The organism is Blautia sp. An81 (assembly GCF_002161285.1).
Lineage (GTDB): Bacteria > Bacillota > Clostridia > Lachnospirales > Lachnospiraceae > Blautia > Blautia ornithocaccae.
On the sequence record NZ_NFHH01000008.1, the window covers coordinates 1 to 115,343 of the forward strand.

A 115,343-nucleotide genomic window follows, 5' to 3' on the forward strand; every position below is an offset into this window, starting at 1 on the left:
TGCTAACTTTGCAAAAAAGTTACACTAAAGGTCTTCTGACGCTCCTCACACTTCGAGAAACGTCATAAGCTCCTGCATACTTTTACCGCTCCTGCGGAAGGCATTCATGATCTGTTTTGCCTCTATGGACTGCTTCTGTTCCTGGAGTTCAAGCAGCCTTTGGGTAAGCTCGTCAACCTTCTCCTGAGCCTTTTGAAGTTCAGCTGTTACCTTTGAGATCTCAGTCTCAATCGATGATAGTGAACGTGTCCTCGCCATAATCGTCATCCTCCTCGGGCGCTTTGTCTGTAGGTGTTTGATTGCCTGATAACTGACTGCCTATTTCTATCGCTATGCTTTTGACATCTGTATCAGACAGGCCGAATGCGCTAAGTATCGTTTTTTGTTTTTTCGTAACGGCATGATCCAGGCGGTAATGGCCATTGCCCCGCCTTACCATCTCGATCTTCTCAAGTTCTCTGAGAGCAGCGGGAACGGTCATGTAGTTTGGCTTTGTTTCAAGCCTGAGCATGGTCTCCTTGAGCAGGTTATACATCCTGTTGCGAACGATAAGGGCGATAAACTCAACAAATATCTTCGCTGACAGGGCCTGTGTGGTCTGGACCCTCATGCTTTTGGACCCGATAAAGGATTTGTCCGTGCTGAAGAGCTTTTCAGAAACATCTCTGCCTTTGTAGTGGATAAGCGCCTGGGAGGCCGTCATCTCCTCGGAGGTGACGATGCAAAAGTAACCGCAGAGATCCAGTTCACGCTTTATGACATCTTTTCGCTCGCTGTAGCCGACAAGATGACCTGCTTTGTCATACTTAAGGGTAAAATACTCCTGACATGCCTTTGATGAGGTAACCACATCTCCGATGTGCTTGTCCATATATATCTTAAATCTGTCCAGCGTAAGCTCCAGGCGTTCCCTTTCAGCCGCATGTTTGGAAGGATTGAAGTAGATATGGAAGTATCTGTCCTGCGTATCATCCTCATATAACCTGGCTTTCACAGTCTTACCGTAGACGTGATAGGCTCTGATGGAATGGTCGCGCTCAGTTTCAAATGTGCCGCGGTTTTCTTCTACAAGGGACGACACCAGGGCTTTACGGCCTTTTACCATTATAACGAAGGCATATCCGCCTTCCTCCATGTAGCGTATGTTGTCTTTGCTAAAGTAACCGCGGTCAAGTATGAAGCCTACCTTTTTATAGCCATACTCCGTCACCTTATCCACCATATGCACAAACTGGGAGACATCCGTTATGGAGCCGGGATATTCCTCATAAAACAGAGGCACCCGGTTGGTCTTATCAAAGGCTATGGCAAGGTTAAAGATAGGAATACCCTTATTATCCTTTGCTTTGCCATACTCTATGAGATCTATGTCACCGGCATTACAGTTTTTATTTGAGGAGTCATATGAAATATATATCCTTTGCTTATGATCCCTTCTTTTATTCCAGTCGTCAAGAAACCCTATCATCTGTTCCTTAGTGACGGAAGAGAAGAACCGGCATACCTTTGAATCGCTGTATATCCTCATACCATCCGAGAACAAAGGGTGGCAAAAAGCATAGTCGGGATAGTGCTGTCCGGCGTTATCCTCTTCCACTATAAGATAGGATAAAAGATCCATAAAAAGACCACAGTCCTCAGGAAACCATTTTTCCAGAAGTTTTGGAAGCTTATACTCGTTCAGGACATAACGGATCACCACATAAGGACCTATTCTGAGACAACAGCTTCTATACGTCTCAGGCAGTTCTTCGGGAAGCATCGCTTCAGGAAAGTACTGCTGAAACTTCTCGTTAGGAAACATCTTTGTTGGATCGGAAGGATCAACCTTCCCGATGATCGTCCTTTTGGGTATGGCATACTTCTTATCAGGCTTATATTCTGCCCCGTACTGGAAGAGCACATAGGAAGATCCGCCCTTAGCCTTGGTCAGGATTTTCCCTTTTTCCGAGGGGATCTGGACAACGAAATTGTAGTACATGCAGTCCTCCTTTTTAGTGTAACCGTTACACCAAAATTATATCACTAAATCGGAGGTTTGGCAAGCAAAAATCGCGTAAAATAAGGCTTTAAGCGACTTTTTACGTTCAAAACAGAACTTTAGTGTAACTCGCATGCAAAGTTAGCATTAAAATCATCTCTACATTCAATTTATTGGTAAAAATGTCTCTATACATTGAAATCCTCCTATAAATCCTTCTATAGAAAAGGATATCACAGGAGCAGCCAGACAGCAACTAATTAAAGAGATGCAACTATAGGCTTAATGAAATAATATCAATAACATGATAAAATATCAGAAGAATAGAATATGGCATTTCATATATTCAAAATGAAGTTTCAGGAAAAATTTGATTTTATGCAGGGAGGAGAGCTTATGATGGCGATAGCTGAAAAAAAGAACAAATCTATGCTGATCGCGCAGATTGGGAGAGGAACCTATTTAAACACGAATTACGCAGTTTTGCACGAAAGAATATCATCGGCTGATGTACATCAGTATAAGATAGATAATCTGGCCGCATATCAGACAGGTTATACATTCGAGGCAGTTTTACATGAGCTTCAGTATAAAAAAGATACAGATATAGATACTCTGCTTTTGATTGGAACATCGACATCATACTGGGGATCGCTCTGCAGCTATTTCCTCAGGAACTCTGAGGCAGGTGAAGTTGAGACCGGTCCTATAACGGATGAGCACTTAATCGAGGTTATTGAGAGGCTGAAGGAGGAAGCCGGAGAAGAGATAACCAGAGAGGAGCTTAAGCGAAAAGAAATTGGAGAAAAGGCTCCTATCCGGATCGAGGGAGAGGGCAGAGGCGCCGGGATACCTATTGATATTATTGCTGAAAATGACAAAGTAAAGCAGGCTGTCGAGCATCTCCTGACAGGTATCATCCAAAAAAAGCTGAGCTGTCATACGCAGATACGAATCCTCATTCTGGAAAAGGGCATTGACGACGAAGAAATAAAGAAGAACTTTACACTTCTTCAGACTGGGCTGGAGAGCATAGTGGCAGAGTATTATTATGAAACTGGAGAAATAGGTCCGTCACAAACAGATCAGGAAGATACGGAACGCTTAGTAAGACCGGAAATTGACCTGTATCTAGACGTATCCAACGGCTTCCGATCTCTGCCTATGTATATCTACAGTTTTGCAAGCTATCTGACACGGATCCGCAGGGAGAATTATAGGATCTATATGTATTACGGTATGGCAGATGCGAAGGGACAGTACGGCGGGGGAGAAAAATTGTATGCCCCGCTTGTCGATCTGGATCAGATCACAGACCTGATGCATTGGATCAATGCGATCAATGAATTCCACAACATGGGGTCAGTCAGGGAATTGATCAATATTTTCCGAGAAAAGGAGGAGTGGAATATTGGAACAGGCGATGCTGATTATCCGGATCTGAGGACCGTATTTGAAATGTTTGAATATGCTGCCAATGCGCACAATCTTAAGGTTCTGGAAGATACGATCGGCATCATGCGGAGCATGAAGGATCTGGATGACAGCCTGGATAAATTTCCTGAAAGCGGGAAGCTGCCGCGTCAGGCTGTGGTCATGCTTCAGGATATTGGAGAAGAGTTTGAAGAAAGGTTCTCAGGGGAAGGAATCCGGGAGCGGTTTAAATACAGCAATCTTACTCTGAGATTGGCAGAGTGGTTTTACGATGAAGGGCGGATCGGAAGTTCTGCGATCGCGGCAATGGAGGGAGTTACCACATACCTCTTGGAGCGGTTTTCCGAACTTGACGAAATGACCATTATACAGGAGTATCTGATACGAGAGCCTGTAAAACAGCTGCTCATGGAAGATAAGAACAGGACGGATTTCGGAAAGGCATATGACAGTATCAGAAGAAATATCCGTAATATCGGTGCACACATTCTTTTCCAGGAAGTATCTGGGAGCGATGTTATACAGTATAAAAAAGATATAGAATCAGTACTTGAGAAGATGCTGATCGATATAAAAAAAGAGAAAAACGAAGATTCCATTTTCTTGTCTCTCAGTAACGAGATACATGAAAGTGTGGAAATGAACATTCATAAAATCCGGAAGCCCTATAAGACAGCAGTGAAAATTCAGACAGAGGCGCAGCGGGTTCAGAAGGTAATCGGAACGTTGAAAATTGTGGAAATTCTGCCGGATGATCTCTCCAAAGAAGTTTATAAGGCGTTGTGTGAGCTTAAGATACAGGTCAAAAGAATGGAAGAGCTGGAAAAGAAAGGAATGAACGGACTTCCAGTGTTCATAAATGAGCTGGATGAACTGACTGTATTGAAAGCTTGTATGTCATTCTGGATTGGAGCCGGAAAAGAGGAACATTTTGAAATCAGATATCATTCCGGTTTTGGCAAGAATAAGAACGGAAGAACGGCGTCAGATCGCATACTGAATTTTTTTGCCACTCATGGTGAGAAATTCGTTGAAATTGCAAAATCAATCCATAGAGAAAAGGTATTTATTAACTGTTCCAATCACCCGTCAGAAACATGGTGCGCAGAGCAGAAAAAAGCGGCGGAAGAATACGGAAGGATCGTGGATATCCGTTTCCCCGAAGTAGATCCGGGCTGGACGAATGCACAAGTGAATGCTGAGGCTGAACGGATATGCGGAGAAATTGATCAGTACAATGCAGCGGCAGTTATGTGCCAGGGAGAGTTCACTCTCACATATGCGATCATCAGTAGACTGAAGGAAAAAGGTATCACAGTACTTGCTGCGTGCAGCAGAAGAAGAACGGAAGAAATAATAAATGATGACGGAAGCACACAGAAGAAAGCGCTTTACAGTTTTGAAGGATTCAGGGAATTCTGATATTCCCCGAAAAGGAGATGGCGATGGAACATACAATAACATTCGATATACCTTACATCAGGCTTGGCTTTCATGCAGAGTTATTAAGCAGTGCGCGCATGCCCGAGACTAAGACAGCCGCACTGCGCGGCGGAATGGGAGAGATGCTGCTCAGACAGAATTGTGTAACAGACTGGAAATGTGAAACATGCAGGTTCAGAAAAGCATGCGTTGTAAGCCATACATTCTATTCTGCCATGGAGAAAAAACCTTCCTATGTGACAAGTCCGGAAAGTGTGGGGTATCTGATCGAATGTACAGACACCCATACATACTTTAAGAAAGGCGGCCGATTTGAATTTACGCTGACCCTGTTCGGAGACAGCGTTGTATTTTTCAATCTTTATCTTCAGGCGCTCTGTCAGCTGGGAATGACCGGTCTGGGAAAAGATAAAGCGCGTTTTCGGATTTGTGAAGTGCGTAATACTCAGGGAAGGACTATCGTACGGGATAACGAGGTAGACATGAGCCGATATTGTATAGACACCGTAGGCGGCTATATCAAAAAAAGAAAAGAAAAGCTGCTGCGGGGGACGGGAGACTGGAGACTTACGTTTATTACACCGCTGAGTATGAAATATCAGCAGGAATATATGGAACAATTTTATGGGGAAGCACTTGTAAAGGGAACTGCCAGAAGAATACAGATGCTTAATTATTATATCGGGAATGAGGCGGATGTACCGGAATTTTCAGCATATCCAGAGATCAGGACACAGTCGGCCAGCCCGAAAACTGTGAGACGTTATTCGGGAACTCAGGATTCCCGTATGGCGCTGCGGGGAATATCAGGAACCGTGACATTCAATACTATGCCCGAAGAGTGCCTGGATTATCTGATTGCGGGAGAATTGACACATATGGGGAAGAATACGAGCTTTGGGTTTGGGATATACCATATTTATAGGAATAAATGAAAAAATATTTATGCCAGTAAATAACAAAAAATATTAGAAAATAGCAATAATATTATTTTGAAAAATGGTAAGTTAAGATATAATAATTAATAGTGGCGCTGTATATGTCCAAGTATTTACAAGAATAAAGCATGCATTACCAGAGAAGAGTATTATCAGGGAGGAAACAATATGACATACGTTTTAGCACAGTATACGATTCGATCAAAGCAAGAATACATATTTCGCTCGAATCGTGTAACAGAGATTATCGGCGCATCGGATAATATCACACGAAGCTGGGACATTTTGTTTGAGCAGGCAGAGAAATTATTTGAACAGAGCGGCGTTCCTGGAAAGAAGACGCTGCGGCTTGCAGATCAGAAAGAATTTCATATATCTGAAATAGCAGAAGCGTTTAGAACAAACACGCTCCACATGGTCGAATTGTTTCGGGGAGGGGGAAATGAAACAATACTTTTCGATTCACATGATAGTTTTATAAAAGTGAATAAGGCGTTTTCATATTATCTGTTAAAGAAATATCCGGGTCTGATTCCAATGGCTGTATGCAGTGAGTATACAGGAGACTATCAGCATGATTATACATGTCTGATGCAGGAAGCGGACAGGGAAAAAAACGAATGATAACCGGCCAAAGTGATTTCATTCTGCCTTTTTCGATGATGGATCGTAATACGTTTCAGCCATATTCTTGTGTAGAGAAATATGAGGATGGATTAGTTCGGCTTACTGCAGAAGCACAGGTCAAACGTAAACGAGGGCAGGAAATCAGCAGAGAAGATCCGGAGGTGCAGATTCTGGATAATATGATAATCGGTAAAGGAGAAGAAAGTCTTCTGGCAGTTATCCATGCAGATGGAAATAATATGGGAATTAAAATTTCGAAAATGCTGGAAGGAAAAACGGATTATGACACCTGCATATCAAAAATGAGAGAGTTTACAGAAATAACGGCAGATGCGTTTTCGGTTCAGGGAGTGCAGGCATTAGAAAAGTGCAGAGATACCCTGCAAGAGAAATATAAAGGAAAATATGAAGAAGGAGCTTTTCTGTTCCGAAAAATTATTACAGATGGAGATGATATGACATTTGTATGTAATGCACGGTTTGCAATGGAATATGTACAGGCATATCTGAAATCAGTGCAGGATTATCAGAAAAAAAATATGTCAGAATGGATGTACAGCTCGTGTGCAGGTATTTGTATTTTCCACAGTCACTATCCGTTTTCAAGAGTATATTCTATGGCTGAGCAGGCATGTGAAAATGCGAAGAAAAAAGTACACGGAAGACAGAATAAGATAATTGAAGAAGGCTGGCTGGATTTTCATTATATACATAATGGAATCGGAGGAGATCTTGACAGTGTAAGAAAGCGTCAGGGGACAGAACGATGTATTGCCCGTCCGTGGCTGATCGCAGGAGGAGAAGCCGGGAACATTCTTCATTATGACAGACTAACAGAACTGAACAGCTTGTTGAACGAATATCATGTGTCAAGAAGTGATATTAAAACAATCGGAAATGAATTCGAAGATAGTTTGTCCTGTGGCAGACAGGAGTTGGTTCGGGTTAATGGACACCATAAAGGTCTGGAGAACACAATAAAGGAGAAATATTCGGATCAGGAACAGTTGTTAAAAATGCTTTATGATTTTTCAGAAGTGTATGATCTGTGGTTTAAGGAGGGGTGATAGATGGAATATTTGAAAATAGTGCTTCGGTCCGACTTGTGTGCTGGAAATGGAGAAAGTGTAGGAAATGCTGTAGATACGGATGTATGTATGGATGAGGCAGGACTTCCGTATATTCCGGCAAGGCGGCTGAAGGGTTGCCTAAAACAGTCAGCACGCGATATGGAGAAGATGGAGTATCCGGAGGCGTCAGAGAAAACCCGCAGAATATTCGGAGATGCATATGGAAATGAAGGATGTCTGTTTCTTCAGGATGCAGTCATGAGGGGAGCGGAAACTATCCGTGAATTCCTGACAAAAAAAATACCGGCAGACGACCGGAATATAGAAAAATGTGAAGGGGCGATACCGGACATAGTAAAACGAATGGCACATCCTGCAAATGTCGGACGTATGTTTTCAAGGGTTAGAGGACAGACAAAATTGGAGGATGGAGTTAAAGTGGATAACTCCCTGAGGTTTACAAGAGTGATCAGCCATTATGATCCTTTTGATTTGAAAAACAGCAAAGAGATGGAATTCTATGCCCCATTATACCTGAACACAGAAGATTCAACGTTGCGAGATTTTTTGATAGATTGCTGTAAAGCGACCAGACATATTGGGACTTCTCGAAATCGAGGACTCGGCAACGTGAAAATAATGGTTTGGAATGATGATTCCACTGCTGATGATTCTTCTAAAGAAGAGATTCCAGAAGAACATGAGATCCCCGAGAAATTTGAGAAGACTCTGAAAGAAATGAATTCAGAAGATAAAGTGAAGATTTCTTATCATATTTCATTAGATGCACCGGTTACTCTGCCGGGATGTGGCGAGCTTAATACGTCCATACCGGCAAGAAGCGTGATTGGATGCCTTGCAGGAAATTATCTGCGTACAGGAAATGCAGATGATAAATTTTTTGATTCACTTTTCCAGAATGGTGATGTTTGCTGGTCGGCACTCACTCCGGTTATTGATGGAGGGATTTCTGATCCTGCGCCAATGATGTTGGTAAAGCTTAAAAATGATAATGGCCGTCTGATCAATAGTCTGGCGCAGAAAGATACAGACTGGAAAGGACTGAAGCCAAAAACAATGGACAGTGCGTTTGCTTCTTTCTTTACACCGGAGGATAAGACCAAAGTCGGATTTGCAGTGGCAGAGCCTGCTATTCATACAGTTTATCACCATGCAGTCCATGGAACCTTTCAGGATAAGTTATCTTCTCCTGATTCATCAGAAAGTGAAGAGAAAATGCTGTATATGCAGGAATCTATTGATGCCGGAATGATCTATGGGGGGACTGTGATCTGTACGAAAGAGATGATAAAAAAAGTGCTTACTATTCTAAGCCGGGCTGACTTGCGTTTTGGGCGCAGCAGAAGTACGCAATATGCTTCCTGCTCTCTGAAAGAAATTGTAAATGTGGAACCCTGCGGAGAGGAATGTATTAGCACTGCAAAAGGTGAAGCGGTGTATGTTATATTAAAGTCGGATCTTGCCATACAGCAAGAAGGAAAATACATAACAGATGCAGATAAAATACGCAGCGTACTGGCAGATAAACTAGGACTTAAGGATAAGATACCAGATGGCCGGACGGATTACTGCCGTTACCATACAATCGGTGGTTATCAGTCGACATGGAAGCTTCAGAAACCGCATGTTCCTGTTGTGAGAGCCGGAAGTGTTTACTGCTTTGAAGCATCTGGAGAAAGTGTTCCATCTATAATCCGAACAGGAGGATTTGCACAGGAAGGATTCGGAGTATGTTATGTTATGACTGAGGAAAAAATGCAGGAAGCAGTTTCTGTGAGAGAGGGAAATATTGATTATATTGAGCCTAAAGAGGATTGCAGATATACCCGGGAGATATATACAAAATTGTTAGTATCAGCCGGACTTGAGGCAATGCGGAGATATGCGCTGGATTACAGTGTCCAGGATGAGAAAATTCCGGTCGGACGTCTGAGGCTGATGCTTTCTCAGGCGGAAGATTATCAGGATTTTCTTCGAATGATCGGAACGATTAAGGAGAGTGATATCAGCAGTGAGAATGAAAACGGCAGAAAAAAGGTCAGTGAGAATCTGGTCAGAGGAATTTATTCGCACACCGGAAAGAATACGCTCTCATTGAAAAAGATTCTGGGTGAAGATGACGCTTTATGGAAAGAAATCAGCAGCTTCCCTGAGGCACAGGATGTTCTTTTGAAAAGCTGGAAAGTTCCTCTGGAGATTATTCTTCATAAACAGCATTATAAAAAGGAAAGGTAGGAGATTTCATTGAAAAAAGTATATTATCAGTTAAAAATGTACCAGAAGTCTCCGCTTCGAATAGGCAGTGGAGAAAATGAGATCACTGACAGTGATCTTATGATCGATGGTAAAGGATGCCCGTTTATTCCGGGAAGCAGTGTTGCGGGTGTACTTAGGAATTTGTGTATGAATACAATCCCGACCTTATCAGAAGAAGATGTAAATGAAATGTTTGGAGATATTTCGGAAGATACTATTTCGGAGAGTCATGTGCTGGTCAGTGATGCTGTTGGACCGGGGACAGCATCTGCATCTGATTATAAGATTACCGTTCGTGATGGAATACGTCTTGATGAATGGGGGATGACAGTCCAGGGAAATAAATATGATTTTCAGGTGACAGAGACAGAGATGCCTTACTATTCTGTACTGGAGTGGACCGGGGAGGAAGGAGATTATCAGAAAGAAATCGCAGATGGCCTGGATCCATTAATGAAAAGTCTGGTATTTGATGGAATTTCTTTCGGTGCGAGAACGACCAGAGGATATGGAAATATGGCTGTGACTGTAAAAAGGATAGATTATCAATTTCCGGAAGATATAGAAGAATGGATGAAATTTGACCCGTTGGATGAAGAATCATTTGTAAATGGGACAGATATTACTGCCGAGTCTCAGAAAAATGCATATATTAAGATATGTGCAGATATAAAAATAAAAGGAAGTTTTTCTGTTCGGGTAAATACTGCACGGGCGGAGGTATTTAGCGATGGCAGCGTACCGGACTCCGTCCCGCTGTCTAATTTGGAAGAAAAGCCGGTTATTCCCGGTACTTCATGGGCAGGGACTTTCAGACATCATATGCAGGCACTTTTGAGACAGCTTAACATGGACAGCACGGAAAAAAACAGAACCGTTGAAATAAACCGTTTGTTTGGGATGGAAGAAAAAGAAGGTGAACATATACGTTCGTCAATTCGTTTTGGAGAGACAGTGATTAGCGGAGGGGCTCCGTATTCTCTCACTCGAAATGCGGTAGACCGATTTACTCAGGCTCCGCGGAATACAGCTCTTTTTACAAGCAGGCTTTGGCAGGGAGGGCATGGAAAACTGGAAATTGTAATAGACCGAAATAAATGGAACAAATTTCAGATACAGTTGTTGGCAGTTTCCCTGATCGATCTGGAGCTTGGACTTCTGAGTTTTGGCGGAGCGTCAGGAACAGGACACGGAAGATGCAGTGTTATGCATCTAACCGTGGATGGTAAGGATATGACCCGTCAGATTAAGGAAAATAACAGTCATTTTCTGGAGGAATTTTTATGAATGAATGTATGTGGATCAAGGAGAGCGGCTCTGTTCAGACAATAGATTTAAGTTCTGAGTTACTGCAAAGATTTTCAGGAGATTTTTTATTCCTTGCTTATGGAACGAATTTTTTTCAGGCGGGCCATGCAAATAAAGAAGAACTCAGTATATTAAACCTGGAAAAGCTTTTGGAGCTTCGGATTTTTTCGGACGAGCAGGAAATCTATTTTAGCAGGAGCTGTATCGGTGAAAGTTTTCAGTGGAGAATCGCATCAGAGCAGGATGTTTCGCAGAAGTATTATATCGTTCAGTATCAGACCCTTGATATTAATCACGATAAGTGTGAAAAGATGGGAAATCCGACAGATCAGTATGGCAATCTTGTCCTTTATACCACAGTTGGCGGGAAATATGTACTCCCTGCAGATATGAACGCAGACAGTTCTGAGGTAATCTGTTATCTCATTTATGACAAAAACGGAATGGCAAAGATCGCTGATTACCGTCTGAAAGGATTTGTAGAGCGAAATGCTGTGGAGAAAGGAAGTGAGAAAGTATGAGTAATCAGTTATTTGTTAACCCATATAACTTCATTCCGTTTGGTTCGACAATTGAAGAAAGACGAAAATCCAGAGAATCTGTCTATCGCGGAGAGTCGCATTTGGTCAGCGGCTGGCTTACAGTAGCGCTCGATACAAAGACACCGCTTATTGTTCCGGATGGGGTACATCCGAAATATTGGGATATCAATAAGAACAGATATATTGATAATCCAAGTGATGACGAAAAGAAAAACCTGCATAAAGAGTACGGCTTTTTGAGAGCTCCCGGAGAAACAGGGGACGAGCCGGTGATTCCTGGCAGCGAGCTCCGTGGAATGCTGCGCAGTGTATATGAGGCTGTTACAGACAGCTGTACAGCATTTCTTCTGGATGATAAGCCAATCAGCCAGCGCGTTCCTACTTTCGGGTCATTGCAGAAAAGAGGATTGCTGGCGTATGAGGAGACTATTACTGGCAGCGGGGAACGCCGATGGGTATTATACAGTACCTATGCTGAAAAAGTTGCAGTACAAGTAAAAGAATCAAAACAAGTAGAAGAAACATATCTAGAGTATAAGAATGGACAGAGAGTTACAGAAAAGAATGGAGACTTTATTGCTAATCATGGCTGGCTTCAGTATAATATACCTGTAAATACAAAAGACGATTATCACATTGCTTATCTGCAGGAAAACGAAAGGATCTATACATGGGATTTTACGAGAGAAGACGGTACACCGGATAGGATTAGAAATGAGGAACCCTACAGAGCTCTTAAGTCAGCTTTGCAGGATCGCCCGCGGGCGTTGAAAAACCGGAATAAGATACCAAATAAAAATCTTCAAAACGCCTTAGAACGGGCAAAAGCGGGGAACGACAATAAAATTCCTGTATACTATTTTATGGTAAAGCGGGGAAATGAAACGCTCGTATATTTGTCCAACTCTTCTATTGGTCGGATTGCCCAGAGAAGAAAGTGGGAAGAAATAATGGGAGTGCATGTACCTTGTGATAATACTGACCGTCTTTGCCCGGCATGTCTGCTGTTTGGAACAACAAGAGGAAAGGGGCTGAAAGGACATATTCGTATTACAGACGCGAAACCTGTTGGCAGTCTAAAAAGTGAAATACATACTTTGCAGATACTTGGCGAGCCAAGGACGTCAGCTTTTGAGTTTTATCTAAGGAAACCGAAGGGGCAACAGGTGACGTATTGGAATTTCGACTTTTATGGTGAAAAAGTATTGGATTGCAATGGCAAAGCCCATACGGAGTATCATGATCTAGGAAATGCAACACCCAGAGGAAGAAAGATGTACTGGCATAGTTCGGTGGCTGCGGACGCGCCTAAAGGCAAGATGAATTCGACGATGGAAGCAATGAGCGGTTCGTTTGAATTTCAAATATATTTTGATGAAATTACGGAAGAACAGCTTCAAAACCTGGTATGGGTCGTTACTTTAGGTGAGAACCGAAAAGACAGCACAAGACAGCATAAGCTTGGACATGCAAAACCATTTGGGTATGGAAGTACTAAGCTTATAGTAACAGAGAAAGTTATCCGTAATGTATCAATGGAAGGGAATTCTATAGAGGTAAGTCTTGATAGAAAAGGCTATAAAGATATTAACACAAAGCAGGGAAAAAATCTTGATCAGGGAGCGGTTAAAAATCTATTAATTATGTGTGATACCCGGTCTATACCTAAAGGTGTTCCGGTTATGTATCCAAGAGAGTTGGACAAAAAAGGCAATGAATATATATATACCTGGTTTGCAAATAATCGGAAAAATGCAGACAGGCTGCGTACTCTACCGGAACCAGTTGATCAAAGACTGACTTTGAGAGGCAGATGGAATAAATCAGGTTCGGGACCCTCTGACTCTTCAGGAAATTTCCAAAATAGATGTAAGGGTGAAAAGGCATCCCGAGTTGCGGGCAGGGTAAAATTCTTCAGAACAGACCAGAATTTCGGGTATATTACCGGAGAAGATAATACGGATTACAGGATTACGCTCAATGCATATAATCCGGATATTCAGGCAGAGGATTTGAAAAAGGGGCGTTCTGTTACATTTATTCCTAAGAATTTAAACGGCAAATGGGTGGCAAACCAGTGCAGACTGGCGGAGTAAAGCAGGTATAGGAATAGTTATAATATTAGCAGTATGACTAATATCTGGGCAGCTGCAGTACTTTTGATTATGTTATGAGGAACGCGAGTGCTGCAGCATGCCAATAGTTCTCGAACATTTGTCAAAAAGTGTAAGCTACAGTGGGATTTACAGAGGTATAAGTACAAAGAGGAGTATACCGGTCTATTGACTGAAAGTATATGGAAGAGATTCCGGATGGAGAGACAAGCCGTAATATAAAGAGAAGGACAAATGATAAAATATAAGCAATGTAGCTTTCATTTTATTGGCAGATTGGGTATAATATTTATGTTGTGGCAAGCAGGCGCCTTCCTCCAAATATGAACAAATTGTGAACATGCCAGAAAATGAGCAAAAAACGCCTGATTTCAGAATTTTCAGATAAATATCTGCAAAAATGAGCCTGCAAAGTCAGTATTTATGCGGGCTCTGAGAGGGTACCGTAGAAATCAAAGAAGCCCGTTCAGGGCGTTGACACACATAAGGTAACTATTCCAACAACCGATAGAGTCTGTAGAAATCAAAGAAGCCCGTTCAGGGCGTTGACACCGCATTAAATAATGTGCTTCCACATCATCTAAATCTGAGTAGAAATCAAAGAAGCCCGTTCAGGGCGTTGACACATAATTCATTTCTCCTTTTCTTTGATTTCTTATTTGTAGAAATCAAAGAAGCCCGTTCAGGGCGTTGACACACCTTCATACCCCTCATATCTAAGTAACCACCACGTCTGTAGAAATCAAAGAAGCCCGTTCAGGGCGTTGACACCTTCTATTAAGCCGCCATACTCTTTTAGATTACTATCAGGTAGAAATCAAAGAAGCCCGTTCAGGGCGTTGACACCTGTTTACAGAGAACCGATGCCAGTTAGCTTGATGAAGTAGAAATCAAAGAAGCCCGTTCAGGGCGTTGACACCCTCAAATAAATTATTATTTTCCTAATTCTTTCCTTGTTTTGTAGAAATGAAAGAAGCCCGTTTAGGGCATTGCCGCAACTTTGCTTTAAGTATTGTTTTTTAGAAACGATATGAAATGAGAACAGCCGTTTAGGTTATTAGAGTGCCTGCTATGCTCTGATAAATCTGGAAAAGTATTCTCGGATCTACTATATAAGGTGAAAATTATAAGTCAGGGTTATTTAAACAGGGTTGTTGTTTTAATGTTTTCGAATATGGAGACAGTGTAAAATAAAGATTATGGAAAATAGTAAAGAGTCTCATTTCAACTATCTACTTACAAAAATAGGAACAGCAGCTACCGGCGTATTAATGCAAATGGGCTATTTCATTTGTATTCAAAAGTACCGCTTTCAAGGCTTCCGGATGAGCTTATCGTAGTATCCAGTCATGTAGATTGTTAGAGGCAGATTACAAAATGTTTTTCAAAAGACTATGACAATGACCTGATGAAAGGAACATTTGATAATTCCTCGACTAATGCGATGGCAGTCAGCCTTATGCTTGAGGATGCATTGGCAATGAATGTTGCGGTTGTATTTACAGGTGATGAGGAAGAGGATTCAAATGGAGCAGCGGATGTCGCAGCATTCTTTCGAAAATTGCATAAAAAGATAAAAGTAATTGTTCTGGATGCGACTGATATGGGGTGGGGCTGTGCGTTTACTATTGAAAATAATTTCTAGTCTGATATGATAGGAAAGATTGCCTCACGACTTTCAGCCGAAACCGGATATCCATGGAGATTTGTGCCATCGGATCTGTATGAGATTCCGTCATATATTCCGGAGAGATATGTGATTGGACAGGAGACAGAACCAGATGAATCTTGGGAGTATGATGGACATAACGTGGAGTGTTTCAGCCTGTGCATTCCCACAAAAGGAGATATGCATTCTGATGACGGAGTATTTGTGAGAAAGAATTCTTTGGCTCCGTATATGAAAATATTAAGCTTACTTTGCTCAGAAGTGTAAAGGACTATATAAAGAAAAAGTAGAAACGAATTATTGTGTGAATGGAGGATAAGATGATTTACAGTACATTTAATGAGTATTTAACAAAACCGAAGAGTCTTACATTTGAAGAGATGCAGGAACTGCATGATATGATTCTGACAGATATTTCCGGCGATATGGATGGCAAAGAATTGTATGAGGAGTTAATACAAACAGCGGTGCGATATGCGGGCATAAGAGCAGAGTGGTGTCTGCTGGATCGAGAGAAAAAGGCGGAACGCGATTTCGGAAGGACGGCCTGTCATGATTCTGTGATTATTAAATTTAATATGCTGGCACGTTATCTGAAAATGCAGGGGAGAGATACCGGATGGCGAGACAAGCTGGGATATGAAGAAGAAGACAAGCTATATCGGAAAAAGATTGGGGACTTTGCATGTTACCTTGTGTTTGTAAACAGCATTAATTCAAGATAGATGAAAGAGGTTGGAGATATGAAGTAGAGACAAATATAAGAAATGTGACTTTCATTTTACTGGAGGCTAAAGTATAATGTTTATATGGTAGCGGCTGGAAAATTAACTGAAAATATGAATAAACTGTGAACATGCCAGAAAATGAGCAAAAAATGCTTGATTTCAGAATTTTCAAACAAATACCTGCAAAAATGAGCCTGCAAAGCCAGTGTTTATGCGGGTTCTCAGCAGGTACCGTAGAAATGATAAAAGCCCGTTTAGGGCGTTGACACACGATATGCGAAATAAATCGCAATCTCGTGTTCGGAACAGTAGAAATGGAAAAAGCCCGTTTAGGGCGTTGACACATTTTTGCATTACCGTATACACATGCATTATCAGGTAGAAATGGAAAAAGCCCGTTTAGGGCGTTGACACTTTTACACCTGATTTGATTTCTTCCATTACCTCGTGAGCCGTAGAAATGGAAAAAGCCCGTTTAGGGCGTTGACACCTTGATTATTTATGCATCATGATTATTTTCATGAGGTGGTAGAAATGGAAAAAGCCCGTTTAGGGCGTTGACACATTTCTTTGTCTAATACTCTTAAGAATACGCTTGTGTAGAAATGGAAAAAGCCCGTTTAGGGCGTTGACACATACCTATAATAAAGCAATAGAAACTTGTCATTTCTAGTAGAAATGGAAAAAGCCCGTTTAGGGCGTTGACACAAATCTGTAGTCTTCGTTATGTTCACGATTGTACTCAGTAGAAATGGAAAAAGCCCGTTTAGGGCGTTGACACCTAATTTCTTTAATTCTTCTTTTGCCTCTTTTACTTTAGCGTAGAAATGGAAAAAGCCCGTTTAGGGCGTTGACACCAACAATTGTATATAGAAACTACTGCCATTAATACTGTAGTAGAAATGGAAAAAGCCCGTTTAGGGCGTCGACACCATCTTCGTAACAGACCTTCGTTCTATTTAAACCTATGTAAAAATGAAAGAACCGACAAGTTTCCTAGTGTCTTTTCTATTAACGCTAATGAAGTTTATTATTATTAAACAGGCAGCTGCACTATGACGTTTATTATGTAATCGATTTACTAGTACAGTGAATAATAAATAGCCAGCTATAACGCCAGCATACTAACGCGGCCATAATTCAACTAATGCTGTCCGCAAAATATATCCACAAGCGAGGTCCCCTTATGTTCCGTGTCCTTCCTGATAATTTTTTCATTCCTCTTTCTTCCCCTAATAAAACTGTATATTGGGATTGTATCTGCAAGCTGTTTTCCGTTATGGAACACCAGCTTTCTTTTGGTGTGGAAAGAGACGTGCTGGCAGACGAGCTGGAGTATTATTTTGACCAGACTGGGGCTGCGGAAGTGGTAGAAGAAGATTTTGCCGGATCGGACAGCAGGGGAAAAGCAAACGGTATTTTAAGACGGCTGGAATATTATGGATGGATCGAGGTTGAGACGGATAAAAGCTATGTCCAGAGAGTAAACTTTAAAGACTATGCAGTACGGCTGATGAAAACCCTCCTTGAGATTGAAGAGGGCAGGCAGATGGAATATCAGGGGTATATTTATACCATATACAGTCTGGTAAGAGGCGGATGGGAGAACCCGGGGGTGGTGCTTTTGCAGATCCTGGAAAATACGGATTTTCTCATTACAGGACTTAAGAACCTGAATTCCAGTATTAAGCGTTATATTGATGAACTGACCAGATACAGCAATGTAGCGGAGATCATGGACGCTTTATTTAATGATTATATTGCCAATGTTGTAGACAAGGCCTATCATCGGCTTCTGACTTCCGATAATGTGTCCAAGTTTCGTCCGGAGATCATTGAGCGGCTGGAGAGTAAAAGCAGGAGTAAAGCGTACATTGAAAAGGCTGCGGCGGAACTGGCTGATCTTCAGGAGACAGATATAGATACTGCCAGGGAAAATGTTTACAGATATCTCCATGAGATTATAGAGGCATTTCGGAATATGGATGAAATTCTCAATGAGATCAACCAGAAAAATACACAATATCTAAAGGCAGCTATTAACCGGGCAAAGTTCCGACTGGCGGGGCATGAGGACGTTCGGGGACAGATAAAGGAAATCCTTATAGGGATCAATGAGAGGATAAATCAGGAACAGCTGGAGCTGGGAGGGATTTATGAACTGGAATTTCTGGAGGGACTGATCCATATTTACAGCAGCGGCGTTCTGGATGGAAGCTCTCTTTATTCTCCTGTAGAAGGGAAAAAAGAATTTACACCCCGGGAGATCCGGGACTGGGAGCCGAATCTGACTTTGCGTCAGGAGAAGCTTCGGAAGCTGACGGAAAAAATGGAGAGAGTTTTAAGCGTGGAGAAAATTGAGAAGTATGTGGATAACTGCCTGGGAGACAGGAAGGAAATGCGGGCGGTCCAGTTTCCTCTCAGAGATACAGAGGACTTTATAAAAATTATTTACATACGGCTGTATGGGCAGAGAAAAAATATGAAGTACGGGGTTGAGCCTCTGGAAGAAAAAGAGGTCAATGGATACCGGTTTAAGGATTTCCGGATTTGGAGGAAATAGAAGTGGAATTATTGGAGAAAATGCTGCAAAGAGACAGGGATGAGTTTAAGAAGATCTGTAATAAGCTTCTTAGTCATTGCTTTTTGTGTAAGGCTAACGAGTCAGGAAGGGCAGATTATTATTTTGTGCTAAAGTATAAAAAGGAGTTTCAGGAATATCTGTCAGTTCTGGGATATCGGCTGGAAATTAATGAGGATGACGGTGTTATACAGCTTACCAATCCCCAGAATTATAACCGGATAAACCTAAAGCTGATAGAATCGGTGATCCTGCTGATCTTACGTGTCCTTTATGATGAGAAGAAACGGGAACTTTCTATCAGTGATGAGGTGATTGTAAACCTGGGGGATATTCAGGAAAAATTTTTAAGTCTTCAGATACGGGACAAGATGATCGACAAGACTACCATGCGGAATACTCTTTCGCTCTTCCGCAGATTTCAGATTATAGAACTGCTGGACAGAGATCTGGGAAATGAGGAGTCCCGGATCATTATTTATAATTCGATCATAATGGCAGTGCGGATTGAAGACATTAAACAGGCTTATGAGAAGCTGGAACTGTACAGGAAGGGGAAAGGGTCTGATGAAAAAACTGAAACGGATGAAGCTGATCAACTGGCATCGCTTTGAAAACTGTGTGATTGATTTTGGAGAAACTACGCTTCTTTCCGGAGAAAATGGAGCAGGAAAAACCACGATCCTGGACGCGATACAGTTTGTTGTGATCTGCTCTGCCAACTTTTTCAATAAGGCGGCTCATGACAATGGAAAAAGATCCCTTTCCGGATATGTCCGCTGTAAGACCGGGCGGGAGAATAAGCCTTATGAGAGGACCGGAGAAATCAGCGCCCATGTTGCTCTGGAGTTCTATGAAGAGAGCAGGGACAGGTACTTTATCGTAGGGGCCGTGATCGATTCCGCTACGGAAGGACAAGAAACGGCAGTCAGGTACCTGATGGATAACTGCAGGCTTTCTGAAGAGATGTTTTTTAAAGGGAAGACGCCCAGATCTATCTCGGAATTCCGCAGTTTTAACAGTAAGGGGATCCGGCAGTGGTGCAAGACTCAGACCGAGGCCAGGAAGATGATCAAGGCCAGGCTGGGACGGATCGAGGACAAGTTTTTCAGCCTGATTCCCAAAGCAATGGCTTTTAAACCTATTGATGATATTAAAGAGTTTGTGTATACCTATGTACTGGATGCTAAGGAAGTAAACATAGATCTGCTTAGGGAGAATGTCCGCAGCTATCAGGATCTGGAAAGAACGCTGGAATCTGTAAAGAGGCGAATGGAGAAGCTGGAACAGATCGAAGGCTTTTATGAAGAGGCTCAGGACTGTGTAAAAAGAGATGGGATGTACGAATTTTTTCTGTCTCAGGCAGAAGTAGACCTGATAAAAGAAAGGATACAAAAGCTGGAAGAGGAGATACAGGCAGAAGAATACAGAAAAAAACAGCTGACCAGCCAGTTGGAAGAGACGGAAAAGGAACGGGCGCAGAAACAGGAAATCGAGACAAATCTTCGGGTAGAATTAAGACAGAATCAGGATTTTATTGCCTTAGAAGAACAGAAAAAAGAGCTGGAGCGTTTTCTGGAGGAAGAAAAAAACTGCCTGGAAGAGAAGCGGATACTGAAAAAAAGTATAAAAAAGAGTCTGGACCAGATGGATAAGCTGCTGGAAATAAAAGATGTGGATCCCTGCGTCAGAGAATGCCGGAAGATACTTGAGAGTATAGAGGAAATCCAAAATGTTCCAGAGGCCAGGGCGCTGCTGGATCAGGTGATCCAGTATAAGAACCAGATGTACGGAAAAGTTCAGAGAAAGCTGGCAGAGGTACAGATCCGGCTGAGGGAAAGGCAGACGGAAAGGGAGCAGCTAGAAGGAGAAATCCAGCGGCTGAAGAGAAAGAAGCTGTCTTATCCGGAGGCAGTGGAGCGGCTGACAGAGGCAGTCCGGGAAGAATTTCAGCGACTGGGAAGAAAGGCAGAACCTCATGTACTTTGCGAAGTGCTGGAAATTGCAGATGAAAGCTGGAGAAATGCAGTGGAAGGATATCTGAATACTCAGCGTTTTTATATTCTGGTGGAACCGGAAAATTTTGACATTGCCCTGGGGATTTACGACAGACTGCGAAGAGAGAAAAAAGCATACGGAGCAGGCCTTATTAATACCCAGCATATGGAGGATTTCGATGAAGCGCCGGAAGGGACTCTTGCCCAGACGGTTACGTCGAAGAATAAGTATGCCAGACGCTATATCAATATGGTGCTGGGGAAAGTGAAAATGTGCCAGCGATACGAGGATCTGAAGAAATATTCCACCTCGATCACACGGGAATGCATGAGATACCAGAATAAGGTAGCCAGCGCCATTAAGCCGGAAATTTTTCGTGTGCCTTTTATTGGAAAAAATGCTTTTAAGGTGCAGCTGGAACAGGCGGAAAAGAAAAGGGAAGTCCTGAACGAAGAGCTTGAAATGCTTCAGGAGAAGATAAAAAACCTGGAATTTGCAGCAGATCCTCTTTTAACCGGGGAAGATGTGGATGTAAAATACCGGCTGGAGATTTTGACCAGACTTTCTCAGGTAAAGGCGCTGATCCAAAAATGCAGGGAAAATATTAAGACCCTTGAAAAGAATTCTACGTTAATTGAAAAGCAGATTCAGCTGGAGGTTTTGGAAAAGATTAGAACAGAGATTGAAAAGAAAGCAGGAGACCTGAACCGACAGATAGGAATCGCAGAGCAAAAGATAGAGAATAGAAAGGAACAGCTTCAGGCAGGGATACAGGAAAAACTTAAGTTCCAGGCCCATACTGCGGACCTTACGCAAAAGGCCGGTGATAAGGCGCTGAACTGGAAAAAAGAATATGAAAAACAGACTTCCCAAAAGACTTTCCAGCAGTTTAAAGAGAATTATGAAAAACAAAGAAAATCTAACTGGACCCGGAAAGAGAATTCGGAAGCTTTTATGACAGAGCAGATGGTTCAGTATAAATCAGAATATAATTTTGGAGCTCCGGCTTCCATGAAAGGCTATCCGGAGTTCGCCGCAGTTTATGACCGTCTCCGTACCTCAGAACTGCTGGATTACGAAGAGAAAGTGGAAGCTGCGAAACAGGCAGCAGAGGAAGAATTCCGGGAACAGTTCCTGGCAAAGCTTCAGGAAAATATGAAACAGGCCCAGGGAGAGTTTAAGGAATTGAACAGAGCTCTGAAGGATATTGCCTTCAGCAGCGAACAGTATGAATTTCTGTATATGCCCAGCAAAAAATACCGGAGTTATTATGAGATGCTGATGGATGACTTTAATGTGGTCCAGGGAGAATCTATCTTCAGCGGTATTTTCCATGAAAATCACAGAGAAGTCATCGATGAGCTTTTTGAGCGTCTGGCTATACAGAACGATAATAATTCCAAGACTTTAGATGAATTTACAGACTATAGGACTTACATGGATTATGATATTAAGATCATCCACAGTGATGGAAGCTATTCTTATTATTCTAAGGTATGCGAAGAAAAGAGCGGAGGAGAGACCCAGACTCCTTTCTATGTAACTGTGGCAGCTTCTTTTGTACAGCTTTACAGTAACAACATCGGTGGAGAAGCTGCAGGTCTGGTTATGTTTGACGAAGCTTTTAACAATATGGACGATGAGCGGATCGGCGGTGTTCTGGAGTTCTTAAAACGCCTGCCCCTGCAGATTCTGATTGCAGCCCCTCCGGATAAAATACAGTATATCGGTCCTCAGATGGAGGAAACCCTTTTGATCATGACCGATGAGAGAGTAAGCTATGTGGAGGAATACTATAATGGCAGGGTATGACATACGGATTTTAAAAGGACTGCTGGATTCCTATGAGAGGAGCCTTTTATCACAGGGCAAAAATAAGGTAAATGTCCATATTTCCTTTCCTTTTACCCGGAAGAACCTGCCGGAATACTTTAATGAAAGTTCATTAGCATATGAAAAAATCCATGGTTCTGTGAGGGTTCTGGAAGAGCAGGAGCTGGTGACGGCTGTCTGGAAAAATGGAAAGGAAGGCCACATTATTGAAAAAGTGCTGCTAAATGATAAAAATGTGGCAGAGGCCTATGCCTATTTGAATCGAAAACCTCGGAGGGAATATGTCAGAGAGAATTTGGAGCTGCTGGAGGAAGCAAAAGAGAGATATCAGACGCCTATACTACAGGGATTCCTTGCTTATCTCCAGGAACGGCTGATAGAAGGAAAATCTGTGAAAGAGTTTATAGACATTGAAAAGCCTGATAAAACTCGAAAAATTCTAAAAGCTGTGGGCGAACTGGAGAATAATCGTGAAGACTGCTATATCCGGGAATTTTCCATCCGCCACTTTGGAAATTCAAAGACTCTAAAGTCTATGCTGGGAGTTGTGAGAAAGATCCTGCAGCGATTCGGGGAAGGATTTGAGGACATGGACGATTGTGGGATCCTGGCGGAATATTCCGTATACCATACTCCTGACTATGTGTATATCAAAGGTATGGGAGAACTTATCTTTGGGGAAGACTTAAGTACAGTGGTAAACCTGACCTGGCTGAAACAGGGAATTGGACTGTCCGGGGAAGATATAGGAAGGGTAAGAATTTTGGAAAACTCTAAGATAAAGAAGATCCTCACCATAGAAAATCTGACCACTTTCTTCAGATGGAAGGAAAAGGACAGCCTGATGATCTATCTGGGCGGTTATCATAATTCTGTAAGAAGAAAACTTCTGGAACTTTTGCATCAGAGTTTTCCGGAGGCAGAATATCTCCACTTCGGAGATATTGATGTAGGAGGATTTGAGATCTACAGGGACCTTTGCAGAAAAACAGGGATTCCCTTTAAAACTTACCATATGGGTATTGAAGAACTGGAAAAATATAAAAGCTGTACCCAGAAACTGACAGAAGGTGACTGCAAGCGGCTGGAAGTGCTGATTAGGAAAATGGAAAGTGAAGGTGGAGATACCAGGGTGCTTCAGTATATGAAAGAGAAGGGAAGGAAGCTGGAACAGGAAGGGATAGAACAGACATAATATAATGTGGATGTATACTGCCCGTGAGACGTAATTAATAATTGTGAAGGTTATCCGTCAAGAACTGACTTATCGGGATGCTGAAGAGTCTATTGATAATATCTGGAGTATTCTTTACTCCACCGGCTATTTGACTCAGCGAGGACGTTTGCCCGGAAAACAGAAGAAACTTGCGCTTCCTAACAGTAAAAGAGTTCTTGACTTATAAGGTTAATGAGGTATAATGTTTTTTAAAAATGGTTTATAAAGAAACTGTTTCTTTGTAAACATAAAAGAGAGGTGAGATGATGGGAACGGCTACAGAGTTGTTTATGGCAATGCGGAGTTTGTTTCGGCTGTATGACAAGATGCTGAAGAAAGTATGCACAGAACACGACCTTACAATTGTGGAAGCAGATGTTATCAGTTTTTTGCAAAATAACCCGGAAAAAGATACAGCCGCCGATATTGTGGAACTTCGGAGACTTTCCAAGGGAGCCGTATCAAAAGCAGTAGAATCTTTGATACAGAAATCTCTTCTGGAGAGGATTCCGGATACAGAAGACAGGAGAAAGATCCATCTGAAACTGAAAACCCAGGTGGGACCGGTTGCAGAGAGCATTGATGAAGTAAGAACCAAATTTATAAATACGGTACTGGAAGGATTTACAAAAGAGGAGATGAAAGTGTATGCGGGTTTCAGAGACAGGCTGTTCGACAATATAAAGAAGGCAATGGAAGGAAGCGATAAAATATGAAACAGACAAAAAAGAATCAGACAGAATTGGAGAAAAAAGCTAACAGCAGCCCGGGCGGTGTTAATGAAGACAAGGAGTTTCTGCGGACAGAACCGCTCGGAAAGCTGCTTTTAAGACTGGCGCTGCCCACAGTAGCGGCACAGCTCATCAACATGCTGTACAACATTGTTGACAGGATTTACATCGGTCATATTCCCAATATAGGAGCTACGGCTCTGACGGGCGTAGGCGTTTGTATGCCATTGATCATGATTGTTTCTGCATTTGCAGCCCTGGTGGGATACGGCGGAGCACCCAGAGCCTCTATTTTTATGGGTAAGCAGGATAAGGAATCAGCGGAAAAAACCCTGGGAAACTGCTTTATGCTGCAGATACTTATCTCTGTTGTACTTACTGTGGTACTGCTGGTATGGAACAGAGATTTTCTTATGGCTTTTGGCGCCAGTGAGAATACCATAGAATACGGCGTTAACTATATGGACATCTACGCTCTGGGAACCATATTTGTGGAGATTACCCTGGGAATGAATGCCTTTATTACTGCTCAGGGCTTTGCAAAAACAGGAATGCTTTCCGTTCTCATCGGTGCAGTTTCCAACATTATCCTGGACCCGATTTTTATCTTTGGTTTTAACATGGATGTGCGGGGCGCAGCTCTTGCTACGATCATTTCCCAGGCCCTTTCCTGTATCTGGGTGGTCAGCTTCCTGTGCGGGAAAAAGACCTTTCTGAGAATCCGGAGAAAAAATCTCAGGCTTGTTCCAAAGATCATTATGCCTTGTCTGGCCCTGGGAGTTGCAACTTTTATCATGCAGGCCAGCGAGAGTGTGATCTCTGTATGCTTTAACAGTTCTCTCCAGAAATACGGAGGAGATATTGCAGTAGGAGCTATGACCATCCTTACAAGTGTTATGCAGTTTGCCATGCTTCCTCTTCAGGGACTTGGACAGGGGGCTCAGCCCATCATCAGTTACAGCTATGGCGCGGGAGATTCGGGAAGAGTCCGGGCAGCATTTAAGCTTTTGCTTAAAGTCAGTCTGGGATATTCAATCCTGCTGTGGATCCTGGTCATGCTGCTCCCGGGAGGATTCGCAGCTATGTTTACATCGGATCCCCAGCTGATGGAATACACCAGGACGGCCCTTCGTATTTATATGGGAGCTATGTTCCTGTTCGGAATACAGATGGCCTGTCAGATGACATTTAATGCACTTGGAAAAGCAAAGGAATCTATTGTTGTAGCTGTAATGAGAAAGTTTGTACTGCTGATCCCTCTGATCTATATCATGCCTCAGATCATGAAATCCAACCAGGCTATGGCGGTTTATATGGCAGAGCCTATGGCAGACTTTCTGGCAGTAACATTTACAGCAGTTCTGTTTGCTGTCCAATTTAAGAAAATCCTGAAAGGCATAGGCAAAACACAAGGCCGCAGATTACAGACAGAAAAGTAATAGACGGAAATGCAGGAAAAGGAAAGGACTCCTAACCTTCAGGTATGGATACAGAAACAAAAGGAATATTCTGCAATCCTCCCAGGAGACTTATAATAAGAGCAGTTAAGAGATGAGGAGGTATGTATCATGGAATATGCAACTTTAAATAACGGATTGAAAATGCCAATGGAAGGAATCGGAACCTTTCTTCTTCAGCCTGCAGAGGCAGAAGAATCCGTATATCAGGCACTGAAAGCCGGATATCGTCTGGTAGATACGGCCAATGCCTATATGAATGAAAAAGGCGTGGGAAGAGGCATGAAAAAAAGCGGCGTTAAGAGAGAAGATATCTTCCTTGTGACAAAGCTGTGGCCCACAGAATATGAAGACGGAGCAAAAGCCATTGAGGATACGCTGAAGAGACTGGATACAGATTATGTGGATCTTCTGATCCTCCATCAGCCGGTAGGAAATTATCTGGCAGGATATAAGGCAATGGAAGAAGCCTATAAGGCCGGAAAGGTAAAGGCCCTGGGTCTTTCTAATTTCCCGCAGGAGCGGATCCAGGATGTGATCGATCACTGCGAGATCAAGCCTCAGATGGTACAGGTAGAGGCTCATCCTTATTATCCTCAGACAGAACTGAAAGCTTATCTGGCAAAATATGAGATGGTGCTCATGGCCTGGTATCCTCTTGGACACGGAGACAAATCTCTTGTGGGTGAAGAAGTATTTACCAAACTTGCAGAAAAATACGGAAAGACCAATGCCCAGATTGTTCTCAGATGGCATGTACAGGCTGGCAATGTGATCATTCCGGGCTCTAAAAATGCAGACCATATCAAGGATAATTTCAACATCTTCGATTTTGCACTGACAGAGGAGGAGATGGCAGAGATCGGAAAGCTGGATAAGAACACCAGATATTATAATATGTCTCTGGAAGATGCAGCTAAGAACTATCTGTCTTTGCAGATTGATTTTAATGCTCAGGAGTAAGATAAATCCTGAGGAGCCCCACAAAGAGCAAATGCTTATGTGGGGCTCCTTTTTTGGCAATATGAAGGAAAACCTGGATACGGCTTTACATTTCCCTGCAGGATATCTTATAATTGGAAAAAAGGGTCAGGAGTCAGAATATAGCACTTCTTTAATGAGGAGAGGAGTATATGGGAAAAGTATTCAATATCACAGCAGACTGTAAACCAGAGCTTCATTATATGGTAAACATTGACAGTCGTTTAAAAAAAATAAAAGAACTGATAGACAAAGGAGAATACTTTGCCATAAATCGTGCCAGACAATATGGCAAAACAACAACATTACGGGGATTAAGCCGTTTCCTTCAAAAAGAATATCTGGTGGCAGATATGGATTTTCAGACCTTTGGAGATGCAAAATTTAAAAATGAAAATGTTTTTTCTATGGCATTCGCCAGAGTATTTATCAGGGTACTGAAAAGAAAAGAGGACACTTTTTCAGAAAGGATGAAGGAAATCATCCGGGATATGGAAGAGATATTAAGAAGAAAAGATGAAAGCTTTGAACTGCAGGAGTTATTTGAGTATATTAGTGATATCTGTGGTGCAGCAACGGCCCCTGTGGTATTGATCATCGATGAGGCAGACAGCGCTACAAACAATCAGGTTTTTCTGGATTTTCTTTCACAGCTGCGGGCATATTATATAGACCGGGATCAGACTCCGGCTTTCAGGTCTGTAATTTTGGCAGGAGTTTATGATATTAGAAATCTAAAACTGAAAATAAGGCCGGGAGACAGCCACCGGAGAAATAGCCCCTGGAACATTGCAGTAAAATTTGATGTAGACATGAGCTTTTCAAAAGAGGATATTGCAGGCATGCTCAGAGAGTATGAGGCAGACTGGAATACAGGGATGGATATACAGAAAATAGCAGGCAATCTGTATGCGTATACTTCCGGTTATCCGGTTTTGGTTTCAGCCTTGTGCAAGATCATGGATGAAGAATTGCCTCCTTCAGAAAGGTATCCGGATAAAAAGTCTGCCTGGACACAGAAAGGTTTGCTGGAAGCTGTGAGAATCCTTTTGTCAGAAAAGAATACCCTTTTTGAGTCTATGATCAATAAGCTTAGTGATTATCCCCAACTGAAAAGTATGGTGAAGACGATGCTGTTTACCGGGCAGAGTATTCTGTATAATCCGGATAATGAAGGGATAGATATGGCTGTTATGTTTGGATTTGCTTGTGTGACAGACAATACAGTAAGGATTGCCAACCGTATTTTTGAGACACGGCTGTATAATCTGTTCCTTTCTGAGCTGGGAGAAGGGGAAGAAGATCTATATAAAGAGTCTTTAAAAGATAAGGACGGGTTTGTGGAAAACGGCATATTGAACATGAAACGGGTGCTGGAAAAGTTTATAGTACATTTTCATGACATTTATGGAGACTGCAACGGGGATTTCCTGGAAGAAGACGGACGGAAATATTTTCTTTTGTATCTAAGACCTATTATTAATGGAACAGGAAATTATTATATAGAGGCAAGAACAAGGAATCTGCGCAGAACAGACGTAATCGTAGATTACAATGGCGTACAGTATATTATTGAAATGAAAATATGGCATGGAGAAGAATATCACCGCCGGGGAGAAGAACAGCTGGCGGGATATCTGGAAGATTACCATCAAAAGCAGGGGTACCTGATCAGTTTTAATTTTAATAAAAATAAAAAGCCGGGAATAAGAGAAGTCCGTATAAAGGATAAAACTATAATTGAAGCAGTTATTTAGGCTGAACAAAAGATTATAGAGAAAATAGACTGTTTGAAACAGGACAGATTAAGATTTATTAAAATCACAATCTGTCCTGTTTCCATATAAAATATTTTACAGAAAGCTCCCGGTCCGGCTTTGGGAGCATTTTTTTATGTCCTCTAAAGTACCTGCTGCCACGATCCCGCCTCCTTCCAGACCGCCCCCGGGTCCCATGTCTATGATATAATCGGCATTTCTTATCACATCCAGATCATGTTCGATAACAATAACAGTAGCTCCCTGGCTGATCAGCGTCTGGAACACGCCCAGAAGTGTTTGGACATCCAGAGGGTGAAGGCCGATGGTAGGCTCGTCGAAAATGAAAACAGAGTCGGCCTGGGGCTTTCCCATTTCGCTGGCCAGCTTCAGCCGCTGGGCTTCCCCTCCGGAGAGACTGGGAGTCTCTTCTCCCAGAGTCAGATAGCCAAGGCCCAGATCCTGAAGGATCTGAAGACGCTGATGGACGGATTTCAGATCTTTACAGGCTTCCAGGGCCTGGGAAACGTCCATGGACATGAGCTGAGGCAGGGAATAGGAGGCCCCGGCTTTATTTATATACCGGATCAGCCCGGATTCTTTGGAGTATCTGGAGCCTCGGCATTGGGGACAGGGAATCTCCACATCAGGAAGAAACTGCACGTCCAGGCTGATTACACCGGTGCCGTCGCAGACCGGGCAGCGGAGAGCCCCGGTGTTATAGGAGAAAGCCCCTGCCTTCCAGCCTTTCTCTTTGGCTGTGGGAGTTTTTGCAAAAGTTTTCCGCAGTTCGTCATGGATGTTGGCATAGGTAGCTACTGTGGAGCGGACGTTGATGCCGATAGGAGTGGCGTCGATCAGCTTCACCTGTTTGATATCCGGAGCTTCTATAGAACGCACATGGTCCGGCAGCTTCTTTTTCTTTGTCAGGGATTCCAGGCCGGGGACCAGGCTTTCCAGTACCAGGGTGGTCTTTCCGGAACCGGAGACTCCTGTGACCAGAGTAAGTCTGCCTTTTGGAATGTCTGCTTCCAGGGGTTTTACCGTATGGATGGCAGAGGTGGAAAGATGGATCCTGCCCAGAGAAAAAAGATCTTCTGCTTTTGTCCGCTCCCTCACAGATATAGCCGTCCCGGAGAGGAAGGGACCGATTTTTGAAGCCGGATCCAGGGAAAGGTCCCGGACAGTTCCCTGGGCGATGACCTGGCCTCCCCGGGAACCGGCCTGGGGTCCCATCTCAATGATCCACTGGGCTTTGGAAAGCACCTGGATGTCATGATCTACCAGGACCACAGAATTTCCGTCTGCAACCAGATCTTCCATAACACCGGTGAGCCCCTCAATATTGGAAGGGTGAAGTCCGATAGAAGGCTCGTCCAGCACATACAGGACACCGGTAGTCCGGTTCCGCACAGCACGGGCAAGCTGCATGCGCTGCCGCTCTCCGGTGGATAGAGTAGAAGAAGCCCGGTCAAGGGTAAGATAGCCAAGGCCCAGATCCATCAGCCGTTTTGCTGTATCCTGAAAAGACTGACAGATACTTTCTGCCATTGGCTGCATTTCTTCAGGCAGAGAGGGAGGAACCTGTGACACCCATTTTACCAGCTGGGAGAGGGTCATCTGGCAGGCCTGATCCAGGGAAATTCCCCGGAGTCTGGGTGCCCTGGCGGCTTCTGACAGCCGGGTGCCTCCGCAGTCGGGACAGAGATCCTGTTTCAGAAATTTTTCCACCCGTTTCATTCCCTTTTCGTCTTTCACTTTTGCCAGGGCATTTTCTACAGTGTAGACTGCATTATAAAAGGTAAAGTCCAGTTCCGTGGCCTGGTCAGAATTTTTCGGGCGGTACAGAATATGCTTTTTCTCTGCCGGCCCATTGTACACAATTTCTTTTTCCTGATCTGTAAGCTGAGAAAAAGGGATGTCCGTCCGTACGCCCATGGCCCGGCAGACGTCGGTCATCAGAGACCACATGAGAGAATTCCAGGGAGCAACGGCCCCCTGGTCAATGGTCAGGGATTCATCAGGCACAAGAGAAGTGAGGTCTACTTTCTGCACCATCCCTGTCCCCCCGCAGGTCCGGCAGGCGCCCTGACTGTTAAAGGCCAGTTCCTCAGCAGAAGGACCATAGAAATGCTCCCCGCATACCGGGCAGACCAGTTCCTGCTCAGCAGCTACCGCCAGGGTTGGCGGGTGGTAGTGGCCATTAGGACAGCGATGACTGGCAAGTCTGGAGAACATAAGCCGGAGGCTGTTGAGAAGTTCCGTACCGGTGCCGAAGGTGCTGCGGATCCCGGGTACCCCTGGCCTTTGTCTCAGGGCCAGGGCAGCAGGAACGTAAAGAACTTCATCTACCTGCGCTTTAGAGGCCTGGGTCATCCTCCGCCGGGTGTAGGTGGAAAGGGACTCCAGGTAACGGCGGGAGCCTTCTGCATAGAGGACGCCCAGAGCCAGGGAAGATTTTCCGGAACCGGAAACCCCGGCGATTCCTACAATCTGATTCAGGGGGACATCTACATTTATATTTTTCAGATTGTGGACTTTGGCGCCACGGATCTGAATAACTTTTGGAATATGGATATTTTGGAAATCTTCTTGTCTGCCGTCCATAAGATTCTCCTTTCTGTAAAGACAGGGTTTTGCAAAGTAAATAAGAAACTGAAATCAGTATAGAGTATCTGCGGAAAAATGACAAGACTGCCGCAGCAAGGGGCTTTGACTGATTTTTCTTGCGCTATATCGAATGGTGCCATAAAATAAAGAAAAAGCCGGGAGATAAAGCCCAGGGAAAGGACTTAGATAAAATGATCACAAAACAGCAGATAAAACAAATGACAAGCAGCCGTTTTTATGAAAGAGGAAAACAGATATACAGCACCGGATGGATGATAGAAAAGTTTTCCGTAGGACGGGAGGATAATCTGGATCTGCTGGAGGCCGCAGTGGAGGGGAGCTACGGCAACAGCTATTTTGTGTCCGGCGTCTATGATACAGAAACCGAAGAAATCGTGGAAATCCAGTGTGAGTGTCCCGCTTACTGGGAGTATGATGGGATCTGCAAACACTGTGTAGCGGTTCTTCTGGAATATGAGGACTACTGTAGGCGGCAGAAACTTCTCAGCGAATATGTGTTGAATACGGGAAAAAAAGCTTCGCCTATGCTGGCGCCGGGACGCTATGGAGCACAGAAAACCGAAGGGACCAGGCAGAGGACCACGGACCGGGAGGCCAGAGAGCTGCTGGAGTCCCTGAGCCGGCAGAAGCAGGGGCATATCAGAGAGAAAGACATGGAAGGAACTGTGGAACTGGAGTCCCATCTGAAGCTGGAACGGGATCATGCAGAGGTATCCTTCCGGATAGGCCGGAACCAGAAATATGTGGTAAAGGATATTTTTGAACTGGCAGGAGATATCAAAGATCACAGAGAGCATTCTTATGGGAAAAAACTGGACTTTATCCATAACCTGGAGACGTTTACAGAAAAATCCCGGCCCCTGGCTGAGTATATCCTGGACTGGGCGAAAGAAAACCGGAAATATTATATGCAGAAGGTTTATTACAGGAATTTCGGCAGAGGCAGCTATATGGAAAAATGCAAAGAGATTTCCATGGACGGCTATGAACTGGAGCGGTTCTTCCAGGTTTATCCAGAAGATCGGATTATTGTTCAGGAGAAGGGCACAGAGGAAAACTGGCAGATTATCAGGCAGGAACCGGGGATGAAACTGCACCTTACCGGAAAAGACGGAGGACTGGAGATAAAACTGGAAATCGGACAATGTTTTACGGGAAAGAATCAGAGAATTAGCTTTCAAAATGGAAAGATCTTTCTCATTCCGAGGGAGAGGGATACGCCATTAGAAGGTCTTCTGGAGTGTCTGGAGGAAAAAAGACAGAACACCTTATTCATACAGGAAAAAGACCTGCCGGTTTTTTGCAGCGCCTTTCTGCCGGAAGTTTCCAGTTATGCAAAGATTCGGCGAAAGAATTTCCGGGAGGAGGAGTATATCCTTCCGGAGGCAGCTTTCCGGTTTTATCTGGACATGCCCCGGCAGGATCAGATCAGCTGCCGGCCTGTGGCTGTGTATGGAGAAACCGATTACAATCTGCTCAGGGGAGACCAGGAGCCCTCAAAGAGAGATCTGTTTCACGAGGCGGAGATACAGGAGTTCCTGACTCCCTGGTTTAACGCTTTTGACCCGAAAGAAGAGCAGCTGGTACTGACCGGAGATGAGGAAAAACTCCTTCAATTTGTCACAGAAGGGATTGAAAAGCTGAAAGAACTGGGAGAAGTGTTTGTTTCGGAAAATCTGCGGAAACTGAAACTTCATAGGACCAACAGTGTAACTGCAGGAATATCTCTGTCCGGGAATCTTATGGAACTTCAGGTGTCTGCAGATAACTTTTCCAGGAAAGAACTGGCGGAGATATTCTCTGCCTACCGTCAGAAAAAGAAATATTACCGGCTGCAGGATGGTGAGGTGCTGGATCTGCGGGATCCCAAACTTCAGGAACTGTATGAATTGCTGAATGATCTTGGGATCCGTGAGAAGGATCTGGAGAAGCCGCACATCCAGCTGCCGGGCTGCCGGGCGCTTTATGTGGAGGAACAGATAGAATGCCGTACTCATCTGGAGGTCCGGGAAAATCAGGAACTGAAAGAAAAAGTCCGGGCTATGGATGAGGATCTGGAGGAGGAAAGGATTCCCGGGGACCTGGACAGAATTCTGAGAGAATATCAAAAGACAGGGGTAAAATGGCTGTGCAGGCTGAAAAAATGCGGATTCGACGGTATCCTGGCCGATGATATGGGACTTGGAAAGACTCTTCAGGTCATTGCTTTTCTTGTGATCCAGTACCGGAAAACCGGGGAAGAGGAGAACTGCCGCACGCTGATTGTTACGCCGGCTTCTCTGGTCTATAACTGGCTGAGTGAGTTGGAACGGTTTGCGCCGGAGCTTCCTGTGCGGGCGGTAGCTGGAAATGCCCGGGAACGGGAGACATGGATAAAGAATGCAGGGAAAAGAGAGGTTCTGGTAACTTCTTATGATCTGCTGAAAAGGGATATCAGTTTTTACCGGGATCTGGACTTTTCCTGCCAGATCCTGGACGAGGCTCAGTATATTAAGAATCACAGTACCCAGGCGGCCAGGGCGGTGCGAAGGATCCGTTCACAGTTCCGGGCGGCGCTGACAGGAACGCCTGTGGAAAACCGCCTTAGTGAGCTGTGGAGTATTTTTTATTATCTGATGCCCGGATTTTTCGGACTTTATCCTTCTTTCAGGAGAGACTTTGAACAGCCTATTATCCGCCAGGATACCCAGACAGCCCGGAAACTGCAGAAGATGGTGAGGCCCTTTATTCTGCGGAGGCTGAAAAAAGATGTGCTGAAGGATCTGCCGGACAAGCTGGAAAAAAATACTTATGTAAAGCTGGAGCCGGAACAGCAAAGAATTTATGACGCCCATGTGCAGAGGCTGAAAATGTTTATGGAAAAACAAAATGAAGAAGAATTCAAAAATGCAAAGCTCCAGATCCTGGCGGAACTCACAAAACTGCGGCAGATCTGCTGCTGCCCGGGACTTCTTTATGAGAATTACCTGCCGATTTCTGCCAAGGAAAGCCTTTGCCTGGAGCTGATCAATAATGCGGCGGCAGGAGGCCACAAGGTACTGCTGTTTTCCCAGTTCACTACTATGCTGGACCAGCTCTGCAAAAGACTGGACCAGGGAAAGATTCCTTATTACCTTCTGACCGGATCTGTGTCTAAAGAAAAGCGCCAGGAGATGGTAAAGGTCTTCCAGGAGGATGACACACCGGTATTCTGTATTTCTCTGAAGGCAGGGGGAACAGGTCTGAACCTGACGGCAGCGGATATTGTGATCCACTATGATCCATGGTGGAATACGGCGGTCCAGGATCAGGCCACGGACAGAGCCCACCGGATCGGCCAGGAAAATGTAGTCAATGTATACCGTCTGGTGGCTAAGGGAACTATTGAAGAAAATATTATCCGCCTTCAGGACCAGAAGCGTCAGCTGGCAGACAGTATCTTAAGCGGAGATGGAATGAGCAGCGGAACCTTTGATAAAGAGGAACTGCTGGAACTGCTGGGGTAATTCGGCAGGCAGTGAGCCAAATGAACAGGTTTGCATATCCATTTGGCGACTGCTGCGAGGATTTTTGACTTAATTATCTTTTCTTTTCCTTAAGCATATGAATACTGCGGCCAGGGATAAGGAGAATAGAAGAACAGAAGAGACAAAATTTGTTTTATCTCCTGTAGCAACAGAATCTTTATCTGCAGATGTACTATTTTCCCCATTGGGAGTATTTTCCGCTTTCTTGCCGGATATAGCTTTGGATGATTCTTCATCGGAGGTTTGAGGTTCTTTCGATGAAGTTCCGGATTGGTCAGTATCTGGATTTTTCGCAGAAGTTCCAGGCTCTGCGTCCGGCTGGTTTGTATCGGGATTATCAGGTTCTGTACCTGGCTGGTCCGTATCGGGATTATCAGGTTCTGTACCTGGCTGCTGTTATTGATATCGCCGTTGCACCAGGGATTTTCCTGGACCGTACAGAGTTTCTGCGGCAGCCCGTCTAAGGTTTCGCTGATGGTGAAATAAACATTTCCAGGCAATACTTCAGAGGCGGTATTTTTAACCGTTACCGGTATCTGAAAAGCAGATCCGGCCTCCAGTTTTTCGGGATCCACTTCCTGTCCGTCAAATACAAATTCCACATCTTTTACAAGGGTTTCAGAATCTGTCTGAATATAAAGCCTTCCCTGCAGACGTTTTTGGGAATCGCAGCTGTATCTTACGGTAAGGGTACTGTCTGTAAAACTGCTGTATTCCCCGGATCTGTTCAATTCCTTTTGTAAGTTCCCCAAGGGAGATATTCTGAACAAGCTGGCTTTCATCTGTTTTCAGAGCAGTATTGTTCAGACGCAGGGCTTTCATAGCATAATTCACGTCTCCTCTTGTCAGAAAGTTTAACAGATACTCTGCGTCTTTCTGATCCACGGCATCATCTCCCGTAAAGTTTCCAGCCGTTTTATCAAGGGAGGACAGGGAGTCTGAAGCATGATCTACGATTTTGTAGCTGTCAAATAAGTTTACTTCTGCGTCCTTATTGGTATCGCCGGGAACAAGAACCTGTAAAGAAACGGAAAAAGAATGTTTTCCTATAGTTGTAACGGTTTCTGGAATGGTAATTTCTGCTACATTACTGTCAGCGAAAAGGGCCGGAGGGATTTCCGCAAGATCTTCTGAAAAATATACGGTCCTTAGAGCAGCACAGCCATAGAATGGAGAAGAATAGCTGGCATTTCCGTTTTCATCCTCTATATAACCGCCCACATCTGTCAGATGCGCAGGTATATATATTTCTGCCAGATTTTCGCATTCTGCGAAGGCTCTTCCGCCTAATGCCGTCAAACCTTCAGGAAGTTTTATGTTTGTTAATCCGCTGCACTTGCGAAATGCTTCTGTACCAATTTCTGTTATAGAGTCAGGAAGATTAATTTCCTTTAAGGCAGCTATCTCTGAAAATGCATAATCCCCGATTTTCTTTACCGATTCCGGCAAAACAACTTCTTCTCCTCCCTCAGCAATAGGCTCTGGTTCAGAAATGTTGTTTTCCTCAGCACTTGTAACCTGAACGGATGAAAAAGCCAGGTGCTAATCAGCAAAATATTACAAATAAAGGATTCTTTTTGTTAGCTTGACAAAAGAAGAATCATAATAAAAAAGAAATTTTTATTATAAAAAATATTGAAAAAAATTTTCAACTATGTTACCCTAGCATCAGAACACAACAGCAGGAGGTGAGAACATGGAGCAGAACCATTTTATGCAGAATATTGAGGAAACCTATCATTCTCTTACAAAGGTGGAGAAAAAGGTGGCAGATTATGTTCTTCAGAATCCACGGCAGGTACTGTTTATGTCGATTACCGATCTGGCAGATGCCTGTCAGGTAGGAGAGACCAGTGTGTACCGGTTCTGCAGAACCATGAACCTTCAGGGATATCAGGAGTTTAAGATGCAGCTTTCTCTGGGAATGAGTGAACAGGACGAGGAATGGGCGCCCAGGGAAGACAATCAGAGCCTGGAAAAAACTCTGAAGGAATCTGCGGAAAGGCTTCTTCAGAAGCACGCAGAGGCTCTGGAAGAAACTTACCGGCTTTTAAACCAGGAAAGTTTTGAGGGATTTCTGGAGAGAATGGAGAAAGCCCGGCGGATTTTTTTCTTTGGCATCAGCGACAGCCAGCTGATCGCTCAGGAAGCAGGAAATAAGTTCATGAGTATATCAGGAAAAGCATACAGTATAGCAGACCCCCATATGCAGGCGGTTACAGCAGCCTCTATGACAGAGGAAGACTTTCTGGTGTTTCTTTCCTACTCCGGGGCCACCAAAGATAATATTTACACAGCAAAGATCGCCCGGCAGGCGGGAGCAGGGATCGGCTGTATCACCCGGTTCCGGAAATCTCCCCTTAGCGCTTACTGCGATGTGGTCCTTCAATCCGGGGCCAATGAAGGACCAATGGAGGGAGGGTCTGTATCTGCCAAGATCGGACAGATGTACCTCATAGATCTCCTTTACCAGGAATATCGGAGGAGAAACTATGAGACCAGCAGAAAATACAGAGAAAACGCCTCAAAAGCTGTTATGGATAAATTATTTTAAAAGGAGATAAAGAAAAATGAGGATTATCAAAGCCAGAGATTACGATGAGGTAAGCAGAAAAGCAGCAAATATTATTTTTTCTGTTATGACAGAGAAACCTGACTGTGTTCTGGGACTTGCTACAGGCTCCAGTCCGGTAGGAATTTACAAAGAGCTGGTCCGCCGCTATGAGGAAGGAGATCTGGATTTTTCCAAAGTTACTACCGTGAACCTGGACGAATACAAAGGACTGGATAGAGAAGATCCCCAGAGCTATGCCTATTACATGAGAGAAAACCTTTTTTCCCATGTAAATATCCGTTCCGAAAAAACTTTTCTTCCTGACGGCAGAGAAGCAGACAGCCAGAAGGCCTGTGAAGCGTATAATCAGATCCTCCGTCAGGCAGGGCGGCAGGATATCCAGCTTTTAGGGATCGGCCATGACGGCCATATCGGCTTTAATGAGCCTGCAGATCATTTCCCAAAAGAGACCCACTGCGTAGACCTGGCGGAATCCACTATCGAAGCAAACGCCAGATTCTTTGAAAGCCGTGAGCAGGTTCCTACTCAGGCTTATACTATGGGCATCCAGAATATCATGGCTGCAAAGCAGATACTTATGGTTGCTAATGGAAAAGGAAAGGCAAAAATCTTAAAAGAAGCATTTCAGGGGCCGATCACCCCTCAGATTCCCGCTTCTATCCTCCAGCTCCATCCCAATGTTATCCTGGTAGCAGACGAAGAGGCACTTTCGGAGATGGAAAGCTGCTGAATATACTTAAGGTATTAAGAATAAATTTTAGACTTTTTCTATCACTTATTTACACACTTCTTTGAATTTTTTGTTCTGGAGCTGTTGCATTAATCAAAACTATTTAATGCAACAGCTCTAATTTCTGGAGTTTCCTATTATATTCCATATTTATGAAATCAAGCCTTTAGAATTGTTAAGGTTTCATTCAGGATCTATTTAGAATTTCCTGTCACAATAAGTTCCATCAAAGAAAACATCTTTGAAATACACGAGAAAAGGAGCTAAAAGAAATGGCAGCTAGAAAAACAGGAAAAGGAATTCTGAAACAAGGTATGATATTTTGCGTGGTTGGGGTCATGGCATTGGGAATGATCGCCTGCACCGGAGGAAAGAGCAAAGGAGCGGAGGAAGCCCAGCCAAAGAGCAAAGTAGAATCTTCCCAGTCGAAAGACGAGAAAGACGATAAAGAGCAGAAGAAGCAGGATCTGCAGGAGGATAAGGCAAAGGAGGCTAAAGAAGCAGAAAAAGAAGCGGAAAACAAACAGAACCAGGAGCAGCAGAATACAAAAGAAAACACAACAGAAAAAACAGAAGAGAAAACTGAGAAAAAGACAGAGGATAACAAAACCGGAAAGAAAGCATCCGGAACGAAGAAAAGCAAAAATACTGCAAAATCAAATAAAAGCACAAAAAAGAAAGGAAGCAGCAAAAAAACACAGAAATCCAGTAAGGGCAAAGTACAGAACAACACAGCAGGGAAGAGCTCCAAGAAAAACACTTCCATGTAAGAAAACAGGTATTTAACAGAAACAAGAGGCTGGAGTAGTTCAAAAGTAGGAAAAGAAGAACTGCGCAGCCTCTTTTCTGAGAGGAAAGGATATACAAAGAGATGAAAAATATACTGGAGTACTTAGAGCTGACTGCAGAAAAATACCCCCGGCGGACAGCCGTGGAAGACCCAAAGGACTCTCTTACCTGGGGAGAACTGGAAGATCTGTCTAAGAGGATCGGGACTGCCGCAGGGAAAAGGATCGACTTGGGAGATCCGGTAATGATCCTGGCGCCGAAAAGCCCTCTTGGGCTGGCCGCTATGTTCGGGGCTGTCTATGGAGGAGGATTCTATGTCAATGCAGATCCAGGGCTTCCCCCTGAACGGCTTCGGGAAATCTTCCGGGTGCTTCAGCCGAAGCTGGTCCTGATCCATCCGGAGGAAATCCCTTTGATCAGACAGGCAGGTTATGAGGGAGACTATTGCCTGCTCCATGAAGCGGCCAGGGAAGAACGAGATGAAGGGCTCCTTGAACAGCGGCGAAAAGCCGGAAGCAGTACAGATATTCTTTATGGGATTTTTACTTCCGGTTCTACAGGAACTCCGAAAGGAATTGTGGTCAGTCATAAGGCGGTAATCGACTTTATCACCCATTTTACGGAGATTTTTGGAATCAATGAAGAGGATCGGATCGGGAATCAGGCACCTTTTGACTTTGACGTATCCGTAAAGGATATTTATTCTGCGGTAATGACAGGAGCAGCCCTGGTACTGATACCAAGGCAGATGTTTTCCGTTCCGGCAGCTCTTTTAGATTATTTATGTGAAAAAAAGACCACTGTGCTGATCTGGGCGGTATCTGCGCTGACAATGATCTCTGCCCTGGGCGGATTGAAATACCGGATCCCATCTGATGTGAGAAAGGTCATGTTCAGCGGCGAAGTCATGCCGGGAGGGCAGCTGGCTCTTTGGCAGCAGGCGCTGCCCAAGGCAGAGTTTGTAAATCTCTACGGACCTACGGAGATTACCTGCAACTGCACATATTTTCCGGTGAAGAAAATCTGCGGGGAGGAAGAGAAACTTCCTATAGGTAAAGCATTCCCGGGAAGAAAGGTCTTTCTGCTGACAGAAGAAGGCCGGGAGATCCGGGAGCCGGAGCAGACCGGTGAGATCTGTGTGGCGGGAGAGTCTCTTTCCCTTGGATATTACCGTAATCCGGAAGAGACCGGGAAGAGCTTCCGGGAAAGGATTTCTCCTGAAGGGAAAACAGAGCGGTACTATAGGACCGGTGATCTGGGTTTTCTGGGAAAGGACGGGGAACTTTACTTCTCAGGGAGAAAGGATTTTCAGATTAAATTTAACGGACACAGGATCGAACTGGAGGAAATCGAAAGAATTCTGGACCAGATACCGGGAATTGAAAAAAGCTGCTGTGTAACAAACCAGAAGAAAACCTGCCTGGCGGCTTACTATATGGGAAAAACAACACCTAAAGAAGCCCGGATAGAGTTGAAAAATCGGCTTCCTGTTTATATGGTGCCCCGGAAGATATTTCAGACAGAAACTATGCCTCTTACAAAAAACGGAAAAACAGACCGGAAGGAATTACAGAGGAGACTGGAGGACAAAAGATGACAAAAAAGGAGCTGCTTGTCCAGGGAGCAGAAAAATACGGCACACCCCTGTACATATTTGACACAGACCAGGCGGCAGAACAGGTAAAGTCTTTCCGCAGGATCCTGGGCAAAGAGATCGGACTGTGCTACGCCATGAAGGCCAACCCTTTTCTGGTAAAACAGATGGCCGAACTTACAGACCGGATTGAAGTCTGCTCTATGGGCGAGTTTTATATCTGCCGTGAAAAAGATATACCTGCGGAAAAGCTTTTTATCTCCGGCGTACTGAAGAAAAAGGAAGAAATATGGCAGATCCTGGATCACAGCCGGGGACAATGCTGCTGCAATGTGGAATCACCCGGACAGTTTTTTGCTATGGCAGAGTGGGGAGAAAAGAACAAAAAACCGGTTTCTCTTTACCTGAGACTTGCCAGCGGCAGCCAGTTTGGAATGGATGAAAAGAAAATACGCAGCATTATCCGTACCAGAGATGCCTGGCCGTATGTAAAGATACGGGGGATCCATTATTTTTCCGGGACATTGAAAAAAGCCTGGAAGATGGAGAAAGAACTGAAATTTTTGGATGGTTTCCTTCGTGAGCTGGAGAAAGATCTGGGATTCCACACAAAAGAGCTGGAATATGGACCGGGACTTTCTGTGCCTTATTTTCAGGGCCAGGAAGACCGGACCCGGGAGGACCTGGAAGCTCTCTCCCAGGCTATAAAAAATATGAGCTGGAAAGGCAGAGTAACACTGGAAATGGGAAGAGCCTTCGCAGCTTCCTGCGGAACTTACCTTACCCGTGTAGAAGATGTTAAGAAAAACCATGAGAAAAATATCTGCATCGTCGACGGCGGGATCCATCAGCTCCACTATGACGGACAGATCAGAGGGATGTATCAGCCCAGGATCCAGGTGCTGGAGAAAGCAGGAGGAAGAGAAAAAGAATGGAATGTATACGGCTCTTTGTGTACGGTCCATGATCTTCTGATACAGAACATACCGCTGAGAGGATTGAAAAAAGGCAGCGTTCTTGCTTTTGAAAATGCAGGCGCCTATTCCCATATGGAAGGTATGGCCCTGTTCCTGAGCCATGAACTGCCGGGAGCGGTATCCTACAGCAGGGAAAAAGGCTGGAAGCAGATACGCAGGGAACAGCAGACTTATATATGGAATATGGAAAGTGAGGATAACAATGGAGAAAATAATTGAGATTTTAAAGGATATAGATGACAGCATTGAATGGGAAAAGGAGCAGGGACTGATTGACCGACGGCTGTTGGATTCTTTCGGAGTGATCTCTCTGGTTTCTGAGCTGGAAGACAGCTTTATGGTTGAAATCGAGGCGGGAGAAATGGTTCCGGAAAACTTTAATTCCGTAGAGGCGATTTACGAAATGATCCAGAGGCTGCAGGAGAAATAAAAATGTCATATCATAATCCCGTATATCTGTTTTTATTTCTGCCGGCTGTACTGCTGGCTTATCAGCTGACACCCAGGAAAAGGAGATGGATCCTGCTGCTTTTTGCAGGCTATTTCTTTTTCTGGACCATAAGCGGAAAACTGGTGCTGTATCTTATCGGGACAACTTTTTTTACCCATTACATCGGTCTGTGGCTGGACCTCTTAAAAACCAGCTGCAAAGAGAAAGGGGAAAAGGAAAAAGCTGTCAGAACACAATACAGAAAAAAAGAAAGACTGGTGCTGGCACTGGGGGTCTGTACACTTCTCGGCGCATTGGCCTGTCTGAAATATTATAATTTTTTTGCTCAGAACGCAAACCTGATTCTGGAATATGCAGGGCAGAGAGGCATTTTCCAGGTGAAAACCCTCCTTCTCCCTGTAGGAATCTCTTTTTATACCCTTCAGGCCATCAGTTATATGGCGGACGTTTATTGGGAAAAGATCCGTCCTCAGAGACATCTGGGAAAGCTGGCTCTGTTTCTCGGATTTTTTCCTCAGATCATGGAAGGTCCTATCAGTATGTACGGACAGACAGGAGAGGCTCTGTGGAAGGGCGAAGACCTTCGGGGAGAAAATCTGTCCGCAGGGTGCGCACGTATTCTGTGGGGGCTTTTCAAAAAGATGATCATTGCTGACCGGCTTTATGTGCTGGTAACGGCGGTTTTTGAACATTATCAGGACTATAACGGGAGTATCGTGGCCTTTGCGGCTATTGCATATACCCTTCAGTTATATATGGAATTTTCCGGCTGTATGGATATCGTCATAGGAAGCGGACGGCTTTTCGGAGTAACGATTCCGGAAAATTTCTGCCGTCCCTTTGCATCAGAAAATGCGGCGCAATTCTGGCGCCGGTGGCATATTACCCTGGGCACATGGCTGAAGACCTATGTGTTTTATCCTTTGTCGGTATCCCGAATGGTTAAAAAATGGAACCGGTTTGGAAAAAAACATCTGGGGAAATATTTTACCCGTCTTGGCGCCACAGCGCTGTGCCTGTTCCCTGTGTGGCTCTGCAATGGTCTGTGGCATGGGGCAAGCTGGAACTATATTTTTTATGGCATGTATTATTTTGTCATACTGCTGGCAGGCAGCGCTCTGGAACCGGCCCGTGACCAGATGATACGGGCTTTCGGCATCAACCAGAATGCATTGTACTGGAAGATCCCCCGGATCCTGAAGACATGGGTGATCATTTTTGTGGGAGAGCTTTTTTTCCGTGCCAACGGACTGAAGGCAGGGATGACTATGTTTTTCAGTATTTTCAAAGACTTCCGTCTGGACACCCTGTGGGACGGAACCTTTCTCGGTTTCGGACTGGATAAAGGGGACTACATGGTGATCTTTGGGGGGATCCTCCTTGTGTCAGCTGCAGGTATCATAAAAGAAAGGAATCTGCTGAATGGAAAAGGAGTTCAGGACATGAAAACTCCTTTTCGGTGGGCGGTATATTACGGACTGATCCTGGCCGTTCTTATCTTCGGAGCCTATGGGATCGGCTATCAGCAGGTGGATTTAATCTATGCAGGATTTTAAAAACAATTTAAGAAAAAGGGGGAGAGTGTTTCTCTTCTTTCTGATCCTTGCTTTGCTTTTAGGCGGAGTTTCCTGGAAAGTTTGCCAGACGGCGGCTGACCATGAGGAGTGGGTGCATTACCGGAATAAAAGCGCCCTTCTGCTCAGGAAAGAACCGAAAGACACCATAGATGTGCTGATTCTTGGAGACAGCCTCAGCTACACGGCTTTTTCACCTATGCAGATGTGGAATAAACATGGCATTGCCGCTTTCGTAGGAGGGCAGTCCGGACAGAATATCCAGGAAAGCTATTATATGCTGAAAACGGCTTTTGAGAATCAGAAACCCCGGCTGGTTCTTTTAGAAACCAATGTGATCTTTCGGCCCCAGAGGGGAAACAGCGGACTGACTATGACCCTGGCCGCTATGGGAAGCTATTACTTCCCTATATTTACCCATCATGACATCTGGAAATCCGTGCTTACAGATAAACAATATCCTGAGGAGAACTATAAAGGATTCCAGTTCCGGGAAGTAACGGACCCTTACCGGGGCGGGGCATATATGAAAGAGACCAGTCAGAAAGAAAAAATCAGCAGTACTGTAGAGGATTATCTGGAAAAGATCCGGATGCTCTGTGTGAAAAACCAGGCAGAACTGGTACTGATCAGCACACCTTCTCCGGCCAATTATAATTATAAAAAACATAATACCCTGGAAGAATATGCCCGGCAGAAAGGGCTGAAGTACGAAGATCTGAACCTGAAAGAGGAAGAGCTGGGAATCGACTGGGAAAGGGACAGCCTGGACAAAGGGGATCACCTGAATCTGTCCGGCGCCTGGAAAGTAACAGATTTTATCGGAACTTATCTTCATGAGAACTTCGATCTCCCTGACAGAAGAGAGGATGAGGCCTATGCTTCCTGGAATGAGCTGGGGAAAAAATACGAAGAAAGAGCGAAAGAAAAATTGGAAGCAATGAAAAAAGATGATAAGATAACAGGGGAAGAAGCAGATAACAGAAGGGAAAGGAGTTTACCGGTGTATGAGTAAAGAAAAAGTACTGATCATTGAAGATGATAAGGACATCAGGGAGGGGGTCCGGATTCTTCTGGAAAGCGAGAACTACAGGGTACAGGAGGCGGAAAACGGCAGGAAGGGGCTGGAGATGCTGGATCAGGAGACGGATCTGGTAATCCTGGACATTATGATGCCGGGGATTTCCGGCCTGCGTACCTGCGAAGAGATCCGGAAGGTCTCCAATGTGCCGGTGCTGTTCCTTACAGCAAAGGCCCAGGAGTCAGATAAGCTCATCGGCCTGATGGCCGGAGGAGATGATTATCTGGCAAAACCTTTTTCTTATGCAGAGCTTCTGGGAAGAGTGAAGGCCCTTCTCCGCCGCTACAACATTTATATGGGACGGGTAAAACCGGAGGACGAAAAGAAGGATTCCTGGCTGGAGAGCCGGGGGCTGAGAGTCCATCAGAAGTTTAACCAGGTCTTTGTCCGGGGAAAAGAGACAGATCTGTCAGAACTGGAATACCGGATCCTGCTGCTGATGATGGAATATCCAGGAAAGATCTTTTCTGCCCAGAACCTGTATGAAAGTGTGTGGGAAGAACCTTATTTTTACTCCTGCAACAGCACCATTATGGTACATATCCGAAAGCTGCGGGTAAAGATAGAGGAGGATCCTAAAAATCCGAAATATATCAAGACTATATGGGGAAAGGGCTACAAATTTGATGCAGATTATGAGTAAAAAAAATTCGATTTATTTTCAGCTTCTCAGGCAGTTAGTCCTTTCGGCTCTTATATCTGCGGCGGTTTTTGCAGGACTGGACTATGGGGTAAGCTGCCTGATCAGCAGTTATTTTGAAAATCCTCAGTATGTGGAGGGACAGAACAGAAAGTATGCCCAAAAGCTGCAGAAATATGTGGACAGGCAGGGGCTGAGTATGAAAGACGGAGAAGCCCTGAGCCAGTGGGTGAAAAAGCAGAACATTCTGTATGTCCAGATCTACAAGGATAACATTCTGGTCTTTGACTCTGCATACCCTGAGGAGGAAATATGGGAGGAAGAAATCGCAGCCCGGGATTATGAACTGGACTATCATTCTTCCGTGAACTTTTCTGATGGCACAGGAGAGGTCTATATGATCGGAGGCTATGCTTATCAGTACTATAATTATGCGCTGGCAGGGGAACTGCTGCTGTGCTTCGGCCTGTTCCTTGTCCTGGTCCTCTATGGGATCCGGAGAAAAATGGCCTATATCCTCCAGCTTCGGGATGAGATTGAAATTCTGGAAGGGGGAAGCCTGGATTATCCGATCACCATAAAAGGAAAAGACGAACTGGCCGCTCTTGCCAGCGGCCTGGACAACATGCGGAAATCTTTCGCAGGACTCATTGAGCAGGAGGGAAAAATGGTCCAGGAAAATCAGCGGATCATCACTGAAATGTCCCATGACCTGCGGACGCCGGTTACTTCCATTATCTTATACACGGAAATCCTGAAAAAAGGTACCTATAAAGACCTGAAACAGCAGGGAGAGTATATTGAAAAGATTGACCAGAAGGCCCGGCGCATGAAACAGCTGACGGATCATCTTTTTGAATATTCCCTGATCACAGGAGAAAAGAAGACCGTAATGGAAGAGCCGGAACTCTATGAAGTGCTGTTTTATGACTTGTTTTCTGAAACCTGCAGTTATCTGAACCAAAAAGGATTCCAGGTACGGTTTCAGGTGGAATGGCTGGAAGCAAAAATCCGGATTTCTACAGAATATCTCCTTCGGATCATGGATAATATTACTTCCAATCTGGTGAAGTATGCAGATCCTGCCTTTCCTGTGGTGATTTCTTCCGCCAGAGAAAGACATATGGCTGGGTTTACCTTCGAGAACCATGTCCGGTTTCCAAAGGAAGAAGTGGAGAGCAGCGGCATCGGCATGCAGAGCATGAAGAATATGACCCACGCAATGGGCGGCAGATGTGTGGAAGAAGGCCTGGGAGATCTTTATCGGCTGACAGTACTATTTCCAATAATTGAAGAACAGGAAACATAAGACAGGGGCTGGCTTTCGCCCAGATAAAGGTGTAATTTTTGCACAATACTTTTTAGAGGAAGTGCAGACTGTAAGCTATAAATTACAGTCTGTACTTCCTTTTTGCATGAAATATAGAAAAAGATTTAGTGAAAATGCAGTAAAGAATCTTAAAAATTTCAATGTACACAGAAAAATATTCTATGTTTTCTTTCTGGGGTTTTCTTTATACTGGCAATATAAACAAAGGGCACACATAAAGTGTGAAACGGAAGGGAGAAAACGCATATGAAAAAAAGAATCGTTGTACTGACAATGGCAGTTCTGTTCGGGCTTTCAGCAGTAGCCTGCGGCTCTGAAGGAGGCTCCTCATCAGGGGGAACAGACACATCTGCAGAATCCAGCAGCTCCGGTTCCTCAGACTCCGGAACTGTAGCAAACAAAGACAAACCACTGGTATGGTTTAACCGTCAGCCATCTAACAGCTCTACAGGAGAACTGGACATGGCTGCGCTGAGCTTCAATGAGGATACATATTATGTAGGATTTGATGCAAACCAGGGTGCTGAACTTCAGGGAACCATGGTTAAAGATTATATTGAAGCAAATATTGATACCATTGACCGCAATGGTGACGGTGTGATCGGATACGTTCTGGCTATCGGTGATATCGGACATAACGACTCAATCGCCCGTACAAGAGGCGTTCGTAAAGCTCTGGGAACAGGAGTTGAAAAAGACGGAAGCATCGACAGTGAGCCTATCGGAACAAATACAGACGGTTCAGCTTCTGCTGTACAGGACGGCAGCCTTGAGGTTAACGGAAAAACTTATACAGTCCGTGAGCTGGCTTCTCAGGAAATGAAGAACTCTGCAGGAGCTACATGGGATGCTGCTACAGCAGGTAATGCTATCGGAACCTGGTCCTCTTCTTTCGGTGATCAGATTGACGTAGTAGTATCTAACAATGATGGTATGGGAATGTCCATGTTCAATGCCTGGTCAAAAGACAATGATGTACCTACTTTCGGATATGATGCAAACAACGATGCAGTGGCAGCCATCGCTGAAGGCTATGGCGGAACGATCAGCCAGCATGCAGATGTACAGGCTTACCTGACACTTCGTGTTCTGAGAAACGCTCTTGACGGCGTAGATGTAGACACAGGTATCGGAACAGCAGACGAGGCTGGAAATGTTCTTTCTGACGATGTATATGTATATAACGAAGAAGAACGTTCCTACTATGCATTAAACGTTGCAGTTACAGCTGAAAACTATCAGGACTTTACAGACTCTACAAAGGTTTATGAGCCTGTATCCAATCAGTTAGATGAAAGTTCACATCCAACTAAGAAGGTATGGCTGGACATCTACAACGCATCTGATAACTTCCTGAGCTCCACTTATCAGCCTCTGCTTCAGAACTATGATGATCTGATGAATCTGGACATTGACTATATCGGCGGTGACGGACAGACAGAATCCAATATCACAAACCGTCTGGGAAATCCAGGCCAGTATGATGCATTTGCTATCAACATGGTTAAGACAGATAACGCAGCTTCCTATACAGCTTTACTGAGTCAGTGATGATATAGGGTAAAGGGCTGGAGCTGCCGCAGAATACGGCTGCGGCAGCTCCGCTTCTTTTTACAGTGAAAGCCGGTTTCAAAGCAGAAGGGGGCTTTCATCGAAAAATATATAGTACAGGAGTAAAAAGAATGGCAGATAAGAAAGATGATATTGTCTTATCGATACGGGGGATGAGCAAATCCTTTGGCCGGAACCGGGTTCTGGACCACATCAATCTGAATGTGCGCCGGGGAACGGTTATGGGCCTTATGGGTGAGAACGGCGCCGGCAAGTCTACTATGATGAAGTGCCTTTTCGGTACTTATCAGAAGGACGAAGGTAATATTTACCTCGACGGTAAGGAAGTAAGTTTTTCCGGACCAAAAGACGCTCTTGAGAACGGAATTGCTATGGTTCATCAGGAGCTGAACCAGTGTCTGGAAAGAAATGTAGTAGATAATCTGTTTCTGGGCCGCTACCCGGTGAATTCTCTGGGGATCGTGGACGAGGGCAGAATGAAAAAAGAGGCCTCTGAGCTTTTCAGAAAACTGGGTATGACAGTAAACCTTACTCAGCCAATGAGGAATATGTCTGTATCTCAGAGGCAGATGTGTGAGATTGCCAAGGCGATCTCCTATAACTCCAAGGTTATTGTTCTGGATGAGCCAACCTCTTCCCTTACTGTACAGGAAGTGGATAAGCTTTTTGAAATGATGCGGATGCTGAAAGAACAGGGAATCGCTCTTATTTATATCTCTCACAAAATGGACGAGATTTTCGAAATATGTGACGATATTTCCGTACTCCGTGACGGTAATCTGGTTATGACCAAGAGAGCAGAAGACACCAATATGAACGAACTGATCGCTGCCATGGTTGGCCGTTCCCTGGAGAACCGGTTCCCCCCTGTGGACAATCAGCCAAAGGATGTGATCCTTTCTGTCCAGCATTTGTCTACAAAGTTCGAACCTCATCTCCAGGATATTACCTTTGATGTGCGGGAAGGTGAAATTTTCGGACTTTATGGTCTGGTGGGAGCCGGACGTACTGAGCTTTTGGAGACCATCTTCGGTGTCCGGACAAGGGCAGCAGGCCGGGTATACTTTAACAATAAGCTGATGAATTTCGGCAGTGCCAAGGAAGCAATGGATCATGGATTTGCCATGATCACAGAGGAGCGTAAGGCCAACGGACTTTTCCTGAAAGGGGATCTTACCTTCAACACCACCATTGCAAACCTGAACCACTATAAATCTGGTATTGCCCTTTCTGATTCCAAAATGGTAAAGGCAACAGCCAATGAGATCAAGGTTATGCATACCAAATGTATGGGACCGGAGGATATGATCACCAGTCTTTCCGGCGGAAACCAGCAGAAGGTAATCTTCGGAAAATGGCTGGAGCGCCAGCCTCAGGTATTTATGATGGATGAGCCTACCAGAGGTATTGACGTAGGCGCTAAATACGAGATTTATGAGCTGATCATTAAGATGGCCAAAGCGGGAAAGACCATTATCGTGGTTTCCTCAGAGATGCCGGAAATCCTGGGCATTACCAATCGTATCGGCGTTATGTCAAACGGACATCTTTCCGGTATTGTAAATACCAAGGAGACAAATCAGGAAGAGCTTTTAAGGCTCAGTGCAAAATACCTGTAATATCAGGTACCAAAATACCTATGCATGAAATATGAGGGAGATTGAAAGATATGGCTAATGACAGGATTCTGACGGCTGAACAGGAAATGAAGCTGCGTCAGCCCATTGATGATTATATTGGTAAGATCCAGGCGCAGATCGACGGCCTGAGAAAAGATGGAACCGATCAGGTAGTAGCCTTCCAGAATACCATAGACGGGGTGAAGAGAGACCGCAGCCTTACAAAAGGAGAAAGGGAGGACCGTCTGGGAGAACTTCGCAGGCAGCTGGAAAAGGCAAAAGCTGTAGAAGCCAAGAATAAAGACGAGGTTTCAAAACTGATCGACCAGGGCGTAAGCTATCTGAAAGAACATTTTGATAAAGAATATTATCAGCCGGTAAAAGAAAGCTGCGCACAGGAAAAAGTAAAAGCAAAAGAAAAATATGATAAGAAGATCGCAGATCTGGCGAAAGAACACCAGGAAAACGTCTCAAAACTTTCCGCTCATCAGGAGATTAAGGACGAGAACTATGTGTACAAAAACCGCCGGTTCGATGCGAAGATGGAGCTGGAAAAGGATTATCAGGCGATTAAGGACAGAAGACATGCAGCCTATACCCATAAATATCATCTGATCGATATGCTCCGTATGTCCAAGTTTACATTTATAGAGGCAAGAGCTCAGAAATGGGAGAACTATAAATACACCTTTAACCGCAGACAGTTCCTTCTGCGGAACGGATTGTATATTGCTATCATTCTGGTGTTTATCATGCTGTGCATTATCACTCCTATGGTAAAAGGCTCACCGCTGCTGACTTACAACAATGTACTGAATATCCTCCAGCAGGCATCTCCGAGAATGTTCCTGGCTCTGGGTGTTGCAGGACTGATCCTCCTGGCCGGTACAGACTTGTCTATCGGACGTATGGTTGGTATGGGTATGACCACTGCCACCATTATTATGCATCAGGGTATCAATACTGGAGGTGTCTTCGGACATATCTTTGACTTTACAGGACTGCCTATCGTAGTGAGAATGATCTTTGCACTGGTTATGTGTATCCTTCTGTGTACGATCTTTACTACCATCGCAGGATTCTTCACTGCAAAGTTCAAGATGCACCCATTTATTTCCACTATGGCAAACATGCTGATGATCTTCGGTATTGTTACATATGCTACAAAGGGTGTATCCTTTGGCGCTATTGAACCAACCATTCCAAATATGGTAATCCCTAAGATTAACGGATTCCCAACAATCATTCTTTGGGCAGTAGCGGCTATCGCTATTGTATGGTTTATCTGGAATAAAACTACTTTCGGTAAAAACCTGTATGCAGTAGGCGGAAATCCAGAAGCAGCTTCTGTTTCCGGTATTTCTGTATTTGCAGTAACTGTAGGCGCATTCATTCTGGCAGGTATTCTTTACGGATTCGGCTCCTGGCTGGAATGTATCCGTATGGTAGGTTCCGGTTCTGCAGCATATGGACAGGGCTGGGAAACAGACGCCATTGCAGCCTGCGTAGTAGGCGGCGTATCCTTTACCGGTGGTATCGGTAAGATTTCAGGTGTGGTAGTCGGTGTGCTTATTTTCACTGCCCTGACCTACTCCCTGACAATCCTGGGTATTGATACAAACCTTCAGTTCGTATTCTCAGGTATCATCATACTCGTGGCAGTAACCCTTGACTGTCTGAAATACGTTCAGAAAAAGTAATTATATTCCTGCTTAAAGAGGCTGGCGCATGGCCCCCCAAAGAGGGTTATGTGCCGGCTTCTTTGTGATAAAAGCTTTAACATGCAGGAGTATTACTGACATTTTTCAAAATTTTTGCTATAATACAAAAACAATTAGGAAATATACGGATTTGGAGAAAAAAACATGGATATATATACAGTTCTTCTGGTAGACGACGAAGAAGAGGTAATACAGGTCATTATGAAAAAAATTAACTGGGAAGGCCTGGGCTTTTCGGTAATCGGCTATGCCAACAATGGAGTAAAGGCTCTTGAAATGGTGGAAGAATTTCAGCCGGATGTAGTAATGACGGATATCAAGATGCCCTATATGGATGGCATGGAGCTGTCCAATCGGATAAAGACGGACTTTCCGGCTACAAAGATCCTGCTTTTTACCGGTTATGATGAATTTGAATATGCAAAAGAAGCAGTTCATCTGGAGATAGAGGAATATATTCTGAAACCGGTAAACTCCATTGAACTGACCAATGTGTTTACTCAGCTGAAGATAAAGCTGGACCAGGAAATCAGTGAGAAACGGAACGTGGCTACTTTAGAGAAACATTATATGGAGTCTCTTCCCCTTCTCCAGGCAGACTTTTATTCTGCTTTGATTGAAGGAAGACTCAGCAGGAAGGAGGCAGGAAAATACCTTTCCGATTACAGGATTTCATTTGAAGGCCCCTGGCACTGCTGCCTTGTGGTTCATACATCTTCTACTCAGGTTCCTGAAAATATGCACCCCAGGCTTCTGGCCACTTCTGTACAGAAACAGGCCCAGGAGAAACTGGGAGAAAGGTGGCGGACAAAAAGTTTTTCCTATTTGGGTAATACGGTTATGCTCTGTCAGCTTGAGAATGAAAATGAGATTTCTGAACTGACAGATGAATGTGACCGGTTCTGCCGGTATGCCAACAGGATCATCGGCGCTGTAGTCACCATAGGTATAGGACAGGTCTGTGCAGACATCCTGGAACTGGCTCAGTCCTACAGGGGAGCAAGAGAAGCGGTCTCCTACCGGGTGATCTACGGAGCCTCCAGAGCCATTAATATACGGGAGATAGCGCCTCAGGAACTGAGGCAGCCGGAGCGGGATAATGAAGGAGAGCTGTCAAATCTCTTTAAAATGATCCGGCTGGGGACGGAAGAAGAGGTACGGGCTGAAGCGGATAAGTATCTGTCCCGGATGTCCTTTCCTGAAAAGTCTCTGCAGCAGCATAATATTGAGGTTATGGAACTGGTAGGCGCTTTGTACAGATTTGCTGGAAATAACCATATCGGTGAGGAGCTTTTTTCAAAGGATACAAGAGAAATCTATACCCGCCTTCTGGATATGGAGCCTGAGGAACTGCGGAGGTGGCTGACAAACATCAGCCTCTATTTCAGAGAAAACCTGATTACCGCCAGGAGCCGGTCTACCCAGTCCTTTGTTTCAAAGGCAGAGGAGTATGTGAAAAATCATTATGGGGAAGAGGGACTTTCCCTGGACAGCATCTGCCAGGTCCTGGGAGTATCCAATTCTTATTTTTCTACCATATTTAAGAAGGAGACAGGAAAGTCCTTTACCGGCTACCTTACAGATTACCGCATGGAGCAGGCTGCCCGCCTGCTTATTGGAACCGATGAAAAAAGTTATATCATAGGGAAAAGTGTAGGGTATACGGATCCTAATTACTTCAGCTATGTTTTTAAGAGAAAGTTTGGGGTATCCCCCTCAAAATACAGGACGGAATATGGAGAAAGTAAAGAATAGATTTTTTGAATATTTGAATAAGCTAAAGCCCAGAGGGATACAGTCTATCCTTATGATTTCCTTTTCTGTGCTTTCTGTGGCGGTCATGCTGACCCTGGGAGTGGTGCTGTACATCCGGTTTTCCAATGTATCCAGAGATGAGATTGTGGAAACTACCAGGAAGCTGATGGAGCAGACGGGAGAGAACCTGGAGGACTATCTGGTAAGCATGCGGCAGATTTCAGACGCAGTTTACTATAACGTGGTGAAGGAAAGTGATTTTTCCGCTGAGCAGAACGAGATCCAGGAGGGAATGAACCTGCTTTACGAGGCTAACCGGGATAATCTGAGGAGCATTGCCATATATAACGACTATGGCAGCTTAATGGCAGCAGAGCCTGTGGCTTCTCAAAAAGAAGACCCTAATGTGACCCGTCAGAGCTGGTATCAGCAGGCAATGGAGGAGGTGGAAAATATGCATTTTTCCACCCCTCATATCCAGAATCTTTTTGATGATGGCACCAAGGGGTATTACTGGGTGATCTCTCTTAGCCGAATGGTAGAGATTACCGATGGAGGAGACTCCAGAGCGGGAGTTCTTCTGGTAGATATGGATTATTCCAGTATTTCCCGTATGATGGACCAGATAAATACAGAGAACAGCGGACAATATTTTTACCTCTGCGACAGCAACGGGGAAATCATCTATCACCCCAGGCAGATACAGATCAGTGACGGTATTTTTGATGAAAATAATCAGACTGCCGCCGGGTACAAGGAAGGGGTCTATGACGAAGTCTTTAACGGAGAGCACAGGAAGGTACTGGTAAACAGCATAAGCTATACAGGCTGGAAACTGGTAGGGGTGATCCCCTATTCTACTTTCACTCACGGCATGGTAAATATCCGGTATTTTATCATGATGCTGATCCTGCTCATGGCCATGATGCTTGCTTTTGTAAACAGGCTGGTATCTGTGTGGATATCCAGTCCTATCCTGAAGCTGAATGACTCGGTGAAGGATTATGAAGCCGGGGAGAAACCCAGGATTTATATCGGAGGTTCTCAGGAAATCCGTCACCTGGGCTATTCCATTCAAAGTTCTTATGAGCAGATTGATGACCTGATGAAGAAGATTGTTCTGGAGCAGAACGAGAGAAGGAAAAGTGAGCTGGATGCCCTTCAGAGTCAGATCAATCCTCACTTCCTGTATAATACCCTGGAGTCCATCACCTGGATGGTAGAGGGGGAAAGGAATGATGAAGCGGCCTTTATGATCTCCCAGCTTGCAAAGCTTTTCCGGATCAGCCTGTCCAAGGGCAGGACGGTGATCACTATTAAAGATGAACTTCAGCATGCTCAGAGCTATATGAATATACAAAAGGTGAGGTATAAGAATTCTTTTGCAGTTGTTTTTGACGTGGATGAGGAAATCTATTCTTACTGTACAGTGAAGCTGGTCCTTCAGCCTATATTGGAAAATGCTATCAGCTATGGGGTAAGCGCTATGGATGAGGGTGGAGAGATCAGGATCACGGGACGAAGAGAAGAAGGGACTGTGATTCTGGCTGTAACAGATAATGGCATCGGGATGTCAGAGGAAGAAGTAAGATTTATTCTTACAGACAGCACGAGAGTGCCAAAACACGGTTCCGGAGTGGGATTGGTGAACGTAAATAACCGAGTTCAGCTTCTTTTCGGAAAGGAGTATGGCCTGAAGGTGGAAAGCGAGCCTGATGAGGGAACGGTGGTATCCATTGTCATACCGGCAGTGCCCTATACGGAGGAAAATCGGAAGATTCTGGAAAAAGGTTATCTCTTCGGTAAGAATGTGATCAAAAAGATAGAAGATGCAGGTAAAGAAAATGAAAAACAGTAAAAAAGTGTTTATCCTCACAGAATCTGTTTTGGGAATACTGGTCATCATCCTGGCGGTAGTTATGCTTATGGGAAGAAATGGAAAGGAACTCCATAAGGTTTCCGTGATCGTTGAAAATTCAGATGATAATCAGTGGGCAGCTTTTCGGTATGGACTTAGAATGGCGGCAGAAGACCAGGAGATGGAAATATCTGTGGTAAGCACAGAAGGGACTATGACACTGGAAGAGCAGCAGGCACTGGCCCAGCAGGAAATAGATAATGGCGCTGATGGCATTATATTGCAGCCGGTTCCAGGAGAGGATACAGAGGAGATGCTGAAAAAGATTGAAAAGAAGGTGCCAGTGATGCTGGTGGAGTCTACGGCTTCCAGAGAGGCTCAGAACTCTTCTTTTCCGGTTACTCAGCCGGATAATTATGCCATGGGCAAAGCTTTGGGAGCGGAACTTCTGAAGGACTGCGGGGACAATCTGAAGGGCAAAACCCTGGGAATTATTTCGGAAACGATGGAAGCGCAGGCATCCCTTGACAGAGCGGCAGGATTTAAAGAAGCATTAAAAGACCAGGGAACTAAAGTAGGATGGACTGCAGAAGGAACTTCGGAAGAAGGGAGCACAGATTCTCTGGTGAATTTGCCCAAAGTAGATTTTGTTATCGCCCTGGATGATACCAGCCTGACTGCAGCGGGAGAATACTCGGCAGCCAATGACCTTCACGGAGCCATTGTGTATGGAATTGGGAACTCTACTGAAGCGGCATATTATCTGGATACAGGAGCTGCCCAGTGTCTTGTGGTTCCTGATGAGTTTAATGTAGGGTATCAGAGCCTTCAGGAGGTTTCTGAAAAGCTGGGACATTCTTTCAGAAAAATGGAGGACCGGGAGACTGACTATACAGTAATCCGCAGAGATACTCTTTTTACAAAGGAGAATCAGGAGATTCTCTTTACAATGAGCCAGTAGGAAGGGGTAAAGGATGAAAAAGAGAAAAGTTTTAGCCGCGGCGCTGGCTTTTGGCATAGGCATACAGGGGCTGGCTTCCTGTACGGCAGAAGAACAGACGGGAATTGTCCGGGCCCAGGTAGGCGTGGCTTGTTATAATCAGAGCGATATATTTATCAGTGAGCTGCTGGACTGTTTTGAGGAGAAACTGAACCAGCTGGAGAAGGGCTCTTTCGAGGCTACAGTGACTGTGAGAGACGGTGCCGGCTCTCAGCGGATCCAGAACGATCAGGTAAAAGAGCTGGTAGATGCAGGCTGTAATGTGCTTTGTGTGAACCTGGTGGACCGGGCCGACCCATCGGAGATCATAGATATTGCCAGAGAAAATGATATACCTATTATCTTCTTTAACCGGGAGCCGGTGGCGGAAGACATGATGCAGTGGGACAAGCTCTATTATGTAGGGGCAGATGCAAAACAGTCCGGAGTGATGCAGGGTGAACTGGCAGCAGATGCCATAGAGACGGAGCCTCAGATTGACAGGAATAAAGACGGGAAGATTCAATATGTGGTACTGGAGGGAGAACCGGGACACCAGGACGCCATTATCCGGACGGAGAACGCAGTAGATACTTTAAGAGGAAAGGGTGTGGAGCTTGAAAAACTCAGCTATGGCATTGCCAACTGGAATCAGGCTCAGGCGGAAAACCGTATGCTCCAGATGATCGGACAGCATCAGAACCAGATTGAACTGGTACTGGCCAATAATGACGCCATGGCTCTGGGGGCTATTGACGCCTACAAAAAACTGAACCGGACAGAATCAGCCCTTCCCGTATTTTTCGGCATTGACGGCACGAAAGAAGGACTGGAGGCTATTAAAGAAAAAAAGATGGCCGGAACCGTGTATAACGACAAGGAAGGCCAGGCAGAGGCCATGGCAAAACTGACAGAAGCCCTTGTTTCCGGCAGCGGACTGTCAGATATAGAATTTGAAAATGAGAAATATATTTATCTTCCCTATTCCAAGGTTACCTTTGAAAATGTAGAGGACTATATAGAGAAAGAATAGTTTTCCTTGTACATCGACGCTAAGGAACTTCAATATAAGTGTTCACCCGGCTGCCTGCTTTGTGGTATACTATTACCTATACTTATTTATAAAGGAATGAGAGCGTTGTTAGAAGTAATTGTATGTTTCATTGCAGGAATGGGAGCAGGTCTTGGAACGGGATTTGCGGGAATGAGCGCTGCAGCAGTAATCAGCCCTATGCTGATCACATTTCTTGGGATGCCGGCGTACCAGGCGGTGGGGATCGCTCTTGCCAGCGATGTGCTGGCCAGCGCTGCCAGCGCTTATACTTACGGAAAGAATAAAAATCTGGATATCCGCAACGGTCTGATCATGATGGCGGCTGTTCTGATAATGACCATGGCAGGAAGCTGGCTGGCAAGTCTTATGCCGGATAGCACGATGGGAAGCTTTTCTGTGATCATGACCTTTCTTCTGGGCGTCAAATTTATTGCCAGCCCTGTTATGACCACCAAGGAACTTATGAACGGAGTAAGCAGGAAAGTTCGGATGCTTCAGTCCGTTGTCTGCGGTATTGTGATCGGATTCATCTGCGGCTTTGTGGGTGCCGGCGGGGGAATGATGATGCTGCTGATCCTGACCTCTGTTCTGGGCTATGAGCTGAAAACAGCTGTAGGGACCAGCGTTTTTATTATGACTTTTACAGCCTTTACCGGAGCTGTCAGCCATTTTGCCATCGGAGGACTGCCGGATATAAGCTGTCTGGCCCTCTGCATTATTTTTACCCTGATCTGGGCAGAGATCGCAGCCCGGTTTGCCAATAAGGCGGCCCCCATAACTCTGAACCGAGTTACAGGAGTCGTGTTGGTAGTGCTGGGGCTGGTAATGATAGGGGTGAATTTGTTTTAGCTTTTTAGATAAGTCCTGGCTTCTTTTATTTCATCTATGTATATGCTAAAATAGTACCTGACATTATAGATTTAATGACCGGAAATGAAAGAACAGGAGAACCATATATGGGGGAGAAGAAGTTTGCCGGAGCTCTTGCGCTGGCTATGATTGTTTTTGCAGTGATTATGGAAATCTATTCCTATAAAGTTATTCCGGATATAGAAGTGGGCGTTTCCTCTTTTAATGACAACTGGACGATAAAAGAAGAAAACGGGGAAAGCGTGCAGGTGACGCTTCCGGTAAAACGTCAGGTGCCGGCGGGACAGGAGCTGGTACTGGAAAACAGAATACCGGATAAATTTTATATGAATGGCGGAATTGTTTTCAGATCCAGACAGCAGGAAGTGGAAGTCTATATGGAGGAAGAGCTGCTCTATAAATACCCGGAGAAAGAATTGATAGGACAATCCCTTCCGGGAAATTGGAATTTTGTAATGCTTCCGAAAGATTGTGAGGGGAAAACACTGACAGTGAAGATCCGATCCCCATATCAGAAATTTTCCGGCCAGATAGGGGAGGTTTATTATGGAAACTATAGTGAGTTGCTGGATTTTATTATAAAAAAACAAACCCCGATATTCCGAATGGGGATTCTGATCGGAATTGCCGGAGCAGTCATAGAGGTTCTGGCAGTAGTTCTGCGAAAATACAGAATTTATTCTTATCAGGAACTGCTGGGCGGGCTGCTGATCCTGGCTTCGGTATGGCTGTGCGGCGAGTCTCAGATGCCTCTGGTGTTTCTGGGAGTAGAAGCGAAATACTATGTGACGATTATGGCGCTGCTGTTTTTGCTTATGTTTGTCTATGGATATCTTTATGTCAGATGGGGAAACATTCAGGGGAAAATCACAAGAAGACTGTTTTATTTCAGCGGTATAGCCGGAGCCGGAACCATGGGGCTGTCTGTGGCAGGTATCTGGGACCTTATGAGGCTCATGCCCGGGATCCTGGTATTTGCAGGAGGAACTGCAGGATATGCTTTCTGGATACATCTCAGGGCTTTTCTGAAGAAAGAGGGAAGATACCTGGGATCGGAGACTGTCTGTGTGGGCCTGATCCTGGCAGCTGCGCTGGTGGAAATCTTGTTTTTTTATTCAAGATCTAACAATATAGCAGGGCCTTTTGTACGTTTGACCATGCTCTTATATGCTTTGAACCATTTTCGGATCGATCTGCTGGAGACTTATTACGGCTTGAGAGAAAGGGCGGAATTGGAGAAAAGGCTTCGCAGAAGCCAGGCAGAATTAATGACCAGTCAGATAAAGCCTCATTTTATTTATAATACTTTGAATTCGATCAGGGCTCTGGTACGGATCGATCCGGAAACCGCTTATAATACAATTTATGATTTTTCTACCTACCTCAGAGAAAATCTCAGATCTCTGGAGGATGTGGATGTGATCCCCTTTTCACAGGAACTGAAACATGTGAAGGCTTATGTGAATATCGAGAAGATCCGGTTTGAAGAACGAGTCCAGGTGGTGTTTGATATCCGGGAACAGAATTTCCAGGTGCCGCCTCTTTCTGTCCAGCCTTTGGTGGAAAATGCTGTTAAGCATGGGATATGTAAAAAGATCCAGGGCGGAACTGTCTGGATCCGCAGTTATAAGGAATCCGGAGATTATGTGATTGAGGTAGAGGATAACGGTATTGGATTTGACAGCAGTAATGTAGGTGAAAAGAACCGGCAGAACAAGTCTATGGGGCTGGAAAATATCTGCTTCCGGATACAGGAGATCTCAGGAGGCAGCATGGAGATTTTCAGCCGTCCGGGGGAAGGAACAAAAGTAGTACTGCGGGTTCCTGAAAAAAAGACTTCGTATTACGGAAAGGGAGAGGACGGACATGAAAATAATCATAGTAGATGACGAAAGACTGGGAGTAAGGCAGTTCCAGATGGAAGCGGAAAGTGTGATAGGAACGGAGATCGCAGGCGCCTTTACCAATCCGGAAGAGGCCCTGGAATATGCCAGAGAAAATCCGGTGGAAGCAGCCTTTCTGGACATCGAAATGCCGGTTATGAATGGTCTGGTCCTGGCTCAGAAGCTCCGGGAGATCATTCCGGGGATCGTGATTATCTTTGTTACGGGATATGAACAGTATGCTATGGATGCTTTCCGCATCAAGGCGGACTTTTATCTGACAAAGCCCTATGACCGGAAAGATATAGCGGAAGCCATAGAGCGGGCCAGACTGCTGTCTGTCAGACTGAAGAAGCGGGTATATCTGCGTACCTTTGGAAAATTTGATATGTTTGTAGACGGACAGGTGGTGCATTTTGCAAATAATAAGGCGAAGGAACTGCTGGCCCTCTGTGTGGACCGCCGGGGAGGAAGTCTGACCATCTGGGAAGCTGTAGACAAGCTTTGGGAAGGACGGGAATATGACGACCGGGTAAAAAACCTGTACAGAAAAGCCATCATGAATCTCCGGCAGACTTTTGCAGAGCATGGACTGGCGGACGTATTCAGCAACAACAGAGGGGAGTGCAGCATTGACTGCAGAAAGGTAGATTGTGATTATTACCGGCTGCTGGAAGGAGATGAAACTGCCAGGAGAGCCTGGCTGCTGACAAAAGAATATATGGGAGAATATTCCTGGGCTGAGGAAACCCAGGCAGTTTTGCTGTCTTTATGATTTTCTGCGAAAATCCGTATAGGTACAGCCCTTTGATGGGGGCAGGCTATAGTTTATATCTGCTCTGCCCTTTGTATAAAGGGTGCAATTAATTACATTTCATCACATCCCAAGATGTCTTAAAGATCTGTCCGAGTCGGACATTTTTCAATGATTAAAAATAGAAACATGCTTTTTACAGATAAAAAGTAACACTTCGGTAGCACCGGGCAGAGTATACTTAAATGTCGTATATAAAAATCCTATAGCGACAAAAACAGAATACGAAAAGAAAAATCCGGAATCTGTAAAAAAACGGCATATTTGCACGAAGGATTGTTTCGAATGCCCCAAAGGAGTCTGCAGACCAGGCGGAAAGGAGCATGGGTTACACCGTTTTTCCTGACATTGAAAATATACGAAGATTCGTATATAATGAAGGTGAAAAATATCTGAAATAAAGGCGGTGTGAACATGAAAGATTATCTTTCTCTTAGGGAAGCGGCCCAAAAGTGGGGGGTGTCCGAAAGGAGAATTAACCAATATTGTACAGAAGGCCGAATAGCCGGTGCACAGCGGATCGGGAAAGCCTGGGCAATTCCTTCTAATGCACAAAAGCCCGGCGATCCCAGACGAATGCGTCAGCAGGGAAAAATTCCTCCGCTGCAGACATCTGCCGGCGGCCGGCTGAATCACGCAAACCTTATGCCCTTGATGAATACGGCATTTGTACCGGGAAACTGCCAGGCTGCAGCCCTGGCTATGACCCCGGGACCCCGGAGAGATATCGCTCTGGCAGAGTATCATTATTTCAGCGGACAGCCGGAGGCTGCAGCAAAAGAGGCTGAAGAGTATCTTACCAGCCCTGATATAGGGGCGAAACTTTCTGCCTGTCTGATCTATGCCTATGCCAACTTGTCTCTGGGACGTATTCCCCGGGCAAGATTTGCCCTTGATGAGCTGAATGCCGCCCTTGCTTCTGCTGGAAAGGAATCCCCAGAGTTCCGGGCTGCAGCGGCCTTTGTTGCATCGGCGGGGGCGGTACTTTTGCATCTGCCGATGCCGGATAAGCTGCCGGAGATTGAAAGCTTTCTGCCTCTGCTTCCGCCGGGACTGCGGGCCTTTGCTTTGTATGTACAGGCCCACTATCTCTATTTGAAAAAGGAATACAGCAAAAGTGCCGGGACGGTAGAGGCGACACTTGCTATGGGCGCCTCGGCTTATCCCATTCCTGCTATTTACCTGCACCTGGTTGCAGTGATGGACTATATGAGTCTGAAGCAGTCCGAACAGGCGCAAGGGCATCTTCTGACGGCATGGGAAATGGCCCGGCCGGATGATCTCATTGAGGGCTTTGGAGAACACCATGGGCTTTTAGGCGCAATGCTGGAAGCGGTTATAAAACCCAAATGGCCAGAAGATTTCAAAAGAATTATCGACATTACTTACCGTTTTTCTTCCGGATGGCGTAGAGTTCATAACCCTATAACCGGCCATGATGTAGCCGATGATCTGACCACAACGGAGTTTGCGATTGCCATGCTTGCAGCCCGTAACTGGACAACCCAGGAGATCGCAGAACACCTGAATATCTCCGTAAACACGGTAAAAAGCCATATCTCCGAGGCCATGCGGAAACTGAATGTAAGGAACCGGAAAAGCCTGAAACAATATATGTTAGAGTAAGAAAAATATCTGAAAAGCCTTTGGCTATCACCCATTTCGACGGGGAGAATGGGTGATGGTTTTTCCAGGATTTTCCCTGTATAATAAAAAAAGCTGCATTGTGGATACTGATAGAAAACAGTTGCCCGGAGTCCAGGTATTCTGTGATGGAAGAACGACGCTCTTTTATGAAAAAGGAAAAGAAACCATGATTGTGGAACCTTTGGTATGGAGGCTGTCACACAGAACTATCGGAGAACCCGGAATACTGGAAAAGACGGAAAATTTGCACTAAGGATCGCCTTGAACGCTTTCCTGAGAGCTGAATTCAGGCAGGAAAGCAGGCGGATATAACAGGGAGTGATGGGATGAAATTAAAAGATGGACTGATACTCAGGGAAGTGGCTGGTCAGTATGTGATCGTACCGACAGGGAAACGGGTCAAGGATGTGACAGGAGTTCTGTATATGACCAAACCTGCGGCAGCCCTGTGGGACTATATGCAGAGTCATGACTTTGAAAAAGAAGACCTGATCAAGCTGACCATGGAACGGTATACAGACGCCACATACGACCAGGTATCAGCAGACCTGGATAAATTTTTAAAGGAGCTGGCAGAACGAGGCATTCTGGAGGTAGAAGGCCAGATATATGGAAATTTCAGTATGCGTCTGCCGAAACAGCCAAAATGAGCAGCCATGAATTTGAACCTGCCTGCAGGAGAATGGAATGGCTGGATCCTTTTTATAAGGCAGTATGGGAGAAAGCTTTTGCAGAGGCAATCCCTATATCCGGAACTTTTGAACTGACATCCAGGTGCAACTTTAACTGCCGTATGTGTTACGTACATCTGCCGGAATCTGAAATCGGCAGACATGGCAGGGAACTGACAGCAAAAGAATGGATTCGGATTGCTACAGAAGCAAAAGACGCAGGAACTACCTGGCTTTGCATTACCGGAGGAGAACCTCTGATGCACCCGGAATTTGAAACTATTTGGCGGGAATTGAACCAGATGGGATTTTTCATCACCCTGCAGACCAATGCTTCTCTGGTACCAAGATTTGAAAAACTGTTCCAGGAATGTCCGCCCCGGGCCTGTAAGATTACCCTGTATGGATCCAGCGATCAGGTGTACGCAGATGTGTGCCAGATAGAAAAAGGATTTGCAAGGGCTAATGCGGGAATCCAGATGTTAAGGCAGATGAAGATACCAATCGAATTGGTCAGCACGGTGATCCGCCAGAATCTGGATGATGTGGAAAATATCATTCGGTATGTGGGAAAAAATAAGCTTCAGTGGATCCCTAACATAAACGTAAGGACTGCCGGACGAGGGGTAGAGGTAGATATGAAAAATCTGCGGATCCGCCCGCCGAAAATAGATAAGCCAGCCGGACAGGAAACGACAGGACAGAAAAAAAGAATTATGGATCCGGACAGAAAGCCTTGTACATATTGTAAAGATTTTCGCTTGGGCTATTGGATTGTCTGGAACGGATATATGAGATTCTGCAGCTTTATGAACGGCCCGGATATTCCGGTGAGGGACAAGCCCTTTCAAGAATGCTGGCAAGAACTGGTTAAATTCCAGGAAAGCCTTCAGTGGCCGGAAGAATGCAGGATATGCGAACAGAAAGAAAGCTGTGCAAGGTGTGCAGCCTTGTTTGATATAGAGAATGGAAATTTGAAGATGAAAGATGAATTTTGTAAGAAGAGAAAGGGGTAGTGGAGTATGGGAACAATTTATGGTGAGTCTCCAGCACTGCAGGTAAATGGAGATGGATATTTGGAAGACGGGGGAATTGCCATGTATTCAGCTGACAGCGGAGGAGGAACGATTTCAGGAGGATCTAATGAAGATGGATCTTATGATTCTGAGTTTCGAATTTATTGGACAATTACGGATAATGGAGATGGAACATATTCAGGTGGGGTAACAGGTGTAAGCTGGTTTACGGAAACGGGACCATTTTTGAATGTGACAAATATAAGTGAAATTTGGACGGCTGCACAAGATGCAAATTTAGTAGAATATTTTGGCCCTTGGAACAATAGTACAGATAGTCTTGATAAACTAGCATATCTAAATTATTTAAATGAACAGGGTGCAGGTGAATGTTTTAAACTGAGTCTTTAGTTATGAATTTTTATTCAGTAGTTGGAATGCCGTTTCAAGTTATGACAGAATTTGAGTGTGATGAATGGCAAAAGTTTTGGATAAAAGAAAGTGATTATATTTTTTTTCGCTTGGAACTGTTACATAAGATAGAAGAAATACATGGATTAGAAAATTTTGAAGTTCCTACAAATATGAAATATATTATACGGCGTGGTGGAGATGTAATGGTTGCGGATAATAAATGGAGAAATGCAATTATTCTTCCTTTACAAGATAATTCTCATTTGTCGAGTTTTTTTTGCCAACTGTTTTATACCCATGCCGTCCAGCGTCACATTCTCTACCTACATAGTTCCCTAATTGATTATCAAGGCCATGGCTTAATGTTCCTTGGTCCCTCCGGTATCGGCAAGACCACCCAGGCTGAACTATGGAACCAGTACCGTGACGCCTTGATTATCAATGGAGATGTGGTATTCGTTCAGGAAACTCCGGAAGCTTTCTTGGGCTGGGGTACTCCCTGGCATGGTTCCTCACCTTATTGTGAGAATACCAATGTACCGGTCTGTGCCATGATCGTTCTGAAGCAGGCTCCGGAAAATTCTATCCGGGAGCTTATGGGTTTTGAAAAGGTAACTGCAGTTTCTAACAGCGTATTTTATCCGCGCTGGCTGGAAAACGGCATGGAACTTTGTCTGGAAACTTTGGATCATCTGCTTACAAAGCTTCCAGTCTACGAACTCTCCTGCCGCCCGGATGAGGATGCGGTGAAGCTCACCGAAGAGACCATCTTCGGCAAATAAACAATGTATATATTATGTACGTTATATACGACTTATACATACCAAAACACATTACAAACCTTGAAAATTTAGCACCCTAAACTAAGCCGGCAAAGTACAACCAGGAATCACTGCAGACTGACCATGAAAATGGACAAATATTCCCGATTTCACTTATACCGGGCAGCTCTGTACATAGTCTACGAAAAGCCCGCAGCGATTCCTGCCACACACTTACTTATCGTTTTGGGCGTCAAAATTTTCAACAGAATCTCATTCCTGTATTCGGGGGAAATGCAGAATATGGGAATGGGATTTTTATGTCTGCGGGACGAAAGATCCGGCGGATAAATACCGGCAGAAAGCCTGCTGTATCCAGATAAGGGGAGTATCTATGAGCGGCGTAAAACATATCATTCAGCGGATCCGGGAGGGCAGGCTGAAGCAGCTGATAGGTGAACTGCTGTGGATGTATGCCTATGTCCGGCGCTATTGGTTTTTGATAGGAGTTTACATACTTCTGGGAGCTTCAGGCTCTGTTCTGTCTCTGGGGACTTCTGTGGTGAGCAGAGACCTGGTAGACGCTGTCACAGGAGTAAATTCTATGGAGATTGTCCGGGTGGCAGCTACCTATGTGGGAGTAGGGGTTTCCCAGATTTTTATTAATGCGGTAAAGTCCAGGATGTCTCTGAAGGTGCGTCTGAAGGTGACCAATGAGATCCGGGCGGATATTTATGAACAGGTACTCCGGACCAACTGGGAGTCGCTGGCCAAATACCGGTCGGGAGACCTGCTATACCGGGTAAATGGAGATGCAGGAATGGTGGCCAATACCATTCTTTCTTTTCTTCCTAACGTGGTGACCACACTGATCAGTTTTGGAGGTGCTTTTGTTATTGTGATCCAACATGATCCGGTGATGGCAGTGATTGCCCTTCTGGGAGCCCCCATATCTTTTATTACTTCAAGATATTCGGCAAAGCGTATGCGGCAGTTTCAGAGAGACAATCAGAATGTAGCCAGCGACCGGACGGTTTTTGATCAGGAGACTTTTCAGAATCTGCAGTTTATCAAGGCATTTGGCATGCTGGACAGGGTAACGGAGAAATTCCACAAGATTCAGCAGGAATCTGTGGATATTGCTCTGCGGCAGAATAAATTTCAGCAGTATATGACCATTATTACCTCCCTGGTGGGCCAGGCTGTGGGATATGCCTGCTATGGATTTGCAGCGTTTCGTCTGTGGCAGGGGGAGATCAGCTACGGCACTATGACCATGTTTGTGTCTATGGCCGGGTCTTTAAGGGGATCTTTCAGCGGGATCCTGAATATGGCTCCAATGGTGATCCGGGCAGGAATCAGCGCAGAGCGGATCATGGAGATCACCAGCCTTCCCCGGGATTCCATGGAGGATAAAGAAGAGGCTGAGGAGATCAAGGCCAGGGCAAAGGAAGAGGGCGTCTTTGTACATATGGAAGACGTGGACTTTGCCTATGAAGAAGAGAAATGGATTTACCGGGAGGGGAATTTCCGGGCAGAGCCGGGAGAAATCGTGGCGCTTATCGGCCCTTCGGGCCAGGGAAAAACTACAACTTTAAATTTGATCCTGGGTCTTTATCATCCCCAGAAGGGACGGATCCAGGTGGGGAATCCGGATGGTCAGGTCCTTCGGGCTTCTTCTTCTACCAGATGTCTGTTCAGCTATATTCCTCAGGGAAATACCATGTTCTCCGGAACCATCGCAGAGAACATGCGGATGGTGAAGCCGGAAGCCACAGACCAGGAGATCCGGGAGGCGCTGGAGGCTGCCTGCGCCTGGGAGTTTGTGGAGAAGCTGGATGGCGGCATGGATACCGAGGTCCGGGAGCGGGGCACCAGGTTTTCGGAAGGCCAGAAACAGCGGCTTTCCATTGCCAGAGCTCTTCTGGCAGATGCGCCGGTGATGATCCTGGACGAGGCTACCAGTGCCCTGGATGTGGCTACGGAGCGAAGGGTTCTCAGGAGGATCATTAAGAAGGAGCCTCACCGGACGGTGATCGTAGCCGCCCACAGGCCCAGCGTATTCTCTATGTGCAGCCGGGTTTATAAGATAGGAGAAGGAAAAGTACGGGAAGTAGACGAAGAGGAGATTCAGGAGTTCCTGAATGAGTTTTGAGAATAAAGAAAGGAAACTGTTATGAGATTTGTCAGAGCTGGGGTAGTGATGATTTTTATTTTGTCTCTGGTAATCTTTGGCGTATCCCGGGTAGTTCTTTTTCAGAACCGGGATCCCAATGAACCGGAGATCGTAAGTGACCGGGAGATTTTGGAGATTCCCTGTGAGTATACCCAGGAACAGCTGTTAGAGGGGCTTACAGCCTCAGATCAGGAAGACGGGGATCTGACCTCGCAGATCGTGGCAGGCTCTTTTTCCAGATTTATTGAGCCGGGATTGTGCAACATGACCTATGTGGTCTTTGACTCTGCTGATCAGCCTGCCTCTCTTACCAGACAGGTAAGGTTCACCGACTATCATTCTCCCAGGTTTACCCTGACGGAGCCTCTGGTGTTTTCAGAGGGAGAAGGAAGCTATGATGAACTGATGGGCCGGCTGGGCGCCCAGGATCAGCTGGATGGGGATCTTTCTGACTGGATCACCCAGACAGATACAGATGTAAATTATCAGAGGGCAGGAAGCTATACCACGACTTTAGAGATGAGCAACAGCCTGGGGGATACGGTGACCCAGGATCTGCCGATCCATGTGGTGGCTGCAGAGGGGCATTCTCTGGAGATTGTTTTGAATACCGGGATTGTTTATATAGACCAGGGCAGCGGTATTGACGCCGCAGCCTATATTCAGGAACTTTTGGACAACCAGGGCAATAATCTGGATACCAGCCTTATTTCGTCGGAATCAAATGTGGATCCCCAGACGCCAGGCTGTTATGAGATTCATTATCAGGCAGATGACGGACAGGGAAATTCCGGGGAAACCTGGCTGACTGTGATCGTAGAAGGATGAAAGGAGGAGGCAGATGAATCGGGAACTTTTTCGACTGGATGAAATAAGCATAAGAGGCCTCTGTCTTGAGCTTCTTCAGAGCCTATGGATGATCCTGGTGATCGGTGTGTCTCTGTGGCTGGGGATCACCGGGGTCCACACTTTGATCTATGAGCCGGCTTATACTTCAACCGCTACCCTGGTGGTAACAGTGAAGGGAGAGAGCAGCGCCTATTCCTCTCTGTCGGTGACCAGCCAGATGGCAGATGTTTTCGGCGAGGTGTTTCAGAGCTCGGCTTTAAGGTCCAGGATCATAGAAGATGTGGGAGAGGAAATCACAGGAGATATTACCTGTACTCCTATTACAGACACCAACCTGCTTACTTTAAGCGTGTCCAGCCCGGATCCGCGGCAGGCGTATCTGTTTATCAATTCTGCTTTGGAAAATTATGAACAGGTGGCCCAGGATGTGTTCTCTAACGCTTCCCTGCAGATTTTACAGGAGCCTCAGGTGCCTTCTTCACCTTCCAATACTTCCTGGATCATGGCCAGGCGGAATCTGCTGACGGCAGCAGGAATGCTGGCAATGGCGGCAGTGATCTGCCTTTTCTATCTCCTCCGGTTTACAGTGAAAAGTCCTTCTTCCGCTTCCAGGCTTCTGGATGGAACGGTCCGGGGGATCATTCCCTTTGAGAGCAAGGGGATCCTGGGAAGGAAGAATACCAAGAAAGCCCTTCTTCTGAATTCTCCCCTGGTAAGCATGGACTTTGCCGAGGCCAGCAGAAGAGCTGAGGCTAAGGTAGAGTATCATATGAGGCGGAATGATCAGAAGATCCTGCTGGTCACCAGTATCAGTGAAAATGAAGGGAAATCTACAGTGGCGGCTAATATTGCCCTGGCTCTGGCGGAGAAGCACCAGAAGGTGCTTCTGGTGGACGGGGATCTGCGGCAGCCTGCCCAGTATAAGGTTTTTGAGGAAAAAAGTGCAGGAAGGACTTCTGTAGAGCAGGTATTTACGGGAAAGGCCTCCTGGAAGGAGAATCTGTATTATAATAAAGCTGCAGGTATATGGGAGCTGTTCCAGTTTTCCGGCGCAAAAGATCCGGCTGCGGTCTTTGCAGAGGCACCTATGAAGACTCTGGCCCGGGAGTGGAAACAGGAGATGGACTATATTATCATAGACTGTCCGCCTACGGCAGTATCCACTGACGCAGAAGTCTGGATGGAAGCAGCGGATACTGTGCTATTAGTAGTCCGGGAGGACTGGTCTGATGTGCGGATAGTTAACGATACGGTAGATATGATCTGGCAGAGCGGCTGTGATTTCTCAGGATTTATTCTGAATGCTTTTCACAGAGACTGGATTTCCCAGAGTTCCGGATATGGATATGATTATGGAAACTATGGGAAAAACATCCGGAGAGGAGACCAAAGAGGATAAAAGTATGGAAGATCAGAGAAAAGAGATAGAAAACAGAGAAGACGATGAGATGGAAATTGACCTTGTCCTGCTTTTTGGGGCTTTCTGGAAAAGCTTTACCAGACTGTGGTGGCTGGTGCTGATTCTGATCCTTGCAGGAGCGGGAGGATTCTATGCTTTTCAGAATCTGAGTTATGAGCCTCTGTATGCCAGCAGTGCCACCTTTACGGTAGCTACCGGAGACGGAGAAAACGGCACCTATAATTTTTATTACAACAGAAATACGGCGGATCAGATGTCCAGGACTTTTCCTTATATTCTGGACAGCAGCTTTTTCAGGAGCGCCCTTTTGGAGCGGCTGGGAACAGATACCTTAAACGGCACCATTACTTCAGAGACTGTGGAAAATTCCAATATGGTCACCATGCGGGTGGAAAGCCCGGATCCAGAGGACGCCAGGGAGATCCTGGATACAGCTTTGGAAATCTATCCGGAAACGGCACGGTTTGTCCTGGGTGACATTCAGTTTAATTATCTGAACGAGCCAGAGACTCCCACAGAGCCTTTTAATCATATTGGTCTCAGGCGTACCCTGGCTCTGGGAGGAGGAGCCGGCGCACTGGCAGGAATTCTGATCCTGGGCCTTACGGCTCTTTTCAGAAGGACTGCCAGAAATCCGGAGGAGATGCAGAAGATCACCAGTCTCCGGTGCCTGGCTATGATCCCTCAGGTTCGCTTCAAGGCAAGGAAAAAGCAGAAGAAAAAGAAGATTTCTGTGCTGGACAAGAGGCTCTCTTTTGGTTACAGGGAAAGTCTCAGAGCCCTGGAAATCCGTCTGGAGAACATGATGGCAAAAGAAGGCGGCAAGGTCCTGCTGATCTCCAGTACGGCTTCCGGGGAGGGAAAATCCACCCTGGCGGTGAACTTAAGCGAGCTGCTGGCATCCAGAGGAAAACGGGTGCTCCTCATAGACGGAGATCTGCGGAAACAGGATGATGCCGGGATCATCGGGATCCGGGATGGCGCAGGACTTGCAGATATTGTCAAAGGAGAGAAAACCATTCGGGAAGGCCTGCGGAAGCTGAAGAAAAGCGGTATCTGGTTTCTGGGGAGCCGCAGGATTGTGAAGCAGCCGGCTTCTGTTCTCAGCAGCCCCCGGACAGGAGAACTGATACAGGCTCTGAAAAAAGAAATGGATTATATCATCATCGATACCCCTCCCTGTGAAATGTTCCAGGACGCAGGAATGCTGTCAGACTATGCCGACGGAATCCTCTATGTGGTGAAATATGATTTTATTCCCCAGAGACGGATCTGGGAGGGCCTGTCCTTCCTGGGAGGCAGAAGCGCCAGGATATTGGGATATGTGTTTAATTCTTATCCGGAATCAGTCAGTGAATACGGTTACGGCCGCTATGGTTACGGAAGATATGGCCGTTACGGCTATGGAAAATATGGTTACGGCGGCGGTTCCTACAGACAGCCTTATGGTCAGAAGAATGCTTATGAAGAGGAGGAGGCAGAAAATGGTTGATCTGCATATCCACATCCTTCCGGGAATCGATGACGGTGCAAAATCTCTGAAAGAGTCCGTGGAAATGGCCAGGATGTCCGCCGCAGGCGGCGTCCGGGCCGTTTCCGCTACCTCTCACGGGGATTTTTCCTTTTATGAACCGGAAGAATATCTGGAAAATTATGGAAAAAAACTGGAGGACTTTTGCCGGGCCCTGAAAGAGGAGCAGATCCCCCTGGAAGTCCACAGAGGCATGGAGCTGATGGTCAATGAATCCCTTCTTAAGGCAGGGCGGAAAGGCCCCCTGCCCGGATACGGCGGCAGCCGCCGTCTGCTGGTGGAATTTTTCTTTGACATTTCCAGGACTACTGCATTAAAATGGACAGATGAACTCTTAGCCATGGGTTATCAGATTGTTCTGGCTCATCCGGAGCGGTATGATTTTGCAAAAGGGCAGCCGGAGGCTTTGGAAGGATTCTGGAGAAGAGGAGTGATCCTTCAGGTAAACAAGGGGAGCATCCTGGGAGAACTGGGAAGAAGAGCTGCCAGGACAGCAGACTGGCTTCTTAGCCGGGGGATGGCAGGACTGGTGGCCTCAGACGCTCATGACCCGGTGCTGCGGACGCCGGATCTGGAAGAAACGGCCAGAGTCCTGGACATATACTACGGAAGCAGCGCTTCCCGGATCCTTCTGGAGAGAAATCCTGCGAGGATTCTGGAGGGGCGGGAGCTGTAGAAACAGTTTTTGTGTTTAAAGGGAAGCAGAATGCGCAATACTGGAGATAAAAGAAGACAATACAAGATAAGCAGAGTCATTCTGAGAAACAGGCGAGAAAGAGAATGCAGATAAAACAGGGAAAGGAAGGGCTGTATGGTACTGGATAAATTTATAAAAACCTATACAACACAGGTGTCTTCTGCCTGGTTTTATATCCTGATACTGACGGTTGTGCTGTTTTGCCTGATGGTGTATCTGGAAAGGCGGGGAATGGCCCGGCGTCACAGCACTGCCCTGAAAGCATTTCTTTCCAGAGGGCTTATGGCAGTGTCCCTGGCCGGGATACTGGCGCTGACTCTTTGCGGCCGGGAGTGGGGCAGCCGGATGGGAGGCCGTTTCCAGTTTTTTCCTTTCTGGTCCTATTGGAGAACCATTACCCAGGGAGATGAGGGACTGGGGATACAGATCGTAAACAACATCCTTCTTTTTATTCCCTTTGGATTTGCCCTGCCTTTGAACTTTTCACGGTTTAAAAAACTGCGGCACATTATACTGGCGGGAGCATTACTGTCTTTGACCGTTGAGCTGGTCCAGGGATTTACCGGATTGGGGCTGTGTGAGATTGACGATGTGATGGGGAATACCCTGGGAGCCGGGATCGGGGGATGGCTGTGGTTTTACTGTACAAAATCAAATAAAAATCCAAGGCGGCAGAGGGGAAATTTTTAGAAAAATTTCCGTCTGCTGTTATAAAAACAGATAGGATATCATAAAGAAAACAAGATAGAAAGTCTGAAAGACACTTCAAGAAACAATTCAAGAATCCGTTCGACATATCATTTCTCCATTTACCATTGACAGAGAGCAAAAAAGAGTATTATGCAGCTAACATATAGTTGCAAGGAGGCGTGCCTTGCAAAATGAGTTTGATCCCGGGAATGTTATGAAGCCGGGGCAGTGAGAGAACTGGCGGACTTTCTGTATGGTTTGGGAGAGATTTAGCAACGAGTATCTGAAATCTACAAAAATTACTTGCTTAATTCCCCAGTATTTTGTGAAACCTTCTATCTGTCTCCAGATTGGAAAATATGTTATTATAAAGAAAAGCATTTATATTTCAACATCCTTACCAGCATTTCAAAGAGCTCTGGCTCTGTCTTAAATTTCTATGGATCATATCAAAGGAAAGAAATTTCAATGCTTTTATCCCAGATCAAACAGCAGAGAGGTTTCTTTTTACAGGATATGCGCCGGTGAAAAGACCTTCTGCGCAGGTTTTAAGAAAAGGAGGTCTTATTATGGGACAGACAAAGAATAACGGGGCAGCGGAAAACTTTTCCGCCAATCGAAACTATAAGTCCACGGTTTTTGCCATGCTCTTTGGAGACAGGGAAAGGCTGCTGAGATTGTATAATGCCATTAGTGGAAAAAATTATCAGGATCCGGAAGCACTGGAGATCAACACTTTGGAGAATGCCATCTATATGGGAATGAAAAATGATCTTTCTTTCCTCATTGATGACAAATTATCTCTTTATGAGCACCAGTCTACCGTAAATCCCAACATGCCTTTGAGGTTTTTGTTTTACATTTCCGATCTGTATTCCTGCATGACAACAGAGGAAAATTTTTATGGAAGGAAGGCTCTGTCCATTCCTATCCCATGCTTTGTGATCTTTTATAACGGGGCAGAGCCTCAGCCGGACCGGAAGATCCTGCGGCTGTCGGACCTCTATACGGTAAGGATGAAAGAAACACAGCTGGAGCTGACAGCAGTGCTGCTGAACATCAACCGGAATCATAACCGGGAACTGATGGAAGCATGCAGGGATCTGAAAGATTATGCGGAATACGTAGATCGGGTGCGGAAATATGCCAGAGAACTGCCCCTGTCAGAGGCGGTGGAACGTGCCATTACAGAGTGTATCCGGAAAGGAATCTTGAAAGAGTTTCTGGAGAAGAACCGGGCGGAGGTGAAGAAGATGAGTATATACGAATACGACCAGGAAAAACATATCCGGATGGAGAGACAGGATGCCTGGGAGGAAGGCGCAGAGCAGCAATTGATCAAGATTATTAAAAATATGACAAAAAAGGGACGGAATGTCTCTCAAATTGCCGAGGAACTGGGAGAAGATGAAACACGGATACGTGAATTAGCCAAGAAGAGTACAGAATAAAGAAATCTATTCCAGAAGGACGGGAAAGCTTCTTCAAAAGCGGACAAGGCGATGGCGGAGGTATTACGCTAATGTCATAAATCTGGTGGAGGTCAGTATATGCAGTTTAGCGGAAGTGGATCAAAAGACAGCTTATCAAGCCTTTATGTTCTGAAACATAAAGACTTAGATGTGGCGATGGTACAGATTGATAATATGACAGGCTCCATAGAGTATATTTTAGATATTTATATCCCGGAGGAACTGCCTCTGGGCTGCGATGCCAATGGAGGCGGAGTGAAAGAATGGTGGAAAGCCAGGGCGATCCCTGAGTCCAGGAAGGGGATCCGGCAGGTATTAAATTCCCTGAATGAAAAAACCAGTCAGTCTCTGATGCTGTCTGCTTATGGATTGAGCCTGACAGACCATTACTAGCCGCAGCCGGTAGACCGGGAATATTACTGGAAAGATCTGAACTTTTATGAAAATGATTTTTCCGATGAATTGGGAAAGCTCCTTACGGATTCCGGAGAGCTGGATCTGGATTTTCCTGTTTCTAAATTTTCACCTTCTTCATCTGTGAATGGGGAGATGAGGAAGAAATGGGTTATTTTGGACGGAGCCCGCTATCTTTTAAAAGTCAGTCAGGAGCATTATGGCCAGCAGACAGTTAATGAAGCCATTGCAGGAAAGCTTCATGAATTGACTGGATGGAAGAACTATATTCCTTATAGGATTGACAAGGCTGTTATAGAAGGGAAGAACTATCCCTGTTCTCTGTCGCCCCTGTTTACTTCTCAGGAACTGGAATTTGTTCCTGCTCCAATACAGACCGGCATTTTAATAATTTTGGCTTTTTATATGATGAAAAGCAGCACAGACTTGTGTCTACGGTGCCAATATTTGATACAGGGAACGCCTTGTTTTATAATGAAGAGGCGATACCGTCAAAAGAGAATCTTTTGAACATAGAGGTAAATTCCTTCAGTAAAAAGGAGACGGAAAAAGTATTGGTAGGCGGTGAAATATGAAAAATGTAGAAGCACAGTTGAAGGGCAATTTTCTGATTATAGGGAAGGATCCCAGGCTTGTTGTAAATTTAAAGAGCCAGGAGAACTATATTGAGACCGGGAGCCGAAAAATCCCTTACCAGAAGAAAATACAGTTCAGCAGGGACCTGTTGGAAGGAAAGCGGCAGAATGTTTTTCAGACTGCTGTAAGATATTATTATCAGCAGGCATGCCAGGTGGCAGAAGGGATGAGAATAGCAGAGCAATATAGGCTGAAAGCGAACAGGACAGTCCGGGAGAAGGGGAGGGAAGAGCCTTTATAGATAATAGCAGAGTATATCAGATTTATAGTAATCAGGGAGCGAACTATTTGTAACAGTTGACTCCCTGAAAAATTACTGCCTTTTACTGAAACATCTCTCCCAGAGTCCGTACCAGCACTCCGGTAGCGCCCTTTGCCATATATGGCTTGCCCTCGGAGAAATCACTGCTTCCGGCGATGTCCAGATGGATCCATTCTACTCCCTCGTCAATAAATTCTTCCAGGAAGGCGGCGGCAAGAGAACTGCCGGCACCGACTCCGATCACGCAGTTGTTCATGTCTGCTACATTGCTTTCCAGTACCTGCTTATGGAAGTCTTCGTCAATAGGCAGCTGCCAGAGTTTTTCTCTGGTCTTCTGAGAATACTTTTCCAGTTCCTGAAGAAAATCCTGAGAATTTGTGAAAGCTCCGGTATAGTTTTTGCCGAGAGCTGCTACGCAGGCCCCTGTAAGGGTAGCCATATCGATGATCTTTTTGGCGCCCAGCTTCTGGGCCCAGGTAATGGCATCGCATAAAACCAGACGGCCTTCAGCGTCTGTATTGGTGATCTCTATGGTCTTTCCGGACAGGGAAGTGAGAACATCATTGCAGGTGTAGCCGTCGGGACCAATCTTATTTTCTGTGGCGCCGATGACAGCCATAACATTTGCTTTTGCCTTGCTTCTGGCGATCAGTTCCAGGGCACAAAGAACATTTGCAGCGCCGCACATGTCAAATTTCATCCCGTCCATATGCGTGCCGGTTTTTATGTTGTAGCCGCCGGCATCGAAGGTCAGGCCCTTTCCTACCAGAGCAGTATAATCCTCGCCGGGAGCCCCCTCATATTTCACGGCAATCAGCCGGGCACCGTGGGAAGAGCCTCTGTTGACGCCCAGGATGGCTCCGGCCCCCATTTCTTCCAGTTCTTTATTTGTAAGAATCTCACATTCCAGATCCAGCTCTTTTGCTATATTGGCGGCTTCCTCTGCCAGGGCTTCGGGAGTCATAATATTGCTGGGCGTGTTCCCCAGATTTCTGGCATGGTTGACACAGAATGCGGCTGTCTGGGCCCTCTGGCATACAGCGTCAATGTCTGCTGAAGAGATCAGGGCAATTTCCGGTTTCTTTTCCGGCTGTTTTCCGATTTTCGTGAAGTCATACTGACTGAAACCTGCGGCAAAAGCTGCCTCAGCAGCAGCCTCTTCTATGGAAAAACCTTCCCTGGCAGGGGAATCAACAAAGATACACAAGTCTTTTTTGGCTGAGCGGACAGCTGCGCCTATGGTCTCCCGGAACTTTTTCGGGGTCATCTCCTCTGCTTTTCCAAGGCCCAGAAGCAGGAGCTTTTTGGGGGCCAGGATGTGGTACAGGTTTCCGGCTTCCAGATCCAGGTCTTGGGTGCCGGTCAGATACCCGGAAAACTCCCGGGGAATGGAGGCTCCTTCATAGAGAGGAAGAAGTACAGAAGTATCTATGGAAGATAATTCGCTGATGGAGTATGTTTTCATGATAATCCGTCCTTTCTATATATAATTTTCTTCGTTTTGTTTTTGCACACTGAGGGTAGCATATTCCTGAAAGAAAGTCAATTTTTGGGGCAGAGACAGGATTATAATCAGAATTTCATAATGACAGATTTTGAAATACATGGTAGAATATACTCGTTTAAAATGTGACTGCAAAGGGGAGGAAACTCCCGGATAAATTTTGAATATGAATATAATGGAGAGAATGTTATGTGTGGAATTGTAGGATATGTAGGTGAAGAGCAGGCGGCTCCGATTTTACTTGGCGGGCTGTCTAAGCTGGAGTACAGAGGATATGATTCTGCGGGAATCGCAGTGAGAAATGACGGGACCGGTAAGACAGAGATCGTAAAAGCCAAGGGACGTCTGAAAATCCTGGTAGAGAAAACAGACGGAGGAATGGCAGTGCCGGGAACCTGCGGCATCGGACATACCCGGTGGGCAACCCATGGGGAACCTTCCGAGAAAAATGCCCATCCTCATTGTTCTGACGACCGTTCTGTGATCCTGGTACACAATGGAATTATTGAAAATTATCAGGAACTGAAGGAAAAACTGCTGAAATCCGGCTATAGTTTTTATTCTCAGACAGACACAGAAATTGCTGTTAAGCTGGTAGATTATTATTATAAAAAGACCGGAACTCCTCTGGAGGCTATGTCCAGAGCTATGCTTCGTATCCGGGGATCTTACGCTTTCGGTGTGATGTTCCAGGACTATCCGGGAAAGATTTTTGCAGCCCGCAAGGACAGCCCGCTGATCGTAGGAAAAAGCGATACAGGCGCGCTGATCGCTTCTGATGTGCCGGCTATCCTGGATAGGACCAGAAATGTATATTATATTGGAAATATGGAGATCGCTGAACTGTCAGCAACAGAGATCCATTTCTATAATATTGACAGGGAAGAGATCCAGAAGGATCTGGTTTCCATCAACTGGGATGCAGAATCTGCGGAAAAAGGCGGATATGAGCATTTCATGCTGAAAGAGATCCATGAACAGCCGAAAGCGGTTAAGGATACTATCGGCGCTTATGTAAAAGAGGGAAGCATTGATTTTTCCCAGGTGGGGCTGGAAGATGAGACTCTGGCAGCTATAGAGCGGATCTATATTGTAGCCTGCGGCTCTGCCTACCATGTGGGAATGGTAGGAAAATATGTGATCGAAGGTCTGGCAAAGATTCCGGTGGAAGTGGACCTGGCTTCTGAGTTCCGTTACAGAAATCCCATCCTGGTAAAAAATTCTCTGGTGATCGTGGTTTCCCAGTCCGGAGAGACGGCAGATAGTCTGGCTGCTCTTCGTCTGGCTAAGGAAAAAGGCGTACCGGTGCTGGGAATCGTGAATGTAGTAGGATCCAGCATTGCCAGAGAAAGCGACTATATCCTGTATACTTACGCCGGACCGGAAATCTCTGTGGCCACTACAAAGGCTTACAGCACCCAGCTGATCGCTGTATATCTTCTGGCTGTCCAGGCCGCAAAAATAAAAGGCCTTATTGATGAAAACAGGTATACGGCTCTGTTGGAGGAGATGGGAACTCTTCCGGATAAGATCCAGAAAACTCTGGACGACAAGGAAAGGATCCAGTGGTTCGCCAGCAAATATGCCAATGCAAGAGACATTTTCTTTATCGGAAGAGGCATCGACTATGCCATCAGTCTGGAAGGCAGCCTGAAGATGAAGGAGATCAGCTATATTCATTCTGAGGCTTACGCTGCGGGAGAATTAAAACATGGCACCATCAGCCTTATCGAAGACGGAACTTTGGTTGTAGGCGTGGCCACTCAGAAAGCGCTGTTTGAGAAGACAGTGAGCAACATGGTAGAGGTAAAGAGCCGTGGCGCTTATCTCATGGGACTGACCCAGTATGGAAACTATAACATTGAAGACACGGCAGATTTCTCCGTATATGTGCCGAAGACAGACCAGTATTTTACCACCAGCTTGGCAATCGTGCCGCTGCAGCTGATGGGATATTATGTCAGTGTGGCAAAGGGCCTGGATGTGGATAAGCCAAGGAATCTGGCGAAGTCGGTGACAGTGGAATAAAAGAATGCGCAAGCTTAGCCGAGAAGGAGAGGAATCTCTGAAAAGGGAAAAACAGCTCTCATAGATGGAAGTATTTAAGGCGGTTGGAAGAGGGAAATTTAGACAAAAAGCCCCCTTCCGGACCGCCTTATTTTTTACATGGAAACTTGTATTTTCCCTTGAGTTTCCGCAAACTGCATTGAAAAGATAGATATGTCCTCTCCAAGTACCAATCTGCCGTTTTTTTGAGAGTTCTGGAATGGCAGTACCGAGAATAGAGGCACTTTTATAAGCCCCGCCGGAACCGGGCTTGGGGAGACATATTCTTTTATCTATTCAAACGGTCAGCTTAAGGCATAGTTGACGGTACGCCGGACGCTTTGTCCGGTACCAGAGCCGGATGCCCTCTTTGGCATATGACAGTATGCCGGAGATGCCTTTTGCCAGCCGATAATAGCAGAAACTGACTTTATCCTTGATTGGATCTGCTTCCTGTATGATTGAAACTTTCAGGGCGTTTGTCTCAGGACTTAATTCTTCCTGAGCTAAAAATGCCATAGCTAAAGTAATATAAAAGTTAAGCGCATTAATGGCTTCCAGTTTCCTTACACGGAAATTTTCAAACTGATAGATCTGCTTTTTACAACGAAAATATTCCTCGATCCGCCATCTGGAAAAGTAAGTCCGGGCAATGCGGATCACATCCTCCTTTGAGCGGATTTCTTTGTTTGTGGCCAGCATCATGGGATGTTCCGTGATCCCATAGACCAGAATCAGATAAATATTCTTTCGAGAGGCAGTGATCTGAACCTTTACATGGGAAAGATATGCAGTATGTTCTTTGCCTTTATAGAAAACATCTGCTTTTATCTTGCCTTTCCTCCGGTTCCGCAGTTCCGTTGCTTTGGTCCATTTGTTATGGTAAAGCAGTTTCCGTTTAGAGGTCAGGCGGATCACATAATCCTGCTTCAGATGGTCGAGGATGAGAAATATCTTATTGTCATCATAACCGCGGTCCATAACAAAGGTGGCCTTTCCGAAAAGAGCAGCTGCCTGTTTGACAGCGTCAAACGTGATGGTGTTTACAGATTTATAGTCCTTCTCCGCAGAAGAATGGATTCGGGAAAAGACACTGATAGGATGCTTGTGGGCAGTCAGGGCACAGGCTTCCGTTACGTGGTAGCCTTTTTTATAAACATTTTTCGTCTGTGTACTTTCAGAGCCATCGCGGACAATACCAAGAGACTCAAACTGTTTTCCATCAGGTTTTACAACATCACTTTCATCGATGAGGACTACTGGTTCGGATGGGACGAGTCTTTTTACAGTGTGAAGATAAGAAGCAGCTGCAGAGGCAGGAGTACCTGTTGAGAGATGATTGGAAAGACGTTTTACAGTATTGGCTTTATGTACTGTTTCATGAAGGTGATCGGAAATATCAGTAAGCAGGCAGCTTCTGGATGCCAGAATGCCATAAACCATATCTGCTGTAAACTTCCGGTCTGGTTTCGAAAGTCTGCGGGAGATTTTATTTGTAAAAGTCAAAATTTTTCTTTTCAAACAGTAAGTAATTGATGTAGAATTAGCCATAAGGAATCCCCTTTCTTTTTTGTTTAGTAAGGTTTTTGTTTGGTAGCTTAATTTTACATCAAAAAGGATCAGGATTCCTTATATTTTGGACATTTTTTGCAAGTTGTGGATAACAAAATTCAGCAGATTTATCTTAGGGGATAATTCTGCGGAAACTCAAGTGTATTTTCCATCTTGATTTTTTTATAAAAAAGCATAGAATATGTGTACGACATCACAAAAACAGCTGCTTATAAAGCAGCGGTACATCAAGAGAGACAACGGGCCCTGAAGGGCGGGAGGTACATTTTCTATGACAAATGATATGACAACAGGAAGTCCTATAAAACTGATCATTAAGTTTATGATTCCTATGTGTCTGGGAAATATTTTCCAGCAGTTTTATAATATTGCAGATTCCATTGTGGCAGGACAGTTTCTGGGAGTAAACGCCCTGGCGGCCATTGGAAGCACAGGTTCCCTGATTTTTTTTGTGACAGGCTGGCTGAACGGACTGACCAGCGGCTTTTCCATTTGGGTGGCTCAATGGTTCGGAGCTAAGCGTCTGACCAGAATGCGGCATTTTATCGCCATGTCTATTTATGTATGTCTGTTTTTTGTAGTAATTATGACCGTGGGGCTGCTGTTCCTGAACGAGCCGATCCTGAGGCTGATGAATGCCCCGGAGGAGCTGATGGGAGATATCAGCAAGTATATGGCCATCATTTACGCAGGACTTTTTGTTACCTGTGCCTATAACGCTCTGTCGGCAGTGCTGCGGGCTTTGGGAGACAGCCGCTCTCCTCTGTATTTTCTGATCGTTTCCGCAGTGCTGAATGTATTTATGGATATCGGATTTATCGTGTTTTTCCATATGGGCGTGGAAGGCTGCGCCTATGCCACAGTGATCGCTCAGGGAATTTCCGCAGTGTTGTGCCTGATTTACATAATTAAGAAATTTGATGTGCTGAAGCTGAAGAAAAGAGACTTTAAATTTTCTTTTTTTGTGATCAGGAAATTGTTGTCCCTGGGAGTTCCCATGGGTCTGCAGTTTTCCATTACGGCCATCGGGACTATTATTGTTCAGGGAGCTATTAACGTATATGGACCGGTTTCTATGGCAGGATTTTCCGCAGCCAGCAAGATCCAGAATATTATCTGTACGGTATTTGTCTCCTTTGGGGCTACCATAGCAACCTTTGTGGGACAAAACCGTGGGGCGGGAAAGATGGACCGTGTGCGGAAAGGGGTATATATGACCCAGGCCATGATCCTGGTGTGCAGTTTTGTAATTATGGCGGTGATCTATTTCCTGGGAAAATATATGGTGCTGATCTTTGTGGATCCATCAGAGACGGATGTGATCCATGCGGCTCAGATTTATTTCAATACGGTGGCCTGGTGCTATCCTTTCCTGGGAAGTATTTACCTTTACAGGAACGCTCTTCAGGGCCTTGGTTATGGGCTTGTTCCTATGATGGGAGGAGTCTTTGAGCTATTGGCCAGATGGGGGATCGTGGCCCTGGTGGCAGGGAACGCCGGTTTCGGAGCTGTGTGTATGTCTGATCCGGCAGCCTGGATCGCTGCGCTGATCCCGCTGATCCCTTATTATTTCTGGACCATGAGGAAAGAGAGGAAGAAAGAAACGGCATAAAAGAGGGACATTTCATTGAGTTCTTCGGAAAGAGAAGATATAATAGAGACAGAATATATGTGAGCCGGGCTGGCTGAGAAAGGAGGCGCTGTTATGCCCAAAAAGATATCCATCGGCTATCAGGAATTCGATGAAATTATGGAAAAACAGTTGTTCTATATAGATAAAACCTCCTTTATAAAGGAGTGGTGGGAACGGGAAGATAAAGTTACACTGCTTACACGGCCCAGAAGATTTGGCAAGACTTTAATGATGAGTACAATAGAGAATTTTTTCTCTGTGGAAAGGTCAGAGAAGAAAGGGATGTTTGCAGGGCTGGATATATGGAAAGAGGAGGCTTATCGAGAACTTCAGGGGAAGTTTCCGGTGATCAGTCTTACCTTTGCTAATGTAAAAGAACGTACTTTCCAAATGACAAAGCAGCGCATCGGACAGATATTGGCCGACTTATACAGCAAACATATTTATCTTCTGGAAAGCGGACTGCTGACCGCAGATGAAAAGAAGTATTTTCAGAGCGTTACTATGGATATGGACGAAACGATAGCCACAATGTCTGTTCATAAACTGTCGGATTTTCTCAGCAGATATTATCAGAGAAAAGTGATCATACTGCTGGACGAGTATGATACGCCCATGCAGGAAGCCTATGTAAACGGATATTGGGATGAGCTGGTTTCTTTTATGAGGAGCATGTTAAATGCAGCATTTAAGACCAATCCATATCTTGAGCGTGGACTTATGACAGGAATTACAAGAATCAGCAGAGAATCTATTTTTTCAGATCTGAATAACCTGAAGGTTATTACCACAACTTCCCGGGAGTACGGCGACTGTTTCGGATTTACAGAAGAAGAGGTATTTGCAGCTTTAGAGACATATGGGCTTTCGGATAAAAAGATGGAGGTAAAAAGCTGGTATGACGGATTTACCTTTGGAGATAAAAGGGATATTTACAACCCATGGTCTATTCTGAATTATCTGGATAATAAAAAATTAGCCCTGTATTGGGCACCTGTAGATTGTCATCTACAGGTCGCAGGCAGTCGCCAAATATCTGCAAGCAGCTACTTGGCTCGTTGCCATTGCGAAAAAACGAGTAGCAACAGTCTTGCCGGAAAACTGATCCGTGAAGGGAGTAAAGGGATCAAGGAAAGATTTGAGGTGCTGCTTCAGGGAGGGAGCATTGAGGTCTCTATTGATGAACAGATCGTATATGAACAGCTTTCTTTTAAGGAAAGCTCCATCTGGAGCCTTTTGCTGGCTGCAGGTTATCTGAAAGTAGCAGAGACAAAATTTATGGAGAATACAGGATATACGTTTTATGTGCTGAAGCTTACCAATAAAGAAGTGCACTGTATGTTTCTCTCGATGGTCCATGACTGGTTTTCCGACTATGACAGCGGCTATAATGAATTTGTGGAGGCTATGCTTCAAGGCGATGTAAAAGCTATGAACGTGTATATGAACCGGGTAGCATTAAATACCTTCAGCTTTTTTGACAGTGGGAAAAAAGCCTCTGCAGAAAATGAACCGGAGAGATTTTATCATGGATTTGTTTTAGGATTGATCGCTGATCTGGCGGAACGCTATACGATCACTTCAAACAGAGAAAGCGGTTTTGGACGCTATGATGTGATGCTGGAGCCGAAAACCGCTTCTGATGACGGGATCATATTGGAATTTAAGGTTCAGGATCATGAAGAGGAGAAATCTCTGGAAGACACCGCTCAGGCTGCCCTTAAGCAGATTGAGGAAAAAAGATATGCGTCATCTCTGGAAGCAAAAGGGATACCCAAAGAAAGGATACGCAGATATGGATTTGCTTTTTCAGGGAAAAAGGTATTGATCGGAAAATGAGCGGCATAAATGAAGGAGCTGTCATATGAGACATATGTCAGGAATACTTATGTATTCTGGATTTTGTTTCATAGGGCAGCTCCTTTATTTATGCTATTTAAAGAGGTGATAAACTGTTAATTCAGCTTCTTCCCGGCGTCATCCGGATTTTCAAAAGGTCCCACACAGGGATGAAGACTTCTGTGGTTTCCGAAATAGTCTTCGTTGAAGGTGATAGGGGAACCGTCGGGATTCTCAAAAGATTCTTCCGGTTCAAAGGCCATTCCCAGAGTTTCGGTACTGATGGTGCCTACTGTGATCTCAGGCAGGAGTTCATAGAGGTTGGTGTTCAGTTTCCATTCTCCGTTTTTTTCTTCCAGGGAAAGGGTAACTTTATGAGTATCGTCTACCACACAGTTCTTTTCTTTCTTCCAGGGTTTTGCGCCGTTTAAGTATACATTTCCCTCTGCCCATACAGGAAGGTGAATGTAATACCGGTCGCTGTCCGGACTGCCCATGCCGCAGTAGCCATCAAAATCTTTTACCCATTCTTCGTAGAGCTGGTATCCGTTGTCAAACATCCAGGTTCCTACGTCTAAATTTCCGTCATCCCATCCGTTCTTTCCTTCTCCCTGGAGATAGTCGTAGATCTTCACCATGCCAGGACGCTTTGGCTGCTGAACAAAAATATTATTGTAGAAACGGTCATCTCCATGAAGAAAGGTCATAAATCCTGCCACTTCTGTTCTGTGGGGAACATGGTATGGGGTATATCTTGGCGAAGATAAGGTAAGGGCTCCGTTGTCTGTGCCTTTTCCTACAGCGGTAAGGGCCCCGGCGATCAGGTTGTGGACAAATGCTACGCCCTGGGTGGCCAGCTTCACGCTGCGGTCAGAAAGAAGCAGGTTGTTGTCCACCAGAGTAGGGCCGTGGGATACTTCGATGAAGATATCCTCCCCCATGCCGGGATCACTGGGATCTATGCAGTCATCGGGAAGCGGCAGACAGTTGTCATGGAACAGGTTCTGGGTCACACGGGTGCCCTGTGCCTGCCAGTCCAGCCACAGACCTCTGGTGCAGTGGTGGATATGATTTCTCCGGTAGATCACGTCAATAGCGGCGTGCATTTTGATTCCGCCGATTTCCGCCCCGGCAAGATTCTGCTTGTTGTTAATATGGTGGATGTGATTATCCTCAATTAAAGAGAAGACGCCGCCTAAATGTCCTACAATGCCGGTCTGGCCGCAGTCGTGGATATTACATCTCCGGATAATATGAGAGCCGATATTCTCCTTTGTCCATCCCTCTCTCTGGGCCTGACAGATACAGTCGCGCTCTGTCTGGGTCCCGTCTTTAAATTTCCAGGTAAGCCATTTGTTGTCATTGTTTGGCTGTCTATATTTTCCCAGGGAAATGCCAGAGCATTTGGAGTGGGATACTTCGCAGTCTTCGATGATCCAGCCCTTAGACCAGTGAGGACCGATCATGCCTTCCTGGTAAGCGGTTGGAGGCGCCCACTGGGTAGCTGCCTTGGTTACTGTAAAGCCAGACAGAGTGATATAGCCGACCCCTTCTTTGTCAGGATAGAAGCAGTTTCTCCGCACATTGATCTCTACATTTTCTTTATTTGGATCTGCACCCTGGAAATTGGCGTAGATCACAGTCTCGTTTTTCTCTTCATCCTGCTGGGTATACCAGGTATAAACAGAGAAATCAGGATCCCAGGAAGTCCTGGATTTTACAGGATTTAAAACTTTATCCAGTTCCGTAACTTCATATAAGGACTTGTCATTGAGATATACTTCTCCGGTATGAGCGATGAAAGTAGCAATAAACCAGTCGCCCCTTACCAGGGTGGTGTAGGGATTGTAATTTCCGAAAAGTCCGTTGGGGATCCTGGCGACCCATACATTACCGCCGCCTTCTTTCTCTTCATAAGGTTCCCAGCATTTCACTTCTTCTGCTCCGGTGATCACAGCTTTTAAAGGTTCCACAGAAGTGTAGGTGATCCTGGCGTCTTCGGTTCCGGCGTTTACGGGATTTACATATTCCCGGTAAACGCCCGGATATACCAGGACTTCATCTCCGGCTTTGGCCAGATTGGCGGCCTCCTGGATATGCCTGAAAGGGTATTCTTTGCTTCCGTTTCCGCTTCTGGAGACGGAGGCATCAACGTAGTATTTCATGATATCAAAACCTCCCGATTTGTTATTTCTTAATTGCATTATAGTGTTCAAAATTTTTGGAAGCAATAGAGGAAAGGGGGAACTTTATAGAATAAATTGATGGACAGACTCTATGGCTGTTATATTTTTATATTAAATAAAAGAAATTTTACCCTCAGTGTACAAGAGACCAAATGGTCAGAACGGCTGAATTTGCAGTTCTGCTGCGTTACTTTCAATCGGCGTACATCCAGTACGCCTCATTCAAGTGCCTTGCAGAACTGCAAATTTAGCTCCTTCTGACTCTCCGACCTCTGCCATAGGAATTTTGCCCATTTTCAAGGCAGACGAAAGAGGCGTACTGGACGTACGCCGACTGAGGATAACGCCGAAAATGGGCAAAATTACATGGCAGAGGCGTTTGGCCCCTTGTACACTGAGGGTAGCTTTAGTTTATGAAAAAAGAGTGGGTATTTATGGGAAGCATGAGCAGGGTATTATCCGGATAAAGCCGTATTATTGGGAAGACGGCGTGGAAATACCCTGGAAGCAGGCAATGGATTAAAAAGAAAAGCTATAAGAGAACTCTCCCGGGAGGAAGGAGATTCTCTTATAGCTTTTTTCATTAGTCTTCTTCCTTTGTGCTGGCTACAAGACGACCAAAATTACTCTGATACAGACCGTCTTGGATAATACGGTACTGCTCAAATTCACTTTCTGCAAAGGCTTTGGCGATTGCCTTTTGCAAATCTACCGTGCTGTTTCGAATTTGCAGTCTGTTATTTTTCTTTTCAGTCATTGTATATCACCATTGTTTGGGGAAATTTCTTTTTCCGGCAAAGGCCTTGGCTGCTGCTCTCTATAAACTGATGGAGATACCCCCAGCTTTTTCTTAAAGCTGTTACTGAAATAGTATTGGTTTGCATATCCGCATTTGCTGCTGATCTCTTTCAGAGAAAGGTTTGTAGAGGAAAGATAACGGCAGGCGCTTTCAATCCGGAGGGCTGCAATGGTGTCGCTGATACTCTGTCCAGAGACTTTTTTGAAAAGCGTACTCAGATAAGCCGGCGAGATATTGGCATGCTGGGCGATGTCGTTTAGGCAAAGGCTGCTGTGCTCAAAATTTTCTTTTATATATCCCATGGCGACATTGTATACTTGATTATGATAGTTTTCCATGGAAGAATCCAGTTTCCGGTAAGCCATAACACAGAGCTTTTTGATCCAGACTACAAATTGCTCATAGGTCCGGAAGGAATCAAAATGCTTATATACTTCCAGGATTTCTTTCTCCAGATCAGCAGTCTCCAGGTTCATTTCATAGAGAAATTTCAGGATACGTCCCAGCAGAGAATAAATGCGGATAAAGATCATATTTTTGTCTTGTACCTGGCTGGTAAGCTGCTGGAAAAAGGCTTTCAGCCAGTTTTCAATGGCGTCGTCCTCTTTGGAACAGATCAGCCGGATCAGTTCTTCTTCGGAAGCCTCAGAAAAAGATAAAAGACTGAATTCCTTTCCAAGGGCGTCTTTTGCGTCAAAAATATTTTTGTGAGGAAAAAAGAACCGGTATTTTAACGCCCGGGAAGCACTGGCGAAAGAAGCCGGGAGTCTCCAGATATTATCTACTGCGCTTCCCAGACCGATATTCAAAGTGTAATGAAAATTATTGTAGGACTTTGTGATATCTTCTACTGTGTTATGTACAGACTGAAGAAACTTTCGGCGGGAATGGCTGCTGCCGCCTAAGATACAGGTAATCTCCTCAGCATCTGTCAGATAATGAAAGTAGCTGAATCCATGGAATTTTTCTTTCAGAAGATCCAGAATATTCAATAATTCCATCTGGAATTGGGCGAAGTCCGGGCGGTTGTCGGTTTCCCCGGTATATTCGGCCTCCAGGACAAGTACGATAAAATAATCATAATCTGTTTTTAGATCCAGGTATTCCAGAAAGTCTCCCAGGCGGAGTTTTGGATCTTCTCCCGGATAATGGAGGAGGTCGTCAAAAAATTTATCGGTCATCAAAGGACGGCTGGCTCTGAGCAATTCCTGGTTTTTCCGGATCTTATCTAATTGTAAGAAGGCGTTCTGGATTTTTTCGGTAAGATAGGGATAGTCCAGAGGTTTTTCAATATAATCATAGGCTCCCAGGCGTATGGCACGCTTGGCGTATTCAAATTTATCATAGGCGCTGACCAGGATGATCTTAACCATAGGATTTATGGACAGGGCCAGTTTACACATGGAAATCCCGTCAAGGTCCGGCATTTCTATGTCGGAAATGATCAGATCCACGGAAGTTCTTTTCATAGCTTCCAAAGCGGAGCGGCTGTTGTATTCAATAATAGAGACTTCTGCATCCAGAGACGGCCAGTCTATATTTTTTTCAATACCTTCTGCTGCGAGAGAATTGTCGTCAACAATCATTACTTTCTTCATAGTCTTCCTCCATTTGATCAAATTCTATAGTGATCACTGTTCCGTGATATAACCGGCTCTCAATGGAAATATGGCCGTTTCCGAAGTGGGGACTGGAAATCCTTTTATTTACATTGCCGATCCCGAAATGCTTTTCATAGTTTACGGCTTTGCTGTCCAGGGTACGCCTTAGTTCTTCCAGCTGTTTTTCACCGATTCCCACCCCATTATCTTCAATGGTGATAATTACAGTATCTTCCCCGTATACAGCGGCGATGTGCAGATGAATCCGGGGAGCCCGCTGGGAAAGTCCGTGGAGAATGGAATTTTCCAGAAAAGGCTGGAGGGTAAATTTACAGATCAGGAAATTTTCAATGCCGTCTTCTAGATCAAATTCCCAGGACAGATTATCATTATGGCATAATTTCTCTATTTCCAGATAAAGACGGGCAATTTCCAATTCATCCTTTATAGTGATCAGGTCTTTGGATTTTCTAAGAGTCATCCGGTAGAACCGGGTGAGATTTGTCAGCATTTGATCTGCAATATCCAGTTTTCCGATGGACTGACAGGTCTGAATGGATCCCAGAATATTATAGAGAAAATGGGGATTGATCTGTGATTGAAGCAGCTGGTACTTCAACTTTTCTTCAGTAAGGGAAAGGTCCAGGATGGACTGCATATTATCTTTCAGGGACAGCTGCATTTTCTGAAAAGTCAGTCCCAGACGGTCAATCTCATCATAAGTTTCCGGGTCTTTTCCGGGAGGGATCAGTTCTGACAGATCTTCTTTGGGAGAATCAAGAGTCAGATGTTCCATAGCCCGTGATAAGAGCCGTATCTTTTTTGTTAATTTTCCGGAGATCGCAATGATCACAAGCAGCGTTAAAGGCAGAGAACAAAGCAGGGTGATCAAAATGGACTGTATCAATACCTGTACATTTTCCTGAATATAAGAATCCGGGATTTCCGTGATATGATACCAGCCGTTCTGAAGCTGTACGCAATGATAGGTAATATTGTCTTTATAGAGGATCTGACTGGAGCTTTCTTTTAACTGTGAGAGAAGTGCCTCGTCTGCTCCAGGCGGATTGACAGGGGTATTGTGCGCGATGATCGTCCCCTGATCGGTCAGAATATAGCTGGACAGATTTTTGTCAGCAAAGGATTCCTCCAGATAACCGGAAAATTCAGAGATATCCAGAAAAATAATATAAGCATAGGCGATTTCTTTTGTCTCTGTATCTTTTAAAATACGGCAGCAGGCAATACAGTTTCGGCTTTCTTCTGTGCCGGAGATCAATAATGGAACAGACACATTTTTCTGGTAAAACCAGATAGAAGATGTGCCGGGATTCTCCAGGGCTGTTTCCGGAACATCATACTCCTCAAATTCCTCAAGGGGAAAGAAGTAGAGACGTTCATTAGCGCCCAGACGGTCCGAGGGAAGAAAAATACAGGCGTAATACAAATTAAAAGTGGATTTGAAAAGGGAAACATCATTTCTGATATCTGTCAGGGCAGATAAATATTCCATTGTAGAATCCGATTGTCCTAATGTATACATATCGTACTGCAGAGCATTTGCCACACTTTCTACATGGGACAGACGCTCGTTGATCTGCATATTCAGCTGCTCGTCAGAGGATATAGATGCGTTCAGGATCCTCTGTTCTGCAATATGATAGGATACAGAGTAAGAGATCCCTCCAATAATACATAAAGGGATAAACGTGCATAATAAAAAAGCACATAGCAGTTTGGCCTGAAAGTGAGAACGCCATTTGCCAGAGAGCATCCTGTTTTTTTTCATAAAAACCTCCTAAATATATAGATACATCTATGAGTTTTATTATAAAAGAGAGAAAAACAGGATTCAATAAAGATAAAAATAATATAAACGAATCGAAAAATATTGTATTTTGAAAAAAACAGCTTTTTGTTATTCTGAGTACATCAAAAACAAAGGGCGGCGGGAATAGAGAAGAACGCCCGGATAGGAGGAAAACATGAGAAAGAAAGTTGTGAGTATGTTACTTGCCACAGTCATGGCAGCAAGTATGCTTGCGGGCTGCGGAAACGGCAGTTCCGAAAGCGGCGGCGACGCCGGATCAGGAGAAGGGAGCGGTACTTCAGATGAGGCGTACGATCTGACCTTATATAGCATTAATACAACAGACCCGGAATTTGATCAGTGGCTCGATAACGTAGAAGAAGCTACGGGACTGAATATTAATGTGATCGCAGCGCCTACGGATTCTGACACCCGCCAGCAGAAAATCACCACTATATTATCTACCGGCGATGCTTCCGTAGATATCATAGAGATCAATGATGAGATGAGTTCTGCGTTTAAAAATTCCGGCTGGCTGGAAGGACTCAACGATACAGTTATGACAGAAGATATTGTTGATAATTTCGCCAAGGGCTATGTGGAAAATATGATCACAGACAAAGACGGAAATATTATCGGAGTACCCGGATACACAGGATATCTGGCCTTTTGGGTAAACCAGGAGATCATGGATGAAGTGGGAATTACCTCAATTGACACAAAGGAAGACTTCATGAAGTATATGGAAGCTGTCTCAGGTGACGGACGGTACGGATATGGAGGATCCTGGGAGAAAACATATGTTTTTAATGAGATCGCCCAATTTGTCAATATGTTCGGAGGAGATTATTTCGACTGGACGAAAGAAGAAAATAAAGAAGCGATTCAGTTCCTTTATGATATGGTCCAGAATGGACAGACGCCTATCGATCAGATCGCAGATAAATATGAACAGATGAATCCGAAAGCCAATGATGGAAAATACGGATGCTGGTTTATGTGGGGACTCGGAACGGATTATGAATCTGCAGGTATGCTGGGAGCAGATAAGATCCATATGGCTATGGTTCCGTCCTTTACAGAGGATGGAAGCAGATATGTCTTCACAGATTCCTGGAACTATGTATTAAACTCAGCTTCTAAGAATAAAGAGGCGGCTATTAAATTCCTTCAGTATATGGCAGATGAAGGCGGAATGAAAGCATCTTATGAATGTTTTGACCGGTATCCGGCCAGAACGGACGTGGCAGAAAAGATCGTTCCGGATTCAGATCCTGCAAAAGAAATGTATAGCAGATATGCTACGGAGTGTACAGTTTCAGGACGTCCTATGCTTCCTCAGACCATGGAATTCATTACAGATATGGGAACGATTTTCCAATCCTGTATGCAGGGAGATATTTCTGTAGACGAATTTTGCACGAATGCCCAGGAACTGGTTGATAAGTACAGCGAGTAAGGGAAACAGCAGGCTGCCGCAGAAATGTGGCAGCCTTACTTACAGAAGCGGAGAAAAGGAGGAAAGGATATGGCCGTAAGTAAAAAAGCAATGAAGTGGATTCCCTGGGTTTTGATTTTACCGGTTGTACTTATCAGAGGATTTACCACGCTATACCCGATTCTGGTTACAATAAAGAACAGTTTTTTTGATATTAAGATTTTAGCCGGGGTCGATGAATTTGTAGGACTGGCAAATTATATAAATGTATTTAAAGATGCGAAGGTTCAGACATCTGTGATTTTTACAGTTATGTTTGTTGTAGTATCTATGTTTTTCCATATACTGCTGGGAGTAGCGCTGGCCTTGATACTCAATATGAAATTTAAAGGACGCCGCTTCCTGAGGACGATTGTCCTGATCCCCTGGGCTATGCCTACTGTTGTAGCCGGAATGGCGGCGAAATGGGCTTTTAATAATGACTATGGACTGATCAATGATTTTGTCCGGAGATTTTTTTCAGATTTTCAGTTTAACTGGCTGATCCATACAGAATCAGCAAGATCTGCGGTTATTGCAGTAGATTTGTGGAAGGATCTGCCGTTTTTCGCTATTTTAGTACTGTCGGGTCTTCAGTTTATATCCGAAGATATTTATGAAGCAGCCAGGGTAGATGGAGCGAACGGGATCCAGTGCTTTTTCAGGATCACACTTCCGCTGATCGCAAGAAATGTTTTGACATTATGTATACCCTTCACGCTCTGGAGACTGACCAGTTTCGACCTTGTTTATGCCATGACATCTGGAGGACCGGGAGAGGATACAGCTTTGATCGCCTACCGCATTACTACGGAAGCCTTTACAAATCTGAATGTAGGTTATGCGGCTACATTAGCAGTTATGCTGTTTATGGTAATGGCTCTGTTCAGTTTTATTAATATGCGGTTTATCAGTAAGATATCGGATTGACGGGAGGGTTAAGAATGCAGGATAACGCAAAATATAAAGTATACAGAGGATTGATAACGGTAGGAAGATGGGTTTTATTTGCCGTCGTAGCATTTATCATCTTGTTTCCTGTATACTGGATCTTTATTTCATCCATTACTCCATCAGGAGAACTTTTTAAAACCCCCATTGATTATCTGCCGGACCATCCTACACTGGAAAGCTATTTATTTCTGATCGAGAATGTAGGGCTTTTAGAAAAGATAGGGAATACAATATTGATCGTAGGGATCACACTTATCGTAGGGACAATTTTGTGCTGCATGGCAGCCTATGGTTTTGCCAGGTTTACATCAAAAGGGGTATCACTGGCTTTTGCTTTTGTGATCGCCACTATGCTTATACCGGAGGTTGTGACCGCCAGACCTTTGTACGAATTTATGAGAACGGTGGGACTATATGATACCTATATAGGTCTGATCATTTTATATATCAGTGCGGTGATTCCGTTTACTGTGCTGATCCTGAAAAACTTTGCTTCAGAGATCCCGGTATCTCTTGAAGAAGCTGCGGCTATTGATGGCGCTAATTTTATACAGAGGCTTTTTTTGATCGTGCTGCCTCTTATGCGTCCTGCCATCGCTACGGTCTGTATCATTAATTTCATAACCTGTCTGAATAACTTTTTCACACCGCTGTATTATTCCAATAATATACAGGTTTTATCCGTATCCATTGTACAGCTTCCGCTGCGGGATAATATGTATGGAGTTCCCTGGGATCTGGTAAGCGCTATGGGATGGATCATCCTGCTTCCGATCATTATCTTTGTAGCAGTCTTTGAGAAACAGATTATGGATGGTATAATGGCAGGAGGAGTGAAAGCATGATCATATATGGGAGGAAAACAGAATGAATCAAATATTTGGAGGAAGCCTGTCTTCTCTGCCATTTGCAAGGCATGAGAAAAGCAGGTCTATAAACGCAGAGAACCCAACGGGTGAAAAAGGAAAAGGAGGGATGACCGCCAGTGAACTGGGGCCGTCCAGAAAGGGAAGTCCCTGCCTTAGAAATATCAAGAGTGGGGACACGGTAACTCTGGCAGAGATCCAGGGACCGGGAATGATCCATCATATCTGGATCACAGTAACGGATAAGACCACAGAGGCAGACCGTTTTGTACTCCGAGACCTGGTGCTGCGGATGTATTGGGATGATGAGGAAAGCCCGTCGGTAGAAACGCCTCTGGGAGACTTTTTCTGCTGCGGTTTCGGTGAGGAATGTATCGTAAATTCCCTGCCGGTAGCTGCTGTGCCCAGCCGTGGGCTGAATTGTTATTTCCAGATGCCTTTTAATAAAAAGGCCAGGATCACTCTGGAAAATCAGCATGCCAATGAAATACCGGCGTTTTTCTATCAGATTGACTATGGGCTTTATCAGGACCCTTTCCCGTCAGACATCGCATATTTTCACGCACAGTGGAGAAGAGAGAAGATCACCCAGCTGCAAAAGGACTATGTGATACTGGATCAGGTAAAGGGGAAAGGCCATTATGTAGGAACCTACATGGCCCTTACGACTTTGGAGAGATACTGGTGGGGAGAAGGTGAGATCAAATTTTATATTGACGGAGATGAAGAGTATCCCACTATCTGCGGTACAGGGACAGAGGACTATTTCGGCGGTTCCTGGAGTTTTGCAAAGCAGATAAACGGAAAAACAGTAGAGCAGAATTATTGTACGCCATATATGGGATATCCCTACTATTCCAGTCATGATGAGAAAATCCATAATCTTTACCACAATGACGACTGTATGCCTATGCGGGGATTTTACAGGTGGCATATTCAGGATCCCATCTGTTTTGAGGAAGATCTGAAAGTAACGATCCAGCAGATCGGAGTGGGATACAGAGGACTTTTTGAAAGGCAGGATGATGTGGCCAGCGTGGCCTACTGGTATCAGGCAGAGCCTCATAATCCTTTCGGCCCGATGCTGAAGAAAGAAGACAGGTGGCCCAGATAAGGAGCAGAAGTTGAAAAAATATGTATTGGGGATTCTGTTTTGCAGCTGTCTGCTGGGAACAGGGATCGGCTGTTCAGAAAAAGCCAGAGAAGAAAAAATACCGGAAACTGGAAAGAGCGGCCAAAATGAGATTACGATCATGCATGTAGATGCAGATTATCCGGAATTTCAGAAATTCATTGATCAGGCTGAAAAAGATCTGGATCTGAAAATCCATATTGTTTCTTATCCGGAAAATGCAGATAACCGGCAGGCGGAGGTATCTACCATACTCTCTGCCGGAGAGGATTCTGTGGATATTTTTTCAGTAAATGATGAAATGGTCAGTGAATTTAAATATAAAGGTTATCTGGAACCGCTGAATGATACAGTAATGACGGAAGACATTCTTTCCTGTTATCCGGAAAGTTATATGGAGCATATCGCTATGCTGGACGGGAAGGTGTATTCTGTGCCATATTATATGGATATTATGGTATTCTGGGTCAATAAAAGCATGATCGGCGATATGGAGATCAGGACCCAGGAAGATTTCCAGCGCCTTCTGGAGACGGACTTCGGTGAGGGACGCTATGGATACGGAAGCGCATGGGACAGCGCTTATGTATATAATGAACTTTCCGAATTTATTAATTTTTTTGGCGGCAGTTATTATGACTGGAACAGCCCGTCTACCCGGGAAGCTCTTACCTTTCTGGCGGATATTGTGAAAAAAGAGCAGACGCCCATAGAGCAGATAACGGACCAATATGAACAGTTGGAACAAAAATTTCTGGAAGGAACCTACGCCAGCATCTTTGTCTATAGCGGAACACTGGATATGTTTGTGCGGGCAGGCGCATACAGGGAAGACTTCATACAGCTTGCACCCCTGCCCAGGTTCAAAGAAAATGTTACCAATATAGCGGCCTGGCAGTATATCCTGAATAAATCTTCGGCGAATAAGGAGGCGGCTATCCGTTTTCTGAAATATGCGGCCAGCCGTGAAGGAAGCATTGCCTACGCAGAATATATGAACCGGCTTCCGGTAAGACTGGACATTATCAGAGAGGAAGATCTGGACATTCCCGGATTTGAGCAGTTGAGAGAGTATGTGGAAAATACAGAACTGAAGGAAAGGCCTTTTTCCAGAAATACTATGGAAGATATTACTTCTATGGGCGCTTTGTTCCAGAGATATGTCCTGGAGGAAATCAGCCTGGAAGAGTTCTGCAAAGGCGCGCAGAACATTACAGATGGTTTCTGAAAGAACTATATGCAAATATCATGTTCAATATATAAGACCTGGCACTTAAAAACAATCTGTGCCGGAAAGAAAAATTATGCCATAAAGTACCGTAGCTTTAGAAAAGTCCGGACTTTATGGCATAGTCTTTTACTGGAACTTAAAAGTATCCTTAAATCCTGCCCACTTCTGATCTTTTTCACTTAAATTCAACGGCGTTCCATCCTTTAAGCAATATCCCTCAGCAGAAGCAGTACCTTTATATTCTCCGGTAACTTCCGGCCACTCAATACCGATTTCCGGATCGTTCCAGGCCATGCCCCCTTCGTCACCGGGATGGTAGAAGTCTGTGCATTTATAGCAGAACTCGGCCACATCGCTGAGTACCAGGAAGCCGTGGGCAAAGCCCTGGGGAATGTAGAACTGCTTTTTGTTTTCTTCAGAAAGCTCTACGCCGAACCATTTGCCGTAGGTTTCGCTGTGGGTCCGAAGATCTACCGCCACATCAAAGACCTTTCCTTTGATGACCCGGACCAGTTTGCCCTGGGGGAACTGCTTCTGGTAATGAAGGCCTCTTAATACACCCTTTGTGGAGCAGGACTGGTTGTCCTGGACAAAGTTCATAGTAAGGCCTGCCTCCTCCATGTCCTTCTGATTATAGGTTTCCATAAAATAACCTCTGTCATCGCCGTGAACAGCAGGTTCTATGATGCAAAGCCCTTCAATAGGGCATTTAGTTACTTTGATCTGTCCCATGAAATCCTCCTTTATTTATATAAAGTTCTGTGATAAATTTGATAAAAATTCTGCCGGAACAAAGAATCCTGATTCTTGACAGCATCAAAATTCAATTTCAGCCAGGTAGCGTTTCACTGCATCCTGCCAGGTTGGAAGAAGGTTAAAGCCGTTGGCAGTAAGCTTGCTTTTGTCCAGACGGCTGTTGAAAGGCCGTTTTGCCTTGGACACGCCGTATTCTTCTGTGGTCACAGGAGTTACGGTCACCTTTTCATACTCTTTGTGGCCGGCTTCAATAGCCTGACGGAAGATTTCTTTTGTGAAATCATACCAGCTGATGTAGCCGCCTTCGTTAGTAGCGTGGTAGTAGCCATACTTTTCTGTTTCAATCATATCTACCAGCAGTACGGCCAGATCCAAAGTGTAAGTCGGAGTGCCGATCTGGTCGCTGACTACCCGGAGCTGATCGTGGGTTTTTCCAAGATTCAGCATGGTCTTAATGAAGTTCTTGCCGTTCTTGCCGAATACCCAGGCAATACGGACAATGAAATATTTTTCCAGGTTTTCGGAAACTGCCAGTTCTCCGGCCAGCTTGGTCTCTCCGTACACATTAAGCGGCTTGTAATCCTTGCAGTCCGGCTCCCAGGGCTGGGTGCCCTGGCCGTCGAAGACGTAGTCGGTGCTGATGTAAACCATCTTACAGCCCAGGTCTTTGCACACCAGGGCAATATTTCTGGTGCCGTCGGCATTGACTTTCCGGACAGTTTCTTTTTTATCTTCATCTTCTGCCAGGTCTACGGCAGTCCAGGCAGCGCAGTGTACCACTACGTCGGGATTTACTTCTTTTAATACTTTTTCTACAGAAGCTTTATCCGTGATATCCATGGGAACATAAGGCATAGTTACAACGGCGGTGCCGTCTGGGATACCGCTGTAAGTATCTTTAATATCTGATCCAATGCCTTCATAGCCCCTCTTTGCAAGTTCGTTCATCACGTCATGGCCTAACTGGCCGGCAACACCTGTAACTAATACTTTCATGAGCATGTCCTCCTATCTGTTTCCATACATTTTTTCATAATAATTCTGGTATTCACCGGAGATGATAGTTTCCCACCATTCTCTGTTTTCCAGATACCATTTGATGGTTTTCTTGATGCCGTCTGCGAACTTGGTCTCCGGCAGCCAGCCCAGCTCGTTGTGGATCTTGGTTGGGTCAATAGCATAGCGCATGTCGTGACCCTTCCGGTCTGCAACGTAAGTGATCAGGCTTTCCGGTTTGCCAAGTTCCTTGCAGATCAGTTTTACAATGTCAATGTTTTTCATTTCGTTGTGGCCGCCGATGTTGTAGACCTCTCCTACACGGCCTTTGTGGATGATCAGGTCGATAGCTTTGCAGTGGTCTTCCACATACAGCCAGTCTCTTACATTTTCACCTTTTCCATATACAGGAAGAGGCTTGTCATTTAAAGCATTGGCGATCATCAGAGGGATCAGCTTCTCCGGGAAATGGTAAGGTCCATAGTTATTGGAGCAGCGGCTGATGGTCACAGGCAGGCCATAGGTACGGTGGTAAGCCAGTACCAGAAGGTCGGCTCCTGCCTTGGAGGAGCTGTAAGGGCTGCTGGTGTGGATAGGGGTTTCTTCTGTAAAGAACAGGTCCGGACGGTCCAGAGGCAGATCTCCGTAAACTTCGTCTGTAGATACCTGATGATAACGCTGGATCCCGTATTTCCGGCAGGCGTCCATAAGTACGGCAGTTCCTTTGATATTGGTGTCCAGGAATACTTCCGGATTTTCAATGGAACGGTCTACGTGACTTTCAGCGGCAAAGTTTACCACCATGTCCGGATGCTCTTCTTCAAATAATTTATATACGGCTTCTCTGTCAGTAATGCTTTCTTTTACAAAACGGAAATTAGGATTGTCCATAACAGGGGCAAGAGTAGAAAGGTTTCCTGCATAAGTCAGACAGTCAAGACAGATGATCCGATAGTCCGGATACTTGTCCAGCATATGGAAAATAAAGTTGCTTCCGATAAATCCGGCTCCGCCGGTAACAATAATGGTCATAATGGTTCTCCTTTTATAATGATATTTTTAATAAAGCGGATTTATGACAAAAACCCGCTCATCCGGAAAACTGTTTTAAGAAGAATTCCGGGAAATCAGTGGAGGCTGTCCAGATATTTGCCGTCCAGAACGTCTTTTAAATACTGGCCGTACTGATTTTTCTTCAGGACTTCATATACCTTCATAACATCGTCTTTGGTGATCCAGCCGTTTAAGTAGGCAATCTCTTCCAGGCAGGCAATTTTTCTGTGCTGATGGTCTTCCATGGTCTTTACAAAGTTGGTGGCTTCTACCAGGCTTTCATGAGTACCAGTGTCCAGCCAGGTAAAGCCCTGTCCCAGGAGCTCTACATTTAGCTGTCCGGCCTCCAGATAGATACGGTTCAGATCTGTGATCTCCAGTTCTCCTCTGGGGCTTGGTTTTAAGTTTTTCGCATAGTCTACAACCTTATTGTCATAGAAATACAGTCCGGTAACGCAGTAGTTGCTCTTTGGATGTTCCGGTTTCTCTTCAATGGAGATGGCCTTTCCGTTTTCATCAAACTCTACGATACCGAAACGCTCCGGATCGTCTACATAGTAACCGAATACTGTGGCGCCTTTGCCCATTTCTGCATTTTCTACAGCTGCTTTCAGCCTTTTCTTCAGGCCGTGGCCCGCAAAAATGTTGTCTCCCAGAACCATGGCTACGCAGTCATTTCCAATAAAGTCTGCGCCGATGATAAAGGCCTGAGCCAGTCCGTCAGGACTGGGCTGTACGGCATAGGAGAGTTCAACGCCAAACTGGTGGCCGTCTCCTAAAAGAGCCTCAAACCGGGGAGTGTCCTGAGGGGTAGAAATGATCAGGATATCCCGGATCCCTGCGTTCATGAGAACAGACAGAGGATAGTAGATCATAGGCTTGTCATAAATTGGCAGCAGCTGCTTGGATGTTACCATGGTCAAAGGGTAAAGGCGGGTTCCTGAACCGCCGGCAAGAATAATACCTTTCATGAGATAATCTCCTTTGTATATTAGTTATTTTTGTTCTTTAGTTTTCCATAAGCTGTCGATTATAAACGGATATGTTCATAAGATTAGGATTAAGGCTCCTGACCTTATGTTAAATCTATTATATAAGATGACGTTACGTCACCTTCAACCCCTATTTTCCAATTTTAAGAAATATTTTATTCCCGCGAGCAACGAGCCAAGCGGGCATGCTCGCATGTCCATTTGGCGACTGCCGCGAGGGTCTAATACTCCGATGCCTGCATCGGGTTTTTTGACTTACTGCGGCAGGCAAAAAAGCCGGCATCCTTGGTGATATAGAAGCCATCGGCAGTTTTTTTGGATACAAAGGATCGGAATTCTTTGTATCTGTCCAGAATGTACTGATTCTGATTTCCATGGCAGGACAGGATATAGGCTATAAGGGGCTCCGCCTGGGTGACCAGAAGACTGTCCTCATACCGGTGCCACTCTACATCTGAAAAATAAGGACTGAGAATAGAAGGACCGTTTTCTTTGCCGAATTTTTCATAAAGCTTGTCCGCAGAAAGTATAATACGGCTGTCAAAATCCTGGACCAGACGGCTGATTTCACACATATGCTGGGTTCCATAGGCACTGCAGTAGAAAATTCCGCCAGGCTTTAATACCCGCCGGATCTCTTTTAAGGTTTTATCCAGATCATCACAGTAAAACAGTACGTGATTGGCAATGACTGTGTGAAAACTTTCATCAGGGAAAGGGATTTCCTGGCAGTCGAAAGCCTGAAAGGAAAAACGGGGATCTCCTCCCGCCAGGTTTCTCTTGGCGTCTCTGAGCATACCATCGGAGATATCCGAAAGTGTGAGAAAAATATTTTCTGGAATCTTTTCCTTGTTCTGAGACCAAAGGGAGCCGTCTCCGCACCCAAGCTCCAGGATATCCGTTCTTTCCTGGATATGATACATTCGGAACAGCCAGGGGAACCACCCCTCTTTATTTTGAGAATAAAGGCTGTGGAGCCGGATTCTGTCAGAAATATTTTTTGAGTTCAGATACTGGCCTTTCAGACTTTTTTCCATTCCTGTAAGGTGGATCAGATCCAGCATATGGCTCCAGTTAATACTGCGGTTTTCCTGAATCTCCCTGGTAGTATCTTCTATAGCTTTTTCTACAAGCTGTAACTGTTCGATCCGGTCCTGGACCAGCTTCTGCTGGAGGGCGAGAGAATTCAGAGTAAAGTGATAGTCTGTGTCGTCGATGGTCATTTCCTTGATATCTTCCAGGGAAAAACCCAGATATTTCAGCAGCAGGATTTGCTGAAGCCGGGCAAAGTCCTTATCTGTATAGAAACGGGATCCTGCCGGGGAGACGTAGGAAGGCTTTAAAATATTCTGTTTGTCATAAAAACGGACAGTACGCACAGAAATGCGGGCCATTTTGGCAAACTGTCCCGAGGTATAGTATCCTTCTGGTTTCATAGGGGACTTCCTTATTAAATCTTTATTCCTGCGGGCATGCTTGTACGTCCATTTGGTGACTGCCGCAAGAGTCTTTGACTATCCCTATTATAAGGGGAAAGATAGGAGTGAGACAAGAGATTTAAAAAATTCTCATTTTTGGCATGGAAGAGTTTAGGACCAGTAGAAGAACTACTGGCGCACTCCTGTTCTTTTTGCTAAAATAAGAGAAAAGATTTGTCAGATTTTTTAAATACATTGGAAGTCTGAAAATTAGGAGGAACAGAAGTATGAAAATCGCATTATTAGAACCTATCGGAGTACCAGAAGAGACCATTCAGGCATATGGCGATAAGATCCGCAGCCTGGGCCATGAATTTGTAAGCTATGATACGGTGACCACAGATCCGGAGGAGCTGAAGGAGCGTTCTAAAGGCTGTGAGATCGTTATGATCGCCAATCACCCATATAAGGATGAAGTAGTTGCCGCATCTGAGGACTTAAAGATGATCTCTGTAGCATTTACAGGAATCGATCATGTAGGAACCAAAGCATGCAAAGAAAAAGGTGTGACTGTGTGTAACGCAGCAGGATATTCTAACGAGACTGTGGCAGAACTGATCCTGGGATTTGCAGTAGACGCTTTACGAAACGTGGCAAAAGCCAATGATGTAGTGAGAAAAGGAGGCACCAGTGCGGGAATCGGCGGCAGAGAAATCTGTGGAAGAACGGTGGGAATCATCGGGCTGGGACAGATCGGAACCAGAGCAGCGGAACTTTTCCAGGCCTTTGGGGCAAAGGTGATCGCCTATAACAGAAGTCAGTCTCAGAAGGCCATTGACATGGGAATTGAGTATCGGTCTCTGGATGAAGTACTGTCAGAAAGCGACATCATTTCTCTGAACCTGCCTTTAAATGATGAGACAAGAGGATTTATTGATAAAGAAAAAATCGGAAAAATGAAGAGTGACGCTGTGTTTATCAACTGTGCAAGAGGCCCCATTGTGGATAATAAGGCTCTGGCAGAAGCGTTAAATGAGGATAAGCTGGGCTTTGCCTGTGTGGATGTTTTTGACATGGAGCCTCCGATTCCGGAGGATTACCCTCTCCTTCATGGGAAGAATACTCTGCTGACGCCTCATCAGGCATTTATTTCTGAGGAATCTATGCTGAGAAGAGCAGAGATCGTCTTCCAGAATGTGTTTGCTTATCTGGAAGGAAAGCCGGAGAATGTATGTAAACTATAAAATAATAAGAAACTGCCCCATTAGTCATATATCAGGAATATTTTTGTATTTTATGAGACATATGACTAATGCGACAGCCCCTTTCATATCATACAGGCCAAACAACAGTTGAAACTGCCACCAGAACTGCCTGGGTAAGGAGGATTAACAGGAAAAGGGGAACAAACCATTTCCACCATTTTTCGATTTTTACTCCAGCAATACCGCAGATGATCGGAGCAGAAGCCGTAGGCCAGAGGACGTTGGACAATCCGTCGCCAAACTGGAACGCCAGGATAGAGGTCTGACGGGAAATACCTACCAGGTCAGCCAGAGGCGCCATAATGGGCATACTAGTCACTGCCTGTCCGGAGCCGGAAGGGATCAGGAAATTGATCAGAGTCTGAACGATCAGCATGGCTATGGAAGAAAGCCAGCCCGGAAGGTTGGTCAGAGGGATGGACAGTCCGTATACTACAGTATCGATAATATGACCGGACTGAAGGATCACCAGGATACCCCGGGCAATACCGATCATCAGGCAGGCTACGGCAATATCTTTAAAGCCGTTGGCCATTTTCTCTGCAATGGTATTAGGTCCCCAGCCCATGATAAAGGAACTTATGACGCCCATGATCAGGAAGGTGGTTGCAATATCTCCGAAGCCCCAGCCCTGGACTTTTACACCCCAGACGATCACTACGATACCGGCTACCAGAACAGCCAGAACGCCTTTTTCACGGATACCGAAGGGATGCTTATGTACATCATCTTCTGACATGGCAAGATGACTGAAATCATCGCCGTAGACCAGACTCTTAGTAGGATCTTTCTGGATCTTTAAAGCATAGCGGATAGTAAATATAGAAGCCACCAGGATCATAGCCAGATGGCAGATCAGCCGGTATCCGGAACCGGAAAGCTGGGGAACTCCGGCAATTTCCTGGGCCATGCCTACGGTGAAAGGATTCATAATAGAGCCGCTGTACCCAAGACCAGTACCCAGAGCCACAATGGCCAGTCCTACAATGGCATCATATCCCATGGCAATGGCAATTCCTACGAATATAGGGATGAAGGGAAACATTTCTTCAAATACGGCGATACTGGAAGAAGCGGCTCCGATAAGGGTAATAAAAATAGGAATGATAATGACTCGGGCATTTCCCTTTAGAATCCGCAGCATCCAGGCTACAAGGCCATTAAAGGCCCCTGAGGCAATGATTAATCCGATAGAAGCGTAGGCCACGAATACGAAGAAAACAACATCTGCTCCTGCTACCATGCCTTCGTAGATAGATTTTACGGCTTCAAAAGGCCCAACAGGAGATTGTTCAACTTCATGATAGGTTCCCGGAACTACCAGTTCTGTTCCAGATTCATTTGCCTCCCGGTCAAATTCCCCGGCAGGAAGAATCCAGGTGGCTACAGCACATACAATGATAAAGCTCACCAGCAGCACATAGATGTGAGGCAGGTGAAATTTCTTTTTTACTTTTCTTTCCATATGAATAATACTCCGATCTTTTTTGATTTTCTTCAGCTTTTACCCTTTCTTTCGACTAAGGGCGGCTTCCCAGGATTCTTTTACTTTTTCACAGAATTCCGGCTCATTATAAATTTTGAGGAAAAGCTCCGTCAGCACGGCTGCCCCTGAAAGCATAGCCTGATGAGCGGCCTCTGTACGGCAGGCATTACGGAATTCTGTGGTGTGAAGAGCCATTGTTTCTTCCGTGACCGCAATGAGAGGCTGGATTGCCGGACAGCGGTAGCTGACATTTCCCACGTCTGAGGAGCCGGAAGGGGCTTCTATAGGTCCTACTTTTTCACCGTATTTTTCCAGAAGCTGGGCCACAGTATTTTCCAGAGGAACAGTGCGCACCATGTCAAAGAAATCAGAAAGCCCTGGAGTCAGAGTGACCGTACAGTCCAAAGCCATAGCAGCAGCGTTGGCGCACTTGCGGATAGCTTCGTCCATGACCTCCAGTTTTTTCATGGAATCTGTGCGGAATTCCATGCGAATCTGGCAGAAGTCAGGGATGATATTCGGTGCTTTGCCTCCATCCAGTATCACAGAGTTTACATGGACATCTGGGGTGAAGCATTCACGTCTGGCATCAATAAGGTCCAGAAATTTTCTTCCGGCAGCCAGGGCACTTTTTCCCTCCCAGGGAGCCCCTACTGCGTGAGCAGTTTTTCCATGGAAATCTACCACATAGCAACGGAGGCTGAGCTCGTCCATATCCGGAACAGAGAGTCCTCCTGCTGTACTGTGCATCATGGCTGCCAGAGACATGCCGTCAAAAATTCCCTGCTCAGCCATCCCAATTTTGGCCCCGTTTTCTTCTTCGGCGGGAGTTCCGATGACATAGAGCTTTCCCTTAAAAGAATCTTTCAGTTCCATAAGTCCGAGACCAGACAGAACAGACAAGGCTCCGTGGAGATTATGGCCGCAGCCGTGACCGATTCCGGGAAGAGCGTCATACTCTACTAATAAAGCAGCGGAGGGCCCTTGGCCGTTGTCCAGATAACCACAAAAAGCTGTATCATACCCTGCATAGGGATAGGTTACCTGGAAGCCAGCTTCTTTCAGGATTTCAGCGATTTTTCGGCTGGATTCATATTCTTCATAGGGCAGCTCCGGATGATCCGAAAGGTCCAGACTGAGAGCTACGGCTTTGTGGTAATGTTTTTCCAGAGCCTGAAGAACCTGTTCCTTTTCAATACTCATAATAACAGTCCCCCTTTGTCTAAAAAGTGTTTAATTTAATGTATTAATAAATTATAACATTAAAGCGAGGGAGATACAAGAAAATTCAGACTATCTTGCATTAATACTTTTCTGGCGGAAAGCCTGACGGTACTGGCCTGGGGTCATTCCTTCCTGTTTTTTAAACAGACGCATGAAGTATTTCTCATCTGGAAAACCACAGGTATGGGCAATGGCGGATACAGACAGGAATTCTCCCTGACAGAGAAGATTCTTGGCGGCGGACAGTCTTATGTGATTTACATAAGTATTAACAGAATAGCCGGTATATTTTTTCATAAGAGAAGTAAGATAGGTGGGATGATAATGACAGCGGGCCGCAAGTTCCTCTACAGTAACCGGCTGGTCATAATGGCTGCGGATCCATTCGATTATATCCAGGAGCTTTCCGGGAGCCTGGTCTTCCAGGATGCGGTCCAGAGAAAGGCTTTCGGAGGAGAGCTCCAGCAAAAGCAGATTCAAAGCGTATCTGGTCTTCCAGGAAGATTGGTAGTTTTCTCTCTTTGCAATATCCAGGAGCTGGACAAAGAGAAGATGGCTCCGTTTTTCCATAGAGAGCCTTCCGGATTCAGGAAGGATAAAAGCTTCTGCGGAAGGAGAAAAAGGAGATAAAAGGGGATTGGACCGGTCTTTACGGAAGTTTAACAGCTCTTTTTTGGAAATGATCCGGCTTTCCGGATCTGTCATATGAAAATGCACCCAATAATAGGAAAGCTTTCCTTCACTGGGGGCATAACCGTAGTGGATCTGGCAGGGGAAAAGAAGCAGGGTTTCATTTTCGTGAACATCTATGTTCCTGCCGCTCTGATTTATATGGAGTGTTCCCCGGCAGACCAGGATCAGTACAAAGGCGTCGATACACCGGCGTTGGTGGAGAAAGCCTCCGTCACTTACCAGATTGCCGCAGGAGAGAAATTCAGCAGGAAAAGAGGCTTTTGCAGTACAATATAACATCTTGGATTTGTCCACCCTTTCTTTAAGAATGTCAGTTGTTTTAAAGGTTTTATATAAACTATAATACCATTAGTGAAAAAACAGGACAAGGTAAAATGTCCACCTTAAAAGAAAGGAGAAGGAAAATGTTTGAGAAAAAATTAAAACCTGTAGCGCCAGACCATATGAAAATCCAGGACCGCTTCTGGAAAGAATATATGGAACTTATCAGAAATCATGTGATCCCGTATCAGTGGGAGGCTCTAAATGACCGGATTGAAAATGCGGAACCTAGTTATTGCATCCAGAACTTCCGGGTAGCTGCGGGGCTTGAGAAAGGAACTTTCCAGGGCATGGTCTTCCAGGACAGTGATGTTTATAAGTGGCTGGAAGCAGTGGCATATTCCCTGATGTGGCACCCAGATGAGGAACTGGAGAAAACTGCAGACGAGACGATTGAGCTGATTGGAAAGGCCCAGCAGCCTGACGGATATCTGGACACCTACTATATTATCAATGGTCTGGAAAAAAGATTTACCAATCTTATGGATCATCATGAGCTGTACTGTCTGGGGCATATGACCGAGGCGGCAGTAGCATATTATAAGGCTACAGGAAAAAGGCGATTCCTGGATATTGCTATCGGCTATGCAGACTGCGTCTATGACCATCTTGGCATGGAAGACGGCAAGATCCCCGGGTATCCAGGCCATGAGGTAGCAGAGATGGCCCTCTGCGCCCTGTATGATATCACGAAAGATGAGAAGCATCTGAAGCTGGCAAAATATTTTATTGACCAGAGAGGTCAGCAGCCTTTGTTTTTTGACCAGGAGTGTGAAAAGAATGGGAATAAATGCTTCTGGGATGATACTTATATGCAAAAGCAGTATTATCAGGCAGGAAAGCCAGTGCGGGACCAGGATAAGGCAGAAGGCCATGCAGTAAGAGCCGTATATCTGTATTCCGGAATGGCAGAGGTGGCTGCCAGAACAGAAGACCAGGAACTTTTTGCAGCCTGTGAAAAGCTGTGGGAGAACATTGTGAACCGTCAGATGTATGTGACAGGAGCCATTGGGGCTACAGAGCATGGAGAGGCTTTTACCTTTGACTATGATCTGCCTAATGATACTGTTTACGGAGAGACCTGTGCGGCTATTGGTCTGATCTTCTTTGCCAGAAGAATGTTTGAGATCACCAAAGATGGAAAATATGCAGACGTGATGGAAAGAGCCCTGTATAATGGGGTGATCAGCGGCATGTCTCTGGATGGAAAGAGCTTTTTCTATGTGAATCCCCTGGAGGTTGTTCCAGAGGCCTGTGAGAAGGATTACCATAAGCGCCATGTGAAACCTGTAAGACAGAAATGGTTTGGCTGTGCCTGCTGTCCGCCAAACATTGCCAGACTGTTGTCATCTCTGGCAGGATATGCTTTTGAGGAAAATGAACATGAACTTTATGTAAACTTGTATACGGGAGGAGTCCTGAATACAAGAAAAAACGGCAGAGAAAATCAGATTACTTTTGAGACAGATTACCCCTGGAATGGTCAGGTAAAGATTACTATAGAAAATCAGGAGGATACAGAGTTTACTCTGGCCCTGAGGATTCCCGGCTGGTGCAGCAGCTGCAGCCTGAAGATTAACGGAGAAGAAGTGGAAGCTGTTCCGGAAAAAGGCTATGTTCTGCTGAACAAAGTATGGAAAAATGAAGATAATATTCTTTTGGAAATGGATATGCCGGTTCGACTGGTAGAAGCCAACCCGAAAGTCAGAGAAGATATCGGTAAGGCTGCGGTTATGAGAGGACCTCTGGTCTATTGTCTGGAAGAAGCAGACAATGGGCCTCAGCTCCAGCAGATTTATCTGAAGGAAGAACCGAAATTTTGCACAGAATTCCAGCCGGAACTGCTGAAAGGAGTAGTGACCATCAAGGCGGAAGGCAAACGTGTTTCTTCTCATGGATGGGAAGGTGAAGGACTGTACAGGACTTATACAGGAAAACAGTTCGAAGATGCAGAATTGAAATTTATTCCTTACTATGCATGGACCAACCGCACGCCAGGGGAAATGGCTGTATGGGTCCGAGTGTAAGAGGAACCTGCAAATCCAGGAGCCAATAATACGGTTAAATTTTCAAAAACTCCAATTTCAACCGCATAGAGCAGAAAAAAGAACGGTTAAGATCACGCAAATCAGATTTTAACCGTTCTTTTTTGATATTTCCGGCGAGAGACTGTTATATGCCAATATGAGAGAATACCTGCCGGGCGTTTTTGCAGTAAAATTCCTGATTTTATGGAATAATCGCTTCCTCATCTGCATCAGTACCATTAGAATCTGCGCCTTCTGCCTGTCCATTCTCCGTATCGCTTGTATCTGTCGTACCGTTTGTATCTTCCGCAGCACCAGCATCTTCTGAATCACTTACGTTTGCTGTGCTGTCTGTCTGGGACTCCGGCATGGGCTCCAGGCTGTCTGCCAGAGATGTATCTGTCATAAAAGTATCCACATTATAAAGGAAGAGAATATCTGTGATGCTGTTGTCCGTCACCAGCCGATCCACATCGTCATAGTAATAACGGGGATCTATGACAATAATACTGCGGAAGTAAGGCTGGAAAAAAGGGATAAAGCAGTTTGCGTAAGAGTCTTTAAAAATCAGGAGGTTTTTGTTTTCCTCTACAGGAGTGGTGATGTCGATCCGGCTGTGGTTTCCTCCGAAGAACACTTCATACTGATCTTTTTGCTCCAAAGCCCTGCTTTCGTACATGGAAGCAGTTTTTTCGCCCTCTTCCACATAGTTTACTACATATTCGGTGCTTACATCCTGGGGAACATAGATGTCAATGGTGTCCCGAGATCTGTCATATCCGCTTTTGGAGGCCAGGGTTCCGGAAAAGGTATGAGATACAGGGTAAACGGTATAGTCCTGTGCCGGCTCTGAAATCCCAAGGGCGCTGTAAATGGTGTCAAAGGCATACCGGGCCCCCAGACTGGTCCAATGGTGGTCTGTTTTGTAATAAATAGCCTCGTCCCGATGAGAGGACATGGTTTCTGTCAGATCCACAAAGGTAAGAACATCACCTACAGTTTCCTCTGCCAGGGCAATATCCTGGGATTGATCCCGGACAGGCGCATTGGCAGGCGTCAGCTGTTCCAGAATATAGGCAGCATTGGGAACCAGACTCATAACCGTATTCACGTCTTCATGGCGCTGGGCGAATTCCCGGATGGCATTTAAGTTATCGTTTACAGAATCATCATCTATATTATTTTCAGGAACCTGCATAAGATATCCCTGCTTTCCTATATAGACACCGTTAGACTCTCTTTTTCCCAGGGCCATATCCTCCAGGACCTTCAGATTGATCCACTGGTCCCGGAAAACGAACTGGTCGGTGACATAATCTTCCATATCCGTCATAAATTTGCCGCTGGCCAGATTGGTCAGAGAGAATTCCGGAGCCTGAGCCAGCATGCGGTTTTCAGATTCCGAATATTCTTTGTCCGGCATAAAGATGTTAAGAACTATAGCAAGGACCATGAAAAGAAGGAAAATACAGGTAATCCTGAAATAAATTTTTCCAGTTCTTTGCCGATATATCCTGGCCCTCTTTTTTTGCCTTTCTTCAGGGGTTAATCGCTTTTTTTTCATAATAACTGAATGATTCCTTCTATAAAAGTATTTCCCTTAATCCTAGAATCGGAAGTAAAGGAAAGGATTGTAAGTTGCGTTCACCAGGTAGGCGATAGAAAAAACAAATATGGCAGTGTAGACTACAACAGCCCCTATGGAAGGAGAATTTCCCGGCTTCAGAGCCAACTTTCGGAATTTCTTCCACACAAAGGGAGTGGCGCAGAAAAAGCAGATTACCAGAAGAATCAGATTTCCTGCAAGGTAGTACAGACCGGTAGAATCAATGACCCCATGGCCGCCGATGCCAAACATATTTCCCAGGTACGCCAAAGCGTCTGTCAGGGAAGAAGAGAAAAACAGTACCCAGCCCAATAACACCAGCACAAAGGAATAAATCTGCTGGACTATATCCGGCAGTTTCTGAAGCTTAGGCGCCAGGAAATATTTTTCCAGAAGAAGGAGCAGACCATAGTAAAGGCCCCAGAACATAAAGTTCCAGGCAGCTCCGTGCCAGAAACCTGTGAGCATCCATACCACCAGGATATTCCGTACGTGCTTCAGCCTGGATACCCGGTTGCCTCCAAGGGGAATATATACATACTCCCGGAACCAGGTGCTCAGAGAGATATGCCATCTTCTCCAGAAATCCGTAATACTTTTGGATATGTATGGATAATTGAAGTTTCGTACGAACTCAAAGCCAAACATCTTTCCAAGCCCTACTGCCATATCGGAATAACCGCTGAAATCGAAGTAGATCTGCATGGCGTAAGCCAGGCATCCGATCCAGGCTGTGAGAACAGAACGTTGATCAGGGGCAATAGCCACAATGGCGTCGAAAGTCATACCGATATTGTTTGCCAGAAGGACTTTTTTCCCAAGACCTCTCAGGAACCAGGCAACGCCCTGACCAAATTTGTAGAGACTCAGTTGCCTCTGGACAAGCTGGGCGTCGATATCTGCATAGCGGACAATAGGACCGGCAATGAGCTGAGGAAACATGGTAACGTAAGTGCCGAAATTTATAAAGTTTTTCTGCACCGGAACCTCTCCTTTATATACATCGATGATATAGGAAAGGGTCTGGAAGGTATAAAAGGAAATACCTACGGGAAGCGCCAGCTCCCGGTAGGGAATATCCACAGGAAGGATGGCATTTATATTGTCCAGCAGGAATCCATAGTATTTAAAGAATCCGAGAATAGCCAGGTTGACTGCTACTGTAAACCAGAAGCTAAAACGCAGAAATTTCTGGTTATCATCCTCACGATATTTATGGATTTCAATTCCGCTTATATAGTTAAAGACAATGCTGAAAAGCATCAGAAATACATATACAGGTTCTCCCCAGGCGTAGAAAATCAGACTGACAATGAGAAGAACTGCATTTTTCAGCTTCCAGGGCACCAGAAAGTACAAAAGCAGAGTTATGGGCAGGAAGACGAAAAGAAAGAAAATGCTGCTGAATATCATATTTTAATATCCTTTCTGATTATTTTTATCATAAACTGTTCCGGAAGGCTTCATCAGCCTGTCCGGCATCGGGATGTACGATATAGAGGATGAAATTTCCCTGTACATCCAGAACATGGTCTTCCAGCATGGCATACTGTTCAATCCCATACCCCTCAAAGCTGTTCATCTGGGTTTCCAGCCGTGTGTTAATGGCTTCGGTTACAGCTTCTGCCTGAGAGTTGTCTTTTAATTTAATGATCAAAAGTTCCTGAGCATCCATATTGCTGGCAGGGGAGTACAGGGTAACACCTTCATAATCTTCAGGGTTCAGTCCATAAAATTTCTGGAACATCCGGTTATTGCTTTCCTGCATTCCCTCCAGATCCAGAGTATCTACTACACTTTCTGTAACATCTTCCAAAGAGGCGCTGCTGCTTTTATCTCCAGCCTGGAGGACAATAACAAAGACCAGAAGAGCCGCAACCATGGCGATGCGGATGATTGTTAATACAGAGATAGACTTATTATTCATTTTCAGTCACCTCCGTGATCATATCAATAGCCCAGTATTCATAAAAGGCTTTCTGCATATGGATTCCGTCCACATCATAGAGATCTCTGTGGGTTTCTACTTCTTCTGTAATATCGATATAAGGAATACTGTTATCCTCACAATGCTGGCTGATGGCCTCGTTCCAATCTGGGATATCCTGTATCCTTTCAGAAACTTCCTTACTATAGCTTTCAAGAGCAGAGGAGGTAACAGGGATAATTGAGTTTACATAAACTATAGCCTGAGGAAGAAGGGTCTGCAGTTCTTCAATGGTCTTGTCCAAATCTGAGAGATAGTCATTTACGCTGCTCCAATATCCAACATCATTAAGACCATAACAAAGAATGATATTGGAGGGGTTTAAACTGACCAGCTGGTCAGTATAAGTGTCAATGTCCTGGATAGTTCCTCCTAAAGCAGCAAAAACATGGCTTTCATCTACCAGATTATAAGAAGAGAATCCCATAGCTCTGGAATCGCCCATAATGGCTATATCAGTGAACTGCGCCCACACGTCCAGGTCGCCGCTTTCCAGAGCTGCTTTACGTTCAGCTCTGCGCAGCTGTCTCAACTCTTCTTCAATGGAAGCAGTGTCAGTGGCCTCCAGTCCTTCTATGTAAGCAACTCCCTCTTTAACATCATCTGTTGCAATATTTTGTCCTGACAGGGCAATAAAAATAACAATTCCGATGATCACTGCCACAGCGGCCAATTCCAGGAATAGCCGTTTTCGAGGATTTCGGAACTGTTTTTTGAAAAATCTCCGTATCCGCCGGGAAAGCGGATATTTTTTCCTTTTCTGCATTATATATGTCCCCTCGTTTTACTTCTATATTATTATACTATTTATTTATGCTTCAAAATTCAGTCGGGATTTCCGGAAGAATCTCCGGCAGATAAAATTTATCTTTTATTATTATAAAGCTTTTTTAAAATATGGCAATATGTGACATGCATCGACACGAAAAAAATACAAAAAAATTTGGAGATGTCTGGTCATATAAACGATGGGAGAGGGAAAGAAGAAACAAAGTGCATAAAAAATGTATGAAACATCCGCTGATAAGAGCAGATATGATTTTGAACAGATTACCATAATAAAGCAGAAAAGAGCAAAAGGGAGAATTCCATGGAAACCTATTGAAGTCTCCCTGAATTGGTGCTAAGATTCAGCTGAAAAAGATGAATAAAAGGAAAGAGGCATTGACTTATGAGCAATAAGAGAGAAGAAAAGAAAGAGAGAAGAACATTCAAAGAGAAACTTCATGACTATATGATGGATATGTCCAGAATCTCACCTTCAGGAATCACAGACCGCCATGAAGAATATTACTTTCATATTAACCGGTACTATAGATTTGAATAATAGAGAAAGTAATATATATGATGTAAAATAAGAGTTTTCATATTTGTCCCAAAGTGCGGATATTTTTACATTCCTTCCAGATGTACAGAGCAGAAAGGAAAGGATGTAAAAATATCCGCTTTTTTATTCCCGCGAGCAACGAGCCAAGCGGGCATGCTCGCATGTCCATTTGGCGACTGCCGCGAGGGTCTTTGACTCTATGGAGCTGTTGCATTGATCGTATGTCAGGAACATTTATACATTTTATGCGAATTTGTCGAGTACCCCTTTGAGACCATAGGGTAAAAAGCTCTCTGGGCGGGATGCTTTTACAGAGATTTTACGTAGTTTTTCTACAAATGCGATAGTTTAAAAATAATTTACTGCTTAAAATATCAACTGTTCGAGTAAAAAAATGCGTGTAGAAAATTTACAAGATTTAAAAGAAGGAAGGAGAAAACGCCGTGTCAGAGATTACATTAAGAAATGTATGTAAAGAGTATGACAAAGGGCACTTTGCAGTGAAAGACTTTAACCTGGATATCCAGGACAAGGAATTCATCATCTTTGTTGGCCCCTCCGGCTGCGGCAAGTCCACCACGCTGCGCATGATCGCAGGACTGGAGGATATCAGCGATGGAGAACTATGGATCGATGGAGACCTTTGCAATTATTATGAACCAAAGGACAGGGGGCTGTCCATGGTATTTCAGAACTATGCTCTGTATCCCAACATGACCGTGTATGGAAACCTGGCCTATGCTCTGAAAATCCGTAAGGTTCCAAAAAAGGAAATTGATGAGAGAGTACATAAAGTGGCCAAGACCCTGGAGATCGAACATCTTCTGGACAGAAAACCGGCTGCCCTTTCCGGAGGTCAGAAACAGAGAGTGGCTATCGGAAGCGCTATTATCCGGAAACCAAAGGCCTTCCTTATGGATGAACCCCTGTCCAACCTGGATGCCAAACTGAGAGCCCAGATGCGTGTAGAACTGGCAAAGCTTCATGAAGAACTGGAAACGACGATTATATATGTAACTCATGACCAGACCGAGGCCATGACCCTGGGAACCAGGATCGTGGTTATGAAAGACGGTGTAGTGCAGCAGGTAGAAGCACCTATCCAGCTTTACAACAATCCGGCAAACCTTTTTGTGGCAGGTTTTATCGGCTCTCCTTCCATGAACTTCTTCGACGCCTATGTAGGAGAGGAAGAGGGAAAAGTTGTGGTCTATCTGGGCGGCAGCGAGCTTGGAAAGAAAGTCTTCTTAAGAGGCGAGAAAGCGGAAGTCGCAAGACAGAGAGAGATGAACAAAAAGGTAGTCCTGGGAATCCGTCCGGAAGACGTCTATGATTACAAAGAGGCAAAGGAAAGAGGCATCCACATGGACACCCAGGGGCTGGAAGAAACTGTCTCTGCCAGAGAAATGCTGGGAGCTGAGGTTATTCTTTACTTTGACGCCCAGGGCAAAACCCATGCGGTAAGGTTAAGTCCGGAGAATCAGACCCAGACCGGAGAGAAAGCGGACTTTTACTTTGACACGGACAGGATCCACATCTTTGATAAAGATACAGAAGAAAACATTTATTACAGAGAGGAGATTCGGTAATGAACACAGGGAAGAAGAAAAAATTAAACTGGACCCCATACTGCTATCTGATCCCATGTATGCTGGTGTTCGCCATATTCCTGTTCTATCCCTTTTTCAAGACCATTTATCTCAGCCTTTTCCTGACAGACAGAATGGGACAGGCTAAGATTTTTGTAGGGATGCAGAACTATATAGACCTTCTTACTTCTGAATCATTCAGAAACAGTCTGAAGGTAACTTTGATCTTTGTTGTGATCGTAGTTATCGGGGGCATGCTCCTGGGCCTGATCGCAGCGGTTCTGTGCAACAAGGCTTTCCCGGGAATCCGGGCTTTCAGTACCGCATATGCCCTGCCTATGGCTATTGCTTCCAGTTCTGCGGCAATGATCTTCCAGATCATGCTCCACCCTACTGTTGGTATTGTGAACAAACTTACAGGGCTGGATATTAACTGGCTGAATGATCCCGACACTGCCCTGGTCTGTGTGGCGATCCTGACTGCCTGGCTGAACAGCGGCATTAACTTTCTGTATTTCTCAGCAGGGCTGGGCAATATTGACGAGACCATCTATGAGAGAGCTTCCGTAGACGGAGCAAGCGGCGTGCAGCAGTTCTTCAGCCTGACTC

92 protein-coding genes and 2 CRISPR repeat arrays (1 of these 94 running past the window's edge) are annotated in these 115,343 nt (G+C 45.0%); of the genes, 69 read left to right on the forward strand and 23 right to left on the reverse strand.

Going from position 1 to position 115,343, the window contains the following annotated elements; all coding sequences use genetic code 11:
• Positions 1–45: 45 nt before the first annotated feature.
• Complete coding sequence (locus B5G33_RS08530) at positions 46–258, reverse strand: DUF4315 family protein (RefSeq protein ID WP_158229591.1); 213 nt, start codon at positions 256–258, stop codon at positions 46–48.
• On the reverse strand, positions 227–1,981 hold the full coding sequence (locus B5G33_RS08535) for an IS1634 family transposase (protein WP_242974611.1): 1,755 nt from the start codon (positions 1,979–1,981) through the stop codon (positions 227–229). The genes B5G33_RS08530 and B5G33_RS08535 overlap by 32 nt, the downstream gene beginning before the upstream one ends.
• Before the next feature lie 351 nt (positions 1,982–2,332).
• Between B5G33_RS08535 and B5G33_RS08540 the strand changes: the two genes are divergently transcribed.
• From B5G33_RS08540 to B5G33_RS08630, 19 genes are all read left to right on the forward strand, one after another.
• Positions 2,333–4,837 carry a TM1812 family CRISPR-associated protein gene (locus tag B5G33_RS08540; RefSeq protein ID WP_204247352.1) on the forward strand — a complete coding sequence of 835 codons (2,505 nt, stop codon included), beginning with the start codon at positions 2,333–2,335 and terminating at the stop codon, positions 4,835–4,837.
• 23 nt (positions 4,838–4,860) lie between these two features.
• Positions 4,861–5,793 carry a CRISPR system precrRNA processing endoribonuclease RAMP protein Cas6 gene (cas6, locus tag B5G33_RS08545; RefSeq protein WP_158229593.1) on the forward strand — a complete coding sequence of 311 codons (933 nt, stop codon included), beginning with the start codon at positions 4,861–4,863 and terminating at the stop codon, positions 5,791–5,793.
• Positions 5,794–5,964: 171 nt separating this feature from the next.
• On the forward strand, positions 5,965–6,420 hold the full coding sequence (locus B5G33_RS08550; RefSeq protein WP_087417338.1) for a hypothetical protein: 456 nt from the start codon (positions 5,965–5,967) through the stop codon (positions 6,418–6,420).
• A 35-nt stretch (positions 6,421–6,455) separates the two neighbouring features.
• Positions 6,456–7,490 (forward strand): Cas10/Cmr2 second palm domain-containing protein, encoded by a 1,035-nt coding sequence (locus B5G33_RS08555; protein ID WP_204247353.1) that lies wholly within the window; start codon positions 6,456–6,458, stop codon positions 7,488–7,490.
• A 3-nt stretch (positions 7,491–7,493) separates the two neighbouring features.
• Complete coding sequence (locus B5G33_RS08560; RefSeq protein ID WP_087417340.1) at positions 7,494–9,749, forward strand: RAMP superfamily CRISPR-associated protein; 2,256 nt, start codon at positions 7,494–7,496, stop codon at positions 9,747–9,749.
• A gap of 9 nt (positions 9,750–9,758) precedes the next feature.
• Positions 9,759–11,057, forward strand: a complete 1,299-nt coding sequence (locus B5G33_RS08565; RefSeq protein ID WP_087417341.1) for an RAMP superfamily CRISPR-associated protein — start codon at positions 9,759–9,761, stop codon at positions 11,055–11,057.
• On the forward strand, positions 11,054–11,599 hold the full coding sequence (gene csx19, locus B5G33_RS08570) for a type III-D CRISPR-associated protein Csx19 (protein ID WP_087417342.1): 546 nt from the start codon (positions 11,054–11,056) through the stop codon (positions 11,597–11,599). Before B5G33_RS08565 ends, csx19 begins: the two co-directional genes overlap by 4 nt.
• Positions 11,596–13,716 carry a TIGR03986 family type III CRISPR-associated RAMP protein gene (locus B5G33_RS08575; protein ID WP_087417343.1) on the forward strand — a complete coding sequence of 707 codons (2,121 nt, stop codon included), beginning with the start codon at positions 11,596–11,598 and terminating at the stop codon, positions 13,714–13,716. The genes csx19 and B5G33_RS08575 overlap by 4 nt, the downstream gene beginning before the upstream one ends.
• A gap of 463 nt (positions 13,717–14,179) precedes the next feature.
• Positions 14,180–14,730: direct repeats of the CRISPR family, unit length 36 nt; unit sequence GTAGAAATCAAAGAAGCCCGTTCAGGGCGTTGACAC.
• Between the two features lie 412 nt (positions 14,731–15,142).
• Positions 15,143–15,379, forward strand: coding sequence for a hypothetical protein (locus B5G33_RS08580; protein WP_087417344.1), 237 nt, complete (start codon positions 15,143–15,145; stop codon positions 15,377–15,379).
• 6 nt (positions 15,380–15,385) lie between these two features.
• A complete protein-coding gene (locus B5G33_RS21635; protein WP_204247354.1) occupies positions 15,386–15,670 on the forward strand; it encodes a hypothetical protein in 285 nt (94 codons plus the stop codon).
• A 53-nt stretch (positions 15,671–15,723) separates the two neighbouring features.
• A complete protein-coding gene (locus B5G33_RS08590) occupies positions 15,724–16,128 on the forward strand; it encodes a hypothetical protein (RefSeq protein ID WP_087417346.1) in 405 nt (134 codons plus the stop codon).
• 236 nt (positions 16,129–16,364) lie between these two features.
• A CRISPR array of direct repeats spans positions 16,365–17,063; the repeat unit is 36 nt; unit sequence GTAGAAATGGAAAAAGCCCGTTTAGGGCGTTGACAC.
• 254 nt (positions 17,064–17,317) lie between these two features.
• Positions 17,318–18,694 (forward strand): Wadjet anti-phage system protein JetA family protein, encoded by a 1,377-nt coding sequence (locus B5G33_RS08595; RefSeq protein WP_087417347.1) that lies wholly within the window; start codon positions 17,318–17,320, stop codon positions 18,692–18,694.
• Positions 18,695–18,696: 2 nt separating this feature from the next.
• The gene (locus B5G33_RS08600; protein WP_087417348.1) at positions 18,697–19,326 is read left to right on the forward strand and encodes a DUF4194 domain-containing protein; all 630 of its coding nucleotides are present in this window, start codon (positions 18,697–18,699) and stop codon (positions 19,324–19,326) included.
• Positions 19,280–22,522: an ATP-binding protein gene (locus B5G33_RS08605; RefSeq protein ID WP_158229595.1), complete on the forward strand. Its 3,243-nt coding sequence runs from the start codon at positions 19,280–19,282 to the stop codon at positions 22,520–22,522. Before B5G33_RS08600 ends, B5G33_RS08605 begins: the two co-directional genes overlap by 47 nt.
• Positions 22,509–23,738: a Wadjet anti-phage system protein JetD domain-containing protein gene (locus tag B5G33_RS08610; RefSeq protein WP_158229596.1), complete on the forward strand. Its 1,230-nt coding sequence runs from the start codon at positions 22,509–22,511 to the stop codon at positions 23,736–23,738. The genes B5G33_RS08605 and B5G33_RS08610 overlap by 14 nt, the downstream gene beginning before the upstream one ends.
• 311 nt (positions 23,739–24,049) lie before the next feature.
• Positions 24,050–24,475, forward strand: a complete 426-nt coding sequence (locus tag B5G33_RS08615) for a MarR family winged helix-turn-helix transcriptional regulator (RefSeq protein ID WP_204247355.1) — start codon at positions 24,050–24,052, stop codon at positions 24,473–24,475.
• Positions 24,472–25,929: an MATE family efflux transporter gene (locus B5G33_RS08620; protein WP_087417352.1), complete on the forward strand. Its 1,458-nt coding sequence runs from the start codon at positions 24,472–24,474 to the stop codon at positions 25,927–25,929. Before B5G33_RS08615 ends, B5G33_RS08620 begins: the two co-directional genes overlap by 4 nt.
• A 129-nt stretch (positions 25,930–26,058) precedes the next feature.
• Positions 26,059–26,910 carry an aldo/keto reductase gene (locus B5G33_RS08625; RefSeq protein WP_087417353.1) on the forward strand — a complete coding sequence of 284 codons (852 nt, stop codon included), beginning with the start codon at positions 26,059–26,061 and terminating at the stop codon, positions 26,908–26,910.
• Between the two features lie 170 nt (positions 26,911–27,080).
• Complete coding sequence (locus B5G33_RS08630; protein ID WP_087417354.1) at positions 27,081–28,685, forward strand: AAA family ATPase; 1,605 nt, start codon at positions 27,081–27,083, stop codon at positions 28,683–28,685.
• Positions 28,686–28,781: 96 nt separating this feature from the next.
• Here the strand turns inward: B5G33_RS08630 and B5G33_RS08635 are convergent, their stop codons facing one another.
• Positions 28,782–31,292 (reverse strand): excinuclease ABC subunit A, encoded by a 2,511-nt coding sequence (locus tag B5G33_RS08635; protein ID WP_087417355.1) that lies wholly within the window; start codon positions 31,290–31,292, stop codon positions 28,782–28,784.
• Between the two features lie 194 nt (positions 31,293–31,486).
• On the opposite strand from B5G33_RS08635, the gene B5G33_RS08640 reads away from it, so the two are divergent.
• Complete coding sequence (locus B5G33_RS08640) at positions 31,487–34,801, forward strand: DEAD/DEAH box helicase (protein WP_143276508.1); 3,315 nt, start codon at positions 31,487–31,489, stop codon at positions 34,799–34,801.
• 89 nt (positions 34,802–34,890) lie between these two features.
• On the opposite strand, the gene B5G33_RS08645 is transcribed toward B5G33_RS08640, so the two are convergent.
• Both B5G33_RS08645 and B5G33_RS08650 read right to left on the reverse strand, forming a co-directional pair.
• The gene (locus B5G33_RS08645) at positions 34,891–35,424 is read right to left on the reverse strand and encodes a hypothetical protein (RefSeq protein ID WP_087417357.1); all 534 of its coding nucleotides are present in this window, start codon (positions 35,422–35,424) and stop codon (positions 34,891–34,893) included.
• Positions 35,425–35,440: 16 nt separating this feature from the next.
• Positions 35,441–36,271, reverse strand: coding sequence for a leucine-rich repeat domain-containing protein (locus B5G33_RS08650; RefSeq protein WP_087417358.1), 831 nt, complete (start codon positions 36,269–36,271; stop codon positions 35,441–35,443).
• Between the two features lie 247 nt (positions 36,272–36,518).
• Between B5G33_RS08650 and B5G33_RS08655 the strand changes: the two genes are divergently transcribed.
• The 35 genes from B5G33_RS08655 (at position 36,519) to B5G33_RS08845 (ending at position 75,323) form a co-directional block, all read left to right on the forward strand.
• Complete coding sequence (locus B5G33_RS08655; protein ID WP_087417359.1) at positions 36,519–37,376, forward strand: MurR/RpiR family transcriptional regulator; 858 nt, start codon at positions 36,519–36,521, stop codon at positions 37,374–37,376.
• A gap of 16 nt (positions 37,377–37,392) precedes the next feature.
• On the forward strand, positions 37,393–38,127 hold the full coding sequence (gene nagB / locus B5G33_RS08660) for a glucosamine-6-phosphate deaminase (protein WP_087417360.1): 735 nt from the start codon (positions 37,393–37,395) through the stop codon (positions 38,125–38,127).
• Positions 38,128–38,399: 272 nt separating this feature from the next.
• The gene (locus B5G33_RS08665) at positions 38,400–38,897 is read left to right on the forward strand and encodes a hypothetical protein (RefSeq protein WP_087417361.1); all 498 of its coding nucleotides are present in this window, start codon (positions 38,400–38,402) and stop codon (positions 38,895–38,897) included.
• A gap of 101 nt (positions 38,898–38,998) precedes the next feature.
• On the forward strand, positions 38,999–40,513 hold the full coding sequence (locus tag B5G33_RS08670) for an amino acid adenylation domain-containing protein (protein ID WP_087417362.1): 1,515 nt from the start codon (positions 38,999–39,001) through the stop codon (positions 40,511–40,513).
• A complete protein-coding gene (locus B5G33_RS08675) occupies positions 40,510–41,706 on the forward strand; it encodes a diaminopimelate decarboxylase family protein (protein ID WP_087417363.1) in 1,197 nt (398 codons plus the stop codon). Before B5G33_RS08670 ends, B5G33_RS08675 begins: the two co-directional genes overlap by 4 nt.
• The gene (locus tag B5G33_RS08680) at positions 41,690–41,917 is read left to right on the forward strand and encodes an acyl carrier protein (RefSeq protein WP_087270692.1); all 228 of its coding nucleotides are present in this window, start codon (positions 41,690–41,692) and stop codon (positions 41,915–41,917) included. Before B5G33_RS08675 ends, B5G33_RS08680 begins: the two co-directional genes overlap by 17 nt.
• A 2-nt stretch (positions 41,918–41,919) precedes the next feature.
• Positions 41,920–43,494 (forward strand): MBOAT family O-acyltransferase, encoded by a 1,575-nt coding sequence (locus B5G33_RS08685; protein ID WP_087417364.1) that lies wholly within the window; start codon positions 41,920–41,922, stop codon positions 43,492–43,494.
• The gene (locus B5G33_RS08690; protein ID WP_087417365.1) at positions 43,481–44,527 is read left to right on the forward strand and encodes a hypothetical protein; all 1,047 of its coding nucleotides are present in this window, start codon (positions 43,481–43,483) and stop codon (positions 44,525–44,527) included. Before B5G33_RS08685 ends, B5G33_RS08690 begins: the two co-directional genes overlap by 14 nt.
• Positions 44,520–45,236, forward strand: coding sequence for a response regulator transcription factor (locus B5G33_RS08695; protein WP_087270702.1), 717 nt, complete (start codon positions 44,520–44,522; stop codon positions 45,234–45,236). Before B5G33_RS08690 ends, B5G33_RS08695 begins: the two co-directional genes overlap by 8 nt.
• Positions 45,229–46,542 carry a HAMP domain-containing sensor histidine kinase gene (locus tag B5G33_RS08700; RefSeq protein WP_330396668.1) on the forward strand — a complete coding sequence of 438 codons (1,314 nt, stop codon included), beginning with the start codon at positions 45,229–45,231 and terminating at the stop codon, positions 46,540–46,542. Before B5G33_RS08695 ends, B5G33_RS08700 begins: the two co-directional genes overlap by 8 nt.
• Positions 46,543–46,809: 267 nt before the next feature.
• Complete coding sequence (locus tag B5G33_RS08710) at positions 46,810–48,114, forward strand: substrate-binding domain-containing protein (protein ID WP_087270708.1); 1,305 nt, start codon at positions 46,810–46,812, stop codon at positions 48,112–48,114.
• Between the two features lie 131 nt (positions 48,115–48,245).
• Positions 48,246–49,754: a sugar ABC transporter ATP-binding protein gene (locus B5G33_RS08715; protein ID WP_087270711.1), complete on the forward strand. Its 1,509-nt coding sequence runs from the start codon at positions 48,246–48,248 to the stop codon at positions 49,752–49,754.
• Between the two features lie 50 nt (positions 49,755–49,804).
• Positions 49,805–51,454, forward strand: a complete 1,650-nt coding sequence (locus B5G33_RS08720; RefSeq protein WP_087417368.1) for a galactose/methyl galactoside ABC transporter permease MglC — start codon at positions 49,805–49,807, stop codon at positions 51,452–51,454.
• A gap of 165 nt (positions 51,455–51,619) precedes the next feature.
• Complete coding sequence (locus B5G33_RS08725) at positions 51,620–53,230, forward strand: response regulator (RefSeq protein WP_087270718.1); 1,611 nt, start codon at positions 51,620–51,622, stop codon at positions 53,228–53,230.
• Positions 53,211–55,088, forward strand: a complete 1,878-nt coding sequence (locus tag B5G33_RS08730; RefSeq protein ID WP_242974613.1) for a cache domain-containing sensor histidine kinase — start codon at positions 53,211–53,213, stop codon at positions 55,086–55,088. The genes B5G33_RS08725 and B5G33_RS08730 overlap by 20 nt, the downstream gene beginning before the upstream one ends.
• On the forward strand, positions 55,075–56,049 hold the full coding sequence (locus B5G33_RS08735; protein WP_087417439.1) for a substrate-binding domain-containing protein: 975 nt from the start codon (positions 55,075–55,077) through the stop codon (positions 56,047–56,049). The genes B5G33_RS08730 and B5G33_RS08735 overlap by 14 nt, the downstream gene beginning before the upstream one ends.
• Before the next feature lie 13 nt (positions 56,050–56,062).
• The gene (locus B5G33_RS08740; protein ID WP_087417369.1) at positions 56,063–57,100 is read left to right on the forward strand and encodes a galactose ABC transporter substrate-binding protein; all 1,038 of its coding nucleotides are present in this window, start codon (positions 56,063–56,065) and stop codon (positions 57,098–57,100) included.
• Between the two features lie 96 nt (positions 57,101–57,196).
• Complete coding sequence (locus B5G33_RS08745; RefSeq protein ID WP_087270723.1) at positions 57,197–57,970, forward strand: sulfite exporter TauE/SafE family protein; 774 nt, start codon at positions 57,197–57,199, stop codon at positions 57,968–57,970.
• 107 nt (positions 57,971–58,077) lie between these two features.
• Entirely contained in the window at positions 58,078–59,880 is a 1,803-nt protein-coding gene (locus B5G33_RS08750; RefSeq protein ID WP_158229597.1) for a sensor histidine kinase, read from the forward strand.
• The gene (locus B5G33_RS08755) at positions 59,858–60,649 is read left to right on the forward strand and encodes a response regulator (RefSeq protein ID WP_087417371.1); all 792 of its coding nucleotides are present in this window, start codon (positions 59,858–59,860) and stop codon (positions 60,647–60,649) included. The genes B5G33_RS08750 and B5G33_RS08755 overlap by 23 nt, the downstream gene beginning before the upstream one ends.
• A gap of 453 nt (positions 60,650–61,102) precedes the next feature.
• Positions 61,103–62,314, forward strand: coding sequence for a response regulator transcription factor (locus tag B5G33_RS22735; RefSeq protein ID WP_087417372.1), 1,212 nt, complete (start codon positions 61,103–61,105; stop codon positions 62,312–62,314).
• A gap of 347 nt (positions 62,315–62,661) precedes the next feature.
• Positions 62,662–62,985, forward strand: a complete 324-nt coding sequence (locus B5G33_RS08770) for a PqqD family protein (RefSeq protein ID WP_087417374.1) — start codon at positions 62,662–62,664, stop codon at positions 62,983–62,985.
• A complete protein-coding gene (locus B5G33_RS08775; protein WP_087417375.1) occupies positions 62,982–64,022 on the forward strand; it encodes a radical SAM protein in 1,041 nt (346 codons plus the stop codon). The genes B5G33_RS08770 and B5G33_RS08775 overlap by 4 nt, the downstream gene beginning before the upstream one ends.
• A 6-nt stretch (positions 64,023–64,028) precedes the next feature.
• On the forward strand, positions 64,029–64,433 hold the full coding sequence (locus tag B5G33_RS08780) for a hypothetical protein (RefSeq protein WP_087417376.1): 405 nt from the start codon (positions 64,029–64,031) through the stop codon (positions 64,431–64,433).
• 173 nt (positions 64,434–64,606) lie between these two features.
• Positions 64,607–65,218 (forward strand): hypothetical protein, encoded by a 612-nt coding sequence (locus B5G33_RS21090; protein ID WP_204247356.1) that lies wholly within the window; start codon positions 64,607–64,609, stop codon positions 65,216–65,218.
• 373 nt (positions 65,219–65,591) lie between these two features.
• Positions 65,592–67,352 (forward strand): ABC transporter ATP-binding protein, encoded by a 1,761-nt coding sequence (locus B5G33_RS08795; protein ID WP_087417379.1) that lies wholly within the window; start codon positions 65,592–65,594, stop codon positions 67,350–67,352.
• A 21-nt stretch (positions 67,353–67,373) separates the two neighbouring features.
• Positions 67,374–68,201, forward strand: coding sequence for an immunoglobulin-like domain-containing protein (locus B5G33_RS08800; protein ID WP_087417380.1), 828 nt, complete (start codon positions 67,374–67,376; stop codon positions 68,199–68,201).
• 13 nt (positions 68,202–68,214) lie between these two features.
• Positions 68,215–69,621, forward strand: a complete 1,407-nt coding sequence (locus tag B5G33_RS08805) for a tyrosine-protein kinase domain-containing protein (RefSeq protein WP_087417381.1) — start codon at positions 68,215–68,217, stop codon at positions 69,619–69,621.
• The gene (locus tag B5G33_RS08810) at positions 69,524–71,134 is read left to right on the forward strand and encodes a CpsD/CapB family tyrosine-protein kinase (RefSeq protein ID WP_087417382.1); all 1,611 of its coding nucleotides are present in this window, start codon (positions 69,524–69,526) and stop codon (positions 71,132–71,134) included. The genes B5G33_RS08805 and B5G33_RS08810 overlap by 98 nt, the downstream gene beginning before the upstream one ends.
• Positions 71,127–71,849 (forward strand): tyrosine-protein phosphatase, encoded by a 723-nt coding sequence (locus B5G33_RS08815; RefSeq protein WP_087417383.1) that lies wholly within the window; start codon positions 71,127–71,129, stop codon positions 71,847–71,849. The genes B5G33_RS08810 and B5G33_RS08815 overlap by 8 nt, the downstream gene beginning before the upstream one ends.
• Before the next feature lie 135 nt (positions 71,850–71,984).
• Positions 71,985–72,560, forward strand: coding sequence for a VanZ family protein (locus B5G33_RS08820; RefSeq protein ID WP_087417384.1), 576 nt, complete (start codon positions 71,985–71,987; stop codon positions 72,558–72,560).
• A 569-nt stretch (positions 72,561–73,129) separates the two neighbouring features.
• Positions 73,130–74,011, forward strand: a complete 882-nt coding sequence (locus B5G33_RS08830; protein ID WP_087417386.1) for a hypothetical protein — start codon at positions 73,130–73,132, stop codon at positions 74,009–74,011.
• 99 nt (positions 74,012–74,110) lie between these two features.
• Positions 74,111–74,425, forward strand: a complete 315-nt coding sequence (locus tag B5G33_RS08835; protein WP_087417387.1) for a hypothetical protein — start codon at positions 74,111–74,113, stop codon at positions 74,423–74,425.
• Positions 74,426–74,494: 69 nt separating this feature from the next.
• Entirely contained in the window at positions 74,495–74,956 is a 462-nt protein-coding gene (locus tag B5G33_RS08840; RefSeq protein ID WP_087417388.1) for a hypothetical protein, read from the forward strand.
• Between the two features lie 61 nt (positions 74,957–75,017).
• Complete coding sequence (locus tag B5G33_RS08845; RefSeq protein WP_087417389.1) at positions 75,018–75,323, forward strand: hypothetical protein; 306 nt, start codon at positions 75,018–75,020, stop codon at positions 75,321–75,323.
• A gap of 82 nt (positions 75,324–75,405) precedes the next feature.
• Here B5G33_RS08845 and B5G33_RS08850 read toward each other — a convergent pair whose 3' ends face one another.
• Entirely contained in the window at positions 75,406–76,809 is a 1,404-nt protein-coding gene (locus B5G33_RS08850; RefSeq protein ID WP_087417390.1) for a M17 family metallopeptidase, read from the reverse strand.
• A gap of 228 nt (positions 76,810–77,037) precedes the next feature.
• Between B5G33_RS08850 and glmS the strand changes: the two genes are divergently transcribed.
• Positions 77,038–78,876 carry a glutamine--fructose-6-phosphate transaminase (isomerizing) gene (glmS, locus tag B5G33_RS08855; protein WP_087417391.1) on the forward strand — a complete coding sequence of 613 codons (1,839 nt, stop codon included), beginning with the start codon at positions 77,038–77,040 and terminating at the stop codon, positions 78,874–78,876.
• 315 nt (positions 78,877–79,191) lie between these two features.
• Here the strand turns inward: glmS and B5G33_RS08860 are convergent, their stop codons facing one another.
• Positions 79,192–80,445, reverse strand: coding sequence for a transposase (locus B5G33_RS08860; RefSeq protein WP_204247357.1), 1,254 nt, complete (start codon positions 80,443–80,445; stop codon positions 79,192–79,194).
• A gap of 292 nt (positions 80,446–80,737) precedes the next feature.
• On the opposite strand from B5G33_RS08860, the gene B5G33_RS08865 reads away from it, so the two are divergent.
• The gene (locus tag B5G33_RS08865) at positions 80,738–82,078 is read left to right on the forward strand and encodes an MATE family efflux transporter (RefSeq protein WP_087417392.1); all 1,341 of its coding nucleotides are present in this window, start codon (positions 80,738–80,740) and stop codon (positions 82,076–82,078) included.
• A 93-nt stretch (positions 82,079–82,171) separates the two neighbouring features.
• The gene (locus tag B5G33_RS08870) at positions 82,172–83,938 is read left to right on the forward strand and encodes an AAA family ATPase (protein ID WP_087417393.1); all 1,767 of its coding nucleotides are present in this window, start codon (positions 82,172–82,174) and stop codon (positions 83,936–83,938) included.
• 116 nt (positions 83,939–84,054) lie between these two features.
• On the opposite strand, the gene B5G33_RS08875 is transcribed toward B5G33_RS08870, so the two are convergent.
• The gene (locus tag B5G33_RS08875) at positions 84,055–86,103 is read right to left on the reverse strand and encodes a right-handed parallel beta-helix repeat-containing protein (protein WP_087417394.1); all 2,049 of its coding nucleotides are present in this window, start codon (positions 86,101–86,103) and stop codon (positions 84,055–84,057) included.
• A gap of 373 nt (positions 86,104–86,476) precedes the next feature.
• Here B5G33_RS08875 and B5G33_RS21345 point away from each other — a divergent pair, with 373 nt between their 5' ends.
• Positions 86,477–86,647, forward strand: coding sequence for a hypothetical protein (locus B5G33_RS21345; RefSeq protein ID WP_158229599.1), 171 nt, complete (start codon positions 86,477–86,479; stop codon positions 86,645–86,647).
• 60 nt (positions 86,648–86,707) lie between these two features.
• On the opposite strand, the gene B5G33_RS08880 is transcribed toward B5G33_RS21345, so the two are convergent.
• From B5G33_RS08880 to B5G33_RS08890, 3 genes are read right to left on the reverse strand one after another with little or no spacing between them, the layout of a single operon-like run.
• Positions 86,708–86,881: a hypothetical protein gene (locus B5G33_RS08880; RefSeq protein WP_330396669.1), complete on the reverse strand. Its 174-nt coding sequence runs from the start codon at positions 86,879–86,881 to the stop codon at positions 86,708–86,710.
• On the reverse strand, positions 86,878–88,521 hold the full coding sequence (locus B5G33_RS08885; RefSeq protein WP_087417395.1) for a response regulator transcription factor: 1,644 nt from the start codon (positions 88,519–88,521) through the stop codon (positions 86,878–86,880). Before B5G33_RS08885 ends, B5G33_RS08880 begins: the two co-directional genes overlap by 4 nt.
• On the reverse strand, positions 88,499–90,313 hold the full coding sequence (locus B5G33_RS08890; RefSeq protein ID WP_087417396.1) for a sensor histidine kinase: 1,815 nt from the start codon (positions 90,311–90,313) through the stop codon (positions 88,499–88,501). The genes B5G33_RS08885 and B5G33_RS08890 overlap by 23 nt, the downstream gene beginning before the upstream one ends.
• A gap of 196 nt (positions 90,314–90,509) precedes the next feature.
• Between B5G33_RS08890 and B5G33_RS08895 the strand changes: the two genes are divergently transcribed.
• The 5 genes from B5G33_RS08895 (at position 90,510) to B5G33_RS08915 (ending at position 95,991) form a co-directional block, all read left to right on the forward strand.
• Complete coding sequence (locus tag B5G33_RS08895) at positions 90,510–91,793, forward strand: ABC transporter substrate-binding protein (protein WP_087417397.1); 1,284 nt, start codon at positions 90,510–90,512, stop codon at positions 91,791–91,793.
• Between the two features lie 69 nt (positions 91,794–91,862).
• On the forward strand, positions 91,863–92,741 hold the full coding sequence (locus tag B5G33_RS08900) for a carbohydrate ABC transporter permease (RefSeq protein WP_087417442.1): 879 nt from the start codon (positions 91,863–91,865) through the stop codon (positions 92,739–92,741).
• Between the two features lie 14 nt (positions 92,742–92,755).
• Complete coding sequence (locus B5G33_RS08905; RefSeq protein ID WP_087417398.1) at positions 92,756–93,610, forward strand: carbohydrate ABC transporter permease; 855 nt, start codon at positions 92,756–92,758, stop codon at positions 93,608–93,610.
• A gap of 22 nt (positions 93,611–93,632) precedes the next feature.
• A complete protein-coding gene (locus B5G33_RS08910; protein ID WP_087417399.1) occupies positions 93,633–94,745 on the forward strand; it encodes a glycoside hydrolase family 172 protein in 1,113 nt (370 codons plus the stop codon).
• 10 nt (positions 94,746–94,755) lie between these two features.
• Positions 94,756–95,991, forward strand: coding sequence for an extracellular solute-binding protein (locus B5G33_RS08915; protein WP_242974615.1), 1,236 nt, complete (start codon positions 94,756–94,758; stop codon positions 95,989–95,991).
• A 129-nt stretch (positions 95,992–96,120) separates the two neighbouring features.
• Here B5G33_RS08915 and rfbC read toward each other — a convergent pair whose 3' ends face one another.
• The 5 genes from rfbC to B5G33_RS08940 form a co-directional block, all read right to left on the reverse strand.
• On the reverse strand, positions 96,121–96,726 hold the full coding sequence (rfbC, locus tag B5G33_RS08920; RefSeq protein WP_087417400.1) for a dTDP-4-dehydrorhamnose 3,5-epimerase: 606 nt from the start codon (positions 96,724–96,726) through the stop codon (positions 96,121–96,123).
• Positions 96,727–96,810: 84 nt separating this feature from the next.
• Complete coding sequence (gene rfbD, locus B5G33_RS08925; RefSeq protein WP_087417401.1) at positions 96,811–97,746, reverse strand: dTDP-4-dehydrorhamnose reductase; 936 nt, start codon at positions 97,744–97,746, stop codon at positions 96,811–96,813.
• Positions 97,747–97,758: 12 nt separating this feature from the next.
• Positions 97,759–98,778 carry a dTDP-glucose 4,6-dehydratase gene (gene rfbB / locus B5G33_RS08930; protein WP_087417402.1) on the reverse strand — a complete coding sequence of 340 codons (1,020 nt, stop codon included), beginning with the start codon at positions 98,776–98,778 and terminating at the stop codon, positions 97,759–97,761.
• Between the two features lie 95 nt (positions 98,779–98,873).
• Positions 98,874–99,770: a glucose-1-phosphate thymidylyltransferase RfbA gene (gene rfbA, locus B5G33_RS08935; protein ID WP_087270845.1), complete on the reverse strand. Its 897-nt coding sequence runs from the start codon at positions 99,768–99,770 to the stop codon at positions 98,874–98,876.
• A gap of 242 nt (positions 99,771–100,012) precedes the next feature.
• On the reverse strand, positions 100,013–101,227 hold the full coding sequence (locus B5G33_RS08940) for a MerR family transcriptional regulator (protein WP_087270848.1): 1,215 nt from the start codon (positions 101,225–101,227) through the stop codon (positions 100,013–100,015).
• 269 nt (positions 101,228–101,496) lie between these two features.
• On the opposite strand from B5G33_RS08940, the gene B5G33_RS08945 reads away from it, so the two are divergent.
• Complete coding sequence (locus B5G33_RS08945; RefSeq protein WP_087270851.1) at positions 101,497–102,453, forward strand: 2-hydroxyacid dehydrogenase; 957 nt, start codon at positions 101,497–101,499, stop codon at positions 102,451–102,453.
• A gap of 88 nt (positions 102,454–102,541) precedes the next feature.
• Here B5G33_RS08945 and B5G33_RS08950 read toward each other — a convergent pair whose 3' ends face one another.
• From B5G33_RS08950 to B5G33_RS08960, 3 genes are all read right to left on the reverse strand, one after another.
• Complete coding sequence (locus B5G33_RS08950) at positions 102,542–103,939, reverse strand: YfcC family protein (RefSeq protein WP_087417403.1); 1,398 nt, start codon at positions 103,937–103,939, stop codon at positions 102,542–102,544.
• 39 nt (positions 103,940–103,978) lie between these two features.
• Positions 103,979–105,163, reverse strand: coding sequence for an amidohydrolase (locus B5G33_RS08955; RefSeq protein WP_087417404.1), 1,185 nt, complete (start codon positions 105,161–105,163; stop codon positions 103,979–103,981).
• A gap of 90 nt (positions 105,164–105,253) precedes the next feature.
• Positions 105,254–106,156, reverse strand: coding sequence for an AraC family transcriptional regulator (locus tag B5G33_RS08960; RefSeq protein ID WP_087417405.1), 903 nt, complete (start codon positions 106,154–106,156; stop codon positions 105,254–105,256).
• Positions 106,157–106,281: 125 nt separating this feature from the next.
• Here B5G33_RS08960 and B5G33_RS08965 point away from each other — a divergent pair, with 125 nt between their 5' ends.
• On the forward strand, positions 106,282–108,225 hold the full coding sequence (locus B5G33_RS08965) for a glycoside hydrolase family 127 protein (RefSeq protein ID WP_087417406.1): 1,944 nt from the start codon (positions 106,282–106,284) through the stop codon (positions 108,223–108,225).
• Positions 108,226–108,427: 202 nt separating this feature from the next.
• Here B5G33_RS08965 and B5G33_RS08970 read toward each other — a convergent pair whose 3' ends face one another.
• The 4 genes from B5G33_RS08970 to B5G33_RS08985 all read right to left on the reverse strand — a co-directional run bounded on the left by B5G33_RS08970 (position 108,428) and on the right by B5G33_RS08985 (position 112,584).
• Positions 108,428–109,648 carry a DHHW family protein gene (locus tag B5G33_RS08970; RefSeq protein ID WP_204247358.1) on the reverse strand — a complete coding sequence of 407 codons (1,221 nt, stop codon included), beginning with the start codon at positions 109,646–109,648 and terminating at the stop codon, positions 108,428–108,430.
• Positions 109,649–109,831: 183 nt separating this feature from the next.
• Positions 109,832–111,244, reverse strand: a complete 1,413-nt coding sequence (locus tag B5G33_RS08975) for an MBOAT family O-acyltransferase (RefSeq protein WP_087270868.1) — start codon at positions 111,242–111,244, stop codon at positions 109,832–109,834.
• 28 nt (positions 111,245–111,272) lie between these two features.
• Positions 111,273–111,758 carry a DUF4358 domain-containing protein gene (locus B5G33_RS08980; protein WP_087417408.1) on the reverse strand — a complete coding sequence of 162 codons (486 nt, stop codon included), beginning with the start codon at positions 111,756–111,758 and terminating at the stop codon, positions 111,273–111,275.
• Positions 111,751–112,584, reverse strand: a complete 834-nt coding sequence (locus B5G33_RS08985; protein WP_087417409.1) for a GDSL-type esterase/lipase family protein — start codon at positions 112,582–112,584, stop codon at positions 111,751–111,753. The genes B5G33_RS08980 and B5G33_RS08985 overlap by 8 nt, the downstream gene beginning before the upstream one ends.
• A 405-nt stretch (positions 112,585–112,989) precedes the next feature.
• Between B5G33_RS08985 and B5G33_RS21095 the strand changes: the two genes are divergently transcribed.
• From B5G33_RS21095 to B5G33_RS08995, 3 genes are all read left to right on the forward strand, one after another.
• Positions 112,990–113,145 (forward strand): glutamyl-tRNA amidotransferase, encoded by a 156-nt coding sequence (locus B5G33_RS21095; RefSeq protein ID WP_140403126.1) that lies wholly within the window; start codon positions 112,990–112,992, stop codon positions 113,143–113,145.
• Between the two features lie 443 nt (positions 113,146–113,588).
• Positions 113,589–114,734: an ABC transporter ATP-binding protein gene (locus tag B5G33_RS08990; RefSeq protein WP_087270878.1), complete on the forward strand. Its 1,146-nt coding sequence runs from the start codon at positions 113,589–113,591 to the stop codon at positions 114,732–114,734.
• Positions 114,734–115,343, forward strand: partial view of a carbohydrate ABC transporter permease gene (locus B5G33_RS08995; protein ID WP_087417410.1) — the 5' portion only. It continues 260 nt past the right edge of the window; only the first 610 of its 870 coding nucleotides appear in the window; the start codon lies at positions 114,734–114,736; the stop codon falls past the right edge of the window. The genes B5G33_RS08990 and B5G33_RS08995 overlap by 1 nt, the downstream gene beginning before the upstream one ends.

Bases quoted from the DNA above. Each gene is read 5' to 3' on its own strand.
- B5G33_RS08530 (WP_158229591.1), bottom strand. From the start codon at position 258: ATGGCGAGGACACGTTCACTATCATCGATTGAGACTGAGATCTCAAAG.
- B5G33_RS08535 (WP_242974611.1), bottom strand. From the start codon at position 1,981: ATGTACTACAATTTCGTTGTCCAGATCCCCTCGGAAAAAGGGAAAATC.
- B5G33_RS08540 (WP_204247352.1), top strand. From the start codon at position 2,333: ATGAAGTTTCAGGAAAAATTTGATTTTATGCAGGGAGGAGAGCTTATG.
- cas6 (WP_158229593.1), top strand. From the start codon at position 4,861: ATGGAACATACAATAACATTCGATATACCTTACATCAGGCTTGGCTTT.
- B5G33_RS08550 (WP_087417338.1), top strand. From the start codon at position 5,965: ATGACATACGTTTTAGCACAGTATACGATTCGATCAAAGCAAGAATAC.
- B5G33_RS08555 (WP_204247353.1), top strand. From the start codon at position 6,456: ATGATGGATCGTAATACGTTTCAGCCATATTCTTGTGTAGAGAAATAT.
- B5G33_RS08560 (WP_087417340.1), top strand. From the start codon at position 7,494: ATGGAATATTTGAAAATAGTGCTTCGGTCCGACTTGTGTGCTGGAAAT.
- csx19 (WP_087417342.1), top strand. From the start codon at position 11,054: ATGAATGAATGTATGTGGATCAAGGAGAGCGGCTCTGTTCAGACAATA.
- B5G33_RS08575 (WP_087417343.1), top strand. From the start codon at position 11,596: ATGAGTAATCAGTTATTTGTTAACCCATATAACTTCATTCCGTTTGGT.
- B5G33_RS08580 (WP_087417344.1), top strand. From the start codon at position 15,143: ATGAAAGGAACATTTGATAATTCCTCGACTAATGCGATGGCAGTCAGC.
- B5G33_RS21635 (WP_204247354.1), top strand. From the start codon at position 15,386: ATGATAGGAAAGATTGCCTCACGACTTTCAGCCGAAACCGGATATCCA.
- B5G33_RS08590 (WP_087417346.1), top strand. From the start codon at position 15,724: ATGATTTACAGTACATTTAATGAGTATTTAACAAAACCGAAGAGTCTT.
- B5G33_RS08595 (WP_087417347.1), top strand. From the start codon at position 17,318: ATGTTCCGTGTCCTTCCTGATAATTTTTTCATTCCTCTTTCTTCCCCT.
- B5G33_RS08605 (WP_158229595.1), top strand. From the start codon at position 19,280: ATGAAAAAACTGAAACGGATGAAGCTGATCAACTGGCATCGCTTTGAA.
- B5G33_RS08610 (WP_158229596.1), top strand. From the start codon at position 22,509: ATGGCAGGGTATGACATACGGATTTTAAAAGGACTGCTGGATTCCTAT.
- B5G33_RS08615 (WP_204247355.1), top strand. From the start codon at position 24,050: ATGGCAATGCGGAGTTTGTTTCGGCTGTATGACAAGATGCTGAAGAAA.
- B5G33_RS08620 (WP_087417352.1), top strand. From the start codon at position 24,472: ATGAAACAGACAAAAAAGAATCAGACAGAATTGGAGAAAAAAGCTAAC.
- B5G33_RS08625 (WP_087417353.1), top strand. From the start codon at position 26,059: ATGGAATATGCAACTTTAAATAACGGATTGAAAATGCCAATGGAAGGA.
- B5G33_RS08630 (WP_087417354.1), top strand. From the start codon at position 27,081: ATGGGAAAAGTATTCAATATCACAGCAGACTGTAAACCAGAGCTTCAT.
- B5G33_RS08635 (WP_087417355.1), bottom strand. From the start codon at position 31,292: ATGGACGGCAGACAAGAAGATTTCCAAAATATCCATATTCCAAAAGTT.
- B5G33_RS08640 (WP_143276508.1), top strand. From the start codon at position 31,487: ATGATCACAAAACAGCAGATAAAACAAATGACAAGCAGCCGTTTTTAT.
- B5G33_RS08655 (WP_087417359.1), top strand. From the start codon at position 36,519: ATGGAGCAGAACCATTTTATGCAGAATATTGAGGAAACCTATCATTCT.
- nagB (WP_087417360.1), top strand. From the start codon at position 37,393: ATGAGGATTATCAAAGCCAGAGATTACGATGAGGTAAGCAGAAAAGCA.
- B5G33_RS08665 (WP_087417361.1), top strand. From the start codon at position 38,400: ATGGCAGCTAGAAAAACAGGAAAAGGAATTCTGAAACAAGGTATGATA.
- B5G33_RS08670 (WP_087417362.1), top strand. From the start codon at position 38,999: ATGAAAAATATACTGGAGTACTTAGAGCTGACTGCAGAAAAATACCCC.
- B5G33_RS08675 (WP_087417363.1), top strand. From the start codon at position 40,510: ATGACAAAAAAGGAGCTGCTTGTCCAGGGAGCAGAAAAATACGGCACA.
- B5G33_RS08680 (WP_087270692.1), top strand. From the start codon at position 41,690: ATGGAGAAAATAATTGAGATTTTAAAGGATATAGATGACAGCATTGAA.
- B5G33_RS08685 (WP_087417364.1), top strand. From the start codon at position 41,920: ATGTCATATCATAATCCCGTATATCTGTTTTTATTTCTGCCGGCTGTA.
- B5G33_RS08690 (WP_087417365.1), top strand. From the start codon at position 43,481: ATGCAGGATTTTAAAAACAATTTAAGAAAAAGGGGGAGAGTGTTTCTC.
- B5G33_RS08695 (WP_087270702.1), top strand. From the start codon at position 44,520: ATGAGTAAAGAAAAAGTACTGATCATTGAAGATGATAAGGACATCAGG.
- B5G33_RS08700 (WP_330396668.1), top strand. From the start codon at position 45,229: ATGAGTAAAAAAAATTCGATTTATTTTCAGCTTCTCAGGCAGTTAGTC.
- B5G33_RS08710 (WP_087270708.1), top strand. From the start codon at position 46,810: ATGAAAAAAAGAATCGTTGTACTGACAATGGCAGTTCTGTTCGGGCTT.
- B5G33_RS08715 (WP_087270711.1), top strand. From the start codon at position 48,246: ATGGCAGATAAGAAAGATGATATTGTCTTATCGATACGGGGGATGAGC.
- B5G33_RS08720 (WP_087417368.1), top strand. From the start codon at position 49,805: ATGGCTAATGACAGGATTCTGACGGCTGAACAGGAAATGAAGCTGCGT.
- B5G33_RS08725 (WP_087270718.1), top strand. From the start codon at position 51,620: ATGGATATATATACAGTTCTTCTGGTAGACGACGAAGAAGAGGTAATA.
- B5G33_RS08730 (WP_242974613.1), top strand. From the start codon at position 53,211: ATGGAGAAAGTAAAGAATAGATTTTTTGAATATTTGAATAAGCTAAAG.
- B5G33_RS08735 (WP_087417439.1), top strand. From the start codon at position 55,075: ATGAAAAACAGTAAAAAAGTGTTTATCCTCACAGAATCTGTTTTGGGA.
- B5G33_RS08740 (WP_087417369.1), top strand. From the start codon at position 56,063: ATGAAAAAGAGAAAAGTTTTAGCCGCGGCGCTGGCTTTTGGCATAGGC.
- B5G33_RS08745 (WP_087270723.1), top strand. From the start codon at position 57,197: ATGAGAGCGTTGTTAGAAGTAATTGTATGTTTCATTGCAGGAATGGGA.
- B5G33_RS08750 (WP_158229597.1), top strand. From the start codon at position 58,078: ATGGGGGAGAAGAAGTTTGCCGGAGCTCTTGCGCTGGCTATGATTGTT.
- B5G33_RS08755 (WP_087417371.1), top strand. From the start codon at position 59,858: ATGAAAATAATCATAGTAGATGACGAAAGACTGGGAGTAAGGCAGTTC.
- B5G33_RS22735 (WP_087417372.1), top strand. From the start codon at position 61,103: ATGAAAGATTATCTTTCTCTTAGGGAAGCGGCCCAAAAGTGGGGGGTG.
- B5G33_RS08770 (WP_087417374.1), top strand. From the start codon at position 62,662: ATGAAATTAAAAGATGGACTGATACTCAGGGAAGTGGCTGGTCAGTAT.
- B5G33_RS08775 (WP_087417375.1), top strand. From the start codon at position 62,982: ATGAGCAGCCATGAATTTGAACCTGCCTGCAGGAGAATGGAATGGCTG.
- B5G33_RS08780 (WP_087417376.1), top strand. From the start codon at position 64,029: ATGGGAACAATTTATGGTGAGTCTCCAGCACTGCAGGTAAATGGAGAT.
- B5G33_RS21090 (WP_204247356.1), top strand. From the start codon at position 64,607: ATGAAATATATTATACGGCGTGGTGGAGATGTAATGGTTGCGGATAAT.
- B5G33_RS08795 (WP_087417379.1), top strand. From the start codon at position 65,592: ATGAGCGGCGTAAAACATATCATTCAGCGGATCCGGGAGGGCAGGCTG.
- B5G33_RS08800 (WP_087417380.1), top strand. From the start codon at position 67,374: ATGAGATTTGTCAGAGCTGGGGTAGTGATGATTTTTATTTTGTCTCTG.
- B5G33_RS08805 (WP_087417381.1), top strand. From the start codon at position 68,215: ATGAATCGGGAACTTTTTCGACTGGATGAAATAAGCATAAGAGGCCTC.
- B5G33_RS08810 (WP_087417382.1), top strand. From the start codon at position 69,524: ATGCTTTTCACAGAGACTGGATTTCCCAGAGTTCCGGATATGGATATG.
- B5G33_RS08815 (WP_087417383.1), top strand. From the start codon at position 71,127: ATGGTTGATCTGCATATCCACATCCTTCCGGGAATCGATGACGGTGCA.
- B5G33_RS08820 (WP_087417384.1), top strand. From the start codon at position 71,985: ATGGTACTGGATAAATTTATAAAAACCTATACAACACAGGTGTCTTCT.
- B5G33_RS08830 (WP_087417386.1), top strand. From the start codon at position 73,130: ATGGGACAGACAAAGAATAACGGGGCAGCGGAAAACTTTTCCGCCAAT.
- B5G33_RS08835 (WP_087417387.1), top strand. From the start codon at position 74,111: ATGCAGTTTAGCGGAAGTGGATCAAAAGACAGCTTATCAAGCCTTTAT.
- B5G33_RS08845 (WP_087417389.1), top strand. From the start codon at position 75,018: ATGAAAAATGTAGAAGCACAGTTGAAGGGCAATTTTCTGATTATAGGG.
- B5G33_RS08850 (WP_087417390.1), bottom strand. From the start codon at position 76,809: ATGAAAACATACTCCATCAGCGAATTATCTTCCATAGATACTTCTGTA.
- glmS (WP_087417391.1), top strand. From the start codon at position 77,038: ATGTGTGGAATTGTAGGATATGTAGGTGAAGAGCAGGCGGCTCCGATT.
- B5G33_RS08860 (WP_204247357.1), bottom strand. From the start codon at position 80,445: ATGGCTAATTCTACATCAATTACTTACTGTTTGAAAAGAAAAATTTTG.
- B5G33_RS08865 (WP_087417392.1), top strand. From the start codon at position 80,738: ATGACAAATGATATGACAACAGGAAGTCCTATAAAACTGATCATTAAG.
- B5G33_RS08870 (WP_087417393.1), top strand. From the start codon at position 82,172: ATGCCCAAAAAGATATCCATCGGCTATCAGGAATTCGATGAAATTATG.
- B5G33_RS08875 (WP_087417394.1), bottom strand. From the start codon at position 86,103: ATGAAATACTACGTTGATGCCTCCGTCTCCAGAAGCGGAAACGGAAGC.
- B5G33_RS21345 (WP_158229599.1), top strand. From the start codon at position 86,477: ATGGGCAAAATTACATGGCAGAGGCGTTTGGCCCCTTGTACACTGAGG.
- B5G33_RS08880 (WP_330396669.1), bottom strand. From the start codon at position 86,881: ATGACTGAAAAGAAAAATAACAGACTGCAAATTCGAAACAGCACGGTA.
- B5G33_RS08885 (WP_087417395.1), bottom strand. From the start codon at position 88,521: ATGAAGAAAGTAATGATTGTTGACGACAATTCTCTCGCAGCAGAAGGT.
- B5G33_RS08890 (WP_087417396.1), bottom strand. From the start codon at position 90,313: ATGAAAAAAAACAGGATGCTCTCTGGCAAATGGCGTTCTCACTTTCAG.
- B5G33_RS08895 (WP_087417397.1), top strand. From the start codon at position 90,510: ATGAGAAAGAAAGTTGTGAGTATGTTACTTGCCACAGTCATGGCAGCA.
- B5G33_RS08900 (WP_087417442.1), top strand. From the start codon at position 91,863: ATGGCCGTAAGTAAAAAAGCAATGAAGTGGATTCCCTGGGTTTTGATT.
- B5G33_RS08905 (WP_087417398.1), top strand. From the start codon at position 92,756: ATGCAGGATAACGCAAAATATAAAGTATACAGAGGATTGATAACGGTA.
- B5G33_RS08910 (WP_087417399.1), top strand. From the start codon at position 93,633: ATGAATCAAATATTTGGAGGAAGCCTGTCTTCTCTGCCATTTGCAAGG.
- rfbC (WP_087417400.1), bottom strand. From the start codon at position 96,726: ATGGGACAGATCAAAGTAACTAAATGCCCTATTGAAGGGCTTTGCATC.
- rfbD (WP_087417401.1), bottom strand. From the start codon at position 97,746: ATGAAAGTATTAGTTACAGGTGTTGCCGGCCAGTTAGGCCATGACGTG.
- rfbB (WP_087417402.1), bottom strand. From the start codon at position 98,778: ATGACCATTATTGTTACCGGCGGAGCCGGATTTATCGGAAGCAACTTT.
- rfbA (WP_087270845.1), bottom strand. From the start codon at position 99,770: ATGAAAGGTATTATTCTTGCCGGCGGTTCAGGAACCCGCCTTTACCCT.
- B5G33_RS08940 (WP_087270848.1), bottom strand. From the start codon at position 101,227: ATGAAACCAGAAGGATACTATACCTCGGGACAGTTTGCCAAAATGGCC.
- B5G33_RS08945 (WP_087270851.1), top strand. From the start codon at position 101,497: ATGAAAATCGCATTATTAGAACCTATCGGAGTACCAGAAGAGACCATT.
- B5G33_RS08950 (WP_087417403.1), bottom strand. From the start codon at position 103,939: ATGGAAAGAAAAGTAAAAAAGAAATTTCACCTGCCTCACATCTATGTG.
- B5G33_RS08955 (WP_087417404.1), bottom strand. From the start codon at position 105,163: ATGAGTATTGAAAAGGAACAGGTTCTTCAGGCTCTGGAAAAACATTAC.
- B5G33_RS08960 (WP_087417405.1), bottom strand. From the start codon at position 106,156: ATGTTATATTGTACTGCAAAAGCCTCTTTTCCTGCTGAATTTCTCTCC.
- B5G33_RS08965 (WP_087417406.1), top strand. From the start codon at position 106,282: ATGTTTGAGAAAAAATTAAAACCTGTAGCGCCAGACCATATGAAAATC.
- B5G33_RS08970 (WP_204247358.1), bottom strand. From the start codon at position 109,648: ATGCCGGACAAAGAATATTCGGAATCTGAAAACCGCATGCTGGCTCAG.
- B5G33_RS08975 (WP_087270868.1), bottom strand. From the start codon at position 111,244: ATGATATTCAGCAGCATTTTCTTTCTTTTCGTCTTCCTGCCCATAACT.
- B5G33_RS08980 (WP_087417408.1), bottom strand. From the start codon at position 111,758: ATGAATAATAAGTCTATCTCTGTATTAACAATCATCCGCATCGCCATG.
- B5G33_RS08985 (WP_087417409.1), bottom strand. From the start codon at position 112,584: ATGCAGAAAAGGAAAAAATATCCGCTTTCCCGGCGGATACGGAGATTT.
- B5G33_RS21095 (WP_140403126.1), top strand. From the start codon at position 112,990: ATGAGCAATAAGAGAGAAGAAAAGAAAGAGAGAAGAACATTCAAAGAG.